This window comes from Pseudaquabacterium inlustre (genome assembly GCF_038066595.1).
GTDB classification, from domain to species: Bacteria; Pseudomonadota; Gammaproteobacteria; order Burkholderiales; family Burkholderiaceae_C; genus Pseudaquabacterium; species Pseudaquabacterium inlustre.
On sequence record NZ_JBBUTH010000004.1, the window covers coordinates 453,639 to 568,981 of the forward strand.

At 70.5% G+C, this 115,343-nt stretch carries 87 protein-coding genes and 2 riboswitches (2 of these 89 cut by a window edge); of the genes, 45 read left to right on the plus strand and 42 right to left on the minus strand.

Features of this window, described 5'->3' with window-relative positions:
• The 4 genes in view from AACH10_RS10085 to AACH10_RS10100 are tightly spaced (at most 48 nt apart) and all read left to right on the plus strand, a layout consistent with a single transcriptional unit that may run on beyond the window.
• Positions 1-1,045, plus strand: partial view of an acyl-CoA synthetase gene (locus tag AACH10_RS10085; protein ID WP_341410259.1) — the 3' portion only. It extends 569 nt beyond the left edge of the window; the window shows 1,045 of its 1,614 coding nt (coding positions 570-1,614); its start codon lies off the left edge, out of view; its stop codon occupies positions 1,043-1,045.
• Between the two features lie 48 nt (positions 1,046-1,093).
• Positions 1,094-2,101, plus strand: a complete 1,008-nt coding sequence (locus AACH10_RS10090) for a TRAP transporter substrate-binding protein (protein WP_341410260.1) — start codon at positions 1,094-1,096, stop codon at positions 2,099-2,101.
• A 16-nt stretch (positions 2,102-2,117) separates the two neighbouring features.
• Positions 2,118-3,998 (plus strand): TRAP transporter large permease subunit, encoded by a 1,881-nt coding sequence (locus AACH10_RS10095; RefSeq protein ID WP_341410261.1) that lies wholly within the window; start codon positions 2,118-2,120, stop codon positions 3,996-3,998.
• Positions 3,999-4,022: 24 nt separating this feature from the next.
• On the plus strand, positions 4,023-4,928 hold the full coding sequence (locus AACH10_RS10100; RefSeq protein ID WP_341410262.1) for a PCC domain-containing protein: 906 nt from the start codon (positions 4,023-4,025) through the stop codon (positions 4,926-4,928).
• Here AACH10_RS10100 and ppsR read toward each other — a convergent pair.
• Positions 4,922-5,746: a posphoenolpyruvate synthetase regulatory kinase/phosphorylase PpsR gene (gene ppsR / locus AACH10_RS10105; RefSeq protein WP_341410263.1), complete on the minus strand. Its 825-nt coding sequence runs from the start codon at positions 5,744-5,746 to the stop codon at positions 4,922-4,924. The two genes, AACH10_RS10100 and ppsR, sit on opposite strands and share 7 nt — an antisense overlap.
• Positions 5,747-6,050: 304 nt before the next feature.
• Between ppsR and ppsA the strand changes: the two genes are divergently transcribed.
• The 8 genes from ppsA to AACH10_RS10145 all read left to right on the plus strand — a co-directional run bounded on the left by ppsA (position 6,051) and on the right by AACH10_RS10145 (position 15,267).
• Positions 6,051-8,459 (plus strand): phosphoenolpyruvate synthase, encoded by a 2,409-nt coding sequence (gene ppsA, locus AACH10_RS10110; RefSeq protein ID WP_341410264.1) that lies wholly within the window; start codon positions 6,051-6,053, stop codon positions 8,457-8,459.
• Positions 8,460-8,514: 55 nt separating this feature from the next.
• Positions 8,515-10,728 carry a VC_2705 family sodium/solute symporter gene (locus AACH10_RS10115; protein WP_341410265.1) on the plus strand — a complete coding sequence of 738 codons (2,214 nt, stop codon included), beginning with the start codon at positions 8,515-8,517 and terminating at the stop codon, positions 10,726-10,728.
• A gap of 114 nt (positions 10,729-10,842) precedes the next feature.
• Positions 10,843-11,211 carry a 30S ribosomal protein S6 gene (rpsF, locus tag AACH10_RS10120; RefSeq protein WP_341410266.1) on the plus strand — a complete coding sequence of 123 codons (369 nt, stop codon included), beginning with the start codon at positions 10,843-10,845 and terminating at the stop codon, positions 11,209-11,211.
• Positions 11,212-11,261: 50 nt separating this feature from the next.
• Positions 11,262-11,558, plus strand: coding sequence for a primosomal replication protein N (gene priB / locus AACH10_RS10125; protein ID WP_341410450.1), 297 nt, complete (start codon positions 11,262-11,264; stop codon positions 11,556-11,558).
• A 69-nt stretch (positions 11,559-11,627) separates the two neighbouring features.
• Complete coding sequence (rpsR, locus tag AACH10_RS10130) at positions 11,628-11,918, plus strand: 30S ribosomal protein S18 (protein ID WP_423228588.1); 291 nt, start codon at positions 11,628-11,630, stop codon at positions 11,916-11,918.
• Between the two features lie 16 nt (positions 11,919-11,934).
• The gene (gene rplI, locus AACH10_RS10135; protein WP_341410267.1) at positions 11,935-12,387 is read left to right on the plus strand and encodes a 50S ribosomal protein L9; all 453 of its coding nucleotides are present in this window, start codon (positions 11,935-11,937) and stop codon (positions 12,385-12,387) included.
• A 179-nt stretch (positions 12,388-12,566) separates the two neighbouring features.
• Positions 12,567-14,000 (plus strand): replicative DNA helicase, encoded by a 1,434-nt coding sequence (gene dnaB, locus AACH10_RS10140; RefSeq protein WP_341410268.1) that lies wholly within the window; start codon positions 12,567-12,569, stop codon positions 13,998-14,000.
• A 61-nt stretch (positions 14,001-14,061) separates the two neighbouring features.
• Positions 14,062-15,267 (plus strand): PA0069 family radical SAM protein, encoded by a 1,206-nt coding sequence (locus AACH10_RS10145; RefSeq protein ID WP_423228589.1) that lies wholly within the window; start codon positions 14,062-14,064, stop codon positions 15,265-15,267.
• Between the two features lies 1 nt (position 15,268).
• Here the strand turns inward: AACH10_RS10145 and dnaJ are convergent, their stop codons facing one another.
• The 6 genes from dnaJ to AACH10_RS10175 form a co-directional block, all read right to left on the minus strand.
• Positions 15,269-16,411, minus strand: coding sequence for a molecular chaperone DnaJ (gene dnaJ, locus AACH10_RS10150; RefSeq protein ID WP_341410270.1), 1,143 nt, complete (start codon positions 16,409-16,411; stop codon positions 15,269-15,271).
• Between the two features lie 122 nt (positions 16,412-16,533).
• On the minus strand, positions 16,534-18,489 hold the full coding sequence (gene dnaK, locus AACH10_RS10155) for a molecular chaperone DnaK (RefSeq protein ID WP_341410271.1): 1,956 nt from the start codon (positions 18,487-18,489) through the stop codon (positions 16,534-16,536).
• Positions 18,490-18,617: 128 nt separating this feature from the next.
• Positions 18,618-19,214: a nucleotide exchange factor GrpE gene (gene grpE, locus AACH10_RS10160; RefSeq protein ID WP_341410452.1), complete on the minus strand. Its 597-nt coding sequence runs from the start codon at positions 19,212-19,214 to the stop codon at positions 18,618-18,620.
• A 198-nt stretch (positions 19,215-19,412) separates the two neighbouring features.
• Positions 19,413-19,916: an RNA-binding S4 domain-containing protein gene (locus AACH10_RS10165; RefSeq protein ID WP_341410272.1), complete on the minus strand. Its 504-nt coding sequence runs from the start codon at positions 19,914-19,916 to the stop codon at positions 19,413-19,415.
• The gene (locus tag AACH10_RS10170) at positions 19,913-21,373 is read right to left on the minus strand and encodes a sensor histidine kinase (RefSeq protein ID WP_341410453.1); all 1,461 of its coding nucleotides are present in this window, start codon (positions 21,371-21,373) and stop codon (positions 19,913-19,915) included. The genes AACH10_RS10165 and AACH10_RS10170 overlap by 4 nt, the downstream gene beginning before the upstream one ends.
• A gap of 52 nt (positions 21,374-21,425) precedes the next feature.
• Positions 21,426-22,115, minus strand: coding sequence for a response regulator transcription factor (locus AACH10_RS10175; protein ID WP_341410273.1), 690 nt, complete (start codon positions 22,113-22,115; stop codon positions 21,426-21,428).
• A 182-nt stretch (positions 22,116-22,297) separates the two neighbouring features.
• Here AACH10_RS10175 and AACH10_RS10180 point away from each other — a divergent pair, with 182 nt between their 5' ends.
• The 5 genes from AACH10_RS10180 to AACH10_RS10200 all read left to right on the plus strand — a co-directional run bounded on the left by AACH10_RS10180 (position 22,298) and on the right by AACH10_RS10200 (position 29,353).
• Positions 22,298-23,335: a porin gene (locus AACH10_RS10180; protein ID WP_341410274.1), complete on the plus strand. Its 1,038-nt coding sequence runs from the start codon at positions 22,298-22,300 to the stop codon at positions 23,333-23,335.
• A gap of 67 nt (positions 23,336-23,402) precedes the next feature.
• A complete protein-coding gene (locus tag AACH10_RS10185; protein ID WP_341410275.1) occupies positions 23,403-24,365 on the plus strand; it encodes a Bug family tripartite tricarboxylate transporter substrate binding protein in 963 nt (320 codons plus the stop codon).
• Positions 24,365-24,937 (plus strand): tripartite tricarboxylate transporter TctB family protein, encoded by a 573-nt coding sequence (locus AACH10_RS10190; RefSeq protein WP_341410276.1) that lies wholly within the window; start codon positions 24,365-24,367, stop codon positions 24,935-24,937. Before AACH10_RS10185 ends, AACH10_RS10190 begins: the two co-directional genes overlap by 1 nt.
• Positions 24,938-24,950: 13 nt before the next feature.
• Positions 24,951-26,438 carry a tripartite tricarboxylate transporter permease gene (locus AACH10_RS10195; RefSeq protein ID WP_341410277.1) on the plus strand — a complete coding sequence of 496 codons (1,488 nt, stop codon included), beginning with the start codon at positions 24,951-24,953 and terminating at the stop codon, positions 26,436-26,438.
• Positions 26,439-26,542: 104 nt separating this feature from the next.
• Complete coding sequence (locus AACH10_RS10200; protein ID WP_341410278.1) at positions 26,543-29,353, plus strand: beta strand repeat-containing protein; 2,811 nt, start codon at positions 26,543-26,545, stop codon at positions 29,351-29,353.
• Positions 29,354-29,362: 9 nt separating this feature from the next.
• On the opposite strand, the gene hemH is transcribed toward AACH10_RS10200, so the two are convergent.
• The 10 genes from hemH to AACH10_RS10250 all read right to left on the minus strand — a co-directional run bounded on the left by hemH (position 29,363) and on the right by AACH10_RS10250 (position 42,924).
• Positions 29,363-30,463 (minus strand): ferrochelatase, encoded by a 1,101-nt coding sequence (hemH, locus tag AACH10_RS10205; RefSeq protein WP_341410279.1) that lies wholly within the window; start codon positions 30,461-30,463, stop codon positions 29,363-29,365.
• An 83-nt stretch (positions 30,464-30,546) separates the two neighbouring features.
• On the minus strand, positions 30,547-30,951 hold the full coding sequence (locus AACH10_RS10210) for a response regulator (RefSeq protein ID WP_341410280.1): 405 nt from the start codon (positions 30,949-30,951) through the stop codon (positions 30,547-30,549).
• A 6-nt stretch (positions 30,952-30,957) separates the two neighbouring features.
• Complete coding sequence (locus AACH10_RS10215; protein ID WP_341410283.1) at positions 30,958-31,902, minus strand: FHA domain-containing protein; 945 nt, start codon at positions 31,900-31,902, stop codon at positions 30,958-30,960.
• Positions 31,903-32,002: 100 nt separating this feature from the next.
• Positions 32,003-34,297: an RNA polymerase sigma factor RpoD gene (gene rpoD, locus AACH10_RS10220; protein ID WP_341410284.1), complete on the minus strand. Its 2,295-nt coding sequence runs from the start codon at positions 34,295-34,297 to the stop codon at positions 32,003-32,005.
• A gap of 410 nt (positions 34,298-34,707) precedes the next feature.
• On the minus strand, positions 34,708-36,723 hold the full coding sequence (gene dnaG, locus AACH10_RS10225) for a DNA primase (protein WP_341410285.1): 2,016 nt from the start codon (positions 36,721-36,723) through the stop codon (positions 34,708-34,710).
• Between the two features lie 44 nt (positions 36,724-36,767).
• Positions 36,768-39,869 (minus strand): bifunctional diguanylate cyclase/phosphodiesterase, encoded by a 3,102-nt coding sequence (locus AACH10_RS10230; protein WP_341410286.1) that lies wholly within the window; start codon positions 39,867-39,869, stop codon positions 36,768-36,770.
• Between the two features lie 115 nt (positions 39,870-39,984).
• On the minus strand, positions 39,985-40,305 hold the full coding sequence (locus AACH10_RS10235) for an H-NS histone family protein (protein WP_341410287.1): 321 nt from the start codon (positions 40,303-40,305) through the stop codon (positions 39,985-39,987).
• Between the two features lie 127 nt (positions 40,306-40,432).
• Positions 40,433-40,705: an oxidative damage protection protein gene (locus AACH10_RS10240; protein WP_341410288.1), complete on the minus strand. Its 273-nt coding sequence runs from the start codon at positions 40,703-40,705 to the stop codon at positions 40,433-40,435.
• 20 nt (positions 40,706-40,725) lie between these two features.
• Complete coding sequence (gene argA / locus AACH10_RS10245; protein WP_341410289.1) at positions 40,726-42,081, minus strand: amino-acid N-acetyltransferase; 1,356 nt, start codon at positions 42,079-42,081, stop codon at positions 40,726-40,728.
• A 201-nt stretch (positions 42,082-42,282) separates the two neighbouring features.
• The gene (locus tag AACH10_RS10250) at positions 42,283-42,924 is read right to left on the minus strand and encodes a helix-turn-helix domain-containing protein (protein WP_423228590.1); all 642 of its coding nucleotides are present in this window, start codon (positions 42,922-42,924) and stop codon (positions 42,283-42,285) included.
• Between the two features lie 134 nt (positions 42,925-43,058).
• On the opposite strand from AACH10_RS10250, the gene kbl reads away from it, so the two are divergent.
• Complete coding sequence (kbl, locus tag AACH10_RS10255; protein WP_341410290.1) at positions 43,059-44,270, plus strand: glycine C-acetyltransferase; 1,212 nt, start codon at positions 43,059-43,061, stop codon at positions 44,268-44,270.
• Between the two features lie 34 nt (positions 44,271-44,304).
• Entirely contained in the window at positions 44,305-45,255 is a 951-nt protein-coding gene (locus AACH10_RS10260; protein WP_341410291.1) for an NAD-dependent epimerase/dehydratase family protein, read from the plus strand.
• 501 nt (positions 45,256-45,756) lie between these two features.
• On the opposite strand, the gene AACH10_RS10265 is transcribed toward AACH10_RS10260, so the two are convergent.
• Positions 45,757-46,578, minus strand: a complete 822-nt coding sequence (locus tag AACH10_RS10265; RefSeq protein WP_341410292.1) for an alpha/beta fold hydrolase — start codon at positions 46,576-46,578, stop codon at positions 45,757-45,759.
• Positions 46,575-47,873: an O-acetylhomoserine aminocarboxypropyltransferase gene (locus tag AACH10_RS10270; protein WP_341410293.1), complete on the minus strand. Its 1,299-nt coding sequence runs from the start codon at positions 47,871-47,873 to the stop codon at positions 46,575-46,577. The genes AACH10_RS10265 and AACH10_RS10270 overlap by 4 nt, the downstream gene beginning before the upstream one ends.
• A gap of 110 nt (positions 47,874-47,983) precedes the next feature.
• Here AACH10_RS10270 and AACH10_RS10275 point away from each other — a divergent pair, with 110 nt between their 5' ends.
• The 3 genes from AACH10_RS10275 to AACH10_RS10285 all read left to right on the plus strand — a co-directional run bounded on the left by AACH10_RS10275 (position 47,984) and on the right by AACH10_RS10285 (position 50,996).
• Complete coding sequence (locus tag AACH10_RS10275) at positions 47,984-48,451, plus strand: CBS domain-containing protein (protein ID WP_341410294.1); 468 nt, start codon at positions 47,984-47,986, stop codon at positions 48,449-48,451.
• Between the two features lie 111 nt (positions 48,452-48,562).
• On the plus strand, positions 48,563-49,660 hold the full coding sequence (gene aroC, locus AACH10_RS10280; protein ID WP_341410295.1) for a chorismate synthase: 1,098 nt from the start codon (positions 48,563-48,565) through the stop codon (positions 49,658-49,660).
• A gap of 124 nt (positions 49,661-49,784) precedes the next feature.
• On the plus strand, positions 49,785-50,996 hold the full coding sequence (locus AACH10_RS10285; protein WP_341410296.1) for an MFS transporter: 1,212 nt from the start codon (positions 49,785-49,787) through the stop codon (positions 50,994-50,996).
• A 9-nt stretch (positions 50,997-51,005) separates the two neighbouring features.
• On the opposite strand, the gene AACH10_RS10290 is transcribed toward AACH10_RS10285, so the two are convergent.
• The 9 genes from AACH10_RS10290 to AACH10_RS10330 all read right to left on the minus strand — a co-directional run bounded on the left by AACH10_RS10290 (position 51,006) and on the right by AACH10_RS10330 (position 60,681).
• Positions 51,006-52,106 carry a protein-glutamate methylesterase/protein-glutamine glutaminase gene (locus tag AACH10_RS10290; protein ID WP_341410297.1) on the minus strand — a complete coding sequence of 367 codons (1,101 nt, stop codon included), beginning with the start codon at positions 52,104-52,106 and terminating at the stop codon, positions 51,006-51,008.
• 7 nt (positions 52,107-52,113) lie between these two features.
• A complete protein-coding gene (locus AACH10_RS10295; RefSeq protein WP_341410298.1) occupies positions 52,114-52,644 on the minus strand; it encodes a chemotaxis protein CheD in 531 nt (176 codons plus the stop codon).
• A gap of 37 nt (positions 52,645-52,681) precedes the next feature.
• Positions 52,682-53,476, minus strand: a complete 795-nt coding sequence (locus AACH10_RS10300; RefSeq protein WP_341410299.1) for a CheR family methyltransferase — start codon at positions 53,474-53,476, stop codon at positions 52,682-52,684.
• Between the two features lie 49 nt (positions 53,477-53,525).
• A complete protein-coding gene (locus AACH10_RS10305; protein WP_341410300.1) occupies positions 53,526-54,056 on the minus strand; it encodes a chemotaxis protein CheW in 531 nt (176 codons plus the stop codon).
• A gap of 74 nt (positions 54,057-54,130) precedes the next feature.
• Positions 54,131-56,413 (minus strand): methyl-accepting chemotaxis protein, encoded by a 2,283-nt coding sequence (locus tag AACH10_RS10310; RefSeq protein ID WP_341410301.1) that lies wholly within the window; start codon positions 56,411-56,413, stop codon positions 54,131-54,133.
• A 67-nt stretch (positions 56,414-56,480) separates the two neighbouring features.
• Entirely contained in the window at positions 56,481-58,736 is a 2,256-nt protein-coding gene (locus tag AACH10_RS10315) for a chemotaxis protein CheA (protein WP_341410302.1), read from the minus strand.
• A complete protein-coding gene (locus AACH10_RS10320; protein WP_341410303.1) occupies positions 58,733-59,062 on the minus strand; it encodes an STAS domain-containing protein in 330 nt (109 codons plus the stop codon). The genes AACH10_RS10315 and AACH10_RS10320 overlap by 4 nt, the downstream gene beginning before the upstream one ends.
• A gap of 4 nt (positions 59,063-59,066) precedes the next feature.
• Positions 59,067-59,432 carry a response regulator gene (locus AACH10_RS10325; protein WP_341410304.1) on the minus strand — a complete coding sequence of 122 codons (366 nt, stop codon included), beginning with the start codon at positions 59,430-59,432 and terminating at the stop codon, positions 59,067-59,069.
• Positions 59,433-59,505: 73 nt separating this feature from the next.
• Positions 59,506-60,681 carry a methyl-accepting chemotaxis protein gene (locus AACH10_RS10330; RefSeq protein ID WP_341410305.1) on the minus strand — a complete coding sequence of 392 codons (1,176 nt, stop codon included), beginning with the start codon at positions 60,679-60,681 and terminating at the stop codon, positions 59,506-59,508.
• Between the two features lie 300 nt (positions 60,682-60,981).
• Here AACH10_RS10330 and AACH10_RS10335 point away from each other — a divergent pair, with 300 nt between their 5' ends.
• From AACH10_RS10335 to AACH10_RS10355, 5 genes are all read left to right on the plus strand, one after another.
• Complete coding sequence (locus tag AACH10_RS10335; RefSeq protein ID WP_341410306.1) at positions 60,982-63,012, plus strand: methyl-accepting chemotaxis protein; 2,031 nt, start codon at positions 60,982-60,984, stop codon at positions 63,010-63,012.
• Between the two features lie 23 nt (positions 63,013-63,035).
• Positions 63,036-65,420 (plus strand): methyl-accepting chemotaxis protein, encoded by a 2,385-nt coding sequence (locus AACH10_RS10340; RefSeq protein WP_341410308.1) that lies wholly within the window; start codon positions 63,036-63,038, stop codon positions 65,418-65,420.
• 163 nt (positions 65,421-65,583) lie between these two features.
• On the plus strand, positions 65,584-66,774 hold the full coding sequence (locus tag AACH10_RS10345; protein WP_341410309.1) for an efflux RND transporter periplasmic adaptor subunit: 1,191 nt from the start codon (positions 65,584-65,586) through the stop codon (positions 66,772-66,774).
• A 26-nt stretch (positions 66,775-66,800) separates the two neighbouring features.
• A complete protein-coding gene (locus AACH10_RS10350; RefSeq protein WP_341410310.1) occupies positions 66,801-70,028 on the plus strand; it encodes an efflux RND transporter permease subunit in 3,228 nt (1,075 codons plus the stop codon).
• A gap of 115 nt (positions 70,029-70,143) precedes the next feature.
• The gene (locus tag AACH10_RS10355) at positions 70,144-72,168 is read left to right on the plus strand and encodes a putative bifunctional diguanylate cyclase/phosphodiesterase (protein ID WP_341410311.1); all 2,025 of its coding nucleotides are present in this window, start codon (positions 70,144-70,146) and stop codon (positions 72,166-72,168) included.
• A 14-nt stretch (positions 72,169-72,182) separates the two neighbouring features.
• Here the strand turns inward: AACH10_RS10355 and AACH10_RS10360 are convergent, their stop codons facing one another.
• The 5 genes from AACH10_RS10360 to gcvT all read right to left on the minus strand — a co-directional run bounded on the left by AACH10_RS10360 (position 72,183) and on the right by gcvT (position 80,736).
• Positions 72,183-74,501 (minus strand): methyl-accepting chemotaxis protein, encoded by a 2,319-nt coding sequence (locus tag AACH10_RS10360; protein ID WP_341410312.1) that lies wholly within the window; start codon positions 74,499-74,501, stop codon positions 72,183-72,185.
• 154 nt (positions 74,502-74,655) lie between these two features.
• Positions 74,656-76,047, minus strand: a complete 1,392-nt coding sequence (locus AACH10_RS10365) for an L-serine ammonia-lyase (RefSeq protein WP_341410313.1) — start codon at positions 76,045-76,047, stop codon at positions 74,656-74,658.
• Positions 76,048-76,077: 30 nt separating this feature from the next.
• Complete coding sequence (gene gcvP, locus AACH10_RS10370) at positions 76,078-79,008, minus strand: aminomethyl-transferring glycine dehydrogenase (protein WP_341410314.1); 2,931 nt, start codon at positions 79,006-79,008, stop codon at positions 76,078-76,080.
• A gap of 169 nt (positions 79,009-79,177) precedes the next feature.
• Positions 79,178-79,552, minus strand: coding sequence for a glycine cleavage system protein GcvH (gene gcvH, locus AACH10_RS10375; RefSeq protein WP_341410315.1), 375 nt, complete (start codon positions 79,550-79,552; stop codon positions 79,178-79,180).
• 59 nt (positions 79,553-79,611) lie between these two features.
• Positions 79,612-80,736 carry a glycine cleavage system aminomethyltransferase GcvT gene (gcvT, locus tag AACH10_RS10380; protein WP_341410316.1) on the minus strand — a complete coding sequence of 375 codons (1,125 nt, stop codon included), beginning with the start codon at positions 80,734-80,736 and terminating at the stop codon, positions 79,612-79,614.
• Positions 80,737-80,795: 59 nt separating this feature from the next.
• A riboswitch (glycine riboswitch) is annotated at positions 80,796-80,921 on the minus strand.
• A 12-nt stretch (positions 80,922-80,933) separates the two neighbouring features.
• Positions 80,934-81,024, minus strand: a riboswitch (glycine riboswitch).
• Positions 81,025-81,195: 171 nt separating this feature from the next.
• On the opposite strand from gcvT, the gene AACH10_RS10385 reads away from it, so the two are divergent.
• Genes AACH10_RS10385 through AACH10_RS10395 form a run of 3 tightly spaced genes read left to right on the plus strand, consistent with a single transcriptional unit; the run spans position 81,196 to position 85,984 of the window.
• Complete coding sequence (locus AACH10_RS10385) at positions 81,196-84,201, plus strand: hybrid sensor histidine kinase/response regulator (protein ID WP_341410317.1); 3,006 nt, start codon at positions 81,196-81,198, stop codon at positions 84,199-84,201.
• Positions 84,198-84,686, plus strand: a complete 489-nt coding sequence (locus AACH10_RS10390; protein ID WP_341410318.1) for a CoA-binding protein — start codon at positions 84,198-84,200, stop codon at positions 84,684-84,686. Before AACH10_RS10385 ends, AACH10_RS10390 begins: the two co-directional genes overlap by 4 nt.
• Positions 84,683-85,984 carry an O-acetylhomoserine aminocarboxypropyltransferase/cysteine synthase family protein gene (locus AACH10_RS10395; RefSeq protein ID WP_341410319.1) on the plus strand — a complete coding sequence of 434 codons (1,302 nt, stop codon included), beginning with the start codon at positions 84,683-84,685 and terminating at the stop codon, positions 85,982-85,984. The genes AACH10_RS10390 and AACH10_RS10395 overlap by 4 nt, the downstream gene beginning before the upstream one ends.
• Here AACH10_RS10395 and AACH10_RS10400 read toward each other — a convergent pair.
• From AACH10_RS10400 to AACH10_RS10425, 6 genes are all read right to left on the minus strand, one after another.
• A complete protein-coding gene (locus AACH10_RS10400) occupies positions 85,973-87,193 on the minus strand; it encodes a CaiB/BaiF CoA transferase family protein (RefSeq protein WP_341410320.1) in 1,221 nt (406 codons plus the stop codon). The genes AACH10_RS10395 and AACH10_RS10400 overlap by 12 nt on opposite strands.
• Positions 87,190-88,410, minus strand: a complete 1,221-nt coding sequence (locus tag AACH10_RS10405) for an ABC transporter substrate-binding protein (protein WP_341410321.1) — start codon at positions 88,408-88,410, stop codon at positions 87,190-87,192. Before AACH10_RS10405 ends, AACH10_RS10400 begins: the two co-directional genes overlap by 4 nt.
• A gap of 118 nt (positions 88,411-88,528) precedes the next feature.
• A complete protein-coding gene (locus tag AACH10_RS10410) occupies positions 88,529-89,506 on the minus strand; it encodes a branched-chain amino acid ABC transporter permease (RefSeq protein ID WP_341410322.1) in 978 nt (325 codons plus the stop codon).
• A 21-nt stretch (positions 89,507-89,527) separates the two neighbouring features.
• Positions 89,528-90,400 (minus strand): branched-chain amino acid ABC transporter permease, encoded by an 873-nt coding sequence (locus AACH10_RS10415; protein WP_341410323.1) that lies wholly within the window; start codon positions 90,398-90,400, stop codon positions 89,528-89,530.
• 15 nt (positions 90,401-90,415) lie between these two features.
• Complete coding sequence (locus AACH10_RS10420) at positions 90,416-91,132, minus strand: ABC transporter ATP-binding protein (protein WP_341410324.1); 717 nt, start codon at positions 91,130-91,132, stop codon at positions 90,416-90,418.
• Complete coding sequence (locus AACH10_RS10425; RefSeq protein ID WP_341410325.1) at positions 91,132-91,920, minus strand: ABC transporter ATP-binding protein; 789 nt, start codon at positions 91,918-91,920, stop codon at positions 91,132-91,134. Before AACH10_RS10425 ends, AACH10_RS10420 begins: the two co-directional genes overlap by 1 nt.
• Before the next feature lie 224 nt (positions 91,921-92,144).
• Here AACH10_RS10425 and AACH10_RS10430 point away from each other — a divergent pair, with 224 nt between their 5' ends.
• Together AACH10_RS10430 and AACH10_RS10435 are read left to right on the plus strand one after the other, a co-directional pair.
• The gene (locus AACH10_RS10430; protein ID WP_341410326.1) at positions 92,145-93,791 is read left to right on the plus strand and encodes an acyl-CoA synthetase; all 1,647 of its coding nucleotides are present in this window, start codon (positions 92,145-92,147) and stop codon (positions 93,789-93,791) included.
• Positions 93,792-93,808: 17 nt separating this feature from the next.
• Positions 93,809-94,594, plus strand: coding sequence for an enoyl-CoA hydratase (locus AACH10_RS10435; protein WP_341410327.1), 786 nt, complete (start codon positions 93,809-93,811; stop codon positions 94,592-94,594).
• Here AACH10_RS10435 and smpB read toward each other — a convergent pair whose 3' ends face one another.
• Positions 94,595-95,137, minus strand: coding sequence for an SsrA-binding protein SmpB (smpB, locus tag AACH10_RS10440; protein WP_341410328.1), 543 nt, complete (start codon positions 95,135-95,137; stop codon positions 94,595-94,597).
• Between the two features lie 72 nt (positions 95,138-95,209).
• Here smpB and AACH10_RS10445 point away from each other — a divergent pair, with 72 nt between their 5' ends.
• Both AACH10_RS10445 and AACH10_RS10450 read left to right on the plus strand, forming a co-directional pair.
• Positions 95,210-95,668 carry a type II toxin-antitoxin system RatA family toxin gene (locus AACH10_RS10445; RefSeq protein ID WP_341410329.1) on the plus strand — a complete coding sequence of 153 codons (459 nt, stop codon included), beginning with the start codon at positions 95,210-95,212 and terminating at the stop codon, positions 95,666-95,668.
• Positions 95,658-96,047 (plus strand): RnfH family protein, encoded by a 390-nt coding sequence (locus AACH10_RS10450; RefSeq protein WP_341410330.1) that lies wholly within the window; start codon positions 95,658-95,660, stop codon positions 96,045-96,047. Before AACH10_RS10445 ends, AACH10_RS10450 begins: the two co-directional genes overlap by 11 nt.
• Positions 96,048-96,076: 29 nt before the next feature.
• Here the strand turns inward: AACH10_RS10450 and AACH10_RS10455 are convergent, their stop codons facing one another.
• Entirely contained in the window at positions 96,077-96,622 is a 546-nt protein-coding gene (locus AACH10_RS10455) for a DUF4124 domain-containing protein (RefSeq protein ID WP_341410331.1), read from the minus strand.
• 162 nt (positions 96,623-96,784) lie between these two features.
• Between AACH10_RS10455 and guaB the strand changes: the two genes are divergently transcribed.
• The 3 genes from guaB (at position 96,785) to guaA (ending at position 101,175) form a co-directional block, all read left to right on the plus strand.
• Positions 96,785-98,257, plus strand: coding sequence for an IMP dehydrogenase (gene guaB / locus AACH10_RS10460; RefSeq protein WP_341410332.1), 1,473 nt, complete (start codon positions 96,785-96,787; stop codon positions 98,255-98,257).
• A gap of 65 nt (positions 98,258-98,322) precedes the next feature.
• A complete protein-coding gene (locus tag AACH10_RS10465) occupies positions 98,323-99,534 on the plus strand; it encodes an MFS transporter (RefSeq protein ID WP_341410333.1) in 1,212 nt (403 codons plus the stop codon).
• A gap of 33 nt (positions 99,535-99,567) precedes the next feature.
• Positions 99,568-101,175, plus strand: a complete 1,608-nt coding sequence (gene guaA / locus AACH10_RS10470; RefSeq protein WP_341410334.1) for a glutamine-hydrolyzing GMP synthase — start codon at positions 99,568-99,570, stop codon at positions 101,173-101,175.
• A 22-nt stretch (positions 101,176-101,197) separates the two neighbouring features.
• Here the strand turns inward: guaA and AACH10_RS10475 are convergent, their stop codons facing one another.
• Positions 101,198-102,904, minus strand: a complete 1,707-nt coding sequence (locus tag AACH10_RS10475; protein ID WP_341410335.1) for an NAD(P)/FAD-dependent oxidoreductase — start codon at positions 102,902-102,904, stop codon at positions 101,198-101,200.
• A gap of 116 nt (positions 102,905-103,020) precedes the next feature.
• Here AACH10_RS10475 and tadA point away from each other — a divergent pair, with 116 nt between their 5' ends.
• From tadA to AACH10_RS10515, 8 genes are all read left to right on the plus strand, one after another.
• Positions 103,021-103,626: a tRNA adenosine(34) deaminase TadA gene (gene tadA, locus AACH10_RS10480; protein WP_341410336.1), complete on the plus strand. Its 606-nt coding sequence runs from the start codon at positions 103,021-103,023 to the stop codon at positions 103,624-103,626.
• The gene (locus tag AACH10_RS10485) at positions 103,623-104,558 is read left to right on the plus strand and encodes an LD-carboxypeptidase (RefSeq protein WP_341410337.1); all 936 of its coding nucleotides are present in this window, start codon (positions 103,623-103,625) and stop codon (positions 104,556-104,558) included. Before tadA ends, AACH10_RS10485 begins: the two co-directional genes overlap by 4 nt.
• 234 nt (positions 104,559-104,792) lie before the next feature.
• Complete coding sequence (locus tag AACH10_RS10490) at positions 104,793-107,105, plus strand: ABC transporter substrate-binding protein (protein WP_341410338.1); 2,313 nt, start codon at positions 104,793-104,795, stop codon at positions 107,103-107,105.
• Between the two features lie 13 nt (positions 107,106-107,118).
• Positions 107,119-108,102, plus strand: a complete 984-nt coding sequence (locus AACH10_RS10495) for an ABC transporter permease (protein WP_341410339.1) — start codon at positions 107,119-107,121, stop codon at positions 108,100-108,102.
• 19 nt (positions 108,103-108,121) lie between these two features.
• A complete protein-coding gene (locus AACH10_RS10500; protein ID WP_341410341.1) occupies positions 108,122-109,570 on the plus strand; it encodes an ABC transporter permease in 1,449 nt (482 codons plus the stop codon).
• A 5-nt stretch (positions 109,571-109,575) separates the two neighbouring features.
• Positions 109,576-111,456 (plus strand): ABC transporter ATP-binding protein, encoded by a 1,881-nt coding sequence (locus AACH10_RS10505; protein ID WP_341410342.1) that lies wholly within the window; start codon positions 109,576-109,578, stop codon positions 111,454-111,456.
• A 456-nt stretch (positions 111,457-111,912) separates the two neighbouring features.
• Positions 111,913-114,825: a TonB-dependent receptor domain-containing protein gene (locus AACH10_RS10510; RefSeq protein WP_341410343.1), complete on the plus strand. Its 2,913-nt coding sequence runs from the start codon at positions 111,913-111,915 to the stop codon at positions 114,823-114,825.
• A gap of 75 nt (positions 114,826-114,900) precedes the next feature.
• Positions 114,901-115,343 carry the beginning of an alpha/beta hydrolase family protein gene (locus tag AACH10_RS10515; protein WP_341410344.1) on the plus strand. 1,633 nt of this gene lie beyond the right edge of the window, so only the first 443 of its 2,076 coding nucleotides appear in the window; the start codon lies at positions 114,901-114,903; its stop codon lies off the right edge, out of view.

Genomic DNA, 115,343 nt, shown 5'->3' on the forward strand with positions numbered 1-115,343 from the left:
CACGCATGGCCAGATGGCCTTCGTGGTCACCAACCACCTGGCCGACCTGATCCCTGGCACCACCGAGGCCGATGTGTCGATCGCCGTGGCACCGCTGTCGCACGGCGCCGGCATCCATGCGCTGCTGAACGTGGCGCGTGGCGCGGCCACGGTGCTGATGCCCGGCGAGAAGCTGGATGTCGAGGTGTTCTGGCAACTGGTGCAGCGCCACCGCGTCAGCAACCTGTTCACCGTGCCCACCATCGTCAAGATGCTGGTCGAGCACCCGTCGGTGGACCAGCACGACCACAGTTCGCTGAAGTTCGTGATCTACGCCGGCGCGCCGATGTACCGCGCCGACCAGCGCCTGGCCCTGCAGAAGCTGGGCCCGAAGCTGGTGCAGTACTTCGGCCTGGGCGAGGTGACCGGCTGCATCACCGTGCTGCCCGCGCACATGCATTCGGCCGACGATGCCGACCCGAACGCCAACGTGGGAAGCTGCGGCCGCCCGCGCACCGGCATGGAAGTGGCCATCCTCGATGCCGACATGAAGCCGCTGCCCACCGGTGAGGTGGGCGAGATCTGCGTGCGCGGCCCGGCGGTGTTTGCCGGCTACCACGCCAACCCCGAGGCCACGGCCAAGGCGCTGCGCGGCGGCTGGTTCCACACCGGCGATCTGGGCCGTGTGGATGCCCGCGGCCTGCTCTACATCACCGGCCGCGAGAGCGACATGTACATCTCGGGCGGCAGCAACGTCTACCCACGCGAGTGCGAGGAACTGCTGCTCACCCACCCCGGCGTGGCCGAGGTGGCCGTGCTGGGCGTGCCCGATCGCCACTGGGGCGAGGTGGGCGTGGCCGTGGTGGTACGCCGCGAAGGCGTCGAGCCCGTCGATGAGGCCGCGCTGATCGCCTTCCTGGATGGCCGGCTGGCCCGCTACCGCTGGCCGCGCCAGGTGTTCTTCTGGGATGCGCTGCCCAAGTCGGGCTACGGCAAGATCACCAAGAAGGACGTGCGCGCACTGCTGTATGAACGCGGCGAGGTGCAGCCGCTGTCGCCCGACTGACCCGCACCGCTGAACAACACTTTCCCCCGACCCGCTGAGGAGACACCGATGACGATGAACCGCCGCACCCTGCTGGCCAGTGCCAGCGCGCTGGCCCTGCCTGCTGCCGCCTTTGCCCAGGGCAAGGCCGAATTCCAGCTGAAGTACGCGAACAACCTGCCGGTCACGCACCCGATGAACGTGCGCGCCAACGAGATGGCCGCCAAGATCCTGGCCGAGACCAAGGGCCGGGTCGAGATCAAGATCTTCCCCAGCAGCCAGCTGGGCAACGACACCGACACGCTGGGCCAGGTGCGCTCGGGCGCGGTGGACTTCTTCACGCTGTCGCCGCTGATCCTGGGCAACCTGATCCCCTCGGCGCAGATCAGCGGCGTGGGCTTCGCGTTCAAGGACTACGGCCAGGTGTGGGCCGCGATGGACGGCACGCTGGGCGCCCATGTGCGCAAGGAGATCGCCGCCAAGTCGCCGCTGATGGCCTTCGAGAAGATCTGGGACAACGGCTACCGCCAGATGACCAGCAGCGCCCGCGCCATCACCAAGCCCGAGGACCTGAAGGGCATGAAGATGCGCGTGCCGCCCAGCCCGTTCTGGGTGTCGATGTTCAAGGCCTTCGAGGCCAGCCCGGCGACGATCAACTTCGCCGAGGTCTACACCGCGCTGCAGACCAAGGTGGTGGATGGCCAGGAGAACCCGCTGGCCATCATCGCCACGGCCAAGTTGAACGAGGTGCAGCAGTACTGCTCGGTCACCAACCACATGTGGGACGGCTTCTGGTTCCTGGCCAACAAGAAGAGCTTCGAGCGCCTGCCGGCCGATCTGCAGGAGATCGTGGCGCGCAACATCAACGCCGCCGCGATGCTCGAACGTGACGACGTCAAGAAGCTCAACGACGGCCTGATGGGCGAGCTCAAGGCCAAGGGCATGCAGTTCAACACCACCGATGCCGAGCTGTTCCGCGCCAAGCTGCGCGCCGCCGGCTTCTATGCCGAGTGGCACAAGAAGTTCGGTGACGAGGCCTGGGCGCTGCTCGAGAAGTACACCGGAAAGCTGGTCTGAGGCAGGCGGCACACCCATGACGGCATCCAGCACCTCCACGGCCGACAACCCCGACGCCTTCTCGCTGCCCAACGAGTTGGAACCGCCGCGTGCCGGCGCCTGGCTGCTGCGGCCCATCGAGTGGGTGTCGGCGGCGTTGATGCTGGCCATCGTGGGCATGCTGCTGGCCGGGGTGGCGTCGCGCTACCTGCTGGGCGCGCCGCTGACCTGGGTGGACGAGGCGGTGTCCATCGCCTTCCTGTGGCTGGCCATGCTGGGCTCGGCGATTGCCATCCACCGCAACGAGCACCTGCGGCTCACCGTGTTCCTGCAGATGCTGCCCGAGCGCCTGCAGGGGCCGGTGCAGGCCTTCGGCCTGGGCGTGGTGGCGCTGTTCCTGCTGGCCCTGGTGCGGCCGGCGCTCGAGTACATCGAGAGCGAGTCCTACGTCACCACACCGGCCCTCGAGATCGCCAACAGCTGGCGCGTGGCGGCCATCGCGTTCGGTGTGTTCGCGATGCTGGCGGTGCTGGCCGGCCATGCGTGGCGCACCTGCCGCAAGTCGCACCTGGCCGGCGCGGTCGTGGTGCTGGCGGCGCTGGCCGCCGGCTGCTGGGCGCTGAAGCCGGTGTTCGCCGACCTGGGCACGTTGAACATCGTGGTCTTCCTGATCGGCTTCGTCGCGGTCGGTCTGGCGGCCGGCGTGCCCATCGCGTTCTGCTTCGGCATCGGCACGCTGGCCTTCATCGCGTTCTCCACCCAGGTGCCGGTGGGCGTGGTGGTGGGGCGTATGGACGAGGGCATGTCCAGCCTGGTGCTGGTGTCGGTGCCCATCTTCGTGCTGCTGGGCTGCGTGCTCGACGCCACCGGCATGGGCAAGGCCATCATCGACTTCCTGGCCTCGCTGGTGGGCCATGTGAAGGGCGGCATGAGCTACGTGCTGCTGGGCTCGCTATTCATCGTCTCGGGCATCTCGGGCTCCAAGGTGTCGGACATGGCCACCGTGGCGCCGGCGCTGTTCCCCGAGATGAAGCGCCGCGGGCAGAAGCCCCGGGAGATGATCGCGCTGCTGTCCACCGGTGCGGCCATGGCCGACACCGTGCCGCCCAGCATCGTGCTGATCGTGCTGGGCTCGGTGGCCGGCGTGTCGATCGCCGGGTTGTTCCAGGCCGGCGTCACCGTCGCCCTGGTGCTGCTGCTGGCGCTGGCGGTGCTGGCACGCTGGCAGGCCCGGCATGAGCAGATGGGCGGCGTCCAGCGCGCACCGCTGGCCGTGGTGGGCCGCACGCTGCTGGTGGCCGGCCCGGCCCTGGTGCTGCCCTTCCTGATCCGCGGGGCGGTGGGGGGCGGCGTGGCCACCGCCACCGAGGTGTCGACCATCGCGGTGCTGTACGCCATGCTGATCGGTGCCGTGATGTACGGCGGCATCGGCCTGCGCAAGATCTACGACATGCTGGTGGAGACCGCCGCGCTGTCCGGCGCCATCCTGATGATCCTGGGCACCGCGCTGGCGATGGCCTGGGCCATCACCCAGTCGGGCGTGGCGCAGGAACTGGCGGCCTTCATGAAGGGCCTGCCCGGCGGCGTGCCCACCTTCCTGGCCGTGACCATCGCCATCTTCCTGGTGCTGGGCTGCATCCTCGAAGGCCTGCCGGCCCTGCTGCTGATGGCGCCGCTGATGTTCCCGATCGCCAAGAGCCTGGGTATCAACGACGTGCACTACGCCATGGTGGTGGTGGTGGCCATGAACATCGGCCTGATGATGCCGCCGGTGGGCGTGGGCTTCTACATCGCCTGCCGCATCGGCAATGTCTCGCCCGACGAGGCCATGGGCGCGATCTGGCCCTACCTGGTGGCCCTGCTGGTGGGGCTGGTGGTGGTGGCGGCGGTGCCGGCCATCTCCACCGCCGTGCTGTAGGCCGGACGCGGGCAAGGTGCCGGCATGCCGCAACTGATGCGCGAGATCCGCCACCCCGGCCCGGTGGCGCCGCAACGCCAGCAGGTGGCCCCGGCCAGCCTGCGCGAGGTGGCGCTGACGCTGGCGCCGGGCCGCAGCCTGCTGGATGCGGTGCGCGAGGCGCTGGACGCGGCGGCGCAGGCCCACGGCCTGCCGGTGCCCTGCCGTTCGGCCGTGCTGCGGCTGGGCGAACCTGGGCGGGGCGCAGCCATGTTCCCGTTCGCCTGGGTGATGCCGGCGCGCTCGAAGACCACCGCCCATGCCGTCTACTTCAGTGACCGCTTCGAGGCCGCGCAGCCGGTGCACCTGCGCGATGCCACCGTCACCTACGGCCAGCGCGACGGCCTGCCGTTCCTGCATTGCCACGCCGATTGGCGCGACGGGCAGGGCCAGCGCCGCTGCGGCCATGTGCTGCCCGGCGACGCGGTGCTGACCGAGCCGCTGCCCGCCCGCGCCTGGCTGCTGCAGGGCGCCGGCTTCCAGGTGCGGGCCGATGCCGAGACCGCGTTCTCGCTGTTCCAGCCGGTGGCCGATGACGCCGGCCTCGGGCCGCAGCCCGGCGCGCTGGCCGTGCGCCTGGCGCCCAACACCGACGTCTGCCTGGCGCTGGAGGCGCTGTGCCGCCGCCACGGCATCGCGCAGGCCGTGGTGCGCGGCGGCGTCGGCAGCACGGTGGGGGCGGTGTTCGACGACGGTCGCGTGGTCCAGCCCTTCGTCACCGAGACCCTGGTGCGCGCGGGCCGCATCGCGCCCGGTGCCGATGGCCAGCTGCGCGCTGAACTGGATGTGAGCCTGGTCGACCACACCGGCGGCATCACCGACGGCCGGCTGGCGCGCGGACGCAACCCGGTGCTGGTGACCTTCGAGCTGGTGCTCGAGGCCGATCAGTAGATCAGCCGGTCCGGCGCGATGTCGCGCAGGATGGTGGTGGCGATCTCCTCGATCGACTTGTGCGTGCTGCTCAGCCAGCCGATGCTGCTGCGGCGCATCAGCGTCTCGGCGGCATGCACCTCGTAGCGGCAGTTCTCCAGCGCGGCGTACTTGCTGCCGGGCCGGCGCTCGTTGCGGATCTGCGCAAGGCGCTCGGGGTCGATGGTCAGGCCGAAGCACTTCTTCAGGTGCGGCACCAGTGACGAGGGCAGGGTGTTGCGCTCGAAGTCCTCGGGGATCAGCGGGTAGTTGGCGGCCTTGATGCCGTGCTGCATGGCCAGGTACAGGCTGGTGGGCGTCTTGCCGCAGCGGCTCACGCCCAGCAGGATGACGTCGGCTGCGGCCAGGTTGCGTGCGCTCTGGCCGTCGTCGTGGGCCAGGCTGAAGTTGATGGCCTCGATGCGCTCGTTGTACTCGGTGCTCTTGGCGGCGTCCGAGAAGCGGCCGACGCGGTGGTTGCTCTTGACGCCGAACTCGTCTTCCAGCGGCTCGACGAAGTGCTTGAACATGTCCAGCACGCGGCCGCGGCAGGCGTCGTCGGTGATGATGCGGCGCACGTCGTCGTTGACCAGCGTGATGAAGACGATGGGCTTGCGGCCCTCGGCATCGGCCACCTGGTTGATCTCGTCGAGCACCGCTCGGGCCTTCTCGACGCTGTCGATGAACGGCCGGCGCACATGCCGCGACTTGCCGGGAAACTGCGCCAGGATCGAGTTGCCGAAGGTCTCGGCCGTGATGCCGGTGCCGTCCGAGACAAAGAACACGCTGCGGTTGGGCATGGCGGCCTTTCGTGGGTGCTGTGAAAGTTGATCGCGCGGCTTGTGAGAAATTTTCGTGGGGGCATGCCGGAAGGCCCGCGCCGATGATAGGGGCTCCGTCCTTAGAATCGGCGCTCCCCGCCTCTGACCCCGATCCCGCCGCGATGAGCCCCGAGCGCACCCTGACGTCCACCGCTGCCCCGGCAGCGGCACGTGCGCCCGCGCGAGCCCGCGGCCTGCTGCCATGCCCGCGCCCGGGCGCCGCCATGGCCCGCAGGATCGGCTGCCGGAAGACACCGATTTCCCATCATCACGGAGTTTTCCCATGTCTTCTACCCATCTGGCGACCGCCCTGGTCGTACCGTTCGAGCAGCTGAGAATGACCGACGTCGAGGTGGTTGGCGGCAAGAACGCCAGCCTCGGCGAAATGATCAGCCAGCTCGCCGCCTCGGGCGTGCGCGTGCCCGGCGGCTTCGCCACCACGGCACATGCCTTCCGCGAGTTCCTCACCCACGGTGGCCTGACCGAGAAGATCAACGCCCGCCTCGCGGCGCTGGACGTCGACGACGTCAAGGCGCTGGTGGCCGCCGGCGCCGAGATCCGTGGCTGGGTGACCGATGCGCCGTTTCCGCCGGCGCTCGATGCCGCGGTGCGCGAGGCCTATGCGCAACTGACCGCTGGCAACCCCGACGCCAGCTTCGCCGTGCGCTCCTCGGCCACCGCCGAGGACCTGCCCGACGCATCGTTCGCCGGCCAACAGGAGACCTTCCTCAACGTGCATGGCATCGACGATGTGCTGCACAAGATGAAGGAGGTGTTCGCCAGCCTCTACAACGACCGCGCCATCAGCTACCGCGTGCACAAGGGCTTCGCCCATGCCGACGTGGCGCTGTCGGCCGGCGTGCAGCGCATGGTGCGCTCGGACATCGGCGCCGCCGGCGTGATGTTCACGATCGACACCGAGAGCGGCTTCGAGGACGTGGTCTTCATCACCGCCAGCTACGGCCTGGGCGAGACGGTGGTGCAGGGCGCCGTGAACCCCGACGAGTTCTACGTGCACAAGCCGGGCCTGAAGGCCGGCAAGCTGCCGATCATCCGCCGCAACCTGGGCTCCAAGCTGATTCGCATGGAGTTCGCGTCGAATGAGGAGCGCGCTGCCAGCGGTCGCCTGGTCAAGACCGTGGATACGCCGCCCGAGATGCGCAACCGCTATGCGCTGGCCGATGCCGACGTGATCGAGCTGGCCAAGTACGCGCTGATCATCGAGCAGCACTACGGCCGCCCGATGGACATCGAGTGGGGCAAGGACGGCAGTGACGGCAAGCTCTACATCCTGCAGGCGCGCCCCGAGACGGTGAAGAGCCAGGCCGCCGGCCAGGTGGAATACAAGTACAAGCTCAAGGGCAGCGCCGCCCAGCGCGGCGCCGTGCTGGCCGAAGGCCGCGCCATCGGCCAGAAGATCGGCACCGGCCCGGTGCGCATCGTCCATTCGCCCAATGAGATGGACAAGGTGCAGCCCGGCGACGTGCTGGTGGCCGACATGACCGACCCCAACTGGGAGCCGGTGATGAAGCGCGCCAGCGCCATCGTCACCAACCGCGGCGGCCGCACCTGCCACGCCGCCATCATCGCGCGCGAGCTGGGCATCCCGGCCGTGGTGGGCTGTGGTGACGCGACCGAGACGCTGGCCGAAGGCGCGCTGGTCACCGTGGTCTGCGCCGAGGGCGACACCGGCGTCATCTACGACGGCCTGCTGGAAACCGAAGTCACCGAGGTCAAGCGCGGCGAGCTGCCGTACTGCCCGGTGAAGATCATGATGAACGTGGGCAACCCGCAGCTGGCCTTCGAGTTCGCGCAGATCCCCAACAGCGGCGTGGGCCTGGCGCGGCTGGAATTCATCATCAACAACTACATCGGGGTGCACCCGAAGGCCATCCTCGACTATCCGAACATCGACACCGACCTGAAGAAGGCGGTCGAGTCGGTGGCCCGCGGCCACGCCAGCCCGCGCGCGTTCTACGTCGACAAGCTGGTCGAGGGCGTGGCCACCATCGCGGCGGCCTTCTGGCCCAAGCCGGTGATCGTGCGCCTGTCGGATTTCAAGTCCAACGAGTACAAGAAGCTGATCGGTGGTTCGCGCTACGAGCCGGACGAAGAGAACCCGATGCTGGGCTTCCGTGGCGCTAGCCGCTACATCAGCGGCGAATTCGCGGATGCCTTCGGCATGGAGTGCGAGGCCATCAAGCGCGTGCGCAACGACATGGGCCTGACCAATGTCGAGATCATGGTGCCCTTCGTGCGCACGGTCAGCCAGGCCGAGCGCGTGGTGGGCCTGTTGGCCGACCGTGGCCTGGGCCGCGGCCAGAACGGCCTGCGCGTGATCATGATGTGCGAGGTGCCCAGCAACGCCATCCTGGCCGACCAGTTCCTGCAGCACTTCGACGGCATGTCGATCGGCTCGAACGACCTGACCCAGCTGACCCTGGGCCTGGATCGCGACAGCGGCCTGGAACTGCTGGCGGCCGACTTCGACGAGCGCGACCCGGCCGTCAAGGCCATGATCAGCCGTGCCATCACCGCCTGCCGGGCCACCGGCAAGTACGTGGGCATCTGCGGTCAGGGCCCCAGCGACCACCCCGACTTCGCCCAGTGGCTGGCCGACGAGGGCATCGTCTCGATCTCGCTGAACCCCGACTCGGTGATCGAGACCTGGACGCAGCTCGCGGCCAAGTAAGCCGGTCGCGGGCTGTCAGCCTGCGTAAGGGACTCGGGCGCTATGCTGCCGCCCGATGTCCCGCCCCGACCACAGCGCGAGCGCCAGCTTCGAGACCACGCAGCGCTTCACGCGCCGGCTGCACCGCCGCTACGGCCTGTTCACGGCCGGCGTGGTGGTGTTCGTCGGCATGCTGGCGGCGCTGGAGAAGAGCGGCTGGTCGCGCAACTGGATCGGCGCCAGCTTCCTGATCGCCACGGTGCTGGTGTACGCGGCCATCGGCCTGCTCAGCCGCACCACCGACGAGCTGGAGTACTACGTGGCCGGCCGGCGCGTGCCGGCCATGTACAACGGCATGGCCACCGCGGCCGACTGGATGAGCGCGGCGTCGTTCATCGGCACCGCCGGCGTGCTGTACCTGCAGGGCTTCAACGGCCTGGCCTACATCCTGGGCTGGACCGGGGGCTACTGCCTGGTGGCCGTGCTGCTGGCGCCGTACCTGCGGCGCTTCGGCCAGTTCACCATCCCTGACTTCATCGGCGCGCGCTATGGCGGGCGCTGGCCGCGGCTGATCGCGCTGACGGCCACGGTGCTGGTGAGTTTCGTCTACGTGGTGGTGCAGGTCTACGGCGTGGGCCTGATCACCTCGCACCTGACCGGCTTCTCGTTCGAGATCGGCATCTTCGTCGGCCTGGGCGGCGTGCTGGTGTGCAGCTTCCTGGGCGGCATGCGCGCCGTCACCTGGACCCAGGTGGCGCAGTACATCGTGCTGATCATCGCCTACACGGTGCCGGTGTTCTGGCTCAGCCAGCAGCAGACCGGCTCCTGGCTGCCGCTGCTGGATTACCGCCAGCAACTCGCGGTGGTGACCGAGCGCGAGGCCCAGCTGCGCCAGGATCCGGCCGAACAGGAGGTGCGCGCGCTGCTGGCCCAGCGCGCCGCCGACGCCCAGCGCAAGCTGGCCGACGTGCCGGCTGCCATGGCCGCCGACAGCGTGCAGCGCGCCGCCGAGATCGAGCGCCTGCGGGCCGAGAACGCGCCGCTGGCGCGCATCCAGCAGGCCGAGCGGGCACTGGAGCGCATGCCGCGCAGCGAGTCCGACGCCCGTGCCGCCTACCATCGCGAGATGGAGATCTCGCGTGCGCAGGCGCGGCCGCTGGCCGGGCTGGCGCCGCAGGCCGAGGTGCAGGGGCCCGCGGCCCCGGCGACACCGGCGGCCTCTGCTGCGGCAACTGCAGCGGCGGCATCAGGCGGGGCTGCGGCATCGGCGGCGGCCGGCAGTGGGGCCAACGCCTGGCCGCGCGCCAACTTCCTGGCGCTGGTGCTGTGCCTGATGCTGGGCACGGCGGCCATGCCGCATGTGCTGACGCGCTACTACACCACGCCCACCGTGGCCGAGGCGCGGCGCTCGGTGGGCTGGTCGCTGGTGTTCATCGTGCTGCTGTACGTCAGTGCGCCGGCGCTGGCGGTGATGGTCAAGTACCAGGTGTTCACCGAGTTGCTGGGCACCTCGTTCGGCAGCCTGCCCGACTGGATGCGGCGCTGGAGCAAGCTCGACCCCAACCTGCTGGCGGTGGAGGACATCAACGGCGACGGCATCCTGCAGCTGTCCGAGCTGCGCCTGGGCGGCGACCTGGTGGTGCTGGCCGCACCCGAGCTGGGTGGCATGCCGCTGGTGGTGACCTACCTGGTGGCGGCCGGTGGCCTGGCGGCTGCGCTGTCCACCGCCGACGGCCTGCTGCTGACCATCAGCAACGCGCTGGCGCACGACTTCTACTTCCGCATGGTCAACCCGCGGGCCTCGGCCATCAAGCGCGTGATGATGAGCAAGCTGATGGTGCTGTTCACCGCTGTGCTGGCGGCCTGGGTGGCGTCGCTGCGGCTGGCCGATATCCTGCCCTTCGTCACGGCCGCCTTCTCGCTGGCGGCGGCGGCGTTCTTCCCGGCGCTGGTGCTGGGCATCTTCTGGCGCCGCGCCAACCGCACCGGCGCGGTGGCCGGCATGCTGGCCGGCGTGGCCATGACGCTGTGGTACATGCTGCGCAACCTGCCAGGCCCGCGCGAGTGGCTGGGCCCGCTGGCGCCGGTCGATGACGGGCGCTGGTTCGGGGTCGACCCCATGGCCGCCGGCGTGTTCGGCGTGCCGGTGGGCTGCGTGGTGCTGTGGCTGGCCAGCCTGCTCAGCCGCCGCCCGGATGACGCCGGGCAGGACCTGGTGGACGAGCTGCACCGGCCGTTGCCGGGCACGCCGGACACCAGCCGTGGCTTTGTGGCGCCGCACAGGCTATAATCGCGGGCTTTCCCTTTTCCATCCCTGCTGCACCGGCTGAATTCAGACGCCGCCGGGCGGCTTTCGGTCAGGCCACCATCCCGGTGGTGGGGCCGGAATCCACAAGGAGTGTTCATGCGTCACTACGAGATCGTGCTGCTGATCCATCCGGATCAGAGCGAGCAGGTTCCGGCCATGCTGGAGCGTTACAAGGGTGTGGTCACCGCCGCCGGTGGCAAGGTGCACCGCGTGGAAGACTGGGGCCGCCGTCAGCTGGCCTACCAGATCCAGAAGCTGGCCAAGGCCCACTACGTGTGCCTGAACATCGAGACGACCAAGGAAATCCTGGCCGAGCTCGAGACCGGCTTCCGCTACAACGACGCCGTGCTGCGCCACCTGACCGTGGCCAAGGACAAGGCCGAGACCACCCCGTCGGTGATGATGAAGGCGGTCGAGAAGGAAGAGGCCCGCAAGGCTTCCGTGTCCCAGGAGGCCGCGACCTGATCGAAGCCGCAGCCACCGCGCCCGATGCCGGCGCGCCAGGCGTGAACCGCATGGTTCTGTCGGCGCAACTGCTCGAGCGAGGGGTCGTGCGCTACACGCCCGCCGGATTGCCGGCCCTCGACTGCCGACTGCAGCATGCATCGACGGTCACCGAGGACGGTCAGCCTCGCAAGGTCTCTCTTGAGATCCGTGCGATCGGCATCGGCGAGATCACACGATCGCTCGGCGCGCTGGAACTGGGAGCCCACGGCGTCTTCGCCGGATTCCTGGCCAGCATGCGCAACGGACGCGGACTGCTCTTCCATATCACTTCGCTCAGCGCCAGTTCGCTCAGCGCCGAAGCCTGACACACACACCCCTCAGGGGTTCAGGCAACGGTCCAACGCACATCAACGCATTCGCACAAGAGGTACACCATGGCCATGTCGCGTGGTAGGGGCAAAGGCTCCAAGGATCGCAAGCCCAAGCGCAACACGCAGTCGCTGCTGTTCAAGCGCAAGAAGTTCTGCCGTTTCACCGTCGCCAACGTCGAGTCGATCGACTACAAGGACGTGGATCAGCTGCGTGATTTCGTCGGCGAGAACGGCAAGATCACCCCGGCGCGCCTGACCGGCACCCGCGCCTATTACCAGCGTCAGCTGACCACGGCCATCAAGCGCGCCCGTTTCCTGGCGCTGCTGCCGTACAGCGACCAGCATCGCGTCTGATCAAGGAGCAACGACCATGCAAGTGATCCTGCTCGAAAAAGTGGCCAACCTGGGCAACCTGGGTGATGTGGTCAAGGTGAAGGACGGCTACGCCCGCAATTTCCTGATCCCCACCAAGCAAGCCCGCCGCGCCACCGAAGCCGCCATCAAGGAATTCGAAGCCCGCCGCGCCGAGCTCGAGAAGGTGGCTGCCGAGAAGCTGTCCGCCGCCCAGGCCCTGGGCCAGCGCATGACCGGCATCACCGTCACCATCGCCCAGAAGGCCGGTGTGGATGGCCGCCTGTTCGGTTCGGTGACCAACGCCGACGTGGCCGACAGCCTGAAGAAGCTGGGCTACGACGTGGCCAAGGCCCAGGTGCGCATGCCGCACGGCCCGCTGAAGGCCGTCGGTGAGCACCCGGTGTCGGTGGCTGCGCACACCGACGTGGTGGTGGAACTGACCGTCCAGGTCGTCGCCGCCGCCGACTGATCTCGCGTCCGCGCTGAGATCCCGTCAGACGGGGCCGGTCACACCGGCCCCGTTTGCTTTTGGGGCCGCTTTCGCGCGGTCCCTGGGGTTTGTCCCCTGTCCGTCCCCTGGATGTCCTCCGGATGTCCACAGCCTTGCCCACAGGCGCGCCGCGCCGTGCGGCTTATGATTCCGAGACGATGTCGACCGCCTTCCGCTCCGCTTCCTCCGGCCCCGCGCCGGGCCCCGATGGCGACGACGAGGTGGCACGCCTGCGCGTGCCGCCGCACTCGATCGAGGCCGAGCAGAGCGTGCTCGGTGGCCTGCTGATCGACAACATGGCCTGGGACCGCGCCGGCGACCAGATCACCGACAGCGACTTCTACCGCTGGGAGCACCGCGAGATCTTCACGGCCATCGCAGGGCTGATCAACGCCAGCAAGCCGGCCGACGTGATCACGGTCTTCGAGCAGTTGCAAAGCCATGGCAAGGCCGAGCAGGTGGGCGGCCTTGCCTACCTGAACGCACTGGCGCAGAGCGTGCCGAGCGCCGCCAACATGCGGCGATATGCCGAGATCGTGCGCGAGCGCGCGGTGCTGCGAAAGCTGATCTCGGCCTCTGACGAGATCGCCACCGCAGCCTTCAATCCCGGCGGGCGGGCGGTGTCGGCCGTGCTCGACGAGGCCGAGGGCAAGATCTTCAAGATCGGCGAGGAGGGCGCGCGCAACAAGGGCGGCTTCCTCAGCATCGACAAGCTCACGATGGAGCTGATCGACCGCGTGACCGAGCTGGCCGAGAACGGCGCCGAAGAGGTGACCGGCGTGCGCACCGGCTACTTCGACTTCGACCGCATGACCGCCGGCATGCAAAAGGGTGACTTGATCATCCTGGCCGCCCGTCCGTCGATGGGCAAGACCGCCTTCGCGCTGAACATCGCCGAGAACGTGGCCGTCAACGAAGGCCTGCCGGTGCTGGTGTTCTCGATGGAAATGGGCGCCTCGCAGCTGGCATTGCGGATGATCGGTTCGCTGGGCCGCATCGACCAGAGCGGCCTGCGCACCGGCCGTCTGCGCGACGACGAATGGACGCGCCTGACCGAGGCCGCCGAGCGCCTGGGCAAGGCCCACCTGTTCATCGACGAGACGCCGGCGCTGAACCCGGCCGAACTGCGCGCCCGCGCGCGCCGCATGGCGCGGCAGTTCGGTGGCACGCTGGGCCTGATCGTCATCGACTACCTGCAGCTGATGAGCGGCTCGTCGGCCAGTTCGGGCGAGAACCGCGCCACCGAGCTGTCGGAGATCTCGCGCTCGATGAAGGCGCTGGCCAAGGAACTGCAGTGCCCGGTGATCGCGCTGTCGCAGCTGAACCGCTCGGTGGAAACACGCCCCGACAAGCGCCCGATGATGAGCGACCTGCGCGAATCGGGCGCCATCGAGCAGGACGCCGATGTGATCATGTTCATCTACCGCGACGAGTACTACAACAAGGAGTCCAAGGAGCCGGGCGTCGCCGAGATCATCATCGCCAAGCAGCGTAACGGCCCGGTGGGCGCGGTGAAGCTGGCCTTCCTGAAGCCGCTGACCAAGTTCGACAACCTGGCGCCCGGCATGGGCATGGGCGGCGGGGAATATTGAGTTCATGCAGCGGTGGTGAGCACCGCTGGACAGCTGGCACGAGACTGTATAGATTTACAGTATGTCGCGCCGCTATGTGCCCATCGTTCCCGCCCAGCCACCACAGGCCTGCGAGGCCGTCAAGGGCCGTGGCACCGCCTGGGCGCTGCCGCACCGCTTCAGTGGTGATCTGCGCGAGGGCTTCGACGATGGCTGGGGCACGCCCGAGGATGATGGCGCCGTTGCCGCCGCACCGGCCACCCAGGTGTTCGAGGAACAGGTCAAGTCCATCCTCAGCACCAACGATTCGCCCGACATCGGCTTCGACCTGTCGATCAACCCGTACCGCGGTTGCGAGCATGGCTGTATCTACTGCTACGCGCGGCCCACGCACAGCTACCTGAACCTGTCGCCCGGGCTCGATTTCGAGACCCGCATCGTGGCCAAGGTCAATGCGGCGCAGCGCCTGCGCCAGGCCCTGTCGGCACCGGGCTATGTGCCGAAGATGCTGAACATCGGCTCGGTCACCGATGCCTACCAGCCGGTGGAGCGGCGGCTGGGCCTCACGCGCGGGGTGATCGAGGTGCTCAGCGCCCACCGGCACCCGTTCTCGGTGATCACCAAGTCCTCGGGCGTCGAGCGCGACCTCGACCTGATTGCGCCGATGGCGGCCGAGCGCCTGGCCGCGGTGTACGTGTCGGTCACCACGCTGGATGCCGATCTGGCCCGGATTCTGGAGCCCCGTGCCGCCGCACCCGCGCGCCGGCTGCTCACCATCCGCCGTCTGGCCGAAGCGGGCGTGCCGGTGGGCGTGAGCGTGTCGCCGGTGATCCCGTTCATCAACGAGCCCGAACTGGAACGCGTGCTCGAAGCCGCGCGCGAGGCCGGGGCCACATCGGCCTTCAGCATCGTGCTGCGCCTGCCCTGGGAGGTGAACCCGCTGTTCCAGCACTGGCTGCAGCAGCACTTTCCCGAGCGGGCGGCGCGGGTGATGGCGCGGGTGCGCGAGATGCGCGGCGGCAATGACAACAGCAGCCAGTTCGGCGAGCGCATGACCGGCCGTGGCGTGTGGGCGCAGTTGCTGCGCCAGCGCTTCCACAAGGCCTGCGCACGGCTGGGCCTGAACCGCGAACGCACGCCGCTGGACCTGTCGCGCTTCCAGGCGCCCGACGTGGCCTCGACCGAGGCCGCGCAGGCGGGCAGGGCAGGGCGCCAGGCGCGCCCCGCAGGCCGCGCTGCACCGGGCCCGGCCACCGCCGGGGCGCCCGTGCAGGGCAGCCTGTTCTAGCTCACTTGAACAGGTCCTTGACCCGGTCGGTCCAGCTCTTGGCGTTGGGCGAGTGCTTCTCGCCGCCCTTCTTCAGGCTCTCGTCCAGCTCCTTGAGCAGCTTGCGCTGGTGCTCGGTGAGCTTGACCGGCGTTTCCACCGCCACATGGGCGTACAGGTCGCCGGGGTAGCTGCTGCGCAGGCCCTTGATGCCCTTGCCGCGCAGGCGGAAGGTCTTGCCGTGCTGCGTGCCCTCGGGCAGCTCGATCTCGGCCTTACCGGCCAGCGTGGGCACCTCGATCGTGCCGCCCAGCGCCACGGTGGTGAACGACACCGGCACCGTGCAGTGCAGGTCGTCGCCATCGCGTTCGAAGATGTCGTGCTCCTTGATGCGGATCTCGATGTAGAGATCGCCCGCGGGGCCGCCATTGGTGCCGGGTTCGCCGTTGCCGGCCGAGCGGATGCGCATGCCTTCGTTGATGCCGGCGGGGATCTTCACCTCCAGCGTCTTCTGGCGCTTGATCTTGCCGGCGCCGTTGCAGCTGGTGCAGGGCTCGGGGATCACCTTGCCGGTGCCGTGGCAGTGCGGGCAGGTCTGCTGGATGCTGAAGAAGCCCTGGCGCATGTGCACGGTGCCCGAGCCATTGCAGGTCGGGCAGGTCTTGACGCTGGTGCCGGGCTTGGCGCCGGTGCCGTGGCAGGTGTCGCAGCTGTCCCAGCTGGGGATGCGGATCTGCGCTTCCTTGCCGTTGGCGGCCTCTTCCAGCGTGATCTCCATCGCGTAGCTCAGGTCGGCACCGCGGTAGACCTGCTGGCCCCCGCCGCCGCCACGCCGGCCGCCGTTGAAGATGTCGCCGAAGATGTCGCCAAAGGCCTCGGCGAAGCCGCCGAAGCCTTCCGCGCCAGGGCCGCCGCGGCCCATGCCGCTGTTGGGATCCACACCGGCGTGGCCGTACTGGTCGTAGGCCTGGCGCTTGGCGGGCTCGGAGAGCATCTCGTAGGCCTCCTTGGCCTCCTTGAATTTCTCTTCCGCCTTCTTGGCCTCGTCACCCTGGTTGCGGTCCGGGTGGTACTTCATGGCCAGCTTGCGGTAGGCCTTCTTGATGTCGTCGTCCGAGGCGTTCTTGGCGACGCCAAGCACCTCGTAGTAGTCGCGCTTTGCCATGGAAGTTCTCTGCTGCTTTCAAGCGGGAACGCCGCGGCGGGCTCGGGGCTGGCTGCCCACAGGCCCGCACGCGGCGGTTCGGGGAAGGGCCGCCCGGTGCATCACCGCGGCGGCCGCGTCCATCACTTGCGGACTTCCTTGAACTCCGCGTCCACCACGTCGTCGTCGGGCTTCTTGCTGCCGCCCGCCGAGGCACCGGCCGCGCCGGCCGCCGCTGCCGCGGCTTCCGGGCCGCCCGCCGCACCGCCGGCGGCCTGCTGGTCGGCGTACATCTTCTCGCCCAGCTTCTGGCTGGCGGTCATCAGCGCCTCGACCTTGGCGTCGATGGTGGCCTTGTCCTCGCTCTTGAGCGCTTCCTCGGCGTCCTTCAGCGCGGCCTCGATCTTGGCCTTCTCGTCGGCGTCGAGCTTGTCACCGTAGTCGGTGAGGCTCTTCTTGACCGAGTGGATCATGCCGTCGGCCTGGTTGCGGGCGGTGGCCAGTTCGAACTTCTTGTGGTCCTCGGCGGCGTTGACCTCGGCGTCCTTGACCATCTTCTCGATCTCGGCTTCCGACAGACCCGAGTTCGCCTTGATGGTGATCTTGTTTTCCTTGCCCGAGGCCTTGTCCTTGGCGCCCACGTGCAGGATGCCGTTGGCGTCGATGTCGAAGCTCACCTCGATCTGCGGCAGGCCGCGCGGGGCCGGCGGGATGCCTTCGAGGTTGAACTCGCCCAGCATCTTGTTGCCGGCGGCCATCTCGCGCTCGCCCTGGAAGACCTTGATGGTCACGGCCGGCTGGTTGTCGTCGGCGGTGGAGAAGGTCTGCGCGAACTTGGTCGGGATGGTCGTGTTCTTCTTGATCATCTTCGTCATCACGCCGCCCAGGGTCTCGATGCCCAGGCTCAGCGGGGTGACGTCGAGCAGCAGCACGTCCTTGCGGTCACCGGAGAGCACCTGGCCCTGCACGGCGGCACCGACAGCCACGGCCTCGTCGGGGTTGACGTCCTTGCGCGGCTCCTTGCCGAAGAACTCCTTGACCTGCTCCTGCACCTTGGGCATGCGGCTCTGGCCACCGACGAGGATGATGTCGTCGATGTCCGAGACCTTCACACCGGCGTCCTTGATGGCCACGCGGCAGGGCTCGATGGTGCGGGTGATCAGCTCTTCCACCAGCGCTTCCAGCTTGGCGCGGGTGAGCTTGATGTTCAGGTGCTTCGGGCCCGAGGCATCGGCCGTGATGTAGGGCAGGTTGATGTCGGTCTGCGTGCTGTTGGACAGCTCGATCTTGGCCTTCTCGGCGGCTTCCTTCAGGCGCTGCAGGGCCAGCACGTCCTTGCTCAGGTCGACGCCTTGTTCCTTTTTGAACTCGGTGACGATGTAGTCGATGATGCGCTGGTCGAAGTCCTCGCCGCCCAGGAAGGTGTCGCCGTTGGTGCTCAGCACCTCGAACTGCTTCTCGCCATCCACGTCGGCGATCTCGATGATCGAGATGTCGAAGGTGCCGCCACCCAGGTCATACACGGCGATCTTGCGGTCACCCTTGCCGTGCTTGTCCAGGCCGAAGGCCAGGGCCGCTGCGGTGGGCTCGTTGATGATGCGCTTGACGTCCAGGCCGGCGATGCGGCCGGCATCCTTGGTGGCCTGGCGCTGGCTGTCGTTGAAGTAGGCCGGCACCGTGATCACGGCCTCGGTCACTTCCTCGCCGAGGTAGTCCTCGGCCGTCTTCTTCATCTTGCGCAGCACCTCGGCGCTGACCTGCGGGGGCGCCAGCTTCTTGCCGCGCACTTCCACCCAGGCGTCGCCGTTGTCGGCGGCGGCGATGGTGTAGGGCATCAGGTCGATGTCCTTCTGCACTTCCTTCTCGGTGAACTTGCGGCCGATCAGGCGCTTCACCGCGTACAGCGTGTTCTTCGGGTTGGTGACCGCCTGGCGCTTGGCCGAGGCGCCCACGAGGACTTCACCGTCCTCCTGGTAGGCGATGATCGACGGCGTGGTGCGCGCACCTTCGCTGTTCTCGATCACCTTGGTGGTGTTGCCTTCCATGATGGCCACGCACGAGTTCGTGGTGCCCAGGTCGATGCCGATGATCTTGCCCATGTTCTTGCTCCGTGTGAGAGGGATTCGGTTGTCGTTGAGTTGTGGTTTTTCGCGGCGCTTTCAAGTGGCTGGCGCTGTGGGGAGCGCTCTCCAGCTTGTGGTAGGCCAGTGCCCGCCCGCGCCGGTGTTCACTTGGGTGCGGCCACGGTCACCAGGGCCGGCCGCAGCACGCGGTCGGCGATCAGGTAGCCCTTCTGCAGCACGGCCACCACGGTGTTGGGGTCCTGCTCGGCCGGCACCATGCTGATCGCCTGGTGCTGGTGCGGGTCGAACTTGGTGCCGGCCGGCGGCGCGATCTGCACCACCTTGTTGCGCTCCAGCGCCTGGGTCAGCTGGCGCAGCGTGGCGTGCACGCCTTCGAGCACCTGCTCCACCTTGGCATCGGGCATGGCAATGGCGGCCTGCATGCTGTCCATCACCGGCAACAGGCTCTCGGCGAAGGACTCGACCGCGAACTTGCGCACCTTGGAGATCTCTTCCTCGGTGCGGCGGCGGATGTTCTCGGTCTCGGCCTTGGCGCGCAGGTAGGCGTCGGACACCTCGGTGTGCTTGGCCTGCAGTTCGGCCAGGCGCTGCTCCAGCGAGGGTTCGGCGGCCGCGGCGGCCACGGCGTCCAGGTTGATCTCGGGCGCGCCCTCGGCGGCCTGGGCGGCGGCCGCAGCGGCAGCGGCCAGGGCCTCGTCGGTGTTCGGGGCGGACGAAGACGGGTTGTTCTCCGGGGTCATCTCGGTGGCCTTGGCGGTTTTCTTGAAGGGGTTGAACACGATTGCAGGCGATGTGGGGGGCGTTGCCCGCGTTTCAAGAGGGGGGAAGCAAAATGGGTGTAGGGGCGGTGCCGGACTCCCGGCGCGCTGCCGATCGACGGTCCCGGCGATGCCCGGCCAGGGCCTGGGGCTGCGCCGGACGGGGCCTGGCAGTGGCCGTCAGGCGTCGTCGATCTCGGCCCGCCAGCGCTGCCAGCCGGGGGCCGGGCCCGCATTGTCGTCGGACAGGCCGTCCTGGGCGCGCACCAGGTCGCGCCGGTCGCGCTTGGTGGGGCGGCCCTGGCGGCTGGCGGCGATGGCCAGCGCCGGCTCGGCGGCCAGGCGGCGCGCCTCGGCAGCCTGCAGGCGGGCGGCCACGCTCTCCGGCGTTTCCTCGTACAGCGCCTGCGCCACTGGCGCCGGGCCGCGCATGTGGCTGAGCGCCTTCACCGTCACGGTGCGGCGCACGGGGCCCTGGCGCAGTTCCACCAGGTCACCCGGGCGCAGCGTGCGCGAGGGCTTGGCCGGCTGGCCGTTGACGGCGATGCGGCCCTTGCCGATCTCGTCGGCGGCCAGCGAGCGGGTCTTGTAGAAGCGTGCCGCCCACAGCCACTTGTCCAGGCGCAGGGCCTCGGCATCGCCCGGGCCGTCGGCCGGATGCGGGGTCTTGTCGCGGGAGCTCATGGTGCCGGATTGTCGACGATGGGCAGCCGCACGCTGGCGGCCAGCCCGCAGATGCGGCCGTCGACCACGCGGTTGTCCAGCGCCAACTGGCCGCCCAGCGAGGCCACGATCTCGCGGCAGATGGCCAGGCCCAGGCCGGCGCCGTCGGCGGCCACCACGTCGGCGTCGCCACGGGCGAAGGGCTGCGTCAGACGCGGGCGCAGCGCGTCGGCGATGCCGGGGCCGTGGTCCAGGATGGCCAGCACGGCGGTGTCGCCGGTGGTGGGAGCCGCGGCGCTGGCGATACCCGTGGCCGGGCCGGCGCGGGCCGGCTCGCGCGTCAGCCGCACGGTCAGCGGTGCGCCTTCGGGCGACACGCGGATGGCGTTGTGCAGCAGGTTGCGCGCCAGTTCGCGCAGCGACCAGTCGTGCGCGCGCACCGGCAGCGGCGCCACGTCGAGCTCGAAATCCAGGTTGCGTGCCGCTATCAGCGGCGCCAGGTCCAGCGCCACCTCGCGCAGCACGCCGGCCCAGTCGAGCACCGGTGCGTCGCCCTGCTGGCGCAGCTGCTCCACCTTGGCCAGCGCCAGCATCTGGTTGGCCAGCCGCGTGGCGCCCTCGACGGTGTGGCCGATCTCGGCCAGGGCCTCGCGCGCCGGCAGGTCGCCACGCAGCGCCGACTGCACCTGCACGCGCAGTACGGCCAGCGGCGTGCGCAGCTGGTGCGAGGCATCGCGCACGAAGCGCTTCTGGTGCGCCAGCAGCCGCGCCTGGCGCTGCAGCGCGTCGTTGCTGGCCTCCACCAGCGGGCGCAGCTCGCGCGGCGCGTCGGCGCCGTCCAGCGGCCGCAGGTCGCCGGCGCTGCGTGCCACGATCGCGGCGCTGAGCCGGCGCACCGGCCGCGTGACCCAGTGCACCACGGCCGCCACCACCGCGGCGATCACCGCCATCAGCAGGGCCTGGCGCCACAGCGTGTCCAGCAGCATCTGGCGCGCCAGGGTCTGGCGCAGCTCCAGCGTCTCGGCCACCTGGATGGTGGCCGTGCCCTGCGTCACCGAGCTGGCCACCGGCTGCAGCAGCACGGCCACGCGCACCGGCTGGCCGCGGTAGTGGTCGTCGTAGAAGTCGACCAGCGCGGCGTAGATGCCGCGGTCGGGGATGCGGCCGCGCCACACCGGCAGGTCGTCGAAGCCCGAGACATGCTCGCCCTGGAAGCCGGTGACGCGGTAGTACATGCGGCTGCGGTTGTCGGCCTCGAAGGCCTCCAGCGCGGCATAGGGCACCTGGGCCAGCAGGCGTGGCGCGCCATCGGGGCCGGTGACGGTGAGCAGCTCGCCGATGGCCTTGGCCGAGGCCAGCAGCGTGCGGTCGTAGGCGATGTCGGCCGAGTGCAGGGCCTGGCGGTAGATCGAGGCGGTGTTCAGCGCCAGCAGCAGGCCCACCGGTAGCCCGATGCCCAGCAGCAGCCGCGCACGCATCGACAGGCGCTGCAGCGCGCGGCGGGCGCGGGCCCGCAGCGGCGCCACGGTGTCAGCCGGCGGCCGAGGTGCCGTCATCGGCCTTCAGCAGGTAGCCCAGGCCGCGCAGCGTGACGATGCGCGCCCCGGTGCGCAACAGCTTCTTGCGCAGGCGGTAGGCCACCACCTCGATGGCGTCGGGCTGCACATCGGGCTCGTCGGCGAACACCAGGGCCAGCAGCCGCTCCTTGGCCACCGCCTGGCCCGGCCGCGCCAGCAGCGCGCGCAGCAGCGCGGTCTCGCGCGGGGCCAGCTCCAGCGCCTCGCCGCGGTGGTAGATGGCGCCGCTGTCGGCATCCACCTGCAGGCCCAGAAAGCCGCCCGACGCCTCGCCGCCGCCCGTGCCGCGGCGCGCCAGCGCACGCAGCCGCGCCTCCAGCTCGTCCAGGTCGAAGGGCTTGGGCAGGTAGTCGTCGGCGCCGGTGTTCAGGCCCAGCACGCGGTCGCCCACGGTGCCGCGGGCGGTGAGGATCAGCACCGGCGTGCGCAGGCCCTCGGCACGGGCGTCCGACAGCACCTGCAGGCCGTCGCGGCCGGGCAGGCCCAGGTCGAGCAGCACCACGTCGGGGCAGCTGGCACGCCAGCGCTCCAGCGCGCGCGCGCCATCGCCGCAGCACACCACCTGCACACCGCCCGCGCGTTCGAGACTGCGGCGCAGCGTGGCCTGCATGGCCTCGTTGTCTTCGATCAGCAGCACTTTCACGGCGCGCACCTTAGCAGCGCCGGTGGCCGGCCGGGGCTGCCGGTGCCCTGGGTGTGGGGGTCTCGTGGTTTACCCGGATCTCGCGGACAGCGGTTTGACAGCCTGGCTGTCGAGCATGCCGGTCGGTGGGCTCGGCATGCGGCCGGGCCACCGTTGTCATGACATCCGCAGGAGACAAGACCTTGAGCACCCCGATCCCCTTCGCCCACGCCGGCCGCGCACTGGCCGCAGCCGCCCTCGTCGCCCTGTCGGCACCGGCCTTTGCGCAGAGCAACGTCACCGTCTTCGGCGTGCTCGACGTCGGCGTGCAGCAGCTCACCAACGGCAGCAAGCGCCTGAACCTGATGAGCATCGACGGCCTGCAGACCAGCCGCCTGGGCTTCCGCGGCACCGAGGACCTGGGCGACGGCATGAGCGCCAGCTTCCACCTCGAAGGCGCGCTGAGCCCCGACACCGGCGGCAGCAGCCTGGACTTCCGCCGCCGCTCCACGGTCGGCCTGGCCAAGAAGGGCATGGGCGAGCTGCGCATCGGCCGCGACTACACGCCCACCTTCTGGAGCATCAGCCGCTTCAACGCCTTCGGCACCAACGGCGTGGGCGCGGCCAGCAACCTGCTGTACGGCTTCGACGGCCTGTCGAGCACGGCCTCCAGCGTGGTGCGCGCCAGCAACTCGGTGGGCTACCACCTGCCCGACACGCTGGGTGGCGTGTACGGCCAGGCCATGTACGCCTTTGGCGAGGGCGCGCCGGGCAAGTACGCCGGTGCGCGCATCGGCTATGCCAACAAGGACCTGGACGTGGCCGCGGCCTACTCGACCACCGAGAACAACGCTGCCGGCGACGACTTCAAGGTGACCAACCTGGGCGGCAGCTACAAGTTCGGCGACGCCCGCGTGATGGTGCTGCTGCACCGCAGCGAGCAGACCACGCGCAAGCAGGACGGCTGGTCGCTGGGCGGCACCTACAGCCTGGGCCTGACCACGCTGCGCGCCAGCGTCACCCGCGCCCACTACACCAACTCGGTGGGCAGCGTGGACTACAGCGGCAACCAGATCGCCTTCGGCGCGGTGCATGCCCTGTCCAAGCGCACCTCGCTGTATGCGACCATCTCGCGCGTGGCCAACAGCTCGGGTGCCAAGTACGTGATCCCGGGCGGCAACACCGTCAGCGCCGGCCAGGGCTCGCGTGGCACCGAGGCGGGCATCTACCACACGTTCTGATCGTTCCCTTTCATGCCGTGTGCGCGGCCTTGACGCCGCCGCACGGCTCACATGCAGGAGACACGGCATGCGCCGCAACGACTTCCTCAAGACCCTGCTCGCCCTGGGCGCGGGCGCCAGCCTGATGCAGCGCGCCGACGCGGCCGGGGCCAACCTGAAGATGATGATCCCGGCCAACCCCGGCGGCGGCTGGGACGGCACCGGCCGTGCGCTGGGCAAGGCCCTGATCGAGGCCGGCGCGGCCGCCACCGTGAACTACGAGAACAAGGGCGGCGCGGCCGGCGCCATCGGTCTGGCGCAGTTCGTCAACGCCAGCAAGGGCGACCCGAATGCGCTGATGGTGATGGGCGCCGTGATGGTGGGCGGCATCATCGCCGGCAAGCCGCCGGTGACGCTGTCGCAGGCCACGCCGGTGGCGCGCCTGCTCAGCGAGTACCAGGTGTTCGTGGTGCCGGCGGCCTCGCCGCTGAAGTCGATGAAGGAAGTCGTCGAGCAGCTCAAGAAGGACCCCGGCAGCGTGAAGTGGGGTGGCGGTTCGCGCGGCTCCACCGAGCACATCGCCGCGGCCATGCTGGCGCGCGAGGTGGGCGTGGACGCCGGCAAGATCAACTACGTGGCCTTCCGCGGGGGCGGCGAGGCCGTGGCCGCTGTGCTGGGCGGCAACGTCACGGTAGGCGGCAGCGGCTACACCGAGTTCGGTGAGTACATCAAGAGCGGCAAGATGCGCCCGATCGCCGTGACCTCGCCCACGCGCCTGAAGGGCGTGGACGCACCCACGCTGAAGGAGCTGGGCTTCAACGTCGAGATCGGCAACTGGCGCGGTGTCTATGCCGCCCCCGGCATCACGCCCGAGCAGCGCAAGGCCCTGACCGACATGGTGCTCAAGGCCACCAAGAGCGCCGCCTGGGCGCAGGCCGTCGAGACCAACGGCTGGACGCCGGCCGTGATGTCCGGCCCCGAGTTCGACAAGTTCGTCGACGACCAGTTCGCCGCGCTGCGTGCGGTGATGGTCAAGGCCGGCATGATCTGATGGGCGCCGCCGCGCATCATCCCAAGCAGCTGGCGGTGGGCGCGGGCGTGCTCGCGCTGGCCGGCCTGCTGGCGGCCGGCGCGTCGCAGATCGGCGGCGACGCCGGCTACGGCGGCGTGGGCCCGTCCTTCCTGGCCTGGGCGGTCAGCGCGCTGCTGGGCGGCTGCGGCCTGCTGCTGCTGCGCGAGGCGCTGAGCGGCGGCTTTCGCGGCATGCCGGTCGACGAGGACGGCGAGGCCGGCGGCGGCGCTGATGCGGCCGACGCCACTGATGCCGCCGATGCCGCTGATGCCGTTGATGGCGCCTACTGGCCCGGCTTCGCCTGGGTCAGTGCCGGCATCCTGCTGAACGCGGCGCTGATCACGCGCCTGGGCTTCATCCTCAGCTGCGCGCTGTGCTTCGCGTTCGCGGTGCGTGGCTTCAAGGGCTCGCAGGGCCGCGGCACGCACGGCGTGGCTGCCTGGCTGCGCGACGGCCTGATCGGCATGGCCATCGCCGCGCCGGTGTACTGGATGTTTTCAAAGGGCCTGGCGATCAGCCTGCCGGGCCTGACCAGCACCGGCTGGATCTGACGGAGTCGCGGAGATGGATCTCTGGAACCTGCTGATGCAGGGCTTTGCCACGGCCGGCACGCCGGTCAACCTGCTGTGGGCGCTGCTGGGCTGCACCATCGGCACGGCGGTGGGCGTGCTGCCGGGCATCGGCCCGTCCACCGCGGTGGCCATGCTGCTGCCGATCACGCTGAAGGTCGACCCCACGGCCTCGATGATCTTCTTCGCCGGCATCTACTACGGTGCGATGTACGGCGGCTCCACCACCTCCATCCTGATGAACACGCCCGGCGAGGCCGGCTCGCTGATCACCGCGATGGAGGGCAACAAGATGGCCCGCAACGGCCGTGCCGGCGCGGCCCTGGCCACGGCGGCCATCGGCAGCTTCGTGGCCGGCACCATCGCCACCGTGGTGGTCACGCTGTTCGCGCCGCTGGTGGCCACGCATGCGGTCAAGCTGGGCCCGCCCGAGTACTTCCTGCTGATGGTGCTGGCCTTCTGCACCGTGAGCTCGGTGCTGGGGCAGAGCACGCTGCGCGGCCTCACCGCGCTGGGCGTGGGCCTGGCCATGGGCCTGGTGGGCCTGGACCAGATCTCGGGCCAGGCGCGCTACACCATGGGCGTGCCCGAGCTGATGGACGGCCTGGAGGTGGTGCTGATCGCCGTGGGCCTGTTCGCCGTGGCCGAGGCGCTGCACGCCGTGCTGTACGAAGGCCGCGTGGTCGAGACGCAAAACGCGATGAGCCGGGTGCACATGACGGCCGCCGAGTGGCGCCGTTCCTGGCCGGCCTGGCTGCGTGGCACGGCCATCGGCATTCCGTTCGGCACCATCCCGGCCGGCGGCAGCGAGATCCCCACCTTCCTGAGCTACGCCACCGAGAAGAAGCTGTCCAAGCACCAGGCCGAATTCGGCAAGGGTGGAGCGATCGAGGGCGTGGCCGGCCCCGAGGCGGCCAACAACGCCGCCATCACCGCCACGCTGATCCCGCTGCTGACGCTGGGCATTCCCACCTCCAACACCACGGCGGTGCTGCTGGGCGCGTTCCAGAACTACGGCATCAACCCCGGCCCGCAGCTGTTCGACAGCAATGCCGCGCTGGTGTGGGCGCTGATCGCCAGCCTGTACATCGGCAACGTGATGCTGCTGATCCTGAACCTGCCGCTGGTGGGCCTGTGGGTCAAGCTGCTGAAGCTGCCCAAGGCCTATCTCTATGCCGGCATCCTGATCTTCGCCACGGTGGGCGTCTACGGCATGCGCCAGAGCGCCTTCGACCTGGTGCTGCTGTACGGCATCGGCCTGCTGGGCCTGGTGATGCGGCGCTTCGACTTCCCCACCGCACCGGTGGTGGTGGGCATGATCCTGGGCCCGCTGGCCGAGGCCCAGATGCGCAATGCCGTGGCCATCGGCGAAGGGCACTGGGGCATCTTCCTGCAACGGCCTGGCTCGGTGGCGCTGCTGGCGGTGATCGCCGCGGTGCTGGTGCTGCCACGCGTGATGGCCTGGCGGCGGGCCAGAAGCTAGGGGGACCCCGCGGTGACGGCGCCGGTCATCGTGGAATTTGCGGATGTCCGCATGCGTTGATGGCGTCAGCCTCGCCCCCTGGCAGATCGGCAAGGGGGATGGCGATGGCAGCAAGGGCTTGGCGGCGCACGGCGGTGGCCGCAGCGATGGGTGCGATGGCGCTGCAGGCGCAGGCGCTGGTGACGGTGAGCGGGCCGGTGGCCTACGCCCCGGCACCGGTGCTTCTTGGCCCGGGCGATACCGCCGAGCCGGGCACCACGGCCTGGATCGGCGCGCGCTGGGTGGGCAGCGGTGACGCCGCGATCACGGTCGACGGCGGCTCCTTCCTGCAACTGGCGCGGCTGGCGCTGGCGTCCGGTGGCACCCCCGGGCAGGTCAGCGGCCTGATCACCGGCACCGGCACGCGGGTGGAACTGGTCAGTTCGGGCACCGGTTCGCAGGTGCAGCGCCTGAACGTGGGCGACTGGGGCAACGCCACGCTGACCGTGAGCGGCGGCGCGGTGCTGGACACGCGCGGCAACCAGGCACCCTGTCTGATCGCCTTCCACTACTGCGACAGCTTCGTCGGCTCGGCCGCGGGTGACACCGCGGTGCTCAACCTGTCCGGTGCCGGCACGCGCGTCAACATCGGCCAGACCTTGTACGTGGCCCAGCCCGGCCTGGGCATCACGGCCCTGGATGGCTACGACTACGGCGTGCCGGGCGGCACCACGCGCGGCACGGTCAACATCACCGATGGGGCGCTGCTGAGCGTTGACCGCGCCAGCCTGGGCCCGGTGCACTGGAGCACCCACGCCACCGGCTTCGAGCGCAACTTTGCCGAGGTGAACGTGCGTGGGGCCGGCTCGCGCTGGGTGGTCACCGGCGGCACCACGGTGCTGAACCATGCCACCGGCGAGACCGGCCTGACCGGTGCCGGCATCGGCACCGCGAACGACTCGAATGCCTGGGCCACGATCAACATCACCGACGGCGGCGTGGTCGAGATCCAGGGCAGCAACGACACGGTCAACTACGTCAACCTCACCCAGACCGGCAGCAGCCGTTCCGGTACCAGCGGCGGGCGCACCGACATGCGCATCACCGGCACCGGCTCGCAGCTGCGCTACACCAGCCAGGCTGGCATCCTGCAGGTGGGCCGTGCGCTGGGCACCGCCTCGCTGCTGGTGAGCGACGGTGGCTCGGTCGACGGCCTGTGGTACCTGTCGATCGGTCGGGACGCGGCCACCGGGCAGATGAGCATCGATGGTGCCAGCGCCTTCGTGCGCCTGAACAGCTGGGCCAGTGCCGTGGCCAACCAGCCCAGCGGCACCTCCGGCACCGCGTCGGTCGACATCGGCCGCGGCGGCACCGGCACGCTGAACGTTCGCAACGGCGGCCAGCTGCTGCTGGAGGGCGACCGCTTTCTCGATGGCGGCACGGCGCTCACTTTGGGGCGTGGCGCGGCCTCGTCCGGCACGCTGAACATCAGCGGAACTGGCTCGCTGGTGCAACTGCGCAGCACCTCCAGCACGCCCGGTGGTGGTGCAGGCGAATCACGCAACCCCAGCGTGTTCATCGGCCGCGACGGCACCGGCATCCTGGACATCAGCGCCGGCGGCCGCCTGGTGCTGGACGGCGGTGGCGTGTCCACCGTGGCCAACCGGCGCAGCACGGCGCTCTATGTGGGCGGATTCAGCGAGACGGCGGTGGGCGGCAAGGGCGTCGCCACCGTCAGCGGCGCGGGCTCCGAGATCCGCGTGTCGGGCAACGACAGCTTCTTCGCCGTCGGCGTCGGACCGCAGGCCAGCGGCCAACTGGTGCTGCGCAGTGGTGCGGCCGTGAACAGCATGAACCTGGTGCTGGGTCGGCGAGGTGGGGTGGGTGTTCTGAGCGCCGATGCGGCCACGCTCAACTTCACCGGGCAGCAGGCGGCCGGCACGCAGTCGGGCGCGGCGTTCGTGGTGGCCGATGGCGGTGGCGTGGGGGTGGCCACGCTGGCCAACGGCACGGTGATGACGCTGAGCAATGCCGGCAGCGCCGGCGCGGGCTTCACGATCGGCGGCTCGCCCTATGCCGGTGGCGGGGAGGGCAGCCTCACGCTCAGCGGTGGCTCGCGCCTCGTCGTCACGGCCGGCAGCGGGCTGGCCAACGGCAACGTCGGGCGCGACGGCAGCGGCTTTCTGCGCCTGCGCGGTGCCAGCAGCGTGGACCTGGGCGACGGCAACCTGTACATCGGCCGCCTGAGCGGCAGCGATGGCACGGTGATCGCCTCCGAGGGCTCGACCGTCACCGCCGGCTGGGTGGGCGTGGGCGCCCGCAAGACCGACACCGGCGATGTCGATGGTGGCACCGGCACCTTCGTGCTGATCAACAGCACGCTCAACGCCGGGCAGATCGTCATCGGCAGCAACGGCTTCCTCGGCGGCACCGGCACGATCAACGGCGTGGTCACCAACCGCGGCATCTTCGCGCCCGGCAATTCGCCCGGCCGGCTGGCGATCAACGGCGGCTTCATCGCCGAGGCCGGCAGCCGGCTGATCCTGGAGGTCGAGTCCGACGGCCAGGGCGGCTTCAAGACCGACGAGCTGGTGTTCCAGGCCGGCCAGCCGCTGAACCTGAGCGGCCTGACCGTCGAGTTCCGCTTCCTGGGCGCCACCGACCCGAAGGCGTTTCTCGACAGCGGTCGCTTCCAGACCAGCACCTTTTTCGAGCTGACCGATGCCGGCGGCACGCCCGGTGAGCTGGCGCCCGCGGCCTTCGGCCAGGTGCGCTTCGAGGCCAGCGCGGCGGCCTACACGATCAGCCACTTCAGTTTCGACGCCGCCACCGGCGCCGGCAACTTCACGTCCGCGCCGGTGCCCGAGCCGCGCAGCGTGGCACTGCTGCTGGCGGGCCTGGCGGTGCTGGGCTGGCGCGCCCGCCGCCGCGGCTGAGGGTCGGGCTCAGGCCGTCGCGCCCAGGGTCCGGGCGCGCGCGGCCTGGGCGGCGCGGTCGGCCTCGCTGCGGCGCTGGCCGGCGCGCGTGGGCCAGCCCTGCAGGTGCTGCTCGGCCAGGTCGGCCAGGGCCGCCACGTGGTCGGCGCGTTCGTTCAGGCAGGGCACGAAGCCGAAGCGCTGCCCGCCCGCCTGAAGGAACGCGTCGCGCGCTTCCTGGGCGATCTCTTCCAGCGTTTCCAGGTTGTCGCAGGCAAAGCCGGGGCAGATGGCGTCGATGTGGCGCACGCCCTCGGCCGCCAGGCGCTTGACCGTGGGTTCGGTGTAGGGCTGCAGCCATTCGGCGCGGCCCAGCCGGCTCTGGAAGGTGAGCACATAGTCGTCCGCGCCCAGGCCCAGCGCCTGGGCCAGCAGGCGGGCCGTGACATGGCATTCGCAGTGGTAGGGGTCGCCCAGCAGCAGGCTGCGCTTGGGCACGCCGTGAAAGCTCATCACCAGCTTCTGGCCGCGGCCATGCGCGGCCCAGTGCTCGCGCACGCTGGCGGCCAGCGCGGCGATGTAGCCGGGGTGGTCGTGGTAGCGGTTGACGAAGCGCAGCTCGGGCAGGCGGCGCACGCGCTGGCTCCAGGCGTTGACCGCATCGATCACGCTGGCGGTGGTGGCCGCGGCGTACTGCGGGTACATCGGCAGCACCAGGATGCGCGTGGCGCCCTCGGCCTTGAGCTCGTCCAGCACCTGGCCCACGGCCGGCTGGCCGTAGCGCATGGCGCAGCGCACCTGCACATCGTCGTGGCCGCGTCGGGCCAGCTCGGCCTGCAGCGCCTGCACCTGGCGCTGGGTGCCGCGCAGCAGCGGCGAGCCGTCGGCGCCCCAGATCGACGCGTACTTGGCAGCCGATTGGGCCGGCCGCGTGCGCAGGATGACGCCGTGCAGGATCAGCCACCACAGCGGCCGCGGAATCTCCACCACGCGCGGATCCCACAGGAACTCGGCGAGGTAGCGGCGCAACGCGGCGGGCGTGGGCGCGTCGGGCGTGCCCAGGTTGACCAGCAGCACGGCGGTGCGCTCGGGCTGGCCGTGGCGGTAGGCGGGTTCGGCGGCGAAGCTCATCGCGCGGCATTGTCCGGCATGTGCGGCCCGCTGCCGCGGGCAGGGGCGATGGCCGCAGCGCCCGGTGCCGGGCCGTGCGCGGCTCAGCCCGCGGCGCGCGCAGCGGCCAGTGCGCGCATGGCCGCGCGCACCGCGCCGGCCTCCACGGGCTTGGGCCAGAACGCGGCGAAGCCGGCAGCCATGGCGCGGGCGCGGTCGTCCACGTCGCTGTCGGCCGAGCACATGATGGCGTGCGCCGACTCCAGGCCGGGCAGGGCGCGCAGGCGCGGCAGCAGGGCATGGCCGGTCTGATCGGGCAGCCAGGCGTCGATCACCAGCACCTGCGGCCGCCACTCGGTGGCGATGGCCAGGGCCTCGGCGCCGTCCTCGGCCACGCGCAGCGCGACCCCGTTCTCGTCGCGCAGCATCTCGCTGAACAGCAGCGCGCACAGGCGGTCGTCCTCGACGTACAGCACCCGCAGCGGCGGCGGGTGGAAGTCACCGCACATGGTGGGTCAGCCTGGTTGCGGCACGGTGTCGTAGAACGACAGCACCTCGAAGCGCACCACCGGCGCGCCGGGGTCGGTGGGCGAGCCGCCCAGGCCGATGGTGCCGCTGCCGTGCAGCATGCAGCGGCCGCGGCGCAGGCTCACCACGTCGTCGCTGCTGGCAAAGCGCACATAGGTGCCGTTGTAGCTGAGGTCGGTGACCTGGAAGGCGCCGCCATGCCAGTCGATGCGGGCGTGCGAGCGCGAGACACGCGAGTCGTCGACGCGGAACTGCGCCTGCGGGCTGCGGCCCAGCACGATGGGCATGCTGCCGCCATCGAAGATCTCTTCGGCCGCGCCCCAGCTCAGGCGCACGGCCTCGGGCTCGGTGGTGCTGGGCACCGGCCCGAACTGGGTGACCGGCATGTCCAGGCCGCGGCGGCCACCCGAGACATGCACCTGCACCGGCTCGGCGCGGCCACGCAGGTGCATCCAGTCCAGCGAACGGAAGCGTTTCTTCTGGTCGGGCGCCAGGCCGGCCAGCACCTCGGCGGTGATCAGCGTCTCGTTGTCGCTGGCATGGTCGAGCAGGCGTGCCGCCACGTTGACCGCGTCGCCAAAGCAGTCGCCGCCCATCTCGACGATCTCGCCGCGCGCCAGCGCCACCTGCAGGCGCAGGCCGCGCAGGCCGGCCGAGGCGCCGCGCTCGCGGCCGCGGCTGACCAGGTGCTCCAGGCCGTCGTGCATCAGCAGCGCGGCATTCAGGCCCGACGACGGCGCGTCAAAGACCGCCATCAGCCCGTCGCCCAGGGTCTTGATGACCAGGCCCCCCGCCGCCGGCACGGAACGCGCCAGCGTGGCCACGGTGTGCGTGACCACGGAGGTGGCCTCGGCATTGCCCAAGGTCTCGTAGAGCGCGGTGCTGCCACGCAGGTCGGCGAAGAGGACGGTGCGCTCGGCGATGCGCGTCATGCGCCGCAGTTTAGCTGTGAACTCTGCACGCTTCGGCCGGGCCGTCTCCCATGAAAAAAGGCGCCCCGCAGGGCGCCTTCGCATGCACGGCCGGACGGGCTTACAGGTTGTCCAGGTAGGTGCGCAGCTTGTCGCTGCGGCTCGGGTGCTTGAGCTTGCGGATGGCCTTGGCCTCGATCTGGCGGATGCGCTCGCGCGTCACGTCGAACTGCTTGCCCACTTCTTCCAGCGTGTGGTCGGTGGACATCTCGATGCCGAAGCGCATGCGCAGCACCTTGGCCTCGCGCGGCGTCAGGCTGTCCAGGATCTCCTTGACCACGTCGCGCAGGCCGGCCTGCATCGCGGCTTCCACCGGGGCCACGTTGTTCGTGTCCTCGATGAAGTCGCCCAGGTGGCTGTCGTCGTCGTCACCGATCGGCGTTTCCATGGAGATCGGCTCTTTGGCGATCTTCATGATCTTGCGGATCTTGTCCTCGGGCATCTCCATCTTCTCGGCCAGCGTCGGGGCGTCGGGCTCGAAGCCGAACTCCTGCAGGTGCTGGCGCGAGATGCGGTTCATCTTGTTGATCGTCTCGATCATGTGAACCGGGATGCGGATGGTGCGGGCCTGGTCGGCGATCGAGCGCGTGATGGCCTGGCGGATCCACCACGTGGCGTAGGTCGAGAACTTGTAGCCGCGGCGGTATTCGAACTTGTCCACCGCCTTCATCAGGCCGATGTTGCCTTCCTGGATGAGGTCGAGGAACTGCAGGCCGCGGTTGGTGTACTTCTTGGCAATCGAGATCACCAGGCGCAGGTTGGCCTCGATCATCTCCTTCTTGGCGTCGCGGCTGGCCTTCTCGCCCGCGTTCATCTCGCGGTTGATTTCCTTCAGGTCATCCAGCGGCACCACGGCCTGCTGCTGCAGGTCGATCAGCTTCTGCTGCAGTTCCTGGATGGCCGGCAGGTTGCGGCCCAGGATGGCGCTGAAGGGCTTGCCGGCGGCGGCTTCCTTCTCGGCCCACTTCAGGTTCAGGATGTTGGGCGGGAAGGTCTTGATGAACTGCTCTTGCGGCATGCCGCAGCGGTCGACCACGATCTTGCGGATCTCGCGCTCGAAGCGGCGCACGTCGTCCACCTGCGAGCGCAGCACGTCGCACAGCCGCTCGATGGTCTTGACCGTGAAGCGGATGGTCATCAGGTCGGCGGTCAGCAGCTCCTGGCACTTCACGTAGGTGGGCGAGCCGTAGCCGTCCTTCTCGTAGGCCTGACGCATCTTCTCGAAGTGCTGGCGCACCAGACCGAAGCGTTCCAGCGCCTGGTTCTTCAGCTCTTCCAGCTTTTTGGTCAGGGCCTTGGAGCCGCCGGCGCCGTCGTCGTCGTCTTCCTCGTCGAACTCGTCGAAGTCTTCCTCGGCCACGTAGTCGTCGGCCTCGTCTTCGGCGACGAAGCCGTCCACCACTTCCGAGATCTGCATGCCACCGGCGGCGATCTTGTCGGCGTAGCCCAGGATCTCGGCAATCGTCTTGGGCGAGGCGCTGATGGCCTGCATCATCGACTGCAGGCCGCCTTCGATGCGCTTGGCGATCTCGATCTCGCCTTCGCGGGTCAGCAGTTCCACCGAGCCCATCTCGCGCATGTACATGCGCACCGGGTCGGTGGTGCGGCCGAATTCGCTGTCCACGGTGGACAGCGCGGCCTCGGCGGCTTCTTCCGCTTCTTCCTCGGTGGCGGTGCTGGTGCTGCCGCCTTCGATCAGCAGCGTGGCGGCATCGGGCGCCTGCTCGTAGACCGCGATGCCCATGTCGTTGAGCATCGAGACGATGGCCTCGAGGATTTCGTTGTCGACCAGCTTTTCGGGCAGGTGGTCGTTGATTTCCTGGTGCGTGAGGAAGCCGCGCGTCTTGCCCAGCTTGATCAGGGTCTTGAGTTCCTGACGGCGCTTGGCGACTTCCTCTTCCGACAGCGTGGTCTCGTCCAGGCCGAACTCGCGCATCAGCGCGCGCTCCTTGGCGCGCGACACCTTCATGCGCAGCGGCTTGGCCTTGGCCTCGGCGGCGCCTTCGTCGGCGGCGGGGGCTTCGGCCTCGACCTCGGCTTCAACCTCGAACTCGGCCTCGACCTCGATGTCGTCCAGGTCCTCGTCCTCGGACTTCTTGGGCTCGGCGGCCTTGGCGGCCTTGCCACCCTTGGCGGCCTTGGCCGCCGGCTTGGCGGGCTTCTCGGCCTTGGCGTCGGACTTGTCGGCCTTGGCCGCAGCCGACTTGGCCGCCGGCTTGGCGGCCTTGGCAGCCTTGGGTGCCTCGGCAGCGGGTGCGGCGGCGGCGGCCTTGCCGGCCTTGGCCGGCTTCGCGGGCGTGGCGTCGTCGGCGGCCTTGGGATCGGGCTTGGCGGCGTCGGTCTTCTTGGCGGTCATGCAGTTCCTTGAGCGATGGTCTGTCTGTTGGCCCCGAGCCCGGTTGGTGTTCCTGTCGACGTCAACGGCGGCGCCCATGCCGTGCGGCTGCGTGACGCAGCCGGCGCCGGGCGCATGCCGGGCCTCAGGGCCGGACACGCCGCGACGCCCGCGCACGCCGGGCCGAAGCATCGGTGCAGGGAATCAGGGCTCGGTTGGGCAAGCTCGCGTGGACGTTGTTGCATTGCAGCCCTGGCGGTGGAGGTTGGCCTGATGCGCGATGCGCGCCCGTGTCGCGGGTGGCCGGATACCGGAGGTGCTGCCGTCACTCTTGCCGATGCAACCAATCGAGCATTATACCAGCGCCCCCGGCCGATTGCCCAGGCCGCCGCTCGGGAATGCAAGGGCTGGCGGTGCGCGCAGGGCGGGGCTCAGGCCTCGGGCGGCGGGGCCTTCAGCTCACGCACGCGCTCGCGCAGCGCGCGCAGTTCGGCCATCTGCTCGGGGCTGAGCTGGCCCAGCTGGATCAGCAACTGCGCGCGTTCGTCCAGCTCGGCGGCCTCGATCAGACGCAACACCGACAGCAGGTCGGCGGCCGGCGGTGCGTCGTCCAGCGTGTGTGCGCGGGCGATGCGCTCGAGCAGCGGCGCCAGCAGCGGCTCGTCGTCGTCGTCCTGGCGCAGGTCGGCCAGCAGGGCCTCCAGCGTCACCGGGCCATGGTCGTGCAGCACCCGCTCCACCGCGGTGAAGAACGGGCCGTAGGGCGAGGGCTGTTCGCACAACGCAGCATGCTGGGCGTCGCTGAGGGCGAACCACTGCTCGCTGTAGCGCGCCAGCAGCCAGGCCGCGCGGTCGAGCCGGGTGGCGGCCTGCGGTGTCGCCCGCCCGGCGCGTGGGCGGTAGGCCGGGCGATCGCCCCAGGTGCCGCGGCCGCCCTGGCCCTGGCGACCTCCGCGCTCGAAGCCACCGCGCTCGAAGCCGCCGCGCTGCCCACGCCAGCCGCGGCGCGGGGCGCCGTCGCCTGCATCGCCGCCGTGGCCCGGGTTGCCATCGAAGTCGCGGCCATCGTAGTCGCCCGGAGGCGGCTCGTGGTCCGCACCGGCCCGCTGCGCATGCGCCTGGCGTCCCACGGGCGCCGGCCGGCTGCCGCCCTGCCAGTGGGCCAGCAGCATCTCCACCGGCATGCCGCCGCGCTGCGCCAGCGACTGCAGCAGCTGGGCGCGCAGCAGGCCTTCGGGCAAGGCCTCCATCAGCGGCCGGGCCTGGCTGAGCATGCGCGCCCGGCCCTCGGCGGTGTCGAGATCGCAGTCGGCAGCCACATGGGTGAGCAACTGCTCGGACAGCGGCACGGCGCCGGCCAGCGCCTGCTCGAAGGCCTCGGGGCCGAGTTCGCGGATGTAGGAATCGGGGTCGTGCTCGGCCGGCAGGAACAGGAAGCGGATCGAGCGCGTGTCGGTGGCGTGGGGCAGGGCGGCTTCCAGCGCGCGGGCGGCGGCGCGGCGGCCGGCGGCATCGCCGTCGAAACTGAACACCACCGCCTCGGTGAAGCGGAACAGCTTGGCCACATGCTCGGCGGTGCAGGCCGTGCCGAGGGTGGCCACGGCATTGGCATAGCCCCACTGGGCCAGCGCCACCACGTCCATGTAGCCCTCGACCACCAGCGCATAGCCCTTGCTGCGCAGCGCCTGGCGCGCCTCGAACAGGCCGTAGAGCTCGCGACCCTTGTGGAACACCGGCGTCTCGGGCGAGTTCAGGTACTTGGGTTCGCCCTGGTCGAGCACGCGGCCGCCGAAGCCGATGACCTCGCCCTTGACCGAGCGGATCGGGAACATGATGCGGTCGCGGAATCGGTCGTAGCGCTTCTGGTCCGGGCCTTCGTCGCCGCTGACGATGACCAGGCCCGATTCGGCCAGCAGCGGATCGTCGTAGCGCGGGAACACGCTGGCCAGCGTGCGCCAGCCCTCGGGCGCGTAGCCCAGGCCGAAATGCGCGGCGATCTGGCCGGTGAGGCCGCGGCGCTTGAGGTAGTCGACCGCGCGTGGCGTGTTCTTCAGCGCGGTGCGGTAGTGCGCGCCGGCCTTGGCCAGCACGTCGCTCAGCGAGGCCTTCTGCGCCCGCTCGGCCTGTTCGCGCTCGCGCTCCTGGGGCGTGCTGCGGTCATCGGGCACGGTCAGGCCGGCCTGCTGGGCGAGCTCGCGCACCGCGTCCATGAAACCCAGGCCCGACTGCTCGGTGAGGAAGCGGATCGCATCACCGTGCGCGCCGCAGCCGAAGCAGTGGTAGGTCTGGCGCGAGGGGCTGACGATGAAGCTGGGCGTCTTCTCGCCGTGGAAAGGGCACAGGCCCTTGTGGTTGATGCCGGCCTTCTTGAGCTCGACATGGCGGCCCACCACCTCGACGATGTCGACGCGGGACAGCAATTCCTGGATGAAGCCTTGGGGGAGCACCCGCCGAGTCTAGCGAAGCGGGGCGCCACGGCCGGCGCTGCCGCTCACTCGGCGCCGGCGCTGGAGGGGGGGCCGGGGTCGGTGGCGTCGGTGCCGGTACCGGGCAGGGCGGGCGACGCGGCGGTGGGGGAAGGCGCCGGCGGCGTCGGCGTGGCGCTCAGCGCGAACAGCCCGCGCCACTCGCGCACCCAGGGGGCCACTTCGGCGGCGGGCATCGGGTAGGCGATGCCGGCACCCTGGCCCACGTCGCAACCCATGTCCAGCAGCATGCGCGCCTGGGCCGGGGTCTCGACGCCCTCGGCAACCACCACGCATTCGAAGGCGCGGGCCAGCGCGATGACGCCCTCGACGATGGCGCGGTCCTGCGCATCGGCCAGCATGTGCTGCACGAACGAGCGGTCGATCTTCAGCACCTGCACCGGCAGGCGCTTCAGGTTGGTGAAGGTGGAGTAGGCGGTGCCGAAGTCGTCCAGCGCCCAGCGCACGCCCAGCGTGGCGCAGCGCGCGAGCAGCGAGGAGGTGAGGTTGATGTCGCCCAGCGCCTCGGACTCGAGCACCTCCAGTTCGAGCTTCGGGCCCAGCGGGCGCTCGTGGCGGGCCAGCAGCTCGGACAGGCGCTGCGCGAAGTCGGGCTCCTGCAGGTGACGCGCCGAGATGTTGACGCTGACCGACAGATCCAGCCCCTGGCGCTGCCAGACCTCGACCTGGTCGAGTGCCTGGGCCAGCACCCAGTCGCCCACCCGCGCCGACAGGCCGGTGCGTTCGATCAGGGGCAGGAACTGCGCCGGCGGCACCACGCCGCGCTCGGGGTGGTTCCAGCGCAGCAGGGCCTCGGCGCCCAGTACCACGCCGCGGCGCAGATCGACCTTGGGCTGGTAGTACAGCACCAGTTCGCCGCGGTCGAGTGCTTCCTGCACGCGGCCGATGGCGGTGGCGCGCTCCTCGGCGCGGCGGCTGTGCTCGGGGTCGAAGAACAGGTAGCCGTTGCGGCCCGACTGCTTGACACCGTACATGGCGTGGTCGGCGTGGCGCAGCAGGGTGTCGGCGTCACTGGCGTCCAGCGGGTAGATGGTGGCGCCGACACTGGCGGTCACGGCCTCGGGCAGCGCCCCCGAGGCCAGCACCATGGGCTGGGCCACCAGGCGCAGCACACGCTCGACCGCGGCGCGGGCCTCGTCCACCGTGCTGGCACGCAGCAGCAGCACGAACTCGTCGCCGCCCAGGCGCGCCGCGGTGTCCGACCAGGTGGTGCCGCGCGCGCGCAGCGCACTGCGCATGCGCTTGGCCAGCTCGGCCAGCAGCAGGTCGCCAGCCTCGTGGCCGTGGCGCTCGTTGATGGCCTTGAAGTGGTCGACGTCGAGGTAGCACACCACCAGCAGGTAGCCGTCGCGCTCGGTGGCGGCCATGGCCTCGCCCAGCAGCTGGGTGAGCCGTGCCCGGTTGGGCAGGCGGGTGAGTTCGTCGAAGTGGGCTTGGCGTTCCAGGCGCTCGCGCTGCAGGCGCTGCTCGGTGACGTCGGTGACCACCATCACGTGGTAGCGCAGCGCGCCGTCGGGCGCGTGCACCGAGCTCACCGTGACGTGCAGCGCACAGGGCTCGCCGTTGCGGCGGCGCTCGACCACCTCGCCCACCCAGTGGCCGTGGCTGCGCAGCGCCGACCACAGGCTGGCCTGCTGCGGGCGGTTCAGTACATCGGCGGCGCCGGGGCGCAGCAGGCTGGGCACGGTGCCGATCAGCTCCTCGCGCGGGATGCCGGTGATGCGGTGGTAAGTGGGGTTGGCGTCCAGCACGCGCAGGTCGGCGTCGCACACCACCAGGCCCTCGTGCAGGTGCATGAACACGTTGGACGACAGGTGCTCGCGCTCCTCGGCGCTGCGCCGGGCGCCGATGTCGGCCAGCGAGGCGATCACGCGCAGCGGCTCGCCGGCGGCATCGCGCTCGGCGACGATCACATGCACGTCGAACCAGCACCAGCCGTCGCGCACCCGCACGCGGGCCTCGCGCCGCAGGCCGGCGCCGGCCGGGGTGTCGACGGCGGCCAGCGCGCTCTTGAGGGCATCGCGGTCCTCGGCATGCACCTGGCTGAGCCAGCGTTCCAGCGTGGCGGTCTGGCCACCGTCGGGGTCGGCCATCAGCGCGCGCCAGCGCGGCGAGCTGAAGCTGGCGCCGGTGCGCAGGTTCCAGTCGGCGACGCCGAGGTCGGAGCCATCGAGCGCCAGCTGCCAGCGCTCCTCCAGCCGCGCCAGTTCGCCCAGCTGCACGTGCGGCAGCAGCACCAGCGCGGCCATGGCGGCCAGCACCACCCAGATCACCAGTTGGGCCTGGACCGGTGGCAGCAGCGCGAACGGACCGAGCCCGGCGCCGGTGCCGCCGAGGAAGCCCAGCGCCAGCAGCAGCAGCGCCGCCGAGGCCGGCCCCAGGCCGTTGCGCATGGCCAGCCAGCACAGCAGCACCGGGGGCGCCAGCAGCAGCACGCTGCCCACCGGGGCCAGGCGGTGGGGCATGAACAGGGCCGCTGCGCCCAGCCCCAAGCTGGCCAGCACCAGCGTCAGGGTGCCGGCCCGACGGCCGGGCGCCAGCGGCACCGCGAAGCTGCGCCGCGACGCGGTGAGCAGCGGGACACCGGCGACCAGCAGGCCCAGCGCATCGCCCGCCCACCAGGTGAGGGCCGCGCGCGGCAGTTCGAGCATCGGCAGGCGCCCGGTCGCGGCCAGCCAGGCCGTGCCGTTGGCCGACGACACCACGGCGCTGCCGAACACGCCGGCCAGCACCAGCAGGGCCAGGTCACGGCGCTGTTCCAGGCGCGGATTGAAGCCGTTGCGCTGTAGCCAGCGGGCTGCCAGCCAGGGGCCGCCGGTGTTGCCCATGGCCATCAGCAGGGCCAGCCACCACGGCGCACCGGCCCAGACGTTGACCATGGCAGCGCCCAGCACCAGGGCCGGAAGCTGCGCCTGGCCCAGGCGCACCAGCACCGCCAGCGCCAGACCCGCGCTCGGCCAAAACGCACTGATGAAGGCCGACGGGCCGGCCAGCTCCAGACCGAAGCGGCCCGCCAGCAGCATGGCCAGCAGCACCAGCAGGCTGCGCAGGGCCCCGCCGGTCAGGCGCGCTGGCGTGGAAGGGGCGTCGGGCGCGTCCGCGGTCAAAGAGGGCTCGTCGGGGGAGTTCGGTGAATCCGCCGCGCCGCAGGACGGACGGCGCGGTGGCAGGCGGCGCCAGGGCCGCCCCGATGCGGGACCAGGCGCCAGTGGCGCCTGGGGATCAGATCGCGAAGTCTTCGATCTTGGCGCCCGACGACAGCGCCGCCTTCAGCCACTTGGGCTGCAGGCCGCGGCCCGACCAGGTCTCGCCGGTGGCGGCGTTGCGGAACTTCGGGGCGACCTTGCCGCCGGCCTTGGGGCCCGGCGTGGCTGCGGCGCGCACGGTGGGCGCCTTGCCGGCGATGTCGGCCGCGGTCAATCCATGCTCGGCCATCAGCGCCCGCACCTTGGCGATGGCCGTCGAGCGTTCTTCGCGCTGGGCGTCGGCGATCTTCTTTTCGATTTCAGCGCGTTGGGCGAGCAGTTCTTGCAAGGACGACATTCTTATCTCCGATGTATCCGGGTGGGTATCGATGCCGCCGCATGACCGCTGTCATGCAGTAGGCAGCATATTCTTGCAGATTCAGGCGCCCGGATTCAACGGGAAATCGATTAAGTTTTGAAACGCTTCAGGCCGCGGGCGGGACATACCCGGTGGGTTGGTCGACGCCGCCGCCGAAGAAAAACTGTTCCATCTGGCGCGCCAGATACTGGCGGGCGCGCTGGTCGGCCAGATTCAGGCGGTTTTCATTCACCAGCATCGTCTGGTGGCGCAGCCACTGTGCCCAGGCTTCCTTGCTGACGTTGTCATAGATGCGCTTGCCCAGTTCGCCGGGGTAGGGCGCGAAGTCCAGGCCGTCGCCTTCCTTCTTCAGGTAGATGCATTGCACGGTGCGTGCCATCGGGGGTTCTCCTCAAAGGGTTATCGGGTGGCCGGACCGGCCAGTTTCTTGACCAGCACCTGCGAGCGCCGGTCCCAGTTGTACTTGCGTTTACGCGCCTCGGGCAGCCATTCCGGATCGACCTGCACGAAACCGCGCTTGATGAACCAGTGCATGGTGCGCGTGGTCAGCACGAAGATGCTGTCCAAACCCATGCCGCGGGCGCGTTGCTCGATGCGCTTGAGCAGGCGCTCGCCATCGCCCTGGCCCTGCACGGCTGGAGATACCGTCAATGCCGCCATTTCGGCCGTGCGGGATTCGGGATAGGGATACAGCGCCGCGCAACCGAATATCACGCCGTCGTGCTCGATCACCGTGTAATTGGCCAGGTCGCGTTCGATCTCGGTGCGCTCGCGGCGCACCAGCGTGCCGTCGCGCTCGAAGGGCTCGATCACCTGCAGGATGCCGCCCACATCGTCCGATGTGGCCTCGCGCAGGCTTTCGAGTTTTTCGTCGACCACCATCGTGCCGATGCCATCGTGCGTGAACACCTCCTGCAGGATGGCGCCATCCACCGCGAAGGGCAGGATGTGCGAGCGCTCGACGCCACCCTCGCAGGCCGCCACGCAGTGCTGCAGGTAGAAGGCCAGGTCGGTGGGCTGCTGCGGCGGCGGCAGCGTGCCCAGCAGGCGCTTGGCATCGGCCAGCGCCATCTCGGTGTCGATGGCGCTCTCGGGGTCGTTCAGGTCCTCGCGCACGCCGGGCAGTTCGGTCAGGAACAGCAGCTTGTCGGCCTGCAGCGCCACGGCGGTGGCGGTGGCCACCTCTTCCATCGTGAGGTTGAAGGCCTCGCCGGTGGGCGAGAAGCCGAAGGGGCTGAGCAGCACGATGGCGCCGATGTCGATGGCGCGGCGGATGGCGGCGGCATCCACACGGCGCACCAGGCCCGAATGCATGAAGTCGATGCCGTCGACGATGCCCACCGGCCGCGCGGTGAGGAAGTTGCCCGAGACCACGCGCACCGTGGCATTGGCCATCGGCGTGTTCGGCAAACCCTGCGAGAACGCGGCCTCGATCTCGAAGCGCAGCTGGCCGGCGGCCTCCTGCGCGCAGTCGAGCGTCAACGCGTCGGTGATGCGCTTGCCGTGCGAGAAGCGCGCGGCATGGCCCTTGAGCGCCAGCTGCTCATTGACCTGCGGCCGGAAGCCGTGCACCAGCACCAGCTTGATGCCCATCGAGTGCATGATGGACAGATCCTGGGCCAGCGATTCCAGCTTGCCGGCGGCGATCATCTCGCCCGTGGCGGCGACCACGAAGGTCTTGCCGCGGTAGGCGTGCATGTAGGGCGCGACCGCGCGGAACCACGGCACGAAGGTGTGGGGAAAGACCAGGCTCATCGGGCGGCGCTCATGTTGCGGTGCGATTGTGCCGCAGGGGGTTGACCGCGCCGTGGCGTGCGGCTACTCGCCGACCGAGCGCGCGGCCGCTCCGGAGCCGTTGTTCGCTGGCACGAAGCCTCCACTGGATGCTTCGTGTCCACACTCACCCCGCCAGGCGGGTGGGCCCGCGTACCCGCGGGGCCGGGTGCCCCAATTCGCTCATTCGCCGTGGATCACCACCAGAACGGCTCGCGCGGCGCCGGGACCGGCGTTGCGCAGCGCGTGCGGGCCATCGGCGGCGTAGCGCGCGGTCTCGCCCTCGGCCAGCGTGGCATCCGCGTCGCCGGCCTGCACGGCGATGCGGCCGCTCAGCACGCTCAGGTGCTCCTGCGTGCCGGGTTCGTGCGCCTGGCTGATCAACGTAGCGCCGGGCTGCAGCGTCAACTCGTACCACTCGAAGCGGCCGGCCAGTGTCAGTGGCCCCAGGATGCGCAGCTCGCAGCCGGGATCGCGGCCGCGCAGCGTGGGCGTGTCATGCGCGGCCACGGTGCTGATCGCTGGCGGAGCCGGGCGCGGCGCGGCCTCCAGCAACTCGGCCAGCGGCACGCCCAGGGCATTGGCCAGGCGCCACACCACGGCCACCGTGGGATTGGCCTGCGCACGCTCGATCTGCGACAGCATCGATTTCGACACCCCTGCGCGGCGCGACAGCTCGTCCAGCGACAGCGCCTGCTGCTCGCGCAGCGCGGCCAGCGCAGCGCCGACGCGCGGCGGCTCGGTGGACGCGGCCGGGCTGGGCGCCATGGGCGATGTCGCGGGCGCCGCGGCGCCGGAGGGCGGGTTGCGTGGGGACTTGGCCATGGTGCTTGCGGGTGAACGTTTCGTTCAGTATAGTGCACGAATCGTTCGATAAAACGATCGTTGTTCGATGGCTGCCGGCAGGCTCATCCGCCGCCGGGGCGCCGGACGCACCCATCCCCCAGGAGACCCCTGACGTGAGCACCGAGACCTTTCTCGCCCGCCTGCAAGACGAACTGCAGGCCCTGGATGCCGCCGGCCTGACCAAGGCCGAGCGCGTGATCGCCAGCCCGCAGGGCGCCGAGGTACGCCTGGCCGATGGGCGCCCGTTGATCAACCTGTGCGCCAACAACTACCTCGGCCTGTCGGCGCACCCGCGGGTGATGGCGGCGGCCCAGGCGGCCATCGCCAGCCATGGCTTCGGCCTGAGCTCGGTGCGTTTCATCTGCGGCACGCAGGACATCCACAAGCAGCTGGAGCAGCGCATCGCGCGCTTTCTGGGCCTGGACGACGCCATCCTGTACGCGGCAGCCTTCGACGCCAACGGCGGCCTGTTCGAGCCGCTGCTCGGCGAACAGGACGCCATCGTCAGCGACGCGTTGAACCACGCCTCCATCATCGACGGCATCCGTCTGTGCAAGGCCCAGCGCTACCGCTACCGGCACGACGACATGTCCGATCTGGCGGCGCAGTTGCAGGTCGCGCGCGCGGCCGGGGCGCGCGAGGTGATGGTGTTCACCGACGGTGTGTTCTCGATGGACGGCACCATCGCGCGGCTGGACGAGATGCGGGCCATTTGCGACCGCCATGGCGCGCTGCTGGCCATCGACGAGTGCCATGCCACCGGCTTCATGGGCACCACTGGCCGCGGCACGCACGAGCACCGCGGCCTGCTGGTGGACGGCCGCTCGAGCGTGGACATCATCACCGGCACCTTCGGCAAGGCGCTGGGCGGCGCCAGCGGCGGCTTCACGGCCGGCCCGAAGGCGGTGATCGAACTGCTGCGCCAGCGCTCGCGGCCGTACCTGTTCTCGAACACGCTGGCGCCGGCCATCGTGGGGGCCAGCCTGGCGGTGTTGGATCTGCTGGAAGGCTCGACCGCGCTGCGCGACACGCTGCATGCCAACACGGCGCATTTCCGCGCGGCCATTGCGGCGGCCGGCTACGAGATCAAGCCAGGCACGCACCCCATCGTGCCGATCATGGTCTACGACGCGGTCAAGGCGCAGCAGCTGGCGGCGCGCCTGCTGGAGTTGGGCGTGTACGTCACCGGTTTCTTCTACCCGGTGGTGCCGCAGGGCCAGGCGCGGGTGCGGGTGCAGGTGAGTGCGGCGCACACGGTGGATCAGCTGGACCGCGCTGTGGCCGCCTTCGCCCAGGCCGGGCGCGAGCTGGGGATCGTGCGATGAGCCGTGATCCGAAGATCCTGCTGATCGGCGAGGCATGACGATGGCCCCGCTGAAAATTCTCATCATCGGTGCCAATGGTCAGATCGGCACCGAGCTGGCCGAGGCCCTGGCCGCCCGCCACGGCCAGCACGCGGTGGTGACCAGCGATCTGGCGCCCACCGGCCGCGTGCCGGGCATCGCGCACGAGGCGCTGGACTGCACCGACGCGGCGGCGCTGGCGGCGGTGGTCAAGCGCCACGGCATCACGCAGATCTACCACCTGGCGGCGGCGCTGTCGGCCAGTGGCGAGCTGCATCCGCAATGGGCCTGGCACCTGAACATGACCGGGCTGCTGAACGTGCTGGAGCTGGCGCGCACCGCCAAGCTCGACCGCATCTTCTGGCCCAGCAGCATCGCCGCCTTCGGCCCCACCACGCCCACCACGGCCGAGCAGGCCACGGTGATGGACCCGACCACGGTGTACGGCATCAGCAAGCTGGCGGGCGAACGCTGGTGTGCCTGGTACCACGCCAAGCACGGCGTGGACGTGCGCAGCCTGCGTTATCCCGGCATCATCAGCTGGAAGACGCCACCGGGCGGTGGCACCACCGACTGGGCCGTGGACATCTTCCACCAGGCCTTGAAGCAGGGCCGCTACGAGAGCTTTCTGCGTGCCGACACGGCGCTGCCGATGATGTACATGCCCGACGCCATCCGCGCCACGCTGATGCTGATGGACGCGCCGGCTGAGGCCATCCGCGAGCGGGGCAGCTACAACCTGTCGGCGTTCAGTTTGTCGCCTTCGGAAGCTGCGCTTGCCTTGAAGCGGGTATTGCCTGCTTTCGAGTTGTCATGTGCGCCGGACTTTCGGCAGGCTATTGCGGAGAGTTGGCCGTCTGCGATCGACGACTCGGTGGCGCGGCGGGATTGGGGCTGGTCGCCTGCGTGGTCGCTGGATGCGATGGTGGGGGACATGCTGGGGAACTTGCGTCCTTTGGTGGGTTGACGCCTTCTTTGTTTGTTTTGCTGTTGGCTTGCTGAGGGTGGCGCAAGGCAAGCCGTGCCCGGGTGTCCGGCGGCGCTCAACTGCGGCGGTCGGCCGCGAACGCGGCCGACTCCGTTGCGGTGCTCGGATGCGTGGCCCCGCGGCGCAACTCGCGCCGTTCGCTAACGCTCACTCTGCTCGGACAAGCGCCGCGAGTCAGTGGGTCGATGCGGGCTGCGCCCGCGGCCACACATCCTGCGCGCCTCACCACCGCAGATTCACGCCGCCGGACACCCGGGCACGGCTTGCCCGCACGGTCCCCGCATGCGGAAAGCGCCGGGCGCGAGCGCCCGGCGACGCGTGGCATGCCCCGATGTCTCGGGACGAGGACGTCGGGTGACCGGCCGGCGTAAGTAAAGAAGGAGCCGTTGGCCGGGAGGCCGACGGCGGGTGACATGGAGCCGGGCGGTCACCCGGCGGCCTTGGCCATGCGCCTGCCTAAGCAAGTGACCAAGAAGTCCCTCAAGCCAACGCCGACCTCAGCGCCTCCAGCAAACCATCCGGATCCTCGGCCATCTGCGTGTGGCCGGTCGGCAGCATCACGGTGCGGGCCTTCAGCGCCGCGCCGATCTCGCGCGTCACCTTGGGTGAGGTCATCTGGTCGCGCTCGCCCAGCACGAACGTGACCGGGCAGCGCACCTGGGCGGCGGCTTCCATCCCATGGGCGTAGCGGTCGCACACCGTGAAGTCGTGGTGGAACAGGTTGACGGCGCAGCCGGTGGCGTTGGGGCCGTTCAGCGTGCGGCGCATCAGCGCACGGTTGGCGCCGTGCAGCCACATGCCCGGGCCTGGGTACGAAGGCTTGGCGGCCAGCGTGCCAATGGAAAAACTGTTGACCATGTCGATGGCCTTCAGCGGGGCGCTGGCGGCGGTGTCCAGCAGCGCCTGCGACACCTTCATCGGGTAGGCCGTGCCCACCATCACCAACTGCGTGATGCGCTCGGGCGCGCGGGCCGCGCATTCGAGCGCGATCAGCGAGCCCATGCTGTGTCCCACCACCGCCACCTTCTGGCCAGCCGCGGCGCCTGCGGCATCCAGCACGGCCAGCACCCAGTCGGCCAGCGATTCCACATCGGGCAGCACCGGGCCGGCGCTGCGGCCGTGGCCGGGCAGGTCCACCGCCAGCGCGTTGTGGCCGTGGTGCGCGCACCAGCGGGACAGCAGCGTCCAGCCGCTGTGGTCGTGCAGCGCGCCGTGGATGAACACCACCGTGGGTTGGGCGGGGTCGAAGGGCTTGCCGCCGGTGTAGGCGTAGGCGGCGCGATCGTTGACGGTGAGGTTCATGCCGCTTTCTCCGCAGCCTTCAGCGCCTTCTTCAGGTCGTCAATCAGGTCGTCGGCATCCTCCAGCCCGATCGACAGGCGGATCGTGCCGGGGCCGATGCCGGCGTGCGCCAGCGCCGCGTCGTCCATGCGGAAGTGCGTGGTGCTGGCCGGGTGGATCACCAGGCTGCGGCAGTCGCCCACATTGGCCAGGTGCGAGAACAGCTTCAGCGCCTCGATGAAGGCCACGCCCTGCGCGCGGCGGCCCTTCAGGTCGAAGCTGAACACCGCGCCGCAGCCGCGTGGCAGCAACTGCTTGGCCAGCGCATGGCTGGGGTGACTCTCCAGCTCGGGGTAGCCTACGCGCGCCACCATCGGGTGGGCGGCCAGCATCTGCACCACCTTGCGCGTGTTCTCGATGTGCCGCGCCATGCGCAGCGGCAGCGTCTCGATGCCCTGCAGGATCAGCCAGGCGGTGTGCGGGCTCATGCAAGCGCCAAAGTCGCGCAGGCCTTCGCGGCGCGCGCGCAGCAGGAAGGCCCCCACCGAGCTTTCCTCGCTGAACACCATGCCGTGGAAGCCGTCATAGGGCTGGCTCAGTTCAGGGAAACGGCCGGACGCATCCCAGTCGAACTGGCCTGAATCGACCAGCACCCCGCCCACCACCGTGCCATGGCCCGACAGGAACTTGGTGGCCGAGTGAAAGAGCAGGTCGGCGCCGTGGTCGAAGGGCTTCAGCAGCCAGGGCGGCGTGAAGGTGCTGTCCACCAGCAGCGGCAGGCCGTGCGCGTGGGCGATGGCGCTCACCGTCGGGATGTCCAGCACATCGAGGCCGGGGTTGCCCAGCGTCTCGCCGAACAGCAGCCGGGTGTTCGGGCGGATGGCGGCGCGCCAGGCGTCGATGTCGCCGGGCGCCACGAAGGTGGTGTCGATGCCGAAACGGCGCAGCGTGTAGTCCAGCAGGTTGTGGCTGCCGCCGTACAGCGCGGCCGAGGCCACGATGTGGTGGCCGGCGCCGGCCAGCGTGGTGATCGCCAGGTGCAGCGCGGCCTGGCCGCTGGCGGTGGCGATGGCGCCCACGCCGCCTTCCAGCGCCGCGATGCGCTCCTCCAGCACCGCGTTGGTGGGGTTGCTGATGCGGCTGTAGACGTGGCCGGCGCGCTCCATGTTGAACAGCGACGCGGCATGCGCGCTGTTCTCGAACACGAAGCTGGTGCTCAGGTGGATGGGCACGGCGCGCGCGCCGGTGGCGGGGTCGGGCGCGGCGCCCGCATGCAGGGCCAGGGTGTCGAATCCAGGATCGCTGTAACCGGGCATGTCGGGTGCGGCGCAAAGGCCGTGCAAGGCTGTCTGGGCTGGGGATTGTGTGCTATGTTGCCTGACCCGCCGGCGGAGGAGCCAGGTGGGGATCCCGCAGGAGCCAAGCCATGAAAGTCAGCGACATCCTTCGCGTCAAGGGCAACACGCTGTTCACCGTCTCGCCCGACCAACCCCTGTCCCAGGCCATCCAGGCCATGGCCGAGCACGACATCGGCTCGCTGGTGGTGATGGAGTACGGCGACCTGGTGGGCATGCTCACCTTCCGCGAGGTGATCGCCGCCGTCGTGAAGAACGGCGGCACGGTCGGCACGCTCACCGTGCGCACCGTGATGGACGACGCACCGCTGACCTGCACGCCCGAGACCGAGATCGACGAGGTGCGCCGCATGATGCTGGGCCGCCACGCGCGCTACATGCCGGCACTCGACGGCAAGACGCTGATGGGCGTGATCTCGTTCTACGACGTGGCCAAGGCCGTGGTCGACAGCCAGGATTTCGAGAACCGCATGCTCAAGGCCTACATCCGCGACTGGCCGGTCGAGGAAGACGGCGCCGCCGCCGAGTCCAAGCTCTGAGCTCACGCGCGCCGGGGGCGCGCCGCTTCTTGCGACAATCACGGGTTCGGCACCCCGGCCGCGGGGGTCGAACCCTTTTTCATTCCTGACGGCCTTCGGGCCGCCCGTTCCATGCCCGGCTCCACCTTCGGCGAACTGTTCCGCGTCACCAACTTCGGCGAGAGCCACGGCCCGGCCATCGGCTGCGTGATCGACGGCTGCCCGCCCGGCATGGCGCTGAGCGAGGCCGACATCCAGCCCGAGCTGGACCGCCGCCGCCCCGGCACCAGCCGCCATGTCACGCAGCGCAACGAGGCCGATGCGGTGGAGATCCTCAGCGGCGTGTACGAGGGCCGCACCACCGGCACCCCGATCTGCCTGCTGATCCGCAACACCGACCAGCGCAGCAAGGACTACGGCAACATCCTCGACACCTTCCGCCCCGGCCACGCCGACTACACCTACTGGCGCAAGTACGGCCTGCGCGATCCGCGTGGCGGCGGCCGCAGCTCGGCCCGGCTGACCGCGCCCACCGTGGCCGCTGGCGCGGTGGCCAAGAAGTGGCTGGCCGCGCAGTACGGCACAACCTTCACCGGCTGGATGAGCCAGCTGGGCGATCTGCCGATCCCGTTCGAGGACGAGGCGCAGATCCCGCTGAACGCCTTCTACGCGCCCAACGCCGGCATCGTGCCGCAGTTGGAAGCCTACATGGACGCGCTGCGCAAGGACGGCGACAGCTGCGGCGCGCGCATCGAGGTGCGGGCGCGCAGCGTGCCGGTGGGTTTGGGCGAGCCGCTGTACGACAAGCTCGATGCCGACATCGCCTACGCGATGATGGGCCTGAACGCGGTGAAGGGCGTGGAGATCGGCGCCGGCTTCGCCAGCGTGGCCGAGCGCGGCAGCGTGCACGGCGACGCGCTGACGCCGCAGGGCTTTGCCGCCAACCGCGCCGGCGGCGTGCTGGGCGGCATCAGCACCGGGCAGGAGATCGTGGTCTCGATCGCCATCAAGCCCACCAGCTCGATCCGCACCGCGCGGCCGTCGATCGACCGCGCGCTGCAGCCCACCGAGGTGCAGACCTTCGGCCGCCACGACCCCTGCGTGGGCATCCGCGCCACGCCGATTGCCGAGAGCCTGCTGGCCCTGGTGCTGATGGACCATGCGCTGCGCCACCGCGCCCAGTGCGGCGACGTGCGGCTGGACGTGCCGCCGATCGAGGGCCCGGTCTGAATGCCCCCACGTCGCTGCGCTCCTGCCCCCGCGGCACCCCGAGGGGCCGCTTCTCGGCCCCGGGGCGCTCAGCCCCTTGGGGCGGCCCGGCGGGGCTGAGGCCCCGCTGGCCGCCACCCTACCCATGAGTCCCACACTGAGCCGCTTCGGCCTGCTGTGGTTCACGTACTTCGCCGGCATCGGGCTGTTCAACACCTATGCGCCGCTGTGGTTCAAGGCGCTGGGCATGTCCACGATCACCATCGGCGCCATCTCGGCGCTGCAGGCGTTCACGCGCATGTTCGCGCCCTACGGCTGGAGCTGGGCGGCCGACCACGGCGGCCACGGCGTCGCGCTGATCCGCCTGGCCACCGGCGGCGCCCTGGGCTGCGCCGCGCTGCTGTGGCTGCTGCCGCTGCTGGCGGCCTGGCCGCCCACGGCCGCCGCGGTGGCGCCGTGGCTGGTGCCGGCCGTCGTGGTGCTGGTGGCGGGCCTGTTCATCGCCAATGGCGGCGTGGTGCCGCTGGCCGAGGCTGCGCTGTCGCAGCTGCTGATCACGCCGCAGGGCGTGGACACCGGACGCTACGGCCGCGTGCGCATGTGGGGCTCGATCGGCTTCATCGTGTCGGTGACGGCGGCCGGCTTCGCGCTGCAGGCGCTGGGCCTGCCGGCCTGGCCGCCGGCGGTGGCGGCGCTGAACCTGGCGCTGGTGCTCACCGCGTGGCGGCTGCCGGTGGTGGGCGAGCCGGGTCGCCATGCCGAGCCGGCGCCGCCGGTGTGGCCGCTGCTGAAGCGGCCCGAGGTGGCCTGGTTCTACGCCTCGGTGTTCTGCACCGTGCTGGCGCATGTGAGCCTGTACGCCTTCCTGTCGCTGTACCTGGACGCGCTGGGCTATGGCAAGGCGGCGGTGGGCGGCCTGTGGGCCGTGGCCGTGACCTGCGAGATTGCGTTCTTCTACACGCAGGGCCAGTGGCTGCACCGCATGAGCCCGCATGGCTGGCTCAAGGCCTCGTCGGCGGTGGCCGCGCTGCGTTTCGCCGCGGTGGCCCTGGGCGGGCAGTGGGCGGTGGTGCTGGTGCTGGCCCAGGCCTCGCACGCCATCACCTTCGCGGCCCAGCACGGCGCCTGCATCACGCTGCTGGCGCGCTACTTTCCCGGGCGGCTGCGCGGGCGCGGGCAGGCGCTCTACACCGCGCTGGGCTACGGCCTGTCGGGCCTGGTGGGCGGGCTGGGCGGCGGCTGGCTGATCGAGCACGCGGGCTATGCCGCGGTGTTCTGGGCGGCCGCGGCGTCGGCGTTGCTGGGCTGGGCCTGCGCGCACCGGGCCGAGCGCGCCGACACGGCGGCCCGGGCCTGAGGGGGCGGCTCAGCGCACGCCCACCGGCTGGTGCGCCACCTGGCGGATCCAGCCGGCAATGCCCTGCAGCGCCACCACGTCGCGTGCGCCGCCCAGGCGGATGGCCTCGGACGGCATGCCGAAGACCACGCAGCTGGCCTCGTCCTGCGCCGCGGTGACGGCGCCGGCCTCGCGCATCTCGCGCAGGCCGCGGGCGCCGTCGTCGCCCATGCCGGTCATCACCACGCCGATGGCGTTGCGTCCGGCGCACTGCGCCACCGAGCGGAACAGCACATCCACCGACGGGCGGTGGTGGTTGATCAGCGGGCCGTCGCGCACCTCCACCACGTACTGCGCGCCGCTGCGCTTCAACTGCATGTGCTTGCCGCCGGGGGCGATCAGCACGCGGCCGTTGATCACGCGGTCGCCGTCCTTGGCTTCCAGCACCTCCAGGTCCAGCGCGTTGTTCAGCCGGGCCGCGAACGAGGCGGTGAAGCCGCTGGGCATGTGCTGCACCACCACCATGCCGGGGCAGGTGCGGTCGAGCTGGCGCAGCACCACCTCGATGGACTGCACGCCGCCGGTGGAGATGCCGATGGCCACCACGCGGTCGGTGGTCTCGGCCATGGCGCCGTGCACCACCGGGCGGGCGGCGGCGGACGCGGCACCACCGGGCAGCAGCGCGCCGGCCGGTGCCGCGGCACCGGCGCCGAGGCTGCGGGGCAGGGCGCGCAGGTTGGCGCGCGCGGCGGCGCGCACCGCCTCCACCAGGCCGTTGCTGCGGTCGGACAGGAACTCGCGCAGCCCCAGCTTGGGCTTGGTCACGAAGCTCACCGCGCCGGCCGCCAGCGCCTGCATCGTGGTCTCGCAGCCCTTCTCGGTGAGGGTGGAGCACATCACCACCGGCGTGGGCCGTTCGGCCATGATCTTGCGCAGGAACGAGATGCCGTCCATGCGCGGCATCTCCACATCCAGCACCACCACGTCGGGCCAGTGGGCGGCCATCTTCGGCCAGGCGAACAGCGGGTCGGCCGCGCTGCCCAGCACGTCGATGCCGCCGGCGGTGAGGGTGTCGGTGAGGTGCTTGCGCACCACGGCCGAATCGTCGACGACAAAGGCGGTGATGGTCATGCCGGCCTCACTCGTGGCTGGGGCGCTGTCCGCCGCGCCGCACGTTGACCTCGCCGGTGCGCAGGCACAGCTGCACCGTGCGCGGGATGCTGTCGCCCACGTCCACCGCCTGCAGCGTGTAGCCGTACTTCTCGATCAGCGCCCAACCGGCCTCGATGTTGCGCTCGCCCACGTTGAGCTTGGCGCCGGCGCTGTCCGGCATGGTGTCCGCGCCGCCGTACAGGTGGGCCTCGAACTCGTGCGGCGGGATGTGGTGGCGCTGCAGCGCATGGGCCATCAGCTCCATCGCCTCCTCGCCGAAGCGGCCTTCCAGCGCCATGCCCGGTGTGCGCCGGCGCGAGGGCAGCAGGTAGTGGCACATGGCGCCCAGCTTGCGCTGCGGGTGCCACAGGATCACCGCCACGCACGAGCCCAGCAGCGTGCGCATCAGCGCCACGTGGCGGCCCACATGCCACTGGCCGGGCAGCAGCATCAGATGCTCACCCGGACGGCCCGGCACCATGGTGCCGGTTTCCTGGTGGTCCCTGTGGTGTTTCACCGGCGTATCGATCGTGTGCGGCCGCGCGGCCGGTGCGTTAAGCAAGGGCATAGACGGCCGGGCGCAGGCTGCGCAGTCCCAGGTTGGCGGCGCTCAGCGATTCGGAGTGGCCGGTGTAGAGCACTCCGTCGGGCTTCAGCCGGGTCATGACGCGTCGCACGATGGCCTCCTTGGTGGGCAGCTCGAAATAGATCAGCACGTTGCGCAGGAAGATGACGTCGAAGCTGCCGATGTCGGGCAGGGGCTCCATGAGGTTGGCGCAGCCGAACTGGACGCGCTCGCGCAGCTCCCTGGCGATCAGCAGCTTGCCTTCGTACTCGCCGTGGCCGCGCCGGCAGTAGCGCTTGAGGTAGGCCTCGGGCATGGCCCGCGCGCGCTCCAGCGGGTACAGGCCGCGACAGGCCGCGTCGACCACGCTGGTCGACAGGTCGGTGCCGATCACCTCCCAAGGCGCGCTGCCCAGCTTGTCGGCCAACAGCATGGCGATGCTGTAGCCCTCTTCGCCCGACGAACTGGCCGCGCTCCACACGCGGAACGGGCCGGCGTCCTTGCGGCGCGCCGCCAGGATCTGGGTCAGGTGCTGGAAGTGCTCGGGCTCGCGGAAGAAATAGGTCTCGTTGGTGGTCAGCTTGTCCACCACCCGCACCATCTCGTCGGGGTCGTTCTCGGACACCAGCAGCTCGACATAGCGGTCGATGTCGCTGAGCCCGCGGGTCATCGCCAGCTTCTGCAGCCGGCCGGCGACCAGCGCGCGCTTGCCCTCGTGCAGACGGATGCCGGAGACGCGGTGGAACAGGCCGCTCACCAGCTCGAACGAACGGTTGGAAATCATGGCCAGGATCCGGAGGTGAGGGTGCGCCAGCGCGCACCCGGGCGCAGGCTCAGTGCAGGCCCTGGTGGGCCTCGATCAGCGAGGCGAGCGCATGGGTGTCGAGCACGGCTTCCAGGTTCAGCTCGGCCGTGGCCTGGCCCCGCACCCGGGCCATGCTGCGGATGAAGTTGGGATCGATGCGCGTGCCCAGCCGCGGCACCGCCTCGAGCGCGCTGTGCTGCACGTCGAACACCTCGTACACGGCATCCACCAGCAGGCCCATGCGCAGGGCCGGCAGGTCGTTCTGTCCGCAGGTCTCGACGATCACCACGCAGCTGCGCCGGCCCACCGTGGTGGTGGCCAGGCCCAGGCGCGCGCCCAGGTCGATCACCGGCACCACGGCGCCGCGCAGGTTCATCACGCCGCGCACGAAGCTGGGCATCAGCGGCAGCGGCGTGCTGCGCGACACCTCCAGGATCTCGCGCACCGCGTCGATGCGCACGGCAAAGCGTTCTTCGCCGACGGCGAAGCGCAGCAGCTGCACGGCGGGTGCCGCGTTCGCTGCGTCATCGGTCGTCTTGGGTTGGGTCTGGGCCAGCATGTCCGGCAGTCCTGCGGTCGGTTGAGACGGAGGGCGGGAGCGGACCGACCCGGCGGGGCCGGTCCGCGCGGTCGTCAGAAGCGGCCGAAGCTGGCTTCGTCGACCGACTGCCCTCCGCCACTGCGCGACCAGCGGATCGCCGTGCTGCCGTTGCCGCGGCTCGGGGCGGCGGGCAGGGCGGCGCGCGGTGCGTCGCCGCGGTTGGCCGCGGCGCCACGGCCGGCCCCGGTGCTGGCCGACGGTGCATTGGCGCTCAGGCGGAAGAAGGCCATCATCTCCTGCAGCTGGGCGGCCTGGCCCGACAGCTCCTCGGCCGTGGCCGACAGCTCTTCCGAGGCCGAGGCGTTCTGCTGCGTGGCGCTGTTCAGGTGGCCCATGGCGTTGGTGATCTGGCCGATGGAGCTGCTCTGCTCGCCGCTGGCGGCCGAGATCTCCTGCACCAGTTCGCTGGTCTTGCCGATGGTGGGCACCATCTGGGTCAGCACGTTGCCGGCGCGCTCGGCCAGCTGCACGCTGGAGCCGGCGAGTTGGCCGATCTCCTGTGCGGCCACCTGGCTGCGTTCAGCCAGCTTGCGCACCTCGGCGGCCACCACCGCGAAGCCCTTGCCATGCTCGCCGGCGCGGGCGGCCTCGATGGCGGCGTTCAGTGCCAGCAGGTTGGTCTGGTAGGCGATGTCGTCGATGATCGACACCTTGGTGGCGATGCTCTTCATCGCCTCCACGGTGCGGGCCACGGCCTCGCCGCCTTCACCGGCCTCGCGGGCCGCCTTGGTGGCCATGCCGTCGGTGACATTGGCGTTGTCGGCGTTCTGCTTCACCGAGCTGGCCATCTCCTGCAGCGAGGCGGTGGTCTCCTCGACGCTGGCGGCCTGCTCGCTGGCGCCCTGGCTCAGCGACTGCGAGGTGCTCGACACCTGGCCGGCGGCCGAGGTCAGCGCCAGCGCAGCGGCGTTCACGTCGGAGATGGTGGTCACCAGCTGGCCGACCATGGTGTTGACGTCGTTCTGCAGCTGCCCGAAGACGCCCTGGTAGTCGCCGTCCAGCGTGCGCGTCAGGTCGCCCTGGGCGATGCGGTTCAGCGCCGCGCTCACCTCGGTCAGCGTGGTCTCGGTGACACCCAGCATGCTGTTGAGGTTGTCGCCCAGCAGCTTGAAGAAGCCCTCGCGCTGGCTCACGTCCAGGCGGCGGCTGAAGTCGCCGCGGCCGGCGGCCTCCACCAGCGCGGTCACGTCCTCCTCGGCCGAGACCTCCGCGGTGCGGTCCACCCACTCCAGGATCGAGCCGACGCGCTCCGAGCCGTCGAAGATCGGCGAGGCCACCAGCTTGATGGTCGCGCTGCCGAACTTGAACTGCGCCTGGTGCGGCTTGGTCAGGTGGTCGACGATGCTGCGCTGGCGCGACGGCGTGCGGTGGAACAGGTCGAAGTTCTGGCCGATGACCTTGTCCATGCTGAAGTGCGGCAGGATCTCGCGCAGCGCGGGCTCGATGCGGCGCAGCAGGTTCATCACCGAGGCGTTGCCGAACTTGATGACACCGGCCTTGTCGGTGACCATGACCGCGCTGGGCACGGCCTCCAGAGCCAGGCGGATGCGCAGGTTCTCGGCCGACGCGTCGCGGTTGGCGCGCAGCAGGCCGCGCACGGTCTCGATGGTGTCGTTGATGAAGGCCTTCTTGCCCGGCAGCTGCTCCATCGGCGCGTCGAGGTTGCCGCGGCCGAACTCGGCCACCACGCCCATCGCCATCTTCTTGACCGCGATGTGGGCTCCGACCATGTCGTTCACACCCTGGGCCACGGTGCGGAAGTCGCCCTCGAAGCGCTGGGCGTTGACGACCACGTCGATGTCGCCGCGGGCATGCTCGGCGCTCATGTGGTTCATCTCGGCGATGATGCCCTTGAGGTTGCCGCGCAGGCGTTCCATCGTGTCGTTGATGAAGGCCTTCTTGCCCGGCAGCTGCTCCATCGGGGCGTCGAAGTTGCCGCGGCTGAACTCGGCCACCACGCCCATGGCCATCTTCTTGACGGCGATGTGTGCACCCACCAGTTCGTTGATGCCGCCGGCCATGTCGCGCAGGTCGCCGGCATAGCGGTTGGTGTCGATCACCACGTCGATGTCGCCGCGGGTGTGCTCGGCGGCCATGTGGTGCAGGTCGCGCTGCATGCCCTGCAAGGTGTCCAGCAGCCGGTTCAGCTCGCGGGCCGTGCCCGCCAGCTGCGGTGGCAGGGACGAGGCCTGCACACGCACGTCGAGACGGCCGGCAGCGGCGTCGGCGATCACGCGCTCGAGGCCTTGCTCGATGCGCTGCTGTTGGGCCAGGGCCTCGTCGGCCGCCTGGCGTTGGGTCTTGATCTGGAACATGTGGGGCTCCTGTCCGGGGCTGGTTCGCAATGGGTGCGATGAGGGGTGGATCGGGGACGGCGAGGGCTCAGCCCGCCTGACGGCTGGGCAGTCGGCGCATGCCGTGCGCCGGTCGTTCTGTGGCCAGGTTCAACAACGCGGGAACATCGAGGATCAGCGCAACTTCGCCGCTGCCCAGGATCGTGGTGCCCGCCAGGCCGCGGATGTTCTGGAACACCTGGCCCAGCGGCTTGATGACGGTCTGGTGCTCGCCGTGCAGGCGGTCGACCACCAGGCCGACACGTGAACTGCCGTCGTGCACCACCACCAGGCTGCGGCGGCCGCTGGCGGCCGGCGTGTGGCGGTAGAAGCGGCTCAGGTCGACGAAGGGTAGCACCTCGCCACGCAGGTCGAAATGACCCGCCACGCGCGGCTCGCCGCCTTCGCCGTCGAGCTGGCGGCACTCGGCCGGCACCTCGATGCACTCGGCCACCAGCTCCAGCGGCATCACGTAGCTGACGCCGCCCACGCTGGTGAGGAAGCCGTCGATGATGGCCAGGGTCAGCGGCAGCCGGATCTGCATCGTGGTGCCGGCGCCTTCGACGCTGCTGATGCGGATCTGGCCGCGCAGCGCCTCGATGTTGCGCTTGACCACGTCCATGCCGACGCCGCGGCCCGACAGGTTGGTCACCGCCGCAGCGGTGGAGAAGCCGGGGGCGAAGATCAGCTGGCAGATGCTCTCGTCGTCGAGCACGGCCTCGGGCGCCACCAGCTCGCGCTCCACGGCCTTGGCCAGGATGCGCGCGCGGTTCAGGCCGCGGCCGTCGTCGCGCACCTCGATGACGATGGAGCCCGACTCGTGGTACGCATGCAGCGCCAGGTGGCCCTGCGAAGGCTTGCCCGCGGCCACGCGCTCGTCGGCGGTCTCGATGCCGTGGTCCAGGCTGTTGCGCACCAGGTGCATCAGCGGATCGGCAATCGTCTCCACCATGCTCTTGTCGAGCTCGGTGTCGCCGCCGGTGATCTGCAGCTCGACCTCCTTGCCCAGCTGCTTGCACACGTCGCGCACCACGCGGTTGAAGCGCGAGAAGGTTTCGCCGATGGGCACCATGCGCAGGCCGAGTGCGCCGTCGCGGGCCTCCTGCACCAGGTCATGGATGCGCAGCGCGGCCTCGGTGAAGCGCGGGCTCTGCTCGGTCTCGGCCACCAGCTGGGCGCCCGAGCTGGCGATCACCAGCTCGCCGATCAGGTCGATCAGGCGGTCGAGCTTGTCGGCACGCACGCGGATGAAGCGGGCTTCCTCGCCGCCGCCGGCGCTGCGGCGGTCCTTGGTGGCACCGCGCCGGTCGGCCTCGTTCTCGCGGCGGTCGGCGCTGGCGGCATCGGCCGGGTGCGCACGGCGCTCGATCTGGGCCAGTGCGGCCGGCGGCGCGGCCTCGTCACCCGCCGGTGCGCTGGCGGTGGCCTCGGCCGGGGCGGCAGCGTCCTGGCGCAGCGGCAGCTGCACCCCCATGCCGGCCCACAGCGCCAGCAGGTCGGTGTGCGCATCGGGCGAGGGCGCGCGCTGGGCCAGCAGCGCGGCGTAGTCGGCCGGCGTGGCGTCGGGCGGCAGGATGGCCAGCTCGCAATCGTCCAGGCAGAACGCGAACACGTCCTCGATGGCGCCCTTGCCGGCCTGGCTGTGCAGGCGGATCTCCACGCCGATGTGGCAGGTCTCCGGGTCCAGCTGGGCCAGCGGCGGCACCAGCTCGGTGAGCATGTGCATGGCCTGCACCTCGCCCACGGTGTCCAGGTAGCGGATGAAGGCCAGCGGGTCCAGGCCGTTGCGCAGCGCATCGGCACCGAAGCGCAGCGACAGGTGGAACACGCCATCAGGTGCGTTCTGCACCGCCCGCTCCACCGCGCTGATCGGCGCCTCGGGCGTCGGGGCGCCGGTCTCGCGCAGGGCGCGCAGCTCGGCGCCCAGCGTGCGGCTGGTGTCGGCCAGCGCCGGGTCTTGCGTGCCCGTGCGCACCTCGGCCAGCAGGCGCTCGATCTGGTCGCGGCTTTGCAGCAGCAGCGCGGTCACGCGCTCGTCCACCGCCAGCTCGCCCGAGCGCAGCGCCTCCAGCAGGGTCTCGGCCTCGTGGGTGAAGGCCACCACCGCGTCGAAGCCGAACAGCCCGGCGCTGCCCTTGATGGTGTGGGCGGCGCGGAACGCGGCGTTCAGGTTCTCGGCGTCGTTCGGGTTGACCTCCATCACCAGCAGGGCGGTCTCGAACTGCGCCAGCATCTCCTGGGCTTCGTCGAGGAAGCCGATGCGCGCTGCGGCGATGATCTCGTCGTCGTCGATGTCGGCGCTCATGTCGCGGCCTCCGGGTCGACCGGCGCTTCGGCCGGTGCGGGTTGGGCGTCGCCCGGCGCCGGCAGCAGCGCCTGCAGGCCGTAGACGCGCAGCGCATCGGCCACCGGCCGGCTGCAGGCGGTGAGGGTGAGGGCCAGGCCGCGTTCGGCCAGGCTGTGGCGGGTGGCCAGCAGCAGCTGCAGGCCGGCCGAGTCGAAGGCTTCCACCTCGCCCAGGTCCAGCAGCAGGCCGTCGGGGGCGGTGTCCAGCACCGCGAGCAGACGCTCCCGCACGGCCGCAGCCTGCGGAATCGTCAGTTCGCCGTCCAGGCGCAGTGCGGCGGGCATGGCGTCACACGCACAGGCGGTTGACCGCGTCCACCAGCTGCGAGGGCTGGAAGGGCTTGGTGATCCAGGCACGCGCGCCGGCGGCGCGGCCCTCGGCCTTCTTGGCCTCCTGGCTCTCGGTGGTCAGCATGATCACCGGGGTGAACTTGTGCGCCGGGCTGGCCTTCACATGCTTCAGGAAGGACAGGCCGTCCATGTTGGGCATGTTCACGTCGCACACGATCAGGTTGATCTTGGCGCCGTTGAGTTTGCTGCAGGCGTCGACGCCGTCGGCCGCCTCCACCACGCCATAGCCGGCCTTCTGCAGGGCCAGCTTGACCACGGTGCGGAAGCTGCCTGAATCGTCCACCACCATCACGGTCTTGCTCATCTTGGGGCTCCTATCGCTCGGGTACTGCGGTCTGCTGGTTGAAAGGGAAGGGGTGACTGCGCGCGGCGGGGGTTCAGAAGAACTCCACGCTGCTGGTCTGGTCGATGGCCGTGGTGCCGTGGTGGCTGCTGCGCTGGTCGTCCATCGTGTAGGTGGACTCCAGACGCGCCAGCCAGTCCGGCGGCGAGGCGGCCAGCGGGTCACGGGCGCCGTGCAGGTGGGCGGCCAGACGGGCCATGTCGTCTGTGTTCGAGCCGATCATCTGGCTCAGCCGGTCCTGCGACTGCATGCCCACCAGCACCCGCTCGAGCTCGCCCTGCAACTGCCGGCCCACGGCCTGCAGGTTGCGGGTGGCGCTGGTGGCTTCGCTCAGGCCGTTGAGCAGCGCGCTGACCAGGCCGCGTGCGGCCTGCTCGGTGCGCAGGCGCAGCTCGACGTCGTCGGCCTCGGTGCGGCGCGCCTCCAGCTGCATGGCCGACAGGCGCTCCTGCATCACGGCCACATGGCGGGCCAGGCGGCTGCCGGCCTCGCGTGAATTGCCGGCCAGCGTGCGCACCTCCTGCGCCACGGCCATGAAGCCGCCGCTGCTGGTGCCGGCGCGCGTGGCCTCCACCGAGGTGTTCAGCGCCAGCAGGTGGGTGGCACGGCCGATGTTCTGCACGTCGCGGGTCAGGCTGGCCATCTCGGCCAGTTCGGCGGAGAAGCCGTCCAGCACCTGCTGCATCGCGGTCTTGGTGGCCATGGCCTGGCTGCCCACCTCGGCCAGCTGCTCGATCTGCGGCCGGTGGTGCGCCATCAGCATCTCGTGTGCGCCCAGTTCCAGCGAGGGGGCGCTGTCGGCAATGGCCAGGGCCTGGTCGAGTTGGCTGGACACGCCGGCAAAGCTTTCCAGCAGCTGCGACATGCTGCGTTCGGAGTGGGCGCGTGCGGCGTCGAGGTTGCGGCGCCACACCGGCACCACGTTCAGGGCCAGGCGCGCGATCTCGCCATCGGCGGCCACCTCGCCCGCGTCGGCGGAGCGGACCTCCCGCGAGGCCTGCGCCGCCTGGTTCCAGCGCCAGGCCAGCCAGCAGGCCAGCACCCAGCCGGCCGCCGCGGCAGGCCAGCCGCCATATTGGAAGGCCAGCAGCGGCACCAGGGTGACGCATCCCAGCAACAGCGGCTGTCGCAGCGCCTGGATCCAGGGGCGTGTGGCAACCGGGGAGGGCGCTGCCAGGGTGTTGCTGACGAATTGCTCGCTCGAGGGCATCGGGCGTGGCTCCGGGGACGGTTCAGGGGCACCGGTTCGGTGCACTGCGGTGTGACGGGCCGGGAAGTCTTGGCGGTTTCCCGAGGTCACGGGCCGTTATCGACCGCCGTTGCGCGAAGTTGAGCCTGCCCGCTCGCCGGGCGGTGCGATGGGGGCAGGCGGTGCGCCGGTCGTGATTTGTTGGCTCAAGACGGCGGCATTCGCGCCGAAAAGCCGATGAGTCCACCGGGGATTGGGCGTCGTGGCCTGCCGCAGGCCACGGGGTTCAGCCCCTGTATCTACATACGGAAACCACAGCCGATGCTCGGATCGAAGCGACCGCACTGGACCGCGCTGCAACAGGCGCTGCGGCAGCGTTGGCAAACGCTGGGCTGGATGCGCTACCACGGCATCTGGAGTCCGGGTGTGCGCCTGCTGCGCAACCAGACGCTGCGCGTGAAGGCGCTGGTGGTCAGCGTGCTGGTGTTCGGCCTGATGGCCGTGATGCTGACGCAGCTGCTGGCCAAGGGCCTGGCCGAGTGGCGCCAGGCGCGCCAGGCGGTCAACGGCGTGGCGCATGTGCGCGCACTGGGTGCCCTGGAGATGGCGGTGCTGGAGCTGGCCCAGGCCGTGCAGCGTGCCGAGAGCGGCGGATCGGCGGACGGCCTGGAGCGCGCCTTCAGCCGCGAAGCCCAGGCCCATGGGCAGGTCGAGGCGCTGCTGGCCGACGAGGTGGCCACCGACAGCACCCTGGCCGCCGCCGTGCAGGAGGCGGCCCAGCGCCGCAGCGAGGTGGTGGCCCGGCGCAAGGAAGGCTTCGTGCCCGGCGACATGAGCGTGATGGGTGCCCGCTCGCGGGCGCTGCGCCGCTATGCCGAGGCGGTGCATGGCGTGCGCAACACCTACGAGGACTACTGGGCCGCCATGGTCGACGACGACCCGGGCGGCCGCGTGCTGCGCGCCGGCCTGGTGCACCCGGGCTCCGACGTCAGCCTGCGCGTGGCCGACCTGGTGGCCGTGATGCTGCTGCACTGGCCGCAGCAGCCGGGCAGCGGGCTGTCGCGCGAGGTGACCGAGCGCCTGGTCGAGGCGCGCACGGTGCTGGCGATCGAGCGGCCGCAGATCGTGGCCGCACGCGCGCTGGTGCCGGCCCACGCGGCGCAACTGGACGAGCAGCTGCTGGTCGTCGACCGGCTGCTGGCCACCACCGCGCTGGTGCTGCGCCAGCGCGAGGAGCTGGGTGACATGAGCCTCGGCGCCTACCGGCAGCTGGGCCAGCTGGCGGTGGAGGCCGGCGCGCGCATCGACGCGCTGGGCCTGGCCGAGATCGAACACCTGCTGGTGCAGCGGGCGCAGCGGCTGAAGAACACGCTGCTGGCGCAGTGGCTGGGCATGGGCGCCGGCATGCTGTTCACGCTGTACGTGCTGGTGTGCCTGTACAAGGTGATGGTGGGCGGCCTGAAGTACCTGTGCGCCCAGGTCGACGAGATGGGCCGCGGCAACCTGACCATCCGGCCCACCGGCCATGGCCGCGACGAGATCGGCCACGCGCTGACCACGCTGGGTCAGGCGGCGGCGCGCATGTCGGCGATGTTCGAGGCCGTCACGCAGGGCGTGTCGGCGGTGTCGCACGCCTCGCGCGAGGTGGCCACCGGCAATGCCGGCCTGTCCGGCAGCTCGGGCCAGATCCGCGAGGCCATCGGCCACGTGGCCGGCCGCACGCAGACCTTCGCCGATGCGATGGACCAGTGCGGCATGGCCGTCGAGCGCGTGTCGGGCCATGTGGGCTCGATGCGCATCGAGGCCCAGCGCAGCCGGCGCACCATGGCCGAGCTGCAGCAGCGCATGCGTTCGCTGCAGGGCAAGAGCCGCGAGATCGCCCAGGTGGTGGCCATGGTGGAGGCCGTGGCCTACCAGACCAAGCTGCTGGCGCTCAATGCCTCGGTGGAGGCGGCGCGTGCCGGCGCCGCCGGCAAGGGCTTCGCGGTGGTGGCGCAGGAGGTGCGCACCCTGGCCAACCGCAGCGAGACGGCGGCACGGCGCATCCGCGGCATCCTCGACACCTCGATCGGCGAGATCGAGGAGGGCAGCCACATCACCGAGCGCGCCGGTGAGCAGGTGGCGCGCACCGACCACGAGATCGAGGCCGTCAACGCCATCGTCGGCGAGATCGTCGGCATGGTGCGTGACGGCCTGTCGCAGTCGCGCGAGGTGCTGCTGATCGCCCGCGATGTCGAGGGCACGGTGGGCGGCAATGCGCGCCTGGTGGCCCAGCTGTCCGACGCTTCGGCCGAGCTGCGCGACCAGGGCGACAGCCTCAAGCGCTCGATCCAGCACTTCGTGATCGGCTGATGGCCGCCGCGGGAGAACACACGATGACCTTGCGGGAACGTGCACGCGGGCTGCTGCAGCCCGGCATGCGCTGGATGGGGCGCATGCGCCTGGGCCTGAAGCTGGGCCTGGGCGCGGCGCTGATCACCCTGCCGCTGCTGCTGCTGCTGGGCCTGCAGGTGCTGTCGCAGGAGCAGGTGGCCACCACCGCGCTGACCGAACAGGAGGGCGTGCGCGTGGTGCACGGCCTGGTGCGCGTGAACGCCGCGCTGGGCCAGGTGGGCGAGCTGGCCCGGCGCGCCCGTGCCGGCGAGACCGCGCTGGACGGCGCGCGCGCCCAGGCCCGCACCGGGCTGGCCGAGGCGGTGAGCGCGATGGACCGGCTGGCTGCCACCACGCGGCGCATCGACGCCGCCGCGCTGTGGCAGCCGCTGCAGCCGCGCCTGCGCAGCCTGGCGGCCTCCACCGCCAGCGGCCACAGCAGCGGCAGCGAGGCCGATGTGGCGGCCGACCTCACCGCGCTGGCGCAGATGCAGCGCCTGGTGGCCGAGCGCTCGGGCCTGCTGCTCGACCCCGAGGCCGCCAGCTACCAGCTGATGAGCATGGTCACACTGCACACCACGCCGTGGGTGCAGACCATCTCGGCACTGCGTGGCCGTGCCGCGCTGCTGGCCGGCGGGCGCTCGCCGTCCATGGTCGAGCGCGCCGAGACCCAGTGGCTGACCCAGGCCGTGGAGCGTGCCACCGCGGCCATGCAGGTGGAAGTGGATGCGCTGTCGCGCGCCGGCGAGACGCCGCCCGCGCGCTGGCAGCCGGCACGCGCCAGCAGCGAGCGGCTGGCCGGCCTGGCGCGCCAGACCTTCGGTGAGAACCCTGCGCCCGAGGCCCTGGCCGCCTACCTGGCCGCGGCCGACGAGGCCGAGGCCGATGCGCTGCGCGTGGGCGCCGACGTGGCCCAGCGCCTGGACAAGCGCCTGGCCGAGCGTGCCACCGAGGCGCGCCGCTCGGCGCTGGTGCTGTGCGCGCTGTGCCTGCTGGCCCTGGCGGTGCTGGGCTACTTCGGCATGGCCATGGTGCGCGCGGTGATGCACACGCTGGGCGTGCTGGATGCCGGCATGCGCGCGGTGGCCGCCGGCGACCTGGCACACCGGGTGGATGTGGCGGGCGACGACGAACTGGCCGCCGTGGGCCAGCGCGTCGAGCAGATGAGCATGCGCCTGTCCTCGCTGGTGGCCGAGATCCGCAGCAGCGCGGTGCGCGTGGGCCAGGCGGGGCAGGTGGTCGCCGCCGACGGCCAGGCGCTGGCCGGCCGCACCGACCTGCAGGCCGAGAGCCTGCGTCAGTCGGTCGGCTCGGTGGACCGGCTGAGTCACGAGGCCAAGGCCAATGCCGAGGCCGCGCGCACGCTGGACGCGCTGACCCAGACCCTGCGCGAGCGCGTGGAGGCCGGCGGCCGGGTGATGGGCGAGACGGTGGAATCGGTGCGCACGCTGGAGGTCAGCGCGCGCCGCGTGGCCGAGATCAACGGCGTCATCGACGACATCGCCTTCCAGACCAACCTGCTGGCGCTGAACGCGTCGGTGGAGGCGGCCAAGGCCGGCGAGGCCGGGCGCGGCTTCTCGGTGGTGGCGGCCGAGGTGCGCAAGCTGGCCCAGCGTTGTGCCGAGGCCGCGGCCGAGGTGCGCGACCTGATCGACCAGACCACCGAGCAGGTGGGCGATGCGTCGGCGCGCATCCAGGAGGCCAGCGGCCTGCTCGACACGATGGACAGCAGCGCGCAGGAGGTGTCGCGCCGGTTGCGCGCGATGGCCGACGCCAGCGCCGCCCAGCGCGAGGGCCTGGCGCAGGTGAGCGAGAGCGTGGCCGCGCTGGACCAGATCACGCGCGAAAACGCGCAGTCGGTGGAACGCTCGGCCCAGGCCGCCCGCACGCTGGCCGGCCAGGCCGAGGCGCTGCGGCTGGCCGTGTCGTCGATGCGGCTGCGCCAGGGCACGGCCGACGAGGCGCGGCGCATCGTCGAGCGGGCGATGGCGCACGTGGCCGAGGTGGGCGTGGACACGGCGCTGAACGACTTCGTGCAGCAGGAGGCCGACTGGGTGGACCGCGACATGTTCCTGTACGTGTTCGACCGCAGCCACCGCTACCGCGTGGCCTGCGGCCGGCCCGAGCTGCTGGGCCGCGTGATCCACGAGGTGCCGGGCATCAGCTACGCGCAGGCCGAGCAGTTCATCAACGCGGCCTGGGAGGCCTGGGCGACCGGCGCCGGGTGGATCGAGTACCTGGGGCCGCACCCGGCCGACGGCCGCGCCGTGCCCAAGACGGCCTACATCGCCGCGCTGGCCGAGGACATGTTCATCGGCTGCGGCGTCTACCGGCAGGAGGCTGCGCTGGCGCCGCCGGCCGGCACCGAGCTGCTGCAGCCGGCCTGAACGCGGCGCCCCGGCACCCCGCGGGGCGCGGCTGGGCCGCCGCCCCTGCAGTTCGTCGCCCCTGCCCGACGCTTCGTCGCAGCCCCCCTGGATTTGTCCGGGGTCAAACCTACACTGGCGCCGCTTCACGAGAGCGTGGACGGTCGCACAGGAGGAACAGACGATGCGCAGGCCCTGGTTGATTGGCGTGGGAGGGGTGGTGGCCGTGGCGGCGGTGGCGGCCACGGTGGTGGCCGTGGGCCGCACGCAGGACAGCGCCGCCAAGGCGGCCAAGGCCGCCAGTGCGCCGGCCGACGCGGCGTCCAAGCCGCTCGTCTTCCGTGCCAACGAGGTGGTGCGGCCCACGCAGGCCAGCCTGCCGCAGCGCATCGAGTTCAGCGGTCCGCTGGTGGCGCCCAACACCGCCGTGGTGCGGGCCAAGACGGCCGGTACCCTGGTCACGCTGAGCGTGGCCGAGGGCGCGCGGGTGAGCGCCGGGCAGGTGATCGGCCGCATCGACCAGGCCGAACTGGCCAGCCGCATCGCCGAGCGCAGCGCCAACATCGATTCGGCCCGCGCCAGCCTGGCCCAGGCCGAGCGCACGCACGCCAGCAATGAGCGCCTGGCGGCGCAGAACTTCATCTCGCCGGTGGCGCTGGAGCAGTCGCGCGCCACGCTGGACGCCGCCCGCGCCACGCTGCACGCCGCCCAGGCCGCACTCGAGACCACCAAGGTGGCCGGCCGCGACGCTGCGGTGGTGGCGCCGATCGCCGGCATCGTGTCCAAGCGCCAGGCGCTGCCGGGCGAGAAGCTGGCGATGGAGCAGCCGGTGGTGACCCTGGTCGACCTGGCCCAACTGGAGCTGGCCGGCAGCGTGGGCACGCACGAGGTCGGTCGCCTGGCGCCCGGCATGGCGGTGCAGGTGCAGGTGGAGGGCGTGGCCGAACCGGTGAACGCCCGCCTGGTGCGCATTGCCCCGGCGGCCGAGCCCGGCACGCGCTCGATCGGCGTGACCGTGGCGCTGGCCAACCCGAAGGAGCAGCTGCGCGCCGGCCAGTACGCGATGGCCCGCGTGTCGCTGGCCGACGACCGCCAGCGCCTGCTGCTGCCCATGGCTGCGGTGGGCAACACCGCCGGCCAGGCCCATGTGTGGGTGCTCGATGGCGGCAAGCTGCTGCGCCGCGCCGTCACGCTGGGCCAGCGCGACGAGGCCGGCGGCCGCGTGGAACTGCTGGGCGGCGTGGCCGCCGATGCGCTGGTGCTGGCCAGCCGCTTCGACAACCTGCGCGAGGGCCAGCCGGCCCTGGTGCAGGCCGCCGGCAGCGCCGCAGCGGTGGCCTCGGCCGCGGCCTCCGGCGCCACGGCGCTGCGCTGATCCCGGCAACCGAGCAGGAGCCGAACATGTGGATCACCCGTGTGTCGATCGCGAACCCGGTGTTCGCGACCATGGTGATGGTGGCGCTGTGCGTGCTGGGGATGTTCTCCTACGCCCGCCTGGGCGTGGAGCAGATGCCCGACATCTCGCTGCCGGGCGCCTTCATCCAACTGCAGTACCCCGGCGCCAGCCCCGAGGCGGTGGAGCGCGAGGTCACCAAGCCGATCGAGGAGGCCATCAACAGCGTGGCCGGCGTCAAGCGCGTGGTGTCGCGCAGCTACGAGGGCCGCAGCGAGACCAACGTCGAGTTCAACCTGTCCACCGACATGGGCCGCGCGATGCAGGACCTGCGCGACCGCATGTCGGCGGTGCAGAGCACGCTGCCCAAGGACGCCAAGGCGCCCACCATCGCGCGCTACAACAACGACAACAACCAGCCTGTGGTGGTGCTGGCGCTGCTGAGCAAGACCCGCAGCGCGCGCGAGCTGTCGCTGATGGCCGACCAGCAGGTGCAAAAGCGCCTGCAGCGCGTGGAAGGCGTGGCGCGGCTGGAGGTCTCGGGCCTGACCGAGCGCGAGGTGCGCATCGACCTCGACCCGGTGCGCCTGCGTGCATACGGCATCACGCCGGCCGAGGTGGCCACCGCGCTGCGCGAGGCCAATGCCGACCAACCGGTGGGCCTGCTGAGCGACCGCACCACCGACGCCATCCTGCGCGTGGAGGGCCGGGTGCGTGACCCGCGCCAGTTCGAGCAGGTGGTGGTGGCGCACCGCAACGGGCTGGCGCTGCGCCTGTCCGACCTGGGGCAGCTGGTCGAGCGCGAGAAGGAGCCGGACTCGGTGGCGCGCATCAACGGCCAGCGCGCGGTCACGTTCAACGTCTTCAAGCAGCAGGACACCAACATCGTGGTCGCCGGCGACGCCGTGAAGGCGGCGATGGACGAGTTGCGCAAGGGCCTGCCGCCCGACGTGGAGCTGCGCCTGATCTATGCCAACAGCGACTGGGTGAAGAAGAGCCTGGAGGGCCTGAAGCGCACGCTGGTGGAGGGCGCGCTGCTCACCGTGGCCATCGTGTTCCTGTTCCTGCACTCGTGGCGCAGCACCATCATCACCGGGCTGACGCTGCCGATCGCGGTGATCTCCAGCTTCATCGCGGTGTACGCCTTCGGCTTCACGCTGAACTTCATGACGATGATGGCGCTGAGCCTGTGCATCGGCCTGCTGATCGACGATGCCATCGTGGTGCGCGAGAACATCGTGCGCCACGTGGGCATGGGCAAGGACCACCACAGCGCCGCGCGCGACGGCACCGAGGAGATCGGCCTGGCGGTGATGGCCACCACCTTCGCCATCTGCGCGGTGTTCGTGCCGGTGGCCTTCATGGGCGGCGTGATCGGCAAGTTCTTCTTCCCCTTCGGCATCACCGTGGCCGTGGCGGTGATGGTCAGCCTGTTCGTCAGCTTCACGCTCGACCCCATGCTCAGCAGCGTGTGGCGCGATCCGCCGTCGGCGCGCATGAAGCACTGGCCGGTCATCGGCCACCTGATCCGCGGCACCGATCGCATGATGGACGGCCTGCATGCGGTGTACGACCGGCTGATCCGCTGGGCCTTCTCGGCGCGCCGCTGGCGTCTGCCGTTCCCGGTCTACGGCCGCGGCTTCGATGCGCAGAACCGGCGCGACAAGGCCAGCCGGCGCCGGCTGCGGCTGGCCACCATCACGCCGCGCGGCGTGGTGATGGGCGTGGGCGTGCTGTCCTTCGCTGGCGCCATCGGCCTGGCGCCGCTGGTGGGCAGCGAGTTCATCCCCGAGGTGGACCAGGGCTTCACCCAGCTGGCGCTGCGCATGCCCGAAGGCTCCAGCCTGGAGCGCGGCGACGCCAAGGTGCGCCAGGTGGAAGAGATCGTGCTGGCCATGCCCGAGGTGCAGTCGCTGTCCACCTGGGTGGGCGGTGCCGGCCAGCGCAACCAGGCCTGGCTGAACATCGCACTGAAGGACCGCAAGGAGCGCGAACGCAGCCAGAAGCAGGTGGAGGAGGCCATCCGCGCCCAGGTGGCGCAGGTGCCGGGCGTGGAGTCGGCACTCGGCTTCAACCGGCCGATCTACGTGGCCATCCTGGGCAGTGACCCCGAGGGCCTGGCCAAGGTGGCCACCGACTTCGCCGACAAGGTCAAGAAGATTCCCGGCACGGTGGACGTGGAGGTGTCGGTGCGCCCCGGCATCCCGGCCTACGCGGTGCGGCTGAAGCCGGCTGCCGTGCGCGAGCTGGGGCTCACCGCGCCGCAGCTGGCGTCCAGCCTGCGGGCCTACGTGAACGGCGAGACCGCAACGTACTGGACCACGCCCGACGGCAACCAGGTGGACGTGGTGCTGCGCCTGAACCAGAGCCAGCGCGAGCGGGTGGAGCAGCTGCGCAGCCTGCCGGTGGCCTTCGCCAAGGACGGCACGCCGATCGCGCTGGACTCGGTGGCCACCATCGAGCCGGTGTTCAACCCCGAGATCATCCGCCGCCAGAACCTGCAGCGCCGCGAGGCGGTGTTCGCCGGCGTGCAGGGCCGCAGCTCGGGCGACGTGGGCAACGACGTGCAGAAGCTGGTGAAGGAGACCCAGCTGCCGCCGGGCTACAGCTTCGACGTGGGCGGCCAGACCAAGGAGCAGGAAGAGGCCTTCGCCGGCATGCTGGGCGCCATGGGCCTGGCGGTGATCTTCATCTACATCGTGCTGGCCAGCCAGTTCGGCAGCTTCCTGCAGCCCATCGCCATCATGGCCAGCCTGCCGCTGAGCCTGATCGGCGTGATGCTGGCGCTGCTGCTGTGGCGCAGCACGCTGAACGTGTTCTCGATGATCGGCCTGGTGATGTTGATGGGCCTGGTGACCAAGAACGCCATCCTGCTGGTCGACTTCGCCAACCATGCGCGCAAGGCCGGGGCCACCGTCACCGAGGCGCTGCTGCAGGCCGGCAACACGCGCATGCGGCCGATCATGATGACCACCTTCGCGATGGTGTTCGGCATGCTGCCGCTGGCGCTGGCGCTCGATGAGGGGGGCGAGCTGCAGGCGCCGATGGGCCGAGCCATTATCGGCGGCGTGATCACCAGCACGCTGCTCACGCTGGTGGTGGTGCCGGTGCTCTACAGCTACCTGGTGCGCGAGCGCCGGCCGGGCACCGCGCCGGCGGGCCAGCCGGCGCCCGCGGCCGATGGCGGCCTGCCCGGCGGGGTGCTGCCACCGCTGGCCGCCGCCGACCGCGAGTGAGCCGCAGGCAGGCCTCAAGTCGGCCACGGCCAGGCCGATAACGCGATCATGCCGCCCCGCGGGCGGCGTGTCGCCGGGGCAGTGTTCCAGCCCGGATCTCGGACGGAACCTGCCCATGCTCGCCAAGATTCGACGACAGGACCGCCGCTGGCTGCTGGGCTGGCTGGCCGCCATGCTGGTGGCGCTGGCCGCCGCCGCCGGTGCCGTGCACGTGGCCACGCAGCGCCACCTGGCGAGTGATGCCGAGCACGAGGCGCTGCACTACGCGCAGACCCTGGTCAAGGCCGTGCCGGGCCTGCCCGACTTCCTGGCCGGTGGCGCCACCGAGGCCACCACCTTCACCGACCTGCGCCGCCTGCGCCATCTGGGCGACGTCTTCCGCTTCAAGCTCTTCGACCGCGAGGGCCGGCTCATGCTGGTGTCCGACCAGCTGGCCGGCGCGGCGCCGCTGGCGGGCCCGGTCGAGCGGGTGGGCAGTGACCAGGGCGTGACGGTCGAGCAGGCCGTGCGCCTGCTGAACGACGGGCGCAGCATCGTCGAACTGCAGCACGGCGCGGGCCGTGCCGACCGGCCGGCGGTGTACGCCGAGGCCTATGTGCCGGTGGTGGTGGGTGGCCGCACGGTGGGCGTGGTGGAGGTCTATGTCGACCAGACCGATCGCGCGCACCGCGCCCGCGAGGCCTTCGTGCAGGTGGCGCTGGCGCTGGCGGCGGTGGTGCTGGCGCTGGGCGGCCTGGGGCTGGCGCACTGGCTGTCACGCCAGCGGCAGCAGCGCGCGGCCGAGGCGCGCATGCGCTACCTGGCGCGCCACGACGGCCTGTCGGGTCTGGACAACCGCGCCAGCTTCAACGAAGCGCTGGCCGGGGCGGTCGATGCCAGCCGCCGGCAGGGGCCCGGCTTCGCGGTGCTGTGCCTGGACCTCGACCGCTTCAAGGAGGTGAACGACACCCTGGGTCATGCCGCCGGCGACGAGGTGCTGCGCCAGGCGGCCGATCGGCTGCGCCGCCTGGTGCGCCCCGACGACCTGGTGGCCCGGCTGGGGGGCGACGAATTCGCGGTGCTGCAGCGCCAGGTGCCCACGGCCGCCACCGCGGCCCAGCTGGGCGAGCGCATCGTGGCCGAACTGTCGGCGCCCTATGCGTGGAACGGCCAGACCGTGCGCTGCGGCGCCAGCGTGGGGGCCACGCTGTCGGGCCAGCCGGCGCCCGAGCCCGACCTGCTGCTGCACCAGGCCGACCTGGCGCTGTACCGGGCCAAGACCGCGGGCCGGGGCTGCTTCAGCTTCTACGACGCGGCACTGGACGCCGAGGTGCGCAGCCGCCATGCGCTGGTGCGCGATCTGCGCGAGGCCGCCGAGCGCGGCACGATGGCGCTGCACTACCAGCCGCTGTATGCGATCGACGGCCACACGCTGGTGGGCTACGAGGCGCTGATGCGCTGGATGCACCCCACGCGCGGCCCGGTGCCGCCGTCGGAGTTCATCCCGCTGGCCGAAGAGACCGGCCTGATTGGCACCCTGGGCGCCTGGGCCCTGCGCCGCGCCTGCCGCGATGCCGCGCGCTGGCCCGGCGCGCTGTCGGTGGCGGTGAACCTGTCGCCCGCGCAGTTCGAGACCGGCGACCTGCCGGCCACGGTGGCCGCCGCCCTGGCCGCGGCGGGCCTGCCGGCGCAGCGCCTGGAGCTGGAGATCACCGAGTCGCTGCTGATGCGCCATCCCGATCACGCGCTGGCCACGCTGCGCCAGCTGGCCGAGATGGGCGTGCGCATCGCGATGGACGACTTCGGCACCGGGTACTCGAGCCTGGCCTACCTGTGGCGCTTCCCGTTCGACAAGGTCAAGATCGACCGCGCCTTCACCCACGGCCTGGGCCAGGACCCCAAGGTCAACCTGATCGTCGGCGCCATCGTCACGCTGGCGCATGCGCTGAAGATCCGCGTCAACGCCGAGGGCGTGGAGACCGCCGAGCAGATGGCGGCGCTGCAGCACCACGGGTGCGACGAACTGCAGGGCTTCATGCTGGGCCGGCCGGTGCCCGACACCTCGCTGGCCCACGCGGCGCAAGTGACCGACACGGCGCAAGTGACCGACACGGTGGACGCGTCCACGGCCCGCACGCGCGAGGGCGCCACGGCGGCCTGAGGCCGCGTGCGGCCTCAGGCCGGCACCGACTCGTGCCGGTAGACGCCGCAGCCCACCACCTGGCGCGCGTCCAGCGGCAGCACGTACGAGGCCTTGGGCTGCACCGCGCCGGTCTGCGGGTTGACGATGTCGTACTCGACCCAGCCGCCGCCCTCGGGCACGGCCCAGATGTCGGCGACGAACCGGTCGCCGTCGATGCCGGGGATCTCGTGCACGCGCTTGCCCTCGTTCTCGGGCTTGGCGCCGTGCAGCACGTAGCGGCCTTCGCGGTCGATGACCCAGACGTAGAGGTCGCGGTCGACGAAGCCCTGCTCGGCCGAATGCAGCGCCGCTGCCGCGCCCGAGAGGCCCTGGCTCTTGATCAGGGCCAGCGCGCGCGTCACCAGGCTGCGGGCCTCGTCGGCGCTGCCCTGGCGCAGGCGGATCGACGCCACCGCGCCCGACAGGCGCTGCGCGCGGTCGACCAGCTCGTGCGAGGCCACGGTGGACACGTCCACCATCGCCGCGTTCTCGCGCGTGATCTCGTCCAGCGCATTGACGCTGGCCGACATCTCCTTCAGGTCGGCGCTCTGGCGCGTGCTGGCGGCGGCGATCTCGCGCAGCGCCAGCGACACCTCGCGCACGCCGCCGACCAGCGACTCCAGCGCGTCGCCCACCTGGCGGGTGCGCGCCACCGAGGCGTCGACCTGCTCGGTGGAGCGGGCGATCAGCGTGCGCACCTCGCCGGCCGCGGCGGCCGAGCGCTGCGCCAGGCTGCGCACCTCGGCGGCCACCACCGCGAAGCCGCGGCCGGCCTCACCGGCGCGCGCCGCTTCCACGGCGGCATTCAACGCCAGGATGTTGGTCTGGAAGGCGATGCCGTCGATGGTGCCGATGATCTCGCCCACGCGGCGCGAGCCGGCCTCCAGGTCGGCCATCGAGCCCACGGCCTGGTGCATGGCCTGGCCGCCGTCCTCGGCCTGCTGGCGCAGGCGATCGGTCAGCTCGCTGAGGTGGTTGGCCGACTGCGCGTTCATCGCCACGGCCTCGCTGAGCTGGCCCACGGTGGACACGGCCTGGCGCAGGCTGGCGGCCTGGGCGTCGGTGCGGATGGCCAGCATCTGGCTGCTGTTCGACACCTGCTCGCCCGACATGCCCACGCGCACCGCGCTGCTGCGGATCTCGGCCACCATGGCCGATAGGCGGTTGTTCATGCGCTCGACCATGCTGCCGATCTGGCTCAGCTCGTCGCCGCCGCGGATCTCGATGTGGTGCGACAGGTCGCCCTCGGCCACCTTGTCCACGCCGGCATGCAGCGCGCGCAGCGCGCCGTGGAAGCTGACGTAGAAGGCCAGCGCCAGATAGGCGGTCAGCGCGATGCCCAGGCCGGCGATGCCCAGGTGCAGGAAGGTGCTGCGCCACAGGCCGGCCTCGCGCGTGGCCAGGGCGTGCTGCAGCGCGGCCATGGCCTGCGTGTTCAGCGCGCGGGTGTTGCCGATGGCCACCGTGGCCGCGTCGAAGAACGGGCCGGGCTCGCCCTCGATGGCCTCGGCGCCGAACACCTTGCGCAGGCGCTCGGCCAGGGCCTGCGACTCGTCGCGCGCGGCGGCCCAGCTCTCGGGGGCGGCATGCCCGGTGCGTGACAGCGCGCCGATGCTGAAGGCCACGTCGTCGAGCTGGCGGCGCAGCGTGTCGGCGCGGCCGATCAGCGTGGCCCGCTCGCCCGCGCCGGCATCGCCGCGCGCCAGCACGGCCGCGCCCTGGCCGCGGGCGGTGGCCAGGGCCTCCAGCCAGGGCACCATGCGCTGCACGCTCAGGTCCATCAGGTAGTAGCTGGCGGCTTCGGGGTCGAGCAGCAGGCCCGAGCGCTCGCCCACGTGCAGCACGGCCTGGCGCAGCAGTTCCACCTGGGTGCCGTACTGCGCGAACAGCACGTCGCGCCGGCCTTCGCCGGGCTTCTCGGCCAGCGCACGCGCGGCGTCGCGGGCCTGGGTCCACTGTGCGGGCAGGTCGAAGCCGCCGCTTTCGGCGTGGGTCTGGTCAACGCGTGCCAGCGCCTCGGTCAGGGCACGGGCCGCATCGGGCAGGCGGCCGCGCGCCGCGGCATCGCCCGACAGCGCGCGCATGTTCAGGTCACGCAGGGTCTGCATCGCCGTGACCGCCTCGATCAGTGTGGCCACCACCCGCGCCCCCGACCGCTCGAGCTGCACCACGGCCAGGTCGGCCGCGGCGCGCTGGCTGGTGGCCAGCAGCGTGACCAGCATCGGCACCGCCAGCAGCAGCCCCATCAAACCCATCTTCACGGGGATGTTCAGGCGACGCATCAGCTTCACGCCGGGTCGCAGAGGGGACATTCGCCAACGCTGGGCGCTCGAGGTCATGGCCAGTCTCCGGAGGTCGGGCAGACGCCGGCCGCACGGCGGCCCAGCATCCCGGCCATTCTGGGCAGCCGCAGGGGCGCTCGATCGACCGAACTGGCGGTCTGGGCGGGGGCTTTTCGCGCCCCGATCAGCATTCGACGATGTTCACCGCCAGGCCGCCGCGGGCCGTTTCCTTGTACTTGGTGAGCATGTCGGCGCCGGTCTCGCGCATGGTCTTGATCACCTGGTCGAGGCTGACATGGTGGCTGCCGTCGCCGCGCAGCGCCATGCGCGCAGCGTTGATGGCCTTGACCGCGGCGATGGCGTTGCGCTCGATGCAGGGGATCTGCACCAGGCCGCCCACCGGGTCGCAGGTCAGGCCCAGGTGATGCTCCATGCCGATCTCGGCGGCGTTCTCCACCTGCTCGGGCGTGCCGCCCAGCACCGCGCACAGTGCGCCGGCGGCCATGCTGCAGGCCACGCCCACCTCGCCCTGGCAGCCCACCTCGGCGCCGCTGATGCTGGCGTTCTCCTTGTAGAGGATGCCGATGGCCGCCGCGGTGAGCAGGAAGTCGCGCACGCCGGCATCGCTGGCACCGTGGGTGAAGCGGCGGTAGTAGTGCAGCACCGCCGGCACGATGCCGGCCGCGCCGTTGGTCGGCGCCGTGACCACGCGGCCGCCGGCAGCGTTCTCCTCGTTGACCGCCAGCGCGAACAGGTTCACCCAGTCGAGCACCTGCAGCGGGTCTTTCAAGGCTGCGGTAGGGTCGGCGGTGAGCTGGCGCTGCAGTTCGGCCGCGCGGCGGCGCACCTTGAAGCCGCCGGGCAGCACGCCCTCGGTGGCACAGCCGCGGGCCACGCAGGCCTGCATCACCTGCCAGATGCGGTCCAGCCCGGCGTCGATCTCGGCATCGGCGCGCCAGTGGCGCTCGTTGGCACGCATCAGCTGCGCGATGCTCCAGCCCTGGGCCCGGCACAGCGCCAGCAGTTCGGCGGCGCTGCGGAAGGGGTGCGGCAGCACCGTGGCATCGGGGGCGATGACGCGCTGGCGCGAGCCATCGGCCGCCACCTCGTCACTGACCACGAAGCCGCCGCCCACCGAGTAGTAGCGCCGCGTGTCCAGCTCGGCCCCCGCCGCGTCGAAGGCGGTGAACTCCATGCCGTTGGCATGGAAGGGCAGGCTCTTGCGCCGGTGGTAGACCAGATCGGCGCGCTCGTCGAAGGCCAGCGCGGCACCCCAGGGCAGCGGCAGCCGGCCGCTGCCGCGCACGGTGGCCAGGCGGGCCGGGATGCCGTCCACGTCCACCGTGTCGGGCTCGTCGCCCATCAGGCCCAGCAGCACGGCGGTGCCGCTGCCATGGCCTTTGCCGGTGGCCCCCAGGCTGCCGTACAGCTGGCACTGCACGCGCGCCAGCCGTGGCGCCAGGCCCTGGGCCTGCCAGCGCAGCACGGCCATGCGCGCGGCGCGCATCGGCCCCACCGTGTGGCTGCTGCTGGGGCCGATGCCGATCTTGAACAGGTCGAAGACGGAAAGCGCCATGGGCAGCGTGCTCGCGGTGGGGTCAGCGGGTCAGGCTTCGGTGTCCAGCTCGCTCAGCGGCACGCACGAGCAGAACAGGTTGCGGTCGCCGTAGACGTTGTCGATGCGGCCCACCGGCGACCAGTACTTGGCCGCCTTGAGGCTGGGCAGCGGCCAGGCCGCGTCCTCGCGGCGGTAGGCGTGCATCCATTCGCTGCCACCCACGGCGGCGGCGGTGTGCGGCGCGTGCTTCAGCGGGTTGTCGTCCTGCGGCCAGGTTCCGGCCTCCACCTTGGCGATCTCGCCGCGGATGGCGATCATCGCGTCGCAGAAGCGGTCGAGCTCGGCCTTGGGTTCGCTTTCGGTGGGCTCGACCATCAGCGTGCCGGCCACCGGGAAGCTCAGCGTCGGCGCATGGAAGCCGTAGTCGATCAGGCGCTTGGCCACGTCCTCGGCGCTGACGCCCGAGCTGTCCTTCAGCGGGCGCAGGTCCAGGATGCACTCGTGCGCCACGCCGCCGCCCTTGAGCGCCGGCACGTTGCTGGAGTAGTGGATGTCGTAGTGCCCGGCCAGGCGGGCGGCCACGTAGTTGGCCGACAGCACGGCGTTCTCGGTGGCGGCGGTCAGGCCGTCGGCGCCCATCATGCGGATGTACATCCAGCTGATCGGCAGCACGGCGGCATTGCCCAGCGGCGCGGCGCTGACCGCGCCGGTGGACTGCTCGCCACCGATGCCGCCGGTCTTGTGGGCCGGCAGGAAGGGCACCAGGTCGTCGACCACGCACACCGGGCCCACGCCCGGGCCGCCACCGCCGTGCGGGATGCAGAAGGTCTTGTGCAGGTTCAGGTGGCTGACATCGCCGCCGAACTCGCCCGGCGCGGCCAGGCCCACCAGCGCGTTCATGTTGGCGCCGTCCACGTACACGCGCCCGCCATGGCGGCGCACCGTGGCGCACAGGGCCTTCACCTCGGCGTCGTACACGCCGTAGGTGCTGGGGTAGGTGATCATCATCGCGGCCAGCTTGTCGGCGTGCTGGGCGCACTTGGCTTCCAGGTCGGCCAGGTCCACCGCGCCGTTGGCATCGCACTTCACCACCACCACCTGCATGCCCACCATCTGGGCCGAGGCCGGGTTGGTGCCGTGCGCCGATTCGGGGATCAGGCAGATGGTGCGCTGGTGCTCGCCGCGGCTTTGGTGCCAGGCGCGGATCACCAGCAGGCCGGCGTATTCGCCCTGCGAGCCAGCATTGGGCTGCAGGCTGATGCCGGCATAGCCGGTGGCCTCGCTGAGCCAGCCGCACAGCTGGGCGTTCAGCTCGGCATAGCCGGCCAGCTGCTCGGCCGGGGCGAAGGGGTGCACGTTCGCGAATTCCGGCCAGGTGATGGGGATCATCTCGCTGGTGGCGTTGAGCTTCATCGTGCACGAGCCCAGCGGGATCATGCTGCGGTCCAGCGCCAGATCCTTGTCGGCCAGCTTGCGCAGGTAGCGCAGCATCTCGGTCTCGCTGTGGTGCGTGTTGAACACCGGGTGCGTCAGGTAGGCCGTGGTGCGGCGCAGCGCGTCGGGGATCAGGTCGGGCGCGGCGGCCAGCGCATCGACGCTGGGCAGGGTGCGCGCGTCGTCGCTGAAGATGCGCCACAGCAGCGCCAGGTCGTCGCGGGTGGTGGTCTCGTCCAGCGTGACGGCGATGTACTCGCCCCAGCAGCGGCGCAGGTTGGCGCCCAGGCTCACGGCGCGGGCCATCAGGCGGTCGGTGTCGGCGCCGGTGCGCAGGCAGATCGTGTCGAAGGCGCCGGCGTTCAGGTGGTGGGTCTGGCCCAGGTCCACGCCCAGCTCGCGCAGGCCGGCGACGAAGATGCCCAGGTAGCGCGCCACGCGCTGGGCGATGCGCTTCAGGCCCTCGGGGCCGTGGTACACGGCATACATGCTGGCCACCACGGCCGGCAGCACCTGGGCGGTGCAGATGTTGCTGGTGGCCTTCTCGCGGCGGATGTGCTGCTCGCGCGTCTGCAGCGCCAGGCGCATGGCCGGCGCGCCGTGGCTGTCCACGCTCACGCCCACCAGGCGGCCGGGCATGGCGCGCTTGAAGTCGTCACGGCAGGCCATGTAGGCGGCGTGCGGGCCGCCGGCACCCATCGGCATGCCGAAGCGCTGGGTGCTGCCCACGGCGATGTCGGCGCCCATCTCGGCGGGCGTCTTCAGCACCGTCAGCGCCAGCAGGTCGGCCACCAGGATGAAGGCGGCCTGCTTGCCGTGCACGGTGGCCGCGTCAGCGCTCCAGTCATGCAGCCAGCCGCTGCTGGCCGGGTACTGCGCGATGGCGGCGAAGTAGTCGTCGCCCGCCAGCGCGGTGGCCCAGGCCTCGGCCGAGTCGGCCTGCTTCAGCGTCAGGCCCAGCGGCTCGGCGCGGGTGGCCAGCACCTCCAGGATCTGCGGATGCATGTCGCCCGAGACGACCAGGGTGTTGCCCTTGGCGCGCACGCTGCGCTTGGCCAGGGTCATGGCCTCGGCGGCTGCGGTGGCCTCGTCCAGCATCGAGGCGTTGGCGATCGCCAGACCGGTGAGGTCGGTGATCAGGGTCTGGAAGTTCAGCAGCGCCTCCAGCCGGCCCTGCGAGATCTCGGCCTGGTAGGGCGTGTAGGCGGTGTACCAGGCCGGGTTCTCGAGGATGTTGCGCAGGATGACGCCCGGCGTGTGCGTGCCGTGGTAGCCGCAGCCGATGAAGCTCTTGAGCACCCGGTTCTTGGCGGCGATGGCGCGCAACTCGGCCAGGGCCTGGGCCTCGGTGGCCGGGGCCGGCAGGTCCATCGGCCGGCTGCGGGCGATGGCGGCGGGCATCACCGCGTCGATCAGCGCGCGGCGGGAGGCGGCGCCGATGGTGCTGAGCATCTGGGCCTGTTCGTCGGCGTCGGGGCCGATGTGGCGGGCGGTGAACTCGGCGGCGTTCTCGAGTTCGGCGAGGCTGGGCAGGGCGGGGGTCATCGGATCACCTCGGGGCGGGCAGGGCGGTCGGGCAGGGCGGTCAGACAGGCGGTCGGGCCGGCGTTCAGGCATGCGGCGGCGCGGCTCGGCGCGCATCCGGTCGGAACGGCGCCGTTCACGGCTTCGGCAGGGTGGGGCGGCGCCGCGGGCGGATGCGGCGCCGCGGGCTTCACAGCGTCTTGAGCAGCGCGTCGTAGGCCGGCGCGTCCATCAGTTCGTCGAACTGGGCCATGTTGCCCACGCGCACCTTGAAGAACCAGCCTTCGCCCAGCGGGTCGCGGTTGGCCAGGGCCGGGTCGGCGCGCAGCGCCTCGTTGACCTCGACCACCTCGCCGTCCACCGGCATGTAGATGTCGGCCGCGGCCTTCACCGACTCGACCACGCCCGACACCTCGCCGCGGTTGTAGCTGCGGCCCACCTCGGGCAGATCGACGAAGACCACGTCGCCCAGCGCATCCTGCGCATGCAGCGTGATGCCGACGACGGCGGCCTCATGGTCCTCGATGTTGATCCATTCGTGCTCGGGGGTGAACTTGGTGGTCATGTGCGCGCTCTCGTGGGGCGGTGGGTGGAACGAAGAAAGGGGAAAACGGACGACGCGGCTCAGCCGCGGTGGTAGCGGTGCGGCGCGAAGGGCATGGGCGACACGCGCATCGGCAGGCGCTTGCCGCGCACCTCGGCATACACCTCGTGGTGCAGCGCGCCGTGGTTGGCGGCCAGGTAGCCCATGGCCACCGGCTGGCCCACGGTGGGGCCCAGCGTGCCGCTGGTCACGCGGCCCAGCGGGCGGCCATCGGCATCGACCAGCGGCGCGCCTTCGCGCACCGGCACGCGCTCCAGGCCCACCAGGCCCACACGGCGCACGCCCGGCGGGGTGCTGAACTGCGGGCCGATCACGTCGGCACCGGGGTAGCCGCCTTCGCGCTCGCCACCGGGGCGGCGCACCTTCTGGATGGCCCAGTTCAGGCCGGCCTCGATCGGTGTGGTGCGGGTGTCGATGTCGTGGCCGTACAGGCACAGGCCGGCCTCCAGGCGCAGCGTGTCGCGCGCGCCCAGGCCGGCGGGCTTGACCTCGGGCAGGCTCAGCAGCGCACGGGCCAGGGCTTCGGCCTGGTCGGCCGGCACGCTGATCTCGAAGCCATCCTCGCCGGTGTAGCCCGAGCGGGTGACGAAACAGTCGGCGCCGGCCAGCGTGAAGTCGCCGCCGGTCATGAAGGTCAGCGCGGTCACGCCCTCGTTCAGCCAGCGCAGCGCGCTCACCGCCTGCGGGCCCTGCAGCGCCAGCAGCGCGCGGTCGGGCAGCGGCACCACGGTGCAGCGGTGGCCGATGTGGGTGATCAGGTGGCGCGTGTCGGCGTCCTTGCACGCGGCGTTGACCACCAGGAACAGGTGGTCGGCACGGCGCGTGACCATCAGGTCGTCGAGCAGGCCGCCGGCGGCATTGGTGAAGAAGGCGTAGCGCTGCTTGCCCGGCGCCAGGCCGACGATGTCCTGCGGCACCAGGCTTTCGAGTGCGGTGGCCGCCTCGTCGCCCAGCAGCTTGAGCTGGCCCATGTGCGAGACGTCGAACAGCGCCGCGCCTTCGCGGCACTGGCGGTGCTCGGCCAGGATGCCGGCGGGGTATTGCACCGGCATGGCATAGCCGGCAAAGGGCACCATCTTGGCGCCGAGTTCCAGGTGCAGCGCGTGCAGCGGGGTGGTCAGCAGGTCGGCGGCGGGAGCGGACATCGCGCAAATCCTTTGGCGGCGAGGGGTTCAGGCACCCATCCGGCCACACCGGATGGGAAAGACCCCTCGCTGTCCGCTTTACCTGAGAGATTGGCAGCCGCGTGGTATGCGCCGACCGCTTGCCCCTTCGGTGGACGTGCTGCGACGCGCTGGGCGTCGGCCCGCCTCTCTCCAGTGAGGAACGCCCCGCTTTCGCAGCGCGCCTGCCAGTCCTTTTGCCTGAGCGTTCGAGGGGGTGCCTCTGCGCCTTCGGCGGCCCCTGGTGGGGCTCTCTCCTGGCAGGCGCGCAGTGTAATGCACTGCGCCGCCCATGGCGCACCCATGGCGCAGCGTTGCCGCCGCGGCGCCCACCCGCTTCGGCGTCCCCCGGACATGGGGCGTGCGGCCACCGCACCGGGTCGGGACCGGTGCAAAGCGGCGATGATGTCGGCCGTTCCTGCCGCGAGCTGTATTGCGCCCATGCCGGCCCCGCCCCCCGCTGTCCGTTCCACCGTCGCCGGCGCCGCCGTGCAGGCCGAGCCCGGCGTGCGCCCGGCGCTGGCCGCGCTGTGGCGCAGCGTGGGCCGGACGCGCGGCGTGGTGGTGGCCAGCGCGCTGAGCCTGCTGGCCCTGGGGCTGGCATTGCTGGCGGCGCGTGCGCTGCCATTGGACGCCTGGCTCGACCACCGCCAGGACCTGCAGGCCGCCTGGCTGGCCCCCGCGGCTCCGGCCGACGCCGCGCGGGTGGTGGATGTGGACGAGGACAGCGTGCGCCGCATGGGCGCCTGGCCGTTGCGCCGCGATGCCTATGTGCCGGCCGGCCGCTGGTTGCTGGCACACGGCGCCCGTGGCGTGGCCTTCGGGCTGATGCTGGTGGATGCCAAGGACGGCGACGCGGCGTTCGCCGAGTGGGTGGCCAGCGCGCCGGCGCCGGTGCTGCTGGCCGCGCGCAGCGTGGCGGGCGAGGGCGACGCGGCCGCCGGCATGCTGCTGGCGCCGCCCGGCTGCGTGCCGGCGCCGGTGGCGGGCTGGCAACTGCCGCACTGGGCTGCTGGCGGCGCAGCGGCGGGCGCCCTGGCACGGGTGGGGGCCCTGTCGGTGCCGGTGGATGCCGACGGCGTGCTGCGCCATGTGCCGCTGTGGCAGCAGGCGGGCGACCTGGCGCTGCCCTTGCTGCCGATGGCGGTGTGGCAGGCCCTGCATCCCGGCCAGGCCCAGGCCATGCGCTGCGTGCGCCGCGATGACCAGGTGCTGGTGCAGACCCCCGCCGGGCCGCTGTGGACGCTGGACGCCGAGCAGCGCCTGCGGCCCTGGCTGGCCCGGCCCGACAGCGTGCCGGCGCCGCTGGCGCTGTGGCGCGTGGATGCCGCGGCGCGGGGGCTGCTGCCCGACGACGAGGCGCAGGCGCTGGCGGCCGCGGTGCGTGGCCGTGTGGTGTTCATCGGCGCCAGCGCCGCCCTGGGGGGCGAGGTGCTCACGGCGCAAGGGCTGCGCAGCGCCACGCAGGCGCTGGCCGCGCTGCACGACGCGATCGACAACAACCGCCTGCTGGCGGCGCCGCGCCCGGCGGTCGACGCGGCCCTGCTGGCGCTGGGCCTGCTGCCCTGGCTGGTGTGGGCGCTGCAGGGCTGGCGCCAGTCGCCGCCACGGGCCTGGCCGGTGCTGCTGGCGGCCGCCGCCGGCGGGGTGCTGCTGCTGGTCATCGACACCGGGCTGGTGGTCTGGCGCGGCCAGCTCAGCCACATCGGGGCACCGCTGGCCCTGCTGCTGGCCATCGGCGGCCTGGCGGTGTGGCACGCGCAGCGGCATGCCGCCCGCGAGACCCGCCGGCTGCGCCTGCAGCACGCCGCGCTGGAGGCGGCCAACCAGGTCAAGAGCGACTTCCTGGCGCACCTGAGCCACGAGATCCGCACGCCGCTGAACGCGCTGCTGGGCGCGGCCGAGATGCTGTCGCAGACCCGGCTGGATGCGCAGCAGAAGCGCCATGTCGCGCTGTTCGGCAATGCCGGGCAGGACCTGCTGCACATGCTCAACGACCTGCTGGACCTGTCCAAGAGCGAGGCCGGTCTGCTGACGCTGACGCGCCACCCGTTCTCGCTGCCGCGCCTGGTGGCGCAGCAGGTGGCGCTGTTCGAGGCGCGCGCGCAGCAAAAGGGCCTGGCCCTCGACGTGGAGACCGATCCCGACCTGCCCGAAACCGTGGTGGGCGACGCCATGCGCGTGGGCCAGGTGCTGCGCAACCTGCTGGGCAACGCGGTGAAGTTCACGCCGGCGGGCACGGTGACGCTGCTGGTCGGCTTCGGCCGCAACCGCCAGCATGTGCGCTTCGAGGTGCGCGACACCGGCGTGGGCATCCCGGCCGACCGGCTGCAGCGCATCTTCCTGCCCTATGTGCAGGCCGATCCGCAGGCCGCGCAAAGCCTGGGCGGCACCGGCCTGGGCCTGGCCATCTGCAAGCGCATGGCCGAGGCCATGGACGGTGAGATCGGGGTCGTCAGCCGCGAGGGCATGGGCTCGTGCTTCCATGTCGAGCTGCCGCTGCCGGCCACTGCCGCGGCACCTGAAGGGCCGGTGACGCTGCCGCACGGCGTGCCGCCGTCGGTGGTGCCTGCCGGCGCGGTGGCGCGGGCCGGGCGCAGCGTGGTGCCGGTGCTGGCCGCCGACGACAGCCCGCACAACCTGATGCTGCTGCAGGCCTTTGCCGAGGGCACCGGCTACCGCATCGACGGTGTGCACGATGGCGGCAGCGCGGTGCGCCGTTTCGAGGCCGAGGCGTACCGCATCGTGCTGCTCGACCTGAACATGCCGGCGCTGTCGGGCCTGGACGCGGTGCGCGCGATGCGCGCCGTGGAGCGCCGGCGCCACCGCAAGCCGGCGCTCATCGTCGCGGTCAGCGGCCAGGCCGACGCGGCTGATCTGGCCGCCGCGCGCGAGGCCGGCTTCGACGCGCACTTGGCCAAGCCTTATTCGCGCGCCCAGTTGCTGGGCCTGATGGCGCGCACCCGCACCGCCGCCGATGCCGCCGGCAGCACGCTGCCGCCCGACGGTGGCGGCGACGCCCGCCTGCGCGCGCTGGAGGCCCTGCCCGACAGCGACCTGCCTGGTGCGCTGCAGCGCCTGGGCGGCCTGCCGCTCTACGACCGCGTGCTCGAGGCCGCCTGCGAACCGCTGCTGAAGTTCGATCAGCGCCTGACTCGATCGATCGACGCCGTGCCCTGCGACATCGACCGTGCGCATCGCCTGGCCCACGACCTGAAGTCGCTGGCCGCCACGCTGGGCCTGCCGGGCCTGGCCGAGGATGCCAAGGCGCTGGAACTGGCGCTGCGCGACACCGTGTCGCCCGGCGAAGACCCCGCGGTGCGGCGGGCCCGCCGCGCGGTATCGTCGCGGCTGGCTGGCGTGCGCGAGGTGCTGCTGGCCGGCGGGATGCAGGGGCCGGGCACCGGTCGCGTCCCGCCCCACACCGATCCGGGGCTGCATGCATGAGCGATGAGGCAATGGGCGATGGCCTGGGCGAGGCCGCGCTGAGACAGATCCTGCGCAGCGCGCGCACCATTGCCGTGGTGGGCCTGTCGGCCGAATGGCACCGCCCCAGCTACTTCGCCGCCAGCTACATGCAGGGCAAGGGCTACCGCATCCTGCCGGTCAACCCGCGCTATGCCGGCGGCCAGGTGCTGGGCATGCCGTGCGTGGCGCGGCTGGAAGACCTCACCGAGCCCGTCGACATCGTCGACGTGTTCCGCAAGACCGAGGATGTGCTGCCCATCGCCCGCAGCGCCATCGCGCTGGGTGCGAAGTGCCTGTGGCAGCAACTCGGCGTGGCCAACCTGCAGGCGCATGACGAGGCCCGCGCCGCCGGCCTGGCCAGCGTGATGAACCGCTGCGTGAAGATCGAGCACGCGCGGCTGTTCGGCGGCCTGCACTGGGCCGGCGTGAACACCGGCGTGATCTCTGCCAAACGTCCGTCATGAGCGACCATCAGTTCCGCCCCGAAACCCTGGCCATCCACGCCGGGCAGATCCCCGACCGCGAGACCGGCGCGCGTGCGCTGCCGATCTACCAGACCACCAGCTTCGTGTTCGATTCGGCCGAGCATGCGGCGGCGCTGTTCAACCTGCAGACCTTCGGCAACGTCTACTCGCGCCTGAGCAACCCCACGGTGGCGGCGCTGGAAGAGCGCGTGGCCGCGCTGGAAGGCGGCCGCGCCGCCGTGGCCAGCGCCTCGGGCATGGCCGCCGAGGCCATGGCGCTGATGACCCTGCTGCAGGCCGGCGACCATGTGGTGGCGGCCGGGGCGCTGTATGGCGGCTCGGTGACGATGCTGGCGGTGAACCTCGCCAAGTTCGGCATCGAGACCAGCTTCGTCGACGCCACCGATCCGGCGGCCTTTGCCGCGGCCATGCGGCCCAACACGCGCGCCGTGTTCGCCGAGAGCCTGGGCAATCCCAGCCTGGTGGTGCTGGACATTGCCGCCGTGGCCGATGTGGCCCATGCCCATGGCGTGCCGCTGATCATCGACAACACGGTGCCCAGCCCGTACCTGTGCAACCCGCTGGCACTCGGCGCCGACATCGTGGTGCATTCGGCCACCAAGTACCTGGCCGGCCACGGCACCACGCTGGGCGGTGTGGTGGTGGATGGTGGCCGCTTTCCGTGGGACAACGGCCAATTCCCGGGCATGACCGAGCCCTCGCCCGGCTACCACGGCGTGAAGTTCTACGAGACCTTCGGCGACTTCGGCTTCGCCATGCGCTGCCGCATGGAGACGCTGCGCGTCTACGGCTCGGCGCTCAGCCCGATGAGCGCCTGGCAGATCCTGCAGGGCGTGGAGACGCTGCCGCTGCGCATGGAACGCCACTGCCGCAATGCGCTGGCGGTGGCGCGCCACCTGCAGCAGCATCCCCAGGTGAGCTGGGTGAACTACCCCGGCCTGCCCGAGCACCCGCAGCATGCGCTGGTGCAGCGGCAGATGCGCAACGCTGACGGTGTGCCGGGCGCCTCCGGCCTGCTGGCCTTTGGCGTGAAGGGCGGGGCGGCGGCGGGCGAGCGCTTCATCGGCGCGGCGCGTTTCATGAGCCACCTGGCCAACATCGGCGACACGCGCACGCTGATCATCCACCCGGCCAGCACCACGCACCGGCAACTCAGCGAAGAACAGCAACTGGCCGCCGGCGTGCGGCCCGACATGGTGCGCCTGTCGGTGGGCCTGGAGCATGTGGACGACATCCTGTGGGACATCGACCAGGCGCTCGCCGCCTCAGCCGGGTAGTTTCAAGACCCCGGATGCCAGCAGCGCGTCGATGCGCGCGCCGTCGAAGCCCAGTTCCTCCAGCACTTCCAGGCCATGCTCGCCCAGGCGGGCACCGCCGCGCTCGGGCGCCATCGGCTGGCCGTCGAAGCGGGCACCGGCGCGGGCCAGGCGCACGCGGCCGATGTCGCCATGGTCCAGCGTCACCACGGCCGCGTTGTGCTGCACCTGCGGATCGGTGAGCACCTGCGGGCGCTCGTGGATCACGCCCATCGGCACCCCATGCTGGCGGCACAGGGCTTCCAGCGTGGCGTTGTCGAACTGCAGGAACAGCGGCTCCAGCGTGGCGCGCAACTCCTTGCCGTGGCGGTAGCGCAGCGGCAGGCTGGCGAAGCGCGGGTCGTCGGCAATCTCCGGGTGCCCCAGCACCGTGCACAGCGCGCGGAACTCGCTCGGTTGCGGCACCATGGTCGTCACATGGCCGTCGGCCGTCTTCCAAGGCCGCTGCGTGGCGCCGAACTCGGGGAAGGGCGCCGGCGCGTCGTCGATGAACACATGGTTGTACATCGCGTCGGGCCACTGGAAGGCCAGCGTGGCGTCGAGCATGGCCACCTCCACGCGGGCGCCGCGGCCGCCGCTGCGCTCGCGGCGCAGCAGCGCGGCGGTGATGGCCTGCGCGGCGGTGAGGGCCGTGACCTTGTCGCTCACCGTGCTGGCCAGCACCACCGGCGCGCCGGTGGCGTAGTCGCGCTGCGAGGCGGCCACGCTGCCGAGTGCCTGGATCACCGCGTCGTACGCGCGATCTCCGGCGCGCGGGCCGTCGGGCCCGAAACCGGTGACCGACACATGGATCAGGCCCGGAAAGCGCTCGGCCAGCAGGGCCGGCGCCAGGCCCAGGCGTTCCATCACGCCGGGGCGGAAGTTCTCCACCAGCACGTCGGCGCGCGCGATCATCGTCAGCAGGATCTCGCGCGCCTCGGGCGACTTGAGGTCGAGTGCGATGCCGCGCTTGCCGCGGTTGGCGGTGATGAAGGTGGCCGACAGGTCGCCCTTGGCCGGCCCGATGGCCCGGGTGGTGTCGCCCTCGGGCGACTCCACCTTGATGACCTCGGCGCCCTGGTCGGCCAGCAGCGCCGTGGCCATCGGCCCGGCGAACACCGAGCTCAAATCGACAATACGGATGCCGGCCAGCGGCTTCATCACATCCACCCCGGCCGGCTGCCCGATCATTTGCCGTAGACCTTGCCGAAGCGCACCCAGGTCTTGCCGTCGAACTTCGACAGCTGTTCCTTCTCGACCGGGTAGAAGTCGTCCGGGCCGGTCTTGATCTCCACGCCCGGCAGCAGCATCGGCACGTTCTGCATGTTCAGGTTGGCGGCCTGGCGCATCACGTTCTCGCGCGTCAGGTTGTCGCCGCACTGGCGCAGCACCTGGGCCATGGTCAGCGCATGGGTCCAGGCGGTGACGTTGAAGGCATTGGTCAGGTCGCCGCCGGGGTAGTACTTCTTCATCCAGTCGGTCCAGGCCTTGAAGTCGGCATCGTTCACCCAGGCCGGATCGGTGGGGTCCTTCAGGTACTGGGTGGTGATCAGGCCCACCGAGTTGTCCAGGCCGGCCGGCTTGAGCACCGAGCCCACCGAGGCCGACACGCTGTTCAGGTAGTGCGCGTCGAGCTTCCAGCCGATCTCGGCCGCCTTCTTGATGGCCTGGGCCGCGAACTTGGGCGTGGTGATGTTGAAGAACACGTTGGCGCCCGAGTTCTTCAGGCTGACCATCTGGCTGTCGACCGTGGGGTCGGTGACCTCGTAGCTGACCTTCGAGACGATCTGGCTGGTCTTGGCGCCCAGGCCTTCCTCGAAGCCCTTCAGGTAGTCCTTGCCGTAGTCGTCGTTCTGGTAAAGGATGCCGATCTTGGCGTTGGGGAAGCTTTCCAGCAGGTGCTGCGCGTAGATGCGGCCCTCGCCGGTGTAGGGCGGCTGCCAGCCCATGGTCCAGGGGAAGTTCTTCGGATCACCCCACTTGGCGGCGCCGGTGGCCACGAACAGCTGCGGCACCTTCTTCTGGTTCATGTACTTGTGGATGGCGCTGTTGGGCGGCGTGCCTAGCGGCGCGAACACCAGCAGCACCTCTTCCTCCTCGACCAGCTTGCGCGCCTGCTCCACCGTCTTGGCCGGGTTGTAGCCGTCGTCCACGCTGATGAACTTGACCTTGCGGCCGTTGATGCCCCCCTGCGCGTTGACCATGTCGAAGTAGGCCTGCATGGCCTTGCCGATCACGCCGTAGGCCGAGGCCGGACCCGAGTACGGCATGATGTTGCCGATCTTGATTTCCTTGTCGTCGGCACCTGTGTCGTACTTCTTCTGGGCCAGTGCGGCACCGCTCAGGGCGGCGGCGGCGAAGGCCACGGCCGTGGCTCGGATCACGAAGTTCCTGCGGGCAGAGGTCATGGATCAAGGTCTCCTGGTCGGGAATCGATCGGGTGGTTGGCGTGCATCGGTGCAGCCGGTGTGTGCACCGACACAACGCCTTGATTGAAACGCGCCACCGGGCGGTGGCGCGACAGGGTCAACCCCGAGCCGGGGCCGGGCGCAGGCGCGCCCACAGCGAACGCAGCAGGCCCATCACGCCCGAGGGCATCAGGTACATCAGCAGGATCAGCACGGCGCCGTAGATCGCCCACGGCGCCGACTTGGAGATCTCGTCGGCGATGTTGGGCACGAACTGGATGAAGGCCGCGCCGAAGATGGCGCCGGGGATCGACGCCAGGCCACCCACCACCACGCCCACCAGGAAGGTGATCGACAGGAACACCGTGAAGCTGTCGGGCGAGACGAAGGCCACGCAGATGGCGCCCAGGCCACCGGCCACGCCGGTGAAGGCGGCCGACACACCGAAGGCCATGCTCTTGAACAGCGGCAGGTTGATGCCCATGGCGGTGGCGGCGATGGGATGGTCGCGGATGGCGATCAGCGCGCGGCCGATGCGCCCGCGCAGCAGGTTCCAGGCGATCAGGAACATCAGCGCGGCGACGATCAGCGTGAAGAAGTACAGCCAGCGGTCGGCCGACAGCGGCTGGTTCAGGAAGCGGAACTCGAACGGTGCGTCGGGCTTGCTGAGCACGATGCCCTGCACGCCACCGGTCAGGTGCTCGATCTTCTTGTACTTCAGCAACTGCGGCACGGCCAGCGCGAAGGCGAAGGTGGCCAGCGCCAGGTAGTGCCCGCCCAGCCGCAGGGCCGGAAAGCCCATCAGGAAGCCGAGGATGAAGCACACCAGGGCCGAGACCGGCAGCGTGGCCCAGTAGGGCCAGCCGGCCATGCTCATCAGCATGGCGGCGGCGTAGGCGCCCACCGCGTAGAAGGCGCCGTGGCCCAGCGAGATCTGGCCGTTGAAGCCGGTCAGCAGGTTCAGGCCCAGCACCGCCACCGCATACACCAGCACCAGGTTGAACTGGAACACGCGGTAGTTCTTGAACAGGAAGGGCAGCACCAGCAGGCCGGCGGCCAGCAGCACCATCAGGACGATCTTGAGGGTCTTGTTCATGTCGAGTCTCTTTGTGCCGCGTCAGACCCGCGTGACCACGTGCTTGCCGAACAGGCCGTTGGGCCGCAGCGTCAGCGTGCCGACGATCAGCACCAGCGCCACGCTGAGCTTCAACTCGGTGCCGATGACGTAGGCGCCCAGCAGGTTCTCGAGCACGCCGACGATGAAGCCACCCAGCACCGCGGCGCCGGGGTTGTCGATGCCGCCCAGCAGCGCCGCGGCAAAGCCGTACAGCAGGATGCCGCTCATCATGTTGGGGTCAAGGTAGACCACCGGCGCCACCATCATGCCGGCCACCGCGCCGATGGCCGCGGCCAGGCCCCAGCCCACCGCCAGCATCCAGCTCACGCGGATGCCCACCAGGCGCGCCGACTCGGGGTTCTGCGCCGCTGCACGCATCGCCAGGCCCACGGGGGTGAAGCGGAAGAACGCGTACAGCGCGCCCAGCACCGCCAGCATCACCAGGGCCGAGCCCATCTCGTGCGCGCTGAACAGCTTGTTGGCCAGCGCGCCCTTCTGGTCGAAGGGGCTGGGGAAGGCCTTGATCGTGTGCTCGAAGATCCAGCCGGCCAGCGAGTTGAAGATCACCAGCAGGCCGATGAAGACGATGACGTTGGTGAGCACCGGTGCCTTCTCGACCGGCCGCAGGATGATGCGCTGCACCGCCACGCCGGCCACGAAGCTGATGGCCACGGTGGCGAAGAACGCGCCCCAGTACGGCCAGCCCGCCTGGATCAGCGCCCAGGCGATGAAGGTGGAGAACGTGGCCATCTCGCCCTGGGCGAAATTGATGTGGTGCGTGGCCTGGTAGATCATCACCAGGGCCAGGGCCACGCTGCCGTAGATGCAGCCGTTGGCCAGGCCCGAGGTGATCTGGTGGAGGAAGGCTTCCATGTTGGTCAGAACCTCTCAGTAACCCAGGTAGGCGCGGCGGACGGATTCGTCGCGCTTGATCTCTTCGGCCGGCCCCGACAGCGCCACGGTGCCGGTTTCCAGCAGGTAGGCGTGGTGGGCCAGGTCGAGCGCCAGGTTGGCGTTCTGCTCGACCACCAGCATGCTGACGCCGTCTTCCTCGTTGATGCGGCGCATGATGCGGAAGATCTCGGCCACGATCAGCGGCGCCAGGCCGAACGAGGGCTCGTCCAGCAGCAGCAGGCGCGGGCGCAGCATCAGCGCGCGGCTGATCGCCAGCATCTGCTGCTCGCCGCCCGACAGCGTGCCGGCCTGCTGGTGGCGTCGCTCGGCCAGGCGCGGGAAGCGCTGGTAGGCCTTGTCGATGTCACCGGCCACCTCGTGGCGGTCACGCCGCGTGTAGGCGCCGAGCTTGAGGTTGTCTTCCACGCTCAGCGCGGTGAAGGTGCCGCGGCCGTCGGGCACATGGGCCACGCCCATGCGCACCACGCTCTCGGTGCCCTTGCCGATCAGCGACTGGCCGTCGAGCGTGAGGCTGCCCGAGGTCTTGACCATCTGGCAGATGGCGCGCAGCGTGGTCGTCTTGCCGGCGCCGTTGGCGCCCAGGATGGCGGTGATCTGCCCGGGCTCGAGCGAGAAGTCGACATCGAACAGCACCTGGGTGGCGCCGTAGCTGGCGCACAGCTTCTTGGCTTCAAGGAGTTTGGCGGCCATCACACGGTCTCCGCGGGTGCGCCGAGGTAGGCGGCGATGACATCGGGGTGGCGCTGGATCTCGGCCGGCGTGCCCTCGGCGATCTTCTTGCCGAAGTTCAGCGCCACGATGTGGTCGGACACGCTCATCACCAGGCTCATGTGGTGCTCGACCAGCAGCACCGTCATCTTCAGGCGGTCGCGCACGTCGGTGATCAGCCGGCCCAGATCGGCCAGCTCCTCATGGTTCAGGCCGGCGGCGGGCTCGTCCAGCAGCAGCAGCTTGGGGTCGGCGGCCAGTGCGCGGCCCATCTCCACGCGCTTTTGCGTGCCGAAGGGCAGGTCGCCGGCCGGGCGGTCGGCCACGCTGGTGAGCTCGAGGTACTCCATGATCTCGTCGGCGCGCTGGCGCAGCCGGCGCTCCTCGGCGCTGACGGCCGGCAGGCGCAGCGCGCTGGCGATGAAGCCCGAGGCCGAGCGCGAGTGCGCGCCGATCATGATGTTGTCGCGCACCGGCAAGGTGCGGAACATCGCCAGGTTCTGGAAGGTGCGGCCCATGCCGAGCGTGGCGATGCGGTGCGTGGGCATGGCGGTGATCGACTCGCCGTCGAAGACGATGTCGCCGGCCTGGTAGGCATACAGCCGCGACAGGCAGTTGAACAGCGTGGTCTTGCCCGCGCCGTTCGGGCCGATCAGGCCGCACACCTGGTGCCGCGGCACGTCGAAGCTCACGCCGTCGAGTGCGACGATGCCGCCGAAGCGCACCGTCACACCGCGCACGCTGAGGAGGGGGCCTCCGTTGTCTGCCATCTGTGGTGATCCCATCGTTGCAGAGGTCGGGCTGCGCCAGCCCGTCCGACGCCGCGTTTATAGGTGGGGCCCCCCATGGGCGTAAGCGGGGCTTGCCCTGACAAACGCGCGACATTCCGTCAGCTGGAAGGGGGGCTTCGTGTGCGACGATCACCGAGGCCCTTCGGGGACGCGTCAATTGCAGCAAGATCGGCGTCGTGCGACGCCCGTTGGAGGAACCGCTGATGAGCATCTACGACCAGCATCTCGACAAGACCGCAGCCAACTTCGTGGCCCTGTCACCGGTGAGCTTCGTCGAGCGAAGCGCCGAAGTGTTCGGTGACCTGCCCGCCGTGGTGCACGGCCAGCGCCGCTACACCTGGGCGCAGACGCGCGAGCGCTCGGCGCGCCTGGCGGCGGCCTTGCGCGCGCTGGGCGTGGGCCGCATGCACACCGTGAGCGTGATGCTGCCCAACACGCCCGAGATGGTGGAGGCGCACTACGCCGTGCCGGCACTCAACGCCGTACTCAACACGCTGAATACGCGGCTCGATGCCGCGCTGATCGCCTGGCAGATGAACCACTGCGAGGCCACGGTGCTGATCACCGACCGCGAGTTCGCGCCGGTGATGGCGCCGGCGCTGAAGATCCTGCGCGAGCAGCATGGCCGGGAGCCCATCGTCATCGACGTGTGCGACAGCGAGTACACCGGCGCCGGCGAGTGCCTGGGCTCGCTGGAGTACGAGACCCTGCTGGCCACGCATGCGCCGCTGCCCACGCTGGACGGCCCGGCCGACGAGTGGGACGCCATCGCGGTGAGCTACACCTCGGGCACCACGGGCGATCCCAAGGGCGTGGTCACGCACCACCGCGGCGCCTACCTGAACGCCGTGGGCAATGCCGTCACCTGGACCATGCCGCAGTTCCCCACCTACCTGTGGACGCTGCCGATGTTCCACTGCAATGGCTGGTGCTTCCCGTGGACGGTGGCCATGCAGGCCGGCACGCATGTGTGCCTGCGCCGCGTGGAGGCCCGTGCCATCCTCGACGGCATCCGCACGCACGGCGTCGACCACTACTGCGCCGCGCCCATCGTGCACAGCCTGATCTACAACGCGCCGCCGGAGCTGCGCGACGGCATCACGCAGCAGGTGCGTGGCATGGTGGCGGGTGCTGCGCCTCCGGCCGCGATGATCGAGGGCATGGCCAAGATCGGCTTCGACATCACGCATGTGTACGGGCTGACCGAGGTCTACGGCCCGGCCGGCGTGGCCGCCAAACGCGCATCATGGGCGGCAGAAGGCCTGAGCGAGCAGACGCGGTTGAACGGCCGCCAGGGCGTTCGCTACCCGCTGCAGGAAGGCATGACCGTGATGAACCCCGAGACGATGGCCGAGGTGCCGGCCGACGGGCAGACCATGGGCGAGATCATGTTCCGCGGCAATGTGGTGATGAAGGGCTACCTGAAGAACCCCAAGGCGACCGAAGCTTCGCTGGCCGGCGGCTGGTTCCACACCGGTGACCTGGCCGTGCTGGAGTCCGACCGCTACGTCAAGATCAAGGACCGCAGCAAGGACGTGATCATCTCGGGCGGCGAGAACATCAGCTCCATCGAGGTGGAGGATGCGCTCTATCGCCACGCTGCCGTGGCCGCCTGCGCGGTGGTGGCCAAGCCCGACCCGAAGTGGGGCGAGACGCCGGTGGCCTATGTCGAGCTGAAGGCCGGCGCGTCGGTCACGGCCGAGGAGCTGGTGGCGCACTGCAAGGGCCTGCTGGCCGGCTACAAGGTGCCGCGCGAGATCCGCTTCGAGGAGATCCCCAAGACCTCCACCGGCAAGATCCAGAAGTTCCAGCTGCGCGAACGGGCCAAGTCCACCTCCGCCATCGAGTGAGCCCCGGAGACACCACCATGCTGACCACCGACGACCCGCTGCTGCTGCGCCACGACGATGCGCGCGGCGTGATCACGCTGACGCTGAACCGACCGCAGGCCTTCAACTCGCTCAGCGAGGCCATGCTGGTGGCGCTGCAGACCGAGCTGGACGCCATCGCCGCCGACCCGAAGGCGCGGGTGGTGGTGATTGCCGCGGCCGGCAAGGCCTTCTGCGCCGGGCATGATTTGAAGGAGATGCGCGCGGCACCCTCGCAGGCCTACTACGAGGGCTTGTTCGCACAATGCGGCCGCATGATGCTGAGCATCCAGCGCCTGCCGGTGCCGGTGATCGCACAGGTGCAGGGCATCGCCACCGCGGCCGGCTGCCAGCTGGTGGGCATGTGCGATCTGGCGGTGGCGGCCGATGACGCGCGCTTCGCCGTCAGCGGCGTCAACCTGGGCCTCTTTTGCGCCACGCCCAGCGTGGCGCTCAGCCGCAACCTGCCCCGCAAGCAGGCCTTCGAGATGCTGGTCACCGGCGCCTTCATCAGCGCGAGCCAGGCGCTGGAACGCGGCCTGGTCAACCGCGTGGTGCCGCACGACCGGCTGCCGGCCGAAGTCGAATCGCTCGTGGCCAGCATCGTGGCCAAGCCGCGCGTGGCGCTGGCCATGGGCAAGGGCCTGTTCTACCGCCAGCTCGAGACCGGCATCGCCGCCGCCTACGACGACGCCGCCAAGACCATGGCCTGCAACATGATGGACGCCAGCGCGCTGGAAGGCGTGCAGGCCTTCATCGACAAGCGCCCACCACAGTGGGGCTGATCAATCCTTGCCGGGTCCGCTGACGCGATTGCGCATCAGCCGGCCCTGCTCGCGCTTCCAGTCCTTGTCCTTCTGGTCCTCGCGCTTGTCGTGCTGGGCCTTGCCCTTGGCCAGCGCGATCTCCACCTTCACGCGCCCGCCCTTGTAGTGCAGGTTCAGCGGCACCAGCGTGAAGCCGCGTTGCTCCACCTTGCCCACCAGGCGGCGGATCTCCTGCTTGTGCATCAGCAGCTTCTTGGTGCGGTCGGGCTCGGGCACCACATGGGTCGAGGCCGAGCGCAGCGCATTGATGCGGCAGCCGATCAGGTACAGCTCGCCGTTCTTGATGACCACGTAGCCATCGGTCAGCTGCACCTGGCCGGCGCGGATGGCCTTGATCTCCCAGCCATCGAGCACGATGCCGGCCTCGTGCCGTTCCTCGATGTGGTAGTCGTAGCGCGCACGGCGGTTCTCGGCGATCGGTGCCGAAGGCTTCAGATCCTTCGGGTTCACGCGGGCCTGGTCCTGGCGGGCGACGGTTCGATAGGGATTGGGCAGGGACATGGAGGCCAGTGAGCCAATGGAAGAGGGGCCACCCAGCGCGCTGCCGGGCGGCCCCTAGAATTTGCCCATTGTATGAAGCACGTGAAGAAGTCGGTCCTCCTCTGGTACTCGGCCAGCGAGATGTACGCGCTGGTGACCGCGGTGGACGCCTACCCCGCCTTTCTGCCCTGGTGCGAGCGCGCCGAGGTGCTGTCGCAGGACGCGCAGGGCCCGACCGTGCGCGTGCACCTGCAGTTCGCCGGCCTGCGCCATGCCTTCACCACCCGCAACACCCAGGTAGCGGGCGAACTGGTGGACATGAAGCTGGTGGACGGCCCGTTCTCGCTGCTGGATGGCCAGTGGCGCTTCACGCCGCTGGGCGGTGCCGCCGGGGAGGGCCAGCCGCCGGCCTGCAAGGTGGAGTTCGAACTGACCTACGCCTTTGCCAACCGCGCCTTCGAGGGTGTGTTGAGCCCGGTGTTCGACAAGGTCGCCAACACCTTCGTCGATTCCTTCGTGCGGCGTGCCGAGCAGGTCTACGGTGAGCGCTGATCCTGTGACAGGCGAACTGGCGACCGCGCCGGTGGATGGCGTGCCCGTGCCCGCGGCCTCGGCCGGCGCCATCGGCGTGAGCCTGGTCTACGCCGCCGCGCCGCACGATCTGTGGCGGCTGTCGCTGCGCCTGCCGGCCGGCGCCACGGTGGCCGATGCGCTGCGCGCCAGCGGCTGGCTGCAGCGTCTGGGGGCGGCCACGCTCGATGCGCTGACGCCCAGCGTGTGGAACCGTGCCGTGGCGCCGGGCGCACGCCTGCGCGACGGCGACCGCATCGAGCTCAGCCGGCCGCTGACCGTCGATCCGAAGGAGGCGCGCCGTCTGCGCTACCGCCGCGACGGTGTGAAGCGCGCGCCACGCCGGCTGAAGACCGGCTGAAGGGCGGGTGACGACTGGCCGCCCGTCGCTCAGCGGCAGTCGGCGGCGATGACGCTGCGCGCGCGCTGCAGATCGGCGTTGCGCGCACTGTCATCGAGCACCTCGCGCTCGCCCTGGGCGTTGACGCGGAACAGGCGCTGGCCGCTTTGCAGCGTGGCCAGGCTCTGGCGGGCGCGCTCGCAGTTCTCGGCGCGCTGGCGGGCCTGGCGTTCCTCGTCGGCGCGTTGCTGGCTGCGGGCGTCCTGCTCCAGCTTCTTGCGCCGGGACTCCAGTTCGGGGTCGGTCGGCGCGCGGGCCGACGGGGCCGCGGCCGGTGCGCTGGCGGCATCGGTCGATGGCGTGCCGGCCGGGGCGGGGGACTTGCCCGCGTTGGCCGGTGGGGCCACCCGGGGCGCCGGGCGCTGCAGGATGTCCTTGTCCGGCACCTCGCGCGGCGGCGGCATGTCGCTGACATGCATCTGCCCGCGGCTGTCCTTCCACTTGTACTGGGCCTGCGCCGCGCCCGTCGCGAGGGCCAGCAGCAGACTACCCAGCAGCAGGGCCGGCAGGCGGGAATGGGGGCGGGCAGGGCTCACGGTGGCGCGCTCCGGAAGGCGGCGGATGGACGGGGGGATGGCGGCGCGAAGTGTAGCGGCGCGCCGGCGGCCGACAGTGTGCTGGAGGGCCGTCCGGCGCATGTCGGGCGGCGGGTCCGCGCGCCTTCCCTATAATCCGCTTTTGCGTCTGGAGCTTTCCATATGCGCCTTCTCGGCAAAGCGCTCACCTTCGACGACGTGTTGTTGGTGCCGGCCTACTCTCAGGTGTTGCCTCGCGACACCAGTCTTGCGACCAATCTGTCGCGCAACATCCGCCTGAACCTGCCGCTGGTGTCCGCCGCGATGGACACGGTGACCGAAGCGCGTCTGGCCATTGCCATCGCGCAAGAGGGCGGCATGGGCATCGTGCACAAGAACCTCACGCCGCGCCAGCAGGCGGCCGAGGTGGCACGCGTCAAGCGCTATGAATCGGGCGTGCTGCGCGACCCGATCACCATCAGCCCCGGCGTGCCGGTGCGCGAGGTGATCGCACTCAGCCGCCAGCACGGCATCTCGGGCTTCCCGGTGGTGGAAGACGGTCGCGTGGTCGGCATCGTCACCGGCCGTGACCTGCGCTTCGAGACGCGCATGGACGCCCCGGTGCGCGAGATCATGACCCCGGCCGAGCGCTTGATCACCGTGAAGGAAGGCGCCACGATCGAAGAGGGCAAGGCCCTGATGCACAAGCACAAGCTCGAGCGCGTGCTGGTCGTCAACGAGGCCTTCGAACTGCGCGGCCTGATGACCGTGAAGGACATCACCAAGCAGACCAGCTTTCCGAATGCCGCGCGCGATGCGCAGGGCAAGCTGCGCGTCGGCGCCGCGGTCGGCGTGGGCGAGGGCACCGAGGAGCGCGTGGAACTGCTGGTCAAGGCCGGCGTCGACGCGCTGGTGGTCGACACCGCCCATGGCCACTCGGCCGGCGTGATCGAGCGCGTGCGCTGGGTCAAGCGCAACTTCCCGCAGGTCGATGTCATCGGCGGCAACATCGCCACCGGCGCGGCCGCGCTGGCGCTGGTGGAAGCCGGCGCCGACGGCGTCAAGGTCGGCATCGGCCCCGGCAGCATCTGCACCACCCGCATCGTGGCGGGCGTGGGCGTGCCGCAGATCACCGCCATCGACAACGTGGCCACGGCGCTCAAGGGCACCGGCGTGCCGCTGATCGCCGACGGCGGCATCCGCTACTCGGGCGACATCGCCAAGGCCATCGCGGCCGGCGCCGGCGCGGTGATGATGGGCGGCATGTTCGCCGGCACCGAAGAGGCGCCCGGCGAGGTCATCCTGTACCAGGGCCGCAGCTACAAGAGCTACCGCGGCATGGGCTCGATCGGTGCGATGAAGGCCGGTTCGGCCGACCGCTACTTCCAGGAAAACGACGAGACCAGCAACCCCAACGCCGACAAGCTGGTGCCCGAGGGCATCGAGGGTCGCGTGCCGTACAAGGGCTCGATGGTCTCCATCGTGTACCAGATGGCCGGCGGCCTGCGCGCCAGCATGGGCTACTGCGGCTGCGCCACGGTCGAGCAGATGCACGAGCGGGCCGAGTTCGTCGAGATCACGGCCGCGGGCATCCGCGAGAGCCATGTGCACGACGTGCAGATCACCAAGGAAGCGCCCAATTACCGGGCGGAGTGACGCGCTTGGCTGAGTTGGCACAGGCGCCCGCCGGCGCAGGCGGGCGTGGTGGCCGGTCTGCGGGCATGGCCTTCATCATGATCACGGTGCTGATCGACATGGTGTCGATCGGCCTGATCATCCCGGTGCTGCCGCTGGTGGTGGGCACGTTCACCAGCTCGCCCACCGAGCAAGCCTGGTGGTACGGCGTCGTCACCATCACCTTCGGCATCGCCAACTTCTTCGCCTCGCCGGTGCTGGGTGCGCTGAGCGACGCGCACGGCCGCCGGCCGGTGCTGCTGCTGGGCTTCTCGGGCCTGGCGCTGAGCTTCATCGTCACCGGCCTGGCCACCGCGCTGTGGATGCTGATCGCGGTGCGGGTGTTCTCTGGCGCGATGCAGGCCAATGCGGCCGTGGCCAGCGCCTACGTGGCCGACATCTCGGCACCCGAGGAGCGCGCGCGCCGCTTCGGCATGCTGGGCGCGATGTTCGGCATCGGCTTCATCCTGGGGCCCGCCACCGGCGGCCTGCTGGGCGCCATCGACGTGCACCTGCCGTTCTTCGTGGCCGGTGCGCTGGCGGTGCTGAACTGGCTGTACGGCTGGTTCGTGCTGCCCGAATCGCTGCCGCCCGAGAAGCGCCAGCCCTTTGCCTGGAAGCGCGTGCACCCGTTCGCGGCGCTGTCGGGGCTGTCGCGCCTGGAGGGCGTGGGCCCGCTGCTGTGGGTGGTGGCGCTGGCCTCGCTGGCGCAGTTCACGCTGCACACCAGCTGGGTGCTGTACACGCACTTCAAGTTCAACTGGGGGCCGGCCGAGGTGGGCTGGTCGCTGTTCACCGTGGGGGCCATCTCGGCGGTGGTGCAGGGCTGGCTGCTCAAGCACATGCTGGCGCGCTTCTCGTCGCGCACGCTGGCCACCGTGGGCCTGACCGCCAGCGCACTGACCTACCTGGGCTTCGGCCTGGCCACCGAGGGCTGGATGATGTACGCGGTGATCGTCGTCGGCGGCATCCTGGGCGGCGGTGCACAGGCGGCCATCCAGGGCCTGATCTCCAACGCCGCCAAGGCCCACGAGCAGGGGGCCACGGCCGGCTCGGTGGCCTCGCTGAACAGCCTGATGGCGGTGCTGGCGCCGATGGTGGCCACGCCGCTGCTGGGCCTGGTGTCGCACCTGAAGGCCACCGATGTGCTGATGGGCCTGCCCTTTTTCTTCTGTGCCGCGCTGCAGGCCGTGGGGGCCTCGGTGGCCTACCGCTTCTTCCGCCGCCGTGCCGCCCACGAGGCCGCCCCGTCTGCCTGACCCCTGACCGACGTTTCGCCTGAGAGCTCTGCCATGCAACACGACAAGATCCTGATCCTCGACTTCGGCTCGCAGGTCACGCAGCTGATCGCCCGCCGCGTGCGCGAGGCCCATGTCTACTGCGAGATCCATCCGAACGACGTGTCGGACGAGTTCATCCGCAGCTTCGCGCCCAAGGGCATCATCCTCAGCGGCAGCCACGCCAGCACCTATGAGGACCACCAGCTGCGCGCGCCGCAGGCGGTGTGGGACGCCGGTGTGCCGGTGCTGGGCATCTGCTACGGCATGTTCACGATGGCCGTGCAACTCGGCGGCCAGGTCGAGGCCAGCGACCACCGCGAGTTCGGCTACGCCGAGGTGCGCGCGCATGGTCACACCGAGCTGCTGAAGGGCATCCAGGACTTCAGCACGCCCGAAGGCCACGGCATGCTGAAGGTCTGGATGAGCCACGGCGACAAGGTGACGGCCCTGCCGCCGGGCTTCAAGCTGATGGCCAGCACGCCCAGCTGCCCGATCGCCGGCATGGCGAATGAAGACAAGGGCTACTACGCCGTGCAGTTCCACCCCGAGGTGACGCACACGGTGCAGGGCGCCGAGTTGCTGAATCGCTTCGTGCGTGACATCGCCGGCTGCCGTGGCGACTGGATCATGGGCAACTACATCGAGGAAGCAGTCGCCAAGATCCGCGAGCAGGTGGGCGACGAGGAGGTGATCCTCGGCCTGTCGGGCGGTGTGGATTCCAGCGTGGCGGCGGCCCTGATCCACCGCGCCATCGGCGACCAGCTGACCTGCGTCTTCGTCGACCACGGCCTGCTGCGCCTGAACGAGGGCGACATGGTGATGGACATGTTCGCCGGCCGCCTGCATGCCAAGGTGATCCGCGTCGACGCGTCCGATCTGTTCCTCGGCCAGCTGGCCGGCGTGAGCGATCCCGAGAAGAAGCGCAAGATCATCGGCGGCCTGTTCGTCGACGTGTTCAAGGCCGAGGCGGCCAAGCTCAAGGCCAGCGGTGAGGGCCACAAGGGTGCCACCTTCCTGGCCCAGGGCACGATCTACCCCGACGTGGTGGAGAGCGGCGGCACCAAGACCAAGAAGGCCACCACGATCAAGAGCCACCACAACGTGGGCGGCCTGCCCGAGCAGCTGGGCCTGAAGCTGCTGGAGCCGCTGCGCGAGTTGTTCAAGGACGAGGTGCGCGAGCTGGGCGTGGCCCTCGGCCTGCCGCACGACATGGTCTACCGCCATCCGTTCCCGGGGCCGGGCCTGGGCGTGCGCATCCTGGGCGAGGTGAAGAAGGAATACGCCGACCTGCTGCGCCGCGCCGACGCCATCTTCATCGAGGAACTGCGCTCGACCATCGAGCCGCTGTCGGGCAAGAGCTGGTACGACCTGACCAGCCAGGCCTTCACGGTGTTCCTGCCCGTGAAGAGCGTGGGCGTGATGGGCGACGGCCGCACCTACGAGTGGGTGGTGTCGCTGCGCGCGGTGCAGACCAGCGACTTCATGACCGCCGACTGGGCCGAGCTGCCCTACAGCCTGTTGAAGAAAGTGTCGGGCCGCATCATCAACGAGGTGCGCGGCATCAACCGCGTGGCCTACGACGTGAGCAGCAAGCCGCCGGCCACGATCGAGTGGGAGTGAGCACGGGGCGCCCGGCTGGCGATCAGCCGGCCAGGCCCAGCAGGTCGCGCCCCAGCGCCTCGGCCACCTCGATGCCGTCCACGCCGGCCGACATGATGCCGCCGGCATAGCCCGCGCCTTCGCCGGCCGGGTACAGGCCGCGCGTGTTCAGGCTCTGGTAGTCGCGGCCGCGGTTGATGCGCAGCGGCGACGAGGTGCGCGTCTCCACGCCGGTGAGCACGGCATCGGCCATGTCGAAGCCGCGGATCTGCCGCGCGAAGGCGGGCAGGGCCTCGCGGATGGCCTCCAGCGCATAGGGCGGCAGGCTGGGGCGGGCGGGGTCGTTCAGATCGGTGAGCGTGACGCCGGGCTTGTAGCTGGGCTGCACGCTGCCGAACTCGCGCCGGATCTCGGCGCCATGCCGGCCGGCGACGAAGTCGCCCACCAGTTCGCCGGGCGCCAGGTAGTCGCCACCGCCCAGTTCGTAGGCGCGGCTCTCCCACTGGCGCTGGAACGCAAAGCCGTCCAGCGGCGACACCGGGCCGTCGGTCTGGCCGTCCTGCCGGTAATCCTGCGGGTCGATGCCCACCACGATGCCGGCATTGGCGTTGCGCTCGTTGCGCGAGTATTGGCTCATGCCGTTGGTGACCACGCGGTTCGGCTCGGACGTGGCCGCCACCACCGTGCCGCCGGGGCACATGCAGAAGCTGTACACCGAGCGGCCGTTGCTGGCGTGGTAGACCAGCTTGTAGTCGGCCGCGCCCAGCAGCGGGTGGCCGGCGGCCGGGCCGTGGCGGGCGCGGTCGATCACGCCCTGCGGATGCTCGATGCGAAAGCCCACCGAGAAGGGCTTGGCTTCCATCGCCACGCCGCGGCCGTGCAGCATCGTGAAGGTGTCGCGCGCGCTGTGGCCCACGGCCAGCACCAGGTGCTCGCAGGCGATCTCGCTGCCATCGGCCAGCACCACACCGCGCAGCTGGCGCTGGCCATCGGCCGCGGTGTCGATGCGCAGGTCGGTCACCTGCTGCTGGAAGCGGATCTCGCCGCCCAGCGCCTGGATGTCGGCGCGCATCTTCTCGATCATGCTCACCAGGCGGAAGGTGCCGATGTGCGGCTTGCTGACGTACGAGATCTCCTCTGGCGCGCCGGCCTTGACGAACTCGGCCAGCACTTTGCGCGTCAGGTGGCGCGGATCGCTGATCTGGCTGTAGAGCTTGCCGTCGCTGAAGGTGCCGGCGCCGCCCTCGCCGAACTGCACGTTCGAGCCGGGGTCCAGCTTGCCCTGGCGCCACAGGCCCCAGGTGTCCTTGGTGCGCTCGCGCACCGGCTTGCCGCGCTCCAGCACGATGGGCCGCAAGCCCATCTGCGCCAGGATCAGCGCCGCGAACAGGCCGCAGGGCCCGAAGCCGATGACCACCGGCCGCAGGCGCGTGCCACCCGTGCCGGGCGTGGCATAGAAATCGGCCGGCGCCTCGCCCACCAGGCGGTAGCGCATGTCGGGGCTGGGCTTGACATGCGGGTCGCCGGCAAAGCGCTGCAGCAGTTGTGCTTCCAGCGTGGCGCTGGCGAGCGTGCAGTCGACGGTGTAGATGAACTGGATGGCCGACTTCTTGCGCGCATCGGGGCTGCGCTTGTGCACGGTGAAGTCGGCGAGGTCGGCCTCGCGCAGTTGCAGGCGCTGCAGCAGCGCGGTGCGCAGGGCTTCGGGCGGGTGCTCCAGCGGCAGCCGCAGTTCGGTCACTCGGATCATGGCAATCGGGGCGAGGGTGGGGCGCGGGCAAGGCGCCAACATCGGCCAGGGCGGATTATCGGTGGCAGGCGACAATGCGCGCTCCCGAGACCGCCGATGCACCGCATCCCATTTGCATGAGCCCTGCCGAGGCCGACGAATACGGCATGCGCCTGGCGCTGGACCAGGCACTGAATGCCCAGCTGGCCGGCGAGGTGCCGGTGGGCGCCGTGCTGCTGCGCCGCACCGACAGCGGCGTGCAGGTGGTGGCCACCGGCTACAACCGGCCGATCACCACGCACGACCCCACGGCGCACGCCGAGATCGTGGCGCTGCGCCATGCCGCGCAGCTGCTGCAGAACTACCGGCTGCCCGACCTGGAGCTCTATGTCACGCTGGAGCCCTGCGCGATGTGCGCGATGGCCATGATGCATGCGCGGCTCAAGCGCGTGGTGTTCGGTGCGCACGATCCCAAGACCGGCGCCGCCGGCTCGGTGGCCGACCTGTTCGGCGATGCGCGCCTGAACCACCACACCACGGTGCAGGGCGGCGTGCTGGCCGCACCGGCCGGTGCGCTGCTGCGCCAGTTCTTCGCCGAGCGCCGCGCGCGCCAGCGCGCCGAGCGCGACGCGTTGCGTGCCATCGCGGTGGATGCACAGCGGCCCGACGACCACATCCCGACCGGCGAAAGCCTTGAACTCCACGACCTGCTGGGCGCCAAGCCCGGCACCGACACCCAATGACCGATCTGCACATCTTTGCCCCGGCGGGCGTGGAACAGCGCGCCCCGGCGCTGAAGCTGGCGCGTCAGCGCCTGGCGGCCCTGGGCTACAGCGTGACGCTGGACCCCAGCACGCGGGCACGCCACCAGCGCTTTGCCGGTGACGACGAGGCGCGCCTGGCCACACTGCACCGCGTGGCCGATGCGGCACCGTCCATCGCCATGGCCTGCCGCGGCGGCTACGGCATGACGCGCCTGCTCGACCGCATCGACTGGCCGCGCATCGCCCGCAGCATCGAGCGCGGCACGCGCTGGGTGGGCTACAGCGATCTCACCGCGTTCCAGCTGGGCCTGCTCGCCCATGTGGGCGTCAAGCCCAACGCGCGCACCTGGCAGGGCCCGATGGCGGCCGACGACTTCGGCCGCAGCGACGAGCAGGGCGGCCTGGACGAGATCACGCGCGACTGCTTCGCCGAGGCCATGTCGGGTGAACTGGAAGCGCTGGGCTTTCGCACCGAGGCCGGTTTCGACGGCCTGGAGGCGCGCGGCACGCTTTGGGGCGGCAACCTGGCCATGGTGCTGTCGCTGCTGGGCACCCCGCACTGGCCGCGCATCAAGGGCGGCATCCTGTTCCTGGAAGACGTGAACGTGCACCCCTACGCCATTGAGCGCGGCCTGCTGCAACTGCACCAGGCCGGCGTGCTGGCGGCGCAGAAAGCGGTGGTGCTGGGCCGCTTCAACCAGTGGAAGCCCAGCCCGCTGGACCGCGGCTACACGCTCAAGAGCGCCATCGCGCGGCTGCGCAGCGAATGCCCCGTGCCGGTGCTCACCGGCCTGCCCTTCGGCCATCCGCCCACGGCGCCCGACAACGAGCCCAAGGTCACGCTGCCCGTGGGCGCGCGGGTGGATCTGGTGGTGCAGGGGCGTGACGTGCTGTTCGGCTGGCACGGCTGAGCGATTGGCTGAGCGTTTAGAGAGGCCTGCCGAACCCGGGGCAACCCGCAGCGGGGCTGGCCCGACACCTGCTTAAAATCCGCCGTGCGCCTCGATGGGGCCGGCCACAAGCTGGTTCTGCCGAGGCGCCATTGTTTTCAGTGGCAGCCCAGGGGATCGGTTGGGCCGCCGTTCAGGCTGCTGTGCCGGGGTCTATCCGGTCCGGTGTGGTGGCGTGTCAGCAGGAGTGTCCGCATGCGCGGAAAGTTGTTCGCTCGCTTCACGGGCCGGGTCGGGCGTGGAATACCGGCGCTGGCCGCGTCGCTTGCCGACCTGGCGTCGTGGGTGCTGCCACTGGCTGGCGCGGCCCTGATTGCCGGTTGCAACAACAGCCCGTATCCGGCGGGTGCCGAGCGCGAGAACACGCTGTTCTACTCGTTCGACGAGCGCTCGCCGCGCTACCTGGATCCCACCGCCTCGTACTCCAACCCCGAGAGCGCGTACACCTTCCAGATCTACGAGCCGCCCTACGGCTATCACTACCTGAAGCGGCCGTACACGCTGATCCCCAAGGCCGCCGCTGCGGTGGCGCATCCGCGCTACCTGGACAAGGCGGGTCAGCCGTTGCCCGACGACGCGCCGGCCGACCAAATCGCCGAGAGCGTCTACGAGGTCAAGATCAAGCCCGGCATCCGCTATGCGCCGCACCCGGCCTTCGCGCAGGACGCCCAGGGCAAGTACCTCTACCACACCGACCACGTGTTGACCGCGACCGAACTGGGCGACAAGCGCTCGCCGCTGGCCTTCGCGCAGCAGGGCACGCGCGAACTGGTGGCCGACGACTTCGTCTACGCGTTGAAGCGCCATGCCACCACGCGCATCGAGGCGCCGGTGTTCGCGGTGTTCGCCGACTACGTGATCGGCCTGAAGGACTACGCCGAGACCATCAAGGCTGCCGACGCCAAGCTGCTGAAAGGCCTGCCCGCCGACCTGCGCGACAAGCCCTTCCTCGACTTCCGCCAGTTCCCGCTGGCCGGCACCACGGCGGTCGACAAGTACACCTGGCGCATCCGCCTGAAGGGCAAGTACCCGCAGTGGAGCTACTGGATGGCCATGCCCTTCCTGGCCCCGGTGCCGTGGGAGGCCGATGCCTTCTACGCCCAGCCCGGCATGGCCGAGAACGGCCTGAGCCTGAACCAGTGGCCGGTGGGCACGGGCCCGTACATGATGGTGGACTTCGTGCGCGACCGCCGCCATGTGATGAAGCGCAACCCCAACTACCGCGGCGAGCCCTATCCCTGCGAGGGCATGCCCGACGACAAGGCCGCCGGCCTGCTGGCCGACTGCGGCAAGACCATGCCCTTCATCGACACGCTGTACGTGACGATCGAGAAGGAGCAGGTGCCGCGCAAGGAGAAGTTCCGCCAGGGCTACCTCGACGTGCCCGAGATTGAGCGGCCCGAGTGGGGCGTGATCCTGCGCGCCGACGCCGACGATTCCGACCAGGTGAAGAAGCTGTTCGAGCAGCGCGGCTTCCAGCTGCCGCTGATGACCGACATCAGCAACTGGTACCTGGGCTTCAACATGCTGGACCCGGTGGTGGGCAAGGGCGACACGCCCGAGCAGCAGGTGAAGAACCGCAAGCTGCGCCAGGCGCTGGCCATCGCCATCGACTGGGAGGAGGGCTACGGCCGCATCTTCAAGCACAAGGGCGGTGTGGCCGCGCACGGGCCGGTGCCGCCGGGCCTGTTCGGCTCGCGCGAGGGCCAGCCGGGCTTCCACAACCCGGTGACGCACCACCTTGTCGACGGCAAGATCGTGCGCCGCCCGATCGAGGACGCGAAGAAGCTGCTGGCCGAGGCGGGCTACCCCGACGGCCGCGACGCCACCACCGGCAAGCCGCTGGTGCTGAACTACGACTTCCAGCGCGCCATCACGCCCGAGTTCAAGAGCGAGAACGACTGGATGGTCAAGCAGTTCGCCAAGCTGGGCATCCAGCTGGAGATCCGCGCCACCGACTTCAACCAGTACCAGGACAAGACGCTCAAGGGCAAGCACCAGATCTTCTGGGGCGGCTGGCTGGCCGACTACCCCGATGCCGAGAACTTCCTGTTCCTGACCTACGGGCCGCTGGGTCGATCGAAGCACCAGGGCGACAACTACGCCAACTACGACAACCCCGAGTACGACAAGCTCTACCGCCAGTTGCAGGCGCTGGAGGACGGCCCCGCCAAGCAGGCCGTGATCGACCAGATGGTGGCCATGCTGCAGCAGGACTCGCCCTGGGCCTTCGGCTACTTCCCGTGGGGCGGCATGGCGTTCCAGAAGTGGGTGCACAACGGCAAGCCCAGCATCATGATCCGCGACATGGCCAAGTACTACCGCGTCGACGCGCAGCAGCGCGCCCAGGCCCAGGCCGAATGGAATGCGCCGATCCGCTGGCCGATGGTGCTGCTGGTGCTGGGCGGTGCGGCGCTGGTGTGGGGCGCGCGGCGCAGCTTCAAGGCGCGCGAGACGGCCACCGCGCGGCGTGCCGCGCCCGGCGCGTCCACCGGCCACGGCGTTTGAGGGGGGCCGCACGATGATCCGCTACATCCTGCGCCGCATCGGCTACGGCCTGCTCATCCTGCTGGGCGTGAACCTGCTGACCTTCTTCCTGTTCTTCACGGTCAACACGCCCGACGACATGGCCCGCCTGAACATCGGCGGCAAGCGTGTCACGCAGGACCAGATCGAGAAGTGGAAGGCCGAGCGCGGCTACGACCGCCCGCTGTACTTCAACGAGGCTGCGGCCGGCTCCGAGAAGATCACGCGCACCGTGTTGTGGGAGCGCTCGGTCTCGCTGCTGGCGCTCGACTTCGGCCGCAGCGATTCGGCCCGCTCGGTCGACATCGGCCACGAGATCAAGAGCCGCATGGGCGTGAGCCTGCAACTGGCGGTGCCGCTGTTTGCGCTGCAACTGCTGGTGAGCATCTCGTTCTCGCTGCTGCTGGTGTTCTTCCGCCACTCGCGCATCGACTTCTGGGGCGTGGTGCTGTGCGTGCTGATGCTGTCGATCAGCAGCCTGTTCTACATCATCGTCGGCCAGTTCATGTTCAGCCGCGTGCTGCGCTGGGTGCCGATCTCGGGCTTTGCGCCGGGGCTGGACGCCGTGCGCTTCCTGGCCTTGCCCATCGTGCTGAGCCTGCTGGCGCGCCTGGGCGGCGAGGCCCGCCTGTACCGCGCGATGTTCCTCGAGGAGATCGGCCGCGACTATGTGCGCACCGCCCGCGCCAAGGGCCTGGCCGAGAGCGTGGTGCTGTTCCGCCATGTGCTGCGCAATGCGCTGGTGCCCATCATCACCAGCGCCGGTGCCTACCTGCCCTATGTGTTCATGGGCAGCCTGGTGTTCGAGAGCTTCTTCGGCATTCCCGGCCTCGGCGCCTTCGTGATCGAGGCCATCAGCGGCCAGGACTTCGCGATCGTGCGTTCGATGGTCTTCCTGGGCGCGGCGCTGTACATCGCCAGCAACGCGCTGATCGACATCGCCTACACCTGGGTCGATCCCCGGGTGCGTCTGAGCTGAGCGGGCGGGGAACCGGACCATGGGATTCAAGTTTGTCGTTTTGGCCACCGACGTGGCCTTGTGGGCGCTGTTCGCCGCCATCGCCGGCTACGGCTGGCGTGTGGCCCACCACCCCACGCTGCGCGCCACCTGGTTCAAGGTGCTGCGCGATCCGGCGGCGCTGTGCTCGGCGCTGGTGATGCTGCTGTTCGTGGTGGTGACGCTGGTGGACAGCGTGCACTTCCGCCGCCAGCTGCCGGCCAAGCCCGGCCAGGCCGCGGGCACGGTGTACTACGACACGCGCACCGAATCGCTGCTGGACGTGGCGCTGGCCCGCCAACTGGCCATGCGCGAGAGCACCTACAGCGAGCCACTGGCGGCCGTGGCGCTGATCAAGCAGAACCTGGTGCGCGATGGCCAGAACGTGCGCGACTACCCGCGCCTGGCGCATGGCGGCGCGCACCTGGCCGACCCCGCCCGTGACCGTGCGGGCGACATCATCCAGCGTGTGGTCGCGGGCGCCGTGGCCGGGCTGGCCGTGGCGGCCGCCTTCGGTCTGTGGCTGGCCTGGGCCGTGCGGCGCCAGCACGGCGGCACGGCCGCCGCCTGGCGCGCGCTGCTGGCCGACCGCACCGAACTGCCGCTGCGCGCGCTGTGGCTCACCTTCACGGTGATCTGCCTGCTGGCCGGGCCGGTGGTGGCGCTGATGGGTCATTACCACGTGTTCGGCACCGACCGCACCGGCAACGACGTGCTGGTGCAGACGCTCAAGAGCGTGCGCACGGCCTTCGTCATCGGCCTGCTCAGCACCGTGGCCACGCTGCCCATTGCCGTGACGCTGGGCATCCTGGCCGGCTGGTTCCGCGGCTGGGTGGACGAGGTGGTGCAGTACCTCTACACCACGCTCAGCTCGGTGCCCAATGTGCTGCTGATCGCCGCCTGCGTGCTGATGGTGCAGGTGGCCCTCGACAAGCACCCCGAGTGGCTGGACACCGGTGCCGAGCGCGCCGATGTGAAGGTGTTCCTGCTGTGCGTGATCCTGGGCGTGACCGGCTGGGCCACGCTGTGCCGCCTGGTGCGCGCCGAGACGCTGAAGCTGCGCGAGCTCGAATTCGTGCAGGCCGCCACCGCCTTCGGTGTGGCCCCGGCGCGCATCATGACGCGCCATATCCTGCCCAACGTGGTGCACCTGGTGCTGATCACCACGGTGCTGAACTTCAGCGACCTGATCCTCTACGAAGCCGTGCTCACCTATGTGGGCGTGGGCGTCGACCCGACCACCAGCAGCTTCGGCGGCATGATCAACCTGGCCCGCAGCGAGATGAGCCGCGACCCGGTGGTGTGGTGGAGCTTTGCCGCGGCCTTCACCTTCATGGTGGCGCTGGTGCTGTCGGCCAACCTGTTCGCTGACGGTGTGCGCGACGCCTTCGACCCGCGTGCCCGCGCGCTGCGCCCGCGGCTCACGTTGCGCAAGGCGACCGGAGGTTGAACGAGATGCTGACGATCGACAACCTCCATGTGGCCCTGGATGCCGAAACCGGCATCGTGCGCGCCATCGACGGCCTGAGCCTGGCCATGCGCCGTGGTGAGACCTTCGCCCTGGTGGGCGAATCGGGCTGCGGCAAGAGCATGACCGCGCTGGCGCTGATGCGCTTGCTGCCCGAGAGCGGCGCCGTCATCGCCGGCGAGATCCGGCTGGAAGCGGCGCAGGCCGGGCAGGGTAGCCAGGATCTGCTGGGCCTGCCCGAGGCCGCGATGCGCCGCGTGCGCGGCGGGCGCATCGGCATGATCTTCCAGGAGCCCGGCACCAGCCTGAACCCGGTGCTGACCGTGGGCACGCAGATGGTCGAGGCCATCGAGACCCACACCGCCCTGCGCGGCGAGGCGGCACGTGCCAAGGCCATCGACTGGCTCAAGCGCGTGGGCATCCCCGAGCCTGAGCGTCGCATCGACGACTACCCGTTCCGCATGAGCGGCGGCCAGAAGCAGCGCGTGATGATCGCGATGACGCTGGCCTCGGAGCCCGACTTCCTGGTGGCCGACGAGCCCACCACCGCACTGGACGTGACCATCCAGAAGCAGATCCTCGACCTGCTGAAGGACCTGCAGCGCGAGCACGGCATGGGCCTGCTGCTGATCACGCACGACCTGGCCGTGGTGGCCGGCATGGCCCACCATGTGGCGCTGATGTACGCCGGCCAGATCATCGAGGTGGCGCCGGCGGCGCAGTTCTTCGCCGCGCCACAGCATCCCTATGCCCGTGCGCTGCTGCAGGCCCTGCCCGACGCCGACCGGCGTGGCCAGGCGCTGGCGGCCATTCCCGGCACCGTGCCGCTGCTCACGCAAAGCTTCGTCGGCTGCCGCTTCGCGCCGCGCTGCCCGCATGCCCAGCCGGCCTGCGACACGCAGCGCCCCGAACTCACCGGCCCGGCCGGCCACCAGGTGCGCTGCCTGCGCCTGACGCCCGATGCGAGCGGCCAGGTGCCGGGCCTGGGCGAGCCCGCGGTGGCGGCTGCGGCATCGCCGGCACCGCAGACGCGGCCTGCACCGATGCCCGCTCCGCAGACCGCCGAACCCCTGCTGCAGGTGCGTGACCTGCATGTGAGCTTCGGCCTGCGCAAGGGCCTGCTGCAACGGTCGGCCCCGGTGTTCCATGCCGTGCGCGGCGTCAGCTTCGAGGTGCCGGCCGGCCGCACTCTGGCCCTGGTGGGCGAGTCGGGCTGCGGCAAGACCACCACCGGCAAGGCCATCGTGCAGTTGCTGCGCGGCCAGGCGCAGATCCGCGGCGAGGCGCGCTTGCTGGGCCGCAACCTGTTCGATCTTGCCGGCGCCGAGTTGCGCGAGGCGCGCCGCGCCGTGCAGATCATCTTCCAGGACCCGTTCTCGTCGCTGAACCCGCGGTTGCGCGTGCTGGACATCCTGGAAGAGGGCATCGGCGCGCTGCAGCCCGAGATGCCGGGCGATGAGCGCCGTGCGCGCGTGACCACCATCGCCGAGCAGGTGGGCCTGCGCCGCGAGGCGCTGGCGCGCTTTCCGCACGAGTTCTCGGGCGGCCAGCGCCAGCGCATCGCCATCGCCCGCGCGCTGGCGCTGAGCCCGAAGCTGATCGTCTGCGACGAGCCGACCTCGGCGCTGGATGTCTCGGTGCAGGCACAGATCCTGAACCTGCTGCGCGAGCTGCAGCGCGAGCTGGGCGTGAGCTACCTGTTCATCACCCACAACATCGGCGTGGTGGAGTACATCGCCGACGACATCGCGGTGATGCAGGCCGGCCGCATCGTCGAGCAGGGCACCTGCGCCGACGTGCTGGGCCATCCGCGCGACGACTACACCCGCACGCTGCTGGCCGCCGTGCCCCGCTTCGCACGCGCCTGAGCGCGCATGACCCTGCCGTGGGCGAGGGCGGCGGGCTGTTGCTCGTCACCAACGGTTGCGGCGGCCGGCGTTTAGGGTGGCGACCCTAGGGCACGCATCCGAGGGGGGTGGGCGGCACCCAGGTCCAGATGCTAAGTGGCTGATTTTCATAGACTTTCTGTGCGTGCTTGGTGCCTCGATGCACCAAGGGGTGGCGCTTTGTTCGATCTAGGGACAACGCGCGGGCTTTCCCTAAAACAGGGCTTGCATACCGCTCCGTGACAATTCGGTTACTCAAGGCAACCTCAGAGCAACACTGGTTCACAAAACCAGTCCAAGCCCGGTGGCCTTGCACGGCCCCAGGGCCACCCTGGGGTCATCCATCCCGTGACCGAACCTGGCTTTACCCAAAGCCACACCTTCTGGAGTAGCTCAATGGCTCGAGATGCCCGTCGCATCCTTCCATCCCCGGTCTGCATGGCTGTGCTGGCCTGTCTGGCCGCACCGCAGGCCTTCGCCCAGACCCCCGCGCCCAAGGCCGACCAGCCTGTGGAAGAGGTGGTGATCTCCGGCTCGCGCATCAAGAAGGACACCTTCACGTCGACGTCGCCGCTGCAGATCCTGCGCAACGACGACGCCGCGCTGGCGGGCTTCACCTCCACCGCCGAACTGCTGCAGGGCACCGCGGTGACCGGTGGCCAGGGCCAGATCAACAACGCCTACGGCGGCTTCGTGACCGATGGCGGCCCCGGCGCCAACACCGTCGGCCTGCGCGGTTTCGGCCCCACGCGGTCGCTGGTGCTGCTGAACGGCCGTCGCATCGCGCCGTCGGGCACGCGTGGCGCCGTGGGTGCTGCCGACCTGAACGTGCTGCCCGACGCGATCGTCGACCGCATCGAAGTGCTGAAGGACGGCGCCTCGTCGATCTACGGTTCCGATGCCATCGCCGGCGTGATCAACATCATCACCAAGAAGAACGTCGACGGCCTGACCGCCAGCATGAAGTTCTCGGCCCCGTCCGACGGTGGTGGTGAAGAGGGCCGTTTCTCGCTGGTGGGCGGCTTCGTGCGCGACCGCATGCATGTCTCGGGCTCCTACGAGTACTACGAGCGCCAGCCCCTGACGCTGGGCGACCGTGACTGGACCCAATGCAACACCGACTACCGCCGCACCAGCAGCGGCGGCGTGGTGGGCGAGTGGGGCAGCTTCGACTTCGTCGATCCCGCCACCGGCAAGCCCAAGTGCTACCCGATCAGCGGCACCGGCTCCAACGGCGTCACGATCAACACCATCGGCACCACCTCGCGCACCGGCGTGGGCGCGGCCGGCTCGGTGGGCACCAGCTTCAACCGCTGGCGTCCGAACGCGGCCATCACCACCGGCCTGGTGGGCTTCGAGGGCGTGGGCGGCGGCAGCAACAACCTGAACGTGCGCGACACCTTCGATCCGCGCATGCTCAACCGCTCGCTGATCTCGCCGACCAAGAACCACAACTTCTACATGCAGGGCGGCCTGGACCTGGCCGCGCTGGGCGATGCCGAGCTGTACTGGGAGTTGATGTTCGCCCGCCGCGAGTCGTCGCAGACCAGCTACCGCCAGCTGTCGCTGGACTACATGCGTGGCAGCCCGCTGATCCCGTCGACCCTGGCCTTCAGCAACTTCCTGCCGCCGCAGCCCATCACCAACGGTGCCAACGTGGGCGTGCGCGCCTTCATCGGTTTCGGCAACGACCAGTCGTCGCAGGAAGCCGATTACGGCCGTGCCGTGGCGGGCCTGCGTGGCGCGCTGGGCAAGACCGGCTGGGACTACGACGTGGCCGTGATGCACAGCAAGGCCAGCGCCAAGTACACCTTCGAGTCCTTCCTCACCAACCGCCTGGCGCAGAGCCTGAACGTGGTGGCCAGCGGCAGCGGCTACAGCTGCGTGGACACCAGCGGCGGCTGCGTGGCGGCGCCGGCACTGACCACCGACGTCATCGGCGGCAAGCTGCCCAGCGACTGGGTGAACTACGTCTTCCGTCCGGTCACCGGCACCACCAAGTACAAGGAAGACACGGTCTCGGCCTCGCTGACCGGCAAGCTGCTGGACCTGCCCTACGGCAAGATGAAGGGCGCCTTCGGCTTCGAGTACCGCAAGTACTCGCTGGACGACACGCCCCCGATCGATTCGCAGACCGGCAACCTGTACAACCTGACCTCGGCCACGCCCACGCGCGGTTCCGACTCGGTGTTCGACACCTTCGCTGAACTCGACATCCCGCTGATCAACAACCAGCCCGGCTTCCACGAGCTGACCGCCAACGTGTCGGGTCGCTGGTCCGACTACCGTTCGTACGGCCGTGGTTCCACCTACAAGATCGGTGCGGCCTGGTCGCCGGTGAAGGCGTTGACGCTGCGCGGCACCACCAGCACCTCGTACCGCGCCCCGGCGCTGTACGAGCAGTTCCTGGGCCCCACCAGCGGCTTCCTGTCGCAGCAGAACGATCCCTGCAACAACTGGGATGCCGCCGCCAACGTGGGCACCATCCGGGCCGCGAACTGCGCCGCCGAAGGTCTGCCGGCCGGCTACAGCGCCACCAACAGCATCACGGTGCTGAACTCGGGCGGTGCCAATGCCGGCCTGAAGGCCGAGACCTCCGAGAACGCCACCTTCGGCATCGTGTTCCAGCCGGCGCTGGGCACGGGCTGGGGTGACCTGTCGATGGCGGTCGACTACTTCGACATCAAGGTCGACAACGGCGTGGCGCGTGCCGGTGCCACCAGCATCCTGACCCGTTGCTACGACGATCCGCAGTTCCGCAGCGGTGGTGGCTTCTGCCGCCTGGTGAATTCCCGCGTGGCAGGCACCAACGCGCTGACCGTCAACGACAGCTACGTCAACCTGTCCACCGACCGGGTGCGCGGCTTCGACTACACGGCGCGCTACACCAACAACGTCGGCATCGGCAAGCTGCGCGTCAACCTGTCGGTCACCGAGTACCGCATGCAGGCCAACAAGCTGTTCGCGGACGATCCGATCGACGACGTGAACGGCACCATCGGCAACCCGAAGTTCTCGGGCAACCTGGACGTGCGCTACGACTTCAACGGCTGGCGCCTGTACTACGGCCTGGACTGGGTGGGCAAGATGAACTCGTACGAGTACCTCGGCCAGAACCCCGACACCAGCACCTACAAGCTGGACACGCCGAACTACTTCACGCACAACATCTCGGTGGGCTACAAGGCCAACACCTGGGACGTGACCGTGGGCGTGCGCAATGCGGGTGACAAGAAGCCGCCGATGATCTCGGCCCAGGCGGGCTACAACCGCGTCGGCAACGCGCCGCTGTACAGCGGGTACGACTTCGTCGGCCGTTCGGTGTTCCTGAACGCCAGCAAGTCGTTCTGATCCCGGCTTGATCCACTGACTGACCTCTGCGGCGCCCCGGCGCCGCGGAGGTCTTTTTGCATGGGTGTTCACCACATGTCCAAGAAACTTCACGGCCTGTCGCGCATCGCGATCGGCCTGGCCGCCGCGTGCGCGGCCATGGGTGCTGCCGCACAGGCCGGCGGGCCGATCAAGGTGCCCACCGTCGAGCAGCTGGCCCAGCACGCCCGCGTCACGGGCTTTCAGCTGTCGCCCGATGGCAAGCACCTGATGGCGATCGAGAGCGCGGGCGACGTGCGCCAGGTGCTGATCTGGCAGACCGACAACCTGGCCGCCAAGCCGCGCACGCTCAGTTCGTCCAGCATGCGCATCCGCAGCGCCAGCTTCCTGAAGAACGACGTCGTGGCCGTCACGCTGTGGCAGCCGTATGACGCCCGTCTCGGCGGCTCGGTCACCAAGACCTTCATCGAGAAGCTGCTGATCACCGACCTGGACGGCAAGACCTGGAAGGAGCCGCTGGAGCAGGCCAACATCTCGCG

Coding starts and splice junctions, on each gene's coding strand:
- ppsA (WP_341410264.1), top strand. CDS start 6,051: ATGTCTTCTACCCATCTGGCGACCGCCCTGGTCGTACCGTTCGAGCAG.
- AACH10_RS10145 (WP_423228589.1), top strand. CDS start 14,062: ATGTCGCGCCGCTATGTGCCCATCGTTCCCGCCCAGCCACCACAGGCC.
- ppsR (WP_341410263.1), bottom strand. CDS start 5,746: ATGCCCAACCGCAGCGTGTTCTTTGTCTCGGACGGCACCGGCATCACG.
- AACH10_RS10275 (WP_341410294.1), top strand. CDS start 47,984: ATGAAAGTCAGCGACATCCTTCGCGTCAAGGGCAACACGCTGTTCACC.
- AACH10_RS10190 (WP_341410276.1), top strand. CDS start 24,365: ATGGGCGCCGCCGCGCATCATCCCAAGCAGCTGGCGGTGGGCGCGGGC.
- AACH10_RS10165 (WP_341410272.1), bottom strand. CDS start 19,916: ATGAGCTCCCGCGACAAGACCCCGCATCCGGCCGACGGCCCGGGCGAT.
- rpoD (WP_341410284.1), bottom strand. CDS start 34,297: ATGACCGCCAAGAAGACCGACGCCGCCAAGCCCGATCCCAAGGCCGCC.
- priB (WP_341410450.1), top strand. CDS start 11,262: ATGGTTCTGTCGGCGCAACTGCTCGAGCGAGGGGTCGTGCGCTACACG.
- AACH10_RS10495 (WP_341410339.1), top strand. CDS start 107,119: ATGATCCGCTACATCCTGCGCCGCATCGGCTACGGCCTGCTCATCCTG.
- dnaK (WP_341410271.1), bottom strand. CDS start 18,489: ATGGGCAAGATCATCGGCATCGACCTGGGCACCACGAACTCGTGCGTG.
- guaA (WP_341410334.1), top strand. CDS start 99,568: ATGCAACACGACAAGATCCTGATCCTCGACTTCGGCTCGCAGGTCACG.
- AACH10_RS10250 (WP_423228590.1), bottom strand. CDS start 42,924: ATGGCCAAGTCCCCACGCAACCCGCCCTCCGGCGCCGCGGCGCCCGCG.
- AACH10_RS10195 (WP_341410277.1), top strand. CDS start 24,951: ATGGATCTCTGGAACCTGCTGATGCAGGGCTTTGCCACGGCCGGCACG.
- rplI (WP_341410267.1), top strand. CDS start 11,935: ATGCAAGTGATCCTGCTCGAAAAAGTGGCCAACCTGGGCAACCTGGGT.
- AACH10_RS10270 (WP_341410293.1), bottom strand. CDS start 47,873: ATGCCCGGTTACAGCGATCCTGGATTCGACACCCTGGCCCTGCATGCG.
- AACH10_RS10500 (WP_341410341.1), top strand. CDS start 108,122: ATGGGATTCAAGTTTGTCGTTTTGGCCACCGACGTGGCCTTGTGGGCG.
- argA (WP_341410289.1), bottom strand. CDS start 42,081: ATGAGCCTGGTCTTTCCCCACACCTTCGTGCCGTGGTTCCGCGCGGTC.
- hemH (WP_341410279.1), bottom strand. CDS start 30,463: ATGAGCTTCGCCGCCGAACCCGCCTACCGCCACGGCCAGCCCGAGCGC.
- AACH10_RS10240 (WP_341410288.1), bottom strand. CDS start 40,705: ATGGCACGCACCGTGCAATGCATCTACCTGAAGAAGGAAGGCGACGGC.
- AACH10_RS10490 (WP_341410338.1), top strand. CDS start 104,793: ATGCGCGGAAAGTTGTTCGCTCGCTTCACGGGCCGGGTCGGGCGTGGA.
- AACH10_RS10345 (WP_341410309.1), top strand. CDS start 65,584: ATGCGCAGGCCCTGGTTGATTGGCGTGGGAGGGGTGGTGGCCGTGGCG.
- AACH10_RS10365 (WP_341410313.1), bottom strand. CDS start 76,047: ATGGCGCTTTCCGTCTTCGACCTGTTCAAGATCGGCATCGGCCCCAGC.
- AACH10_RS10420 (WP_341410324.1), bottom strand. CDS start 91,132: ATGGCCGCCAAACTCCTTGAAGCCAAGAAGCTGTGCGCCAGCTACGGC.
- AACH10_RS10315 (WP_341410302.1), bottom strand. CDS start 58,736: ATGAGCGCCGACATCGACGACGACGAGATCATCGCCGCAGCGCGCATC.
- AACH10_RS10185 (WP_341410275.1), top strand. CDS start 23,403: ATGCGCCGCAACGACTTCCTCAAGACCCTGCTCGCCCTGGGCGCGGGC.
- AACH10_RS10115 (WP_341410265.1), top strand. CDS start 8,515: ATGTCCCGCCCCGACCACAGCGCGAGCGCCAGCTTCGAGACCACGCAG.
- dnaB (WP_341410268.1), top strand. CDS start 12,567: ATGTCGACCGCCTTCCGCTCCGCTTCCTCCGGCCCCGCGCCGGGCCCC.
- AACH10_RS10200 (WP_341410278.1), top strand. CDS start 26,543: ATGGCAGCAAGGGCTTGGCGGCGCACGGCGGTGGCCGCAGCGATGGGT.
- AACH10_RS10215 (WP_341410283.1), bottom strand. CDS start 31,902: ATGACGCGCATCGCCGAGCGCACCGTCCTCTTCGCCGACCTGCGTGGC.
- AACH10_RS10320 (WP_341410303.1), bottom strand. CDS start 59,062: ATGCCCGCCGCACTGCGCCTGGACGGCGAACTGACGATTCCGCAGGCT.
- AACH10_RS10330 (WP_341410305.1), bottom strand. CDS start 60,681: ATGCCCTCGAGCGAGCAATTCGTCAGCAACACCCTGGCAGCGCCCTCC.
- AACH10_RS10430 (WP_341410326.1), top strand. CDS start 92,145: ATGAGCATCTACGACCAGCATCTCGACAAGACCGCAGCCAACTTCGTG.
- AACH10_RS10400 (WP_341410320.1), bottom strand. CDS start 87,193: ATGATCGGGCAGCCGGCCGGGGTGGATGTGATGAAGCCGCTGGCCGGC.
- AACH10_RS10415 (WP_341410323.1), bottom strand. CDS start 90,400: ATGGAAGCCTTCCTCCACCAGATCACCTCGGGCCTGGCCAACGGCTGC.
- AACH10_RS10235 (WP_341410287.1), bottom strand. CDS start 40,305: ATGTCGTCCTTGCAAGAACTGCTCGCCCAACGCGCTGAAATCGAAAAG.
- AACH10_RS10325 (WP_341410304.1), bottom strand. CDS start 59,432: ATGAGCAAGACCGTGATGGTGGTGGACGATTCAGGCAGCTTCCGCACC.
- AACH10_RS10300 (WP_341410299.1), bottom strand. CDS start 53,476: ATGATTTCCAACCGTTCGTTCGAGCTGGTGAGCGGCCTGTTCCACCGC.
- rpsR (WP_423228588.1), top strand. CDS start 11,628: ATGGCCATGTCGCGTGGTAGGGGCAAAGGCTCCAAGGATCGCAAGCCC.
- AACH10_RS10465 (WP_341410333.1), top strand. CDS start 98,323: ATGGCCTTCATCATGATCACGGTGCTGATCGACATGGTGTCGATCGGC.
- AACH10_RS10485 (WP_341410337.1), top strand. CDS start 103,623: ATGACCGATCTGCACATCTTTGCCCCGGCGGGCGTGGAACAGCGCGCC.
- AACH10_RS10505 (WP_341410342.1), top strand. CDS start 109,576: ATGCTGACGATCGACAACCTCCATGTGGCCCTGGATGCCGAAACCGGC.
- AACH10_RS10410 (WP_341410322.1), bottom strand. CDS start 89,506: ATGAACAAGACCCTCAAGATCGTCCTGATGGTGCTGCTGGCCGCCGGC.
- AACH10_RS10340 (WP_341410308.1), top strand. CDS start 63,036: ATGACCTTGCGGGAACGTGCACGCGGGCTGCTGCAGCCCGGCATGCGC.
- AACH10_RS10390 (WP_341410318.1), top strand. CDS start 84,198: ATGAGCGATGAGGCAATGGGCGATGGCCTGGGCGAGGCCGCGCTGAGA.
- grpE (WP_341410452.1), bottom strand. CDS start 19,214: ATGACCCCGGAGAACAACCCGTCTTCGTCCGCCCCGAACACCGACGAG.
- AACH10_RS10355 (WP_341410311.1), top strand. CDS start 70,144: ATGCTCGCCAAGATTCGACGACAGGACCGCCGCTGGCTGCTGGGCTGG.
- AACH10_RS10265 (WP_341410292.1), bottom strand. CDS start 46,578: ATGAACCTCACCGTCAACGATCGCGCCGCCTACGCCTACACCGGCGGC.
- AACH10_RS10385 (WP_341410317.1), top strand. CDS start 81,196: ATGCCGGCCCCGCCCCCCGCTGTCCGTTCCACCGTCGCCGGCGCCGCC.
- AACH10_RS10285 (WP_341410296.1), top strand. CDS start 49,785: ATGAGTCCCACACTGAGCCGCTTCGGCCTGCTGTGGTTCACGTACTTC.
- smpB (WP_341410328.1), bottom strand. CDS start 95,137: ATGTCCCTGCCCAATCCCTATCGAACCGTCGCCCGCCAGGACCAGGCC.
- AACH10_RS10405 (WP_341410321.1), bottom strand. CDS start 88,410: ATGACCTCTGCCCGCAGGAACTTCGTGATCCGAGCCACGGCCGTGGCC.
- AACH10_RS10475 (WP_341410335.1), bottom strand. CDS start 102,904: ATGATCCGAGTGACCGAACTGCGGCTGCCGCTGGAGCACCCGCCCGAA.
- gcvH (WP_341410315.1), bottom strand. CDS start 79,552: ATGACCACCAAGTTCACCCCCGAGCACGAATGGATCAACATCGAGGAC.
- guaB (WP_341410332.1), top strand. CDS start 96,785: ATGCGCCTTCTCGGCAAAGCGCTCACCTTCGACGACGTGTTGTTGGTG.
- gcvT (WP_341410316.1), bottom strand. CDS start 80,736: ATGTCCGCTCCCGCCGCCGACCTGCTGACCACCCCGCTGCACGCGCTG.
- tadA (WP_341410336.1), top strand. CDS start 103,021: ATGAGCCCTGCCGAGGCCGACGAATACGGCATGCGCCTGGCGCTGGAC.
- AACH10_RS10170 (WP_341410453.1), bottom strand. CDS start 21,373: ATGCGTGCGCGGCTGCTGCTGGGCATCGGGCTACCGGTGGGCCTGCTG.
- AACH10_RS10310 (WP_341410301.1), bottom strand. CDS start 56,413: ATGTTCCAGATCAAGACCCAACGCCAGGCGGCCGACGAGGCCCTGGCC.
- aroC (WP_341410295.1), top strand. CDS start 48,563: ATGCCCGGCTCCACCTTCGGCGAACTGTTCCGCGTCACCAACTTCGGC.
- rpsF (WP_341410266.1), top strand. CDS start 10,843: ATGCGTCACTACGAGATCGTGCTGCTGATCCATCCGGATCAGAGCGAG.
- AACH10_RS10095 (WP_341410261.1), top strand. CDS start 2,118: ATGACGGCATCCAGCACCTCCACGGCCGACAACCCCGACGCCTTCTCG.
- AACH10_RS10510 (WP_341410343.1), top strand. CDS start 111,913: ATGGCTGTGCTGGCCTGTCTGGCCGCACCGCAGGCCTTCGCCCAGACC.
- dnaJ (WP_341410270.1), bottom strand. CDS start 16,411: ATGGCAAAGCGCGACTACTACGAGGTGCTTGGCGTCGCCAAGAACGCC.
- gcvP (WP_341410314.1), bottom strand. CDS start 79,008: ATGACCCCCGCCCTGCCCAGCCTCGCCGAACTCGAGAACGCCGCCGAG.
- AACH10_RS10210 (WP_341410280.1), bottom strand. CDS start 30,951: ATGTGCGGTGACTTCCACCCGCCGCCGCTGCGGGTGCTGTACGTCGAG.
- AACH10_RS10290 (WP_341410297.1), bottom strand. CDS start 52,106: ATGACCATCACCGCCTTTGTCGTCGACGATTCGGCCGTGGTGCGCAAG.
- AACH10_RS10260 (WP_341410291.1), top strand. CDS start 44,305: ATGACGATGGCCCCGCTGAAAATTCTCATCATCGGTGCCAATGGTCAG.
- AACH10_RS10350 (WP_341410310.1), top strand. CDS start 66,801: ATGTGGATCACCCGTGTGTCGATCGCGAACCCGGTGTTCGCGACCATG.
- AACH10_RS10395 (WP_341410319.1), top strand. CDS start 84,683: ATGAGCGACCATCAGTTCCGCCCCGAAACCCTGGCCATCCACGCCGGG.
- AACH10_RS10335 (WP_341410306.1), top strand. CDS start 60,982: ATGCTCGGATCGAAGCGACCGCACTGGACCGCGCTGCAACAGGCGCTG.
- AACH10_RS10305 (WP_341410300.1), bottom strand. CDS start 54,056: ATGCTGGCCCAGACCCAACCCAAGACGACCGATGACGCAGCGAACGCG.
- AACH10_RS10100 (WP_341410262.1), top strand. CDS start 4,023: ATGCCGCAACTGATGCGCGAGATCCGCCACCCCGGCCCGGTGGCGCCG.
- AACH10_RS10445 (WP_341410329.1), top strand. CDS start 95,210: ATGAAGCACGTGAAGAAGTCGGTCCTCCTCTGGTACTCGGCCAGCGAG.
- AACH10_RS10425 (WP_341410325.1), bottom strand. CDS start 91,920: ATGGCAGACAACGGAGGCCCCCTCCTCAGCGTGCGCGGTGTGACGGTG.
- AACH10_RS10360 (WP_341410312.1), bottom strand. CDS start 74,501: ATGTCCCCTCTGCGACCCGGCGTGAAGCTGATGCGTCGCCTGAACATC.
- AACH10_RS10435 (WP_341410327.1), top strand. CDS start 93,809: ATGCTGACCACCGACGACCCGCTGCTGCTGCGCCACGACGATGCGCGC.
- AACH10_RS10090 (WP_341410260.1), top strand. CDS start 1,094: ATGACGATGAACCGCCGCACCCTGCTGGCCAGTGCCAGCGCGCTGGCC.